At 39.2% G+C, this 115,343-nt stretch carries 109 protein-coding genes, 7 tRNA genes, 3 pseudogenes, 1 riboswitch and 2 other annotated features; of the genes and pseudogenes, 34 read left to right on the top strand and 85 right to left on the bottom strand.

What is annotated here, in order from left to right; all coding sequences use genetic code 11:
- Positions 1–11: 11 nt before the first annotated feature.
- From INQ00_RS05615 to INQ00_RS05595, 6 genes and pseudogenes are all read right to left on the bottom strand, one after another.
- A complete protein-coding gene (locus tag INQ00_RS05615; RefSeq protein ID WP_197546454.1) occupies positions 12–2,069 on the bottom strand; it encodes an AAA family ATPase in 2,058 nt (685 codons plus the stop codon).
- 63 nt (positions 2,070–2,132) lie between these two features.
- Complete coding sequence (locus INQ00_RS09770; protein WP_232086593.1) at positions 2,133–2,306, bottom strand: hypothetical protein; 174 nt, start codon at positions 2,304–2,306, stop codon at positions 2,133–2,135.
- A complete protein-coding gene (locus INQ00_RS05610) occupies positions 2,285–3,412 on the bottom strand; it encodes a PD-(D/E)XK nuclease family protein (protein WP_232086592.1) in 1,128 nt (375 codons plus the stop codon). The genes INQ00_RS09770 and INQ00_RS05610 overlap by 22 nt, the downstream gene beginning before the upstream one ends.
- Before the next feature lie 18 nt (positions 3,413–3,430).
- A complete protein-coding gene (locus tag INQ00_RS05605) occupies positions 3,431–4,183 on the bottom strand; it encodes a PP2C family protein-serine/threonine phosphatase (protein WP_197546453.1) in 753 nt (250 codons plus the stop codon).
- On the bottom strand, positions 4,183–5,028 hold the full coding sequence (locus tag INQ00_RS05600; RefSeq protein WP_197546452.1) for an SIR2 family NAD-dependent protein deacylase: 846 nt from the start codon (positions 5,026–5,028) through the stop codon (positions 4,183–4,185). The genes INQ00_RS05605 and INQ00_RS05600 overlap by 1 nt, the downstream gene beginning before the upstream one ends.
- Positions 5,025–5,197: pseudogene (locus INQ00_RS05595) on the bottom strand (DNA translocase FtsK); the annotation flags it as partial. The pseudogene INQ00_RS05595 and the gene INQ00_RS05600, both read right to left, overlap by 4 nt.
- Before the next feature lie 252 nt (positions 5,198–5,449).
- On the opposite strand from INQ00_RS05595, the gene INQ00_RS05590 reads away from it, so the two are divergent.
- Positions 5,450–6,448, top strand: coding sequence for a virulence RhuM family protein/type II toxin-antitoxin system death-on-curing family toxin (locus INQ00_RS05590; protein WP_197546451.1), 999 nt, complete (start codon positions 5,450–5,452; stop codon positions 6,446–6,448).
- A gap of 48 nt (positions 6,449–6,496) precedes the next feature.
- On the opposite strand, the gene INQ00_RS05585 is transcribed toward INQ00_RS05590, so the two are convergent.
- From INQ00_RS05585 to lpcA, 8 genes are all read right to left on the bottom strand, one after another.
- The gene (locus INQ00_RS05585; RefSeq protein ID WP_197546450.1) at positions 6,497–7,207 is read right to left on the bottom strand and encodes an SIR2 family NAD-dependent protein deacylase; all 711 of its coding nucleotides are present in this window, start codon (positions 7,205–7,207) and stop codon (positions 6,497–6,499) included.
- A 3-nt stretch (positions 7,208–7,210) separates the two neighbouring features.
- A complete protein-coding gene (locus INQ00_RS05580; protein ID WP_197546449.1) occupies positions 7,211–8,101 on the bottom strand; it encodes a 5' nucleotidase, NT5C type in 891 nt (296 codons plus the stop codon).
- 58 nt (positions 8,102–8,159) lie between these two features.
- The gene (locus INQ00_RS05575) at positions 8,160–9,110 is read right to left on the bottom strand and encodes a helix-turn-helix transcriptional regulator (protein ID WP_420026366.1); all 951 of its coding nucleotides are present in this window, start codon (positions 9,108–9,110) and stop codon (positions 8,160–8,162) included.
- Between the two features lie 92 nt (positions 9,111–9,202).
- Positions 9,203–9,886 (bottom strand): arginine ABC transporter permease ArtM, encoded by a 684-nt coding sequence (gene artM, locus INQ00_RS05570; RefSeq protein ID WP_193451485.1) that lies wholly within the window; start codon positions 9,884–9,886, stop codon positions 9,203–9,205.
- Positions 9,886–10,557, bottom strand: coding sequence for an arginine ABC transporter permease ArtQ (gene artQ, locus INQ00_RS05565; RefSeq protein WP_197546448.1), 672 nt, complete (start codon positions 10,555–10,557; stop codon positions 9,886–9,888). Before artQ ends, artM begins: the two co-directional genes overlap by 1 nt.
- A 3-nt stretch (positions 10,558–10,560) precedes the next feature.
- Entirely contained in the window at positions 10,561–11,280 is a 720-nt protein-coding gene (locus INQ00_RS05560) for a lysine/arginine/ornithine ABC transporter substrate-binding protein (RefSeq protein ID WP_197546447.1), read from the bottom strand.
- An 11-nt stretch (positions 11,281–11,291) separates the two neighbouring features.
- Positions 11,292–12,029, bottom strand: a complete 738-nt coding sequence (artP, locus tag INQ00_RS05555; RefSeq protein WP_197546446.1) for an arginine ABC transporter ATP-binding protein ArtP — start codon at positions 12,027–12,029, stop codon at positions 11,292–11,294.
- A gap of 149 nt (positions 12,030–12,178) precedes the next feature.
- Positions 12,179–12,763, bottom strand: coding sequence for a D-sedoheptulose 7-phosphate isomerase (gene lpcA / locus INQ00_RS05550; protein WP_014065007.1), 585 nt, complete (start codon positions 12,761–12,763; stop codon positions 12,179–12,181).
- A 200-nt stretch (positions 12,764–12,963) separates the two neighbouring features.
- Between lpcA and INQ00_RS05545 the strand changes: the two genes are divergently transcribed.
- Entirely contained in the window at positions 12,964–13,773 is an 810-nt protein-coding gene (locus INQ00_RS05545) for a DNA ligase (RefSeq protein ID WP_111314986.1), read from the top strand.
- 53 nt (positions 13,774–13,826) lie between these two features.
- Here the strand turns inward: INQ00_RS05545 and trxA are convergent, their stop codons facing one another.
- Together trxA and INQ00_RS05535 are read right to left on the bottom strand one after the other, a co-directional pair.
- Positions 13,827–14,150, bottom strand: coding sequence for a thioredoxin (gene trxA / locus INQ00_RS05540; RefSeq protein WP_049356568.1), 324 nt, complete (start codon positions 14,148–14,150; stop codon positions 13,827–13,829).
- Positions 14,151–14,267: 117 nt separating this feature from the next.
- A complete protein-coding gene (locus INQ00_RS05535) occupies positions 14,268–15,377 on the bottom strand; it encodes a methionine biosynthesis PLP-dependent protein (RefSeq protein WP_197546445.1) in 1,110 nt (369 codons plus the stop codon).
- A 255-nt stretch (positions 15,378–15,632) separates the two neighbouring features.
- Here INQ00_RS05535 and INQ00_RS05530 point away from each other — a divergent pair.
- From INQ00_RS05530 to INQ00_RS05480, 11 genes are all read left to right on the top strand, one after another.
- Positions 15,633–15,708 (top strand) — tRNA-Gly (locus INQ00_RS05530).
- Between the two features lie 7 nt (positions 15,709–15,715).
- A tRNA-Cys gene (locus INQ00_RS05525) sits at positions 15,716–15,789 on the top strand.
- 28 nt (positions 15,790–15,817) lie between these two features.
- A tRNA-Leu gene (locus tag INQ00_RS05520) sits at positions 15,818–15,904 on the top strand.
- A 279-nt stretch (positions 15,905–16,183) separates the two neighbouring features.
- A riboswitch (TPP riboswitch) is annotated at positions 16,184–16,275 on the top strand.
- Positions 16,276–16,349: 74 nt separating this feature from the next.
- The gene (locus INQ00_RS05515) at positions 16,350–17,075 is read left to right on the top strand and encodes an ABC transporter ATP-binding protein (protein ID WP_197546444.1); all 726 of its coding nucleotides are present in this window, start codon (positions 16,350–16,352) and stop codon (positions 17,073–17,075) included.
- A complete protein-coding gene (locus INQ00_RS05510) occupies positions 17,072–17,809 on the top strand; it encodes an ABC transporter permease (protein ID WP_197546443.1) in 738 nt (245 codons plus the stop codon). Before INQ00_RS05515 ends, INQ00_RS05510 begins: the two co-directional genes overlap by 4 nt.
- A 25-nt stretch (positions 17,810–17,834) precedes the next feature.
- Positions 17,835–18,779 (top strand): ABC transporter substrate-binding protein, encoded by a 945-nt coding sequence (locus INQ00_RS05505; RefSeq protein WP_197546442.1) that lies wholly within the window; start codon positions 17,835–17,837, stop codon positions 18,777–18,779.
- A gap of 9 nt (positions 18,780–18,788) precedes the next feature.
- The gene (gene tenA / locus INQ00_RS05500) at positions 18,789–19,436 is read left to right on the top strand and encodes a thiaminase II (protein WP_197547503.1); all 648 of its coding nucleotides are present in this window, start codon (positions 18,789–18,791) and stop codon (positions 19,434–19,436) included.
- 15 nt (positions 19,437–19,451) lie between these two features.
- The gene (gene thiM, locus INQ00_RS05495) at positions 19,452–20,246 is read left to right on the top strand and encodes a hydroxyethylthiazole kinase (RefSeq protein ID WP_197546441.1); all 795 of its coding nucleotides are present in this window, start codon (positions 19,452–19,454) and stop codon (positions 20,244–20,246) included.
- A complete protein-coding gene (gene thiD / locus INQ00_RS05490; protein WP_197546440.1) occupies positions 20,239–21,060 on the top strand; it encodes a bifunctional hydroxymethylpyrimidine kinase/phosphomethylpyrimidine kinase in 822 nt (273 codons plus the stop codon). The genes thiM and thiD overlap by 8 nt, the downstream gene beginning before the upstream one ends.
- A complete protein-coding gene (gene thiE, locus INQ00_RS05485) occupies positions 21,057–21,734 on the top strand; it encodes a thiamine phosphate synthase (RefSeq protein ID WP_197546439.1) in 678 nt (225 codons plus the stop codon). Before thiD ends, thiE begins: the two co-directional genes overlap by 4 nt.
- Positions 21,731–23,035, top strand: coding sequence for an MFS transporter (locus tag INQ00_RS05480; protein WP_197547502.1), 1,305 nt, complete (start codon positions 21,731–21,733; stop codon positions 23,033–23,035). The genes thiE and INQ00_RS05480 overlap by 4 nt, the downstream gene beginning before the upstream one ends.
- A gap of 105 nt (positions 23,036–23,140) precedes the next feature.
- On the opposite strand, the gene INQ00_RS05475 is transcribed toward INQ00_RS05480, so the two are convergent.
- From INQ00_RS05475 to INQ00_RS05460, 4 genes are all read right to left on the bottom strand, one after another.
- Positions 23,141–24,529: a cytochrome-c peroxidase gene (locus tag INQ00_RS05475; protein WP_197546438.1), complete on the bottom strand. Its 1,389-nt coding sequence runs from the start codon at positions 24,527–24,529 to the stop codon at positions 23,141–23,143.
- Between the two features lie 229 nt (positions 24,530–24,758).
- Entirely contained in the window at positions 24,759–25,646 is an 888-nt protein-coding gene (gene hflC / locus INQ00_RS05470; RefSeq protein WP_049367835.1) for a protease modulator HflC, read from the bottom strand.
- Positions 25,646–26,887 (bottom strand): FtsH protease activity modulator HflK, encoded by a 1,242-nt coding sequence (hflK, locus tag INQ00_RS05465; RefSeq protein ID WP_197547501.1) that lies wholly within the window; start codon positions 26,885–26,887, stop codon positions 25,646–25,648. The genes hflC and hflK overlap by 1 nt, the downstream gene beginning before the upstream one ends.
- A 128-nt stretch (positions 26,888–27,015) precedes the next feature.
- Positions 27,016–27,726 (bottom strand): 4'-phosphopantetheinyl transferase family protein, encoded by a 711-nt coding sequence (locus INQ00_RS05460; protein ID WP_197546437.1) that lies wholly within the window; start codon positions 27,724–27,726, stop codon positions 27,016–27,018.
- 172 nt (positions 27,727–27,898) lie between these two features.
- Here INQ00_RS05460 and INQ00_RS05455 point away from each other — a divergent pair, with 172 nt between their 5' ends.
- Positions 27,899–29,392, top strand: coding sequence for a PTS transporter subunit EIIC (locus INQ00_RS05455; RefSeq protein WP_070868793.1), 1,494 nt, complete (start codon positions 27,899–27,901; stop codon positions 29,390–29,392).
- Between the two features lie 80 nt (positions 29,393–29,472).
- Here INQ00_RS05455 and thrC read toward each other — a convergent pair whose 3' ends face one another.
- The 3 genes from thrC to thrA all read right to left on the bottom strand — a co-directional run bounded on the left by thrC (position 29,473) and on the right by thrA (position 34,230).
- Complete coding sequence (thrC, locus tag INQ00_RS05450) at positions 29,473–30,747, bottom strand: threonine synthase (protein WP_197546436.1); 1,275 nt, start codon at positions 30,745–30,747, stop codon at positions 29,473–29,475.
- Positions 30,748–30,825: 78 nt separating this feature from the next.
- Positions 30,826–31,770 carry a homoserine kinase gene (gene thrB / locus INQ00_RS05445; protein WP_197546435.1) on the bottom strand — a complete coding sequence of 315 codons (945 nt, stop codon included), beginning with the start codon at positions 31,768–31,770 and terminating at the stop codon, positions 30,826–30,828.
- 12 nt (positions 31,771–31,782) lie between these two features.
- Positions 31,783–34,230 carry a bifunctional aspartate kinase/homoserine dehydrogenase I gene (thrA, locus tag INQ00_RS05440; protein ID WP_197546434.1) on the bottom strand — a complete coding sequence of 816 codons (2,448 nt, stop codon included), beginning with the start codon at positions 34,228–34,230 and terminating at the stop codon, positions 31,783–31,785.
- A 32-nt stretch (positions 34,231–34,262) separates the two neighbouring features.
- Positions 34,263–34,377 (bottom strand) — a sequence feature (Thr leader region).
- A 164-nt stretch (positions 34,378–34,541) separates the two neighbouring features.
- Here thrA and INQ00_RS05435 point away from each other — a divergent pair.
- Entirely contained in the window at positions 34,542–35,246 is a 705-nt protein-coding gene (locus INQ00_RS05435; protein ID WP_054418229.1) for a YggS family pyridoxal phosphate-dependent enzyme, read from the top strand.
- A 56-nt stretch (positions 35,247–35,302) separates the two neighbouring features.
- Here INQ00_RS05435 and murA read toward each other — a convergent pair whose 3' ends face one another.
- The 16 genes and pseudogenes from murA to galT form a co-directional block, all read right to left on the bottom strand.
- Positions 35,303–36,583, bottom strand: a complete 1,281-nt coding sequence (gene murA, locus INQ00_RS05430) for a UDP-N-acetylglucosamine 1-carboxyvinyltransferase (RefSeq protein WP_197546433.1) — start codon at positions 36,581–36,583, stop codon at positions 35,303–35,305.
- 8 nt (positions 36,584–36,591) lie between these two features.
- Entirely contained in the window at positions 36,592–36,849 is a 258-nt protein-coding gene (locus INQ00_RS05425; RefSeq protein WP_197546432.1) for a BolA family protein, read from the bottom strand.
- Between the two features lie 13 nt (positions 36,850–36,862).
- Positions 36,863–37,198, bottom strand: coding sequence for an STAS domain-containing protein (locus INQ00_RS05420; RefSeq protein ID WP_014064941.1), 336 nt, complete (start codon positions 37,196–37,198; stop codon positions 36,863–36,865).
- A 4-nt stretch (positions 37,199–37,202) separates the two neighbouring features.
- Complete coding sequence (gene mlaC, locus INQ00_RS05415) at positions 37,203–37,850, bottom strand: phospholipid-binding protein MlaC (RefSeq protein ID WP_197546431.1); 648 nt, start codon at positions 37,848–37,850, stop codon at positions 37,203–37,205.
- Positions 37,851–37,871: 21 nt separating this feature from the next.
- Positions 37,872–38,378, bottom strand: a complete 507-nt coding sequence (mlaD, locus tag INQ00_RS05410; RefSeq protein WP_197541775.1) for an outer membrane lipid asymmetry maintenance protein MlaD — start codon at positions 38,376–38,378, stop codon at positions 37,872–37,874.
- Between the two features lie 12 nt (positions 38,379–38,390).
- Positions 38,391–39,176, bottom strand: a complete 786-nt coding sequence (gene mlaE / locus INQ00_RS05405) for a lipid asymmetry maintenance ABC transporter permease subunit MlaE (RefSeq protein ID WP_054418238.1) — start codon at positions 39,174–39,176, stop codon at positions 38,391–38,393.
- Positions 39,173–39,967, bottom strand: coding sequence for a phospholipid ABC transporter ATP-binding protein MlaF (gene mlaF / locus INQ00_RS05400; protein WP_005699257.1), 795 nt, complete (start codon positions 39,965–39,967; stop codon positions 39,173–39,175). The genes mlaE and mlaF overlap by 4 nt, the downstream gene beginning before the upstream one ends.
- A gap of 71 nt (positions 39,968–40,038) precedes the next feature.
- Positions 40,039–41,571 carry an apolipoprotein N-acyltransferase gene (gene lnt / locus INQ00_RS05395; protein WP_197547500.1) on the bottom strand — a complete coding sequence of 511 codons (1,533 nt, stop codon included), beginning with the start codon at positions 41,569–41,571 and terminating at the stop codon, positions 40,039–40,041.
- A gap of 74 nt (positions 41,572–41,645) precedes the next feature.
- The gene (gene corC, locus INQ00_RS05390; protein ID WP_014064936.1) at positions 41,646–42,542 is read right to left on the bottom strand and encodes a CNNM family magnesium/cobalt transport protein CorC; all 897 of its coding nucleotides are present in this window, start codon (positions 42,540–42,542) and stop codon (positions 41,646–41,648) included.
- Positions 42,543–42,720: 178 nt separating this feature from the next.
- Entirely contained in the window at positions 42,721–43,146 is a 426-nt protein-coding gene (locus INQ00_RS05385) for a hypothetical protein (RefSeq protein ID WP_197546430.1), read from the bottom strand.
- Between the two features lie 2 nt (positions 43,147–43,148).
- Positions 43,149–43,568, bottom strand: a pseudogene (locus tag INQ00_RS09860) (DNA/RNA non-specific endonuclease); the annotation flags it as partial.
- Positions 43,569–44,843: 1,275 nt separating this feature from the next.
- Positions 44,844–51,895, bottom strand: a pseudogene (locus INQ00_RS05375) (two-partner secretion domain-containing protein); the annotation flags it as partial.
- Positions 51,896–51,956: 61 nt separating this feature from the next.
- Entirely contained in the window at positions 51,957–53,729 is a 1,773-nt protein-coding gene (locus INQ00_RS05370; RefSeq protein WP_197546429.1) for a ShlB/FhaC/HecB family hemolysin secretion/activation protein, read from the bottom strand.
- 254 nt (positions 53,730–53,983) lie between these two features.
- Positions 53,984–55,009 carry a galactose-1-epimerase gene (gene galM / locus INQ00_RS05365; RefSeq protein WP_197546428.1) on the bottom strand — a complete coding sequence of 342 codons (1,026 nt, stop codon included), beginning with the start codon at positions 55,007–55,009 and terminating at the stop codon, positions 53,984–53,986.
- A complete protein-coding gene (gene galK, locus INQ00_RS05360) occupies positions 55,003–56,157 on the bottom strand; it encodes a galactokinase (RefSeq protein ID WP_197546427.1) in 1,155 nt (384 codons plus the stop codon). Before galK ends, galM begins: the two co-directional genes overlap by 7 nt.
- 54 nt (positions 56,158–56,211) lie before the next feature.
- Complete coding sequence (gene galT / locus INQ00_RS05355; protein ID WP_197546426.1) at positions 56,212–57,258, bottom strand: galactose-1-phosphate uridylyltransferase; 1,047 nt, start codon at positions 57,256–57,258, stop codon at positions 56,212–56,214.
- A 215-nt stretch (positions 57,259–57,473) separates the two neighbouring features.
- Here galT and INQ00_RS05350 point away from each other — a divergent pair, with 215 nt between their 5' ends.
- From INQ00_RS05350 to mglC, 4 genes are all read left to right on the top strand, one after another.
- Entirely contained in the window at positions 57,474–58,481 is a 1,008-nt protein-coding gene (locus INQ00_RS05350) for a substrate-binding domain-containing protein (protein ID WP_065244398.1), read from the top strand.
- Between the two features lie 180 nt (positions 58,482–58,661).
- Positions 58,662–59,657, top strand: coding sequence for a galactose/glucose ABC transporter substrate-binding protein MglB (gene mglB, locus INQ00_RS05345; protein WP_049384358.1), 996 nt, complete (start codon positions 58,662–58,664; stop codon positions 59,655–59,657).
- Positions 59,658–59,735: 78 nt separating this feature from the next.
- Entirely contained in the window at positions 59,736–61,250 is a 1,515-nt protein-coding gene (mglA, locus tag INQ00_RS05340; protein WP_070775710.1) for a galactose/methyl galactoside ABC transporter ATP-binding protein MglA, read from the top strand.
- A gap of 18 nt (positions 61,251–61,268) precedes the next feature.
- Positions 61,269–62,279 carry a galactose/methyl galactoside ABC transporter permease MglC gene (mglC, locus tag INQ00_RS05335; RefSeq protein WP_049373959.1) on the top strand — a complete coding sequence of 337 codons (1,011 nt, stop codon included), beginning with the start codon at positions 61,269–61,271 and terminating at the stop codon, positions 62,277–62,279.
- Positions 62,280–62,392: 113 nt separating this feature from the next.
- On the opposite strand, the gene iscX is transcribed toward mglC, so the two are convergent.
- From iscX to INQ00_RS05210, 25 genes are all read right to left on the bottom strand, one after another.
- Positions 62,393–62,587, bottom strand: a complete 195-nt coding sequence (iscX, locus tag INQ00_RS05330; RefSeq protein WP_197546425.1) for a Fe-S cluster assembly protein IscX — start codon at positions 62,585–62,587, stop codon at positions 62,393–62,395.
- On the bottom strand, positions 62,587–62,928 hold the full coding sequence (gene fdx / locus INQ00_RS05325; RefSeq protein ID WP_005696659.1) for an ISC system 2Fe-2S type ferredoxin: 342 nt from the start codon (positions 62,926–62,928) through the stop codon (positions 62,587–62,589). The genes iscX and fdx overlap by 1 nt, the downstream gene beginning before the upstream one ends.
- Positions 62,929–62,973: 45 nt before the next feature.
- Positions 62,974–64,830, bottom strand: coding sequence for a Fe-S protein assembly chaperone HscA (gene hscA, locus INQ00_RS05320; RefSeq protein ID WP_197546424.1), 1,857 nt, complete (start codon positions 64,828–64,830; stop codon positions 62,974–62,976).
- Positions 64,831–64,870: 40 nt separating this feature from the next.
- Positions 64,871–65,557: a DUF2625 domain-containing protein gene (locus INQ00_RS05315; RefSeq protein ID WP_197546423.1), complete on the bottom strand. Its 687-nt coding sequence runs from the start codon at positions 65,555–65,557 to the stop codon at positions 64,871–64,873.
- Between the two features lie 74 nt (positions 65,558–65,631).
- Complete coding sequence (hscB, locus tag INQ00_RS05310) at positions 65,632–66,153, bottom strand: Fe-S protein assembly co-chaperone HscB (RefSeq protein WP_197546422.1); 522 nt, start codon at positions 66,151–66,153, stop codon at positions 65,632–65,634.
- A 9-nt stretch (positions 66,154–66,162) separates the two neighbouring features.
- Positions 66,163–66,486 (bottom strand): iron-sulfur cluster assembly protein IscA, encoded by a 324-nt coding sequence (gene iscA / locus INQ00_RS05305; protein WP_054418253.1) that lies wholly within the window; start codon positions 66,484–66,486, stop codon positions 66,163–66,165.
- Between the two features lie 9 nt (positions 66,487–66,495).
- Positions 66,496–66,963, bottom strand: coding sequence for a hypothetical protein (locus tag INQ00_RS05300; RefSeq protein WP_197546421.1), 468 nt, complete (start codon positions 66,961–66,963; stop codon positions 66,496–66,498).
- 18 nt (positions 66,964–66,981) lie between these two features.
- Positions 66,982–67,434, bottom strand: a complete 453-nt coding sequence (locus INQ00_RS05295) for a hypothetical protein (RefSeq protein WP_197546420.1) — start codon at positions 67,432–67,434, stop codon at positions 66,982–66,984.
- Positions 67,435–67,518: 84 nt separating this feature from the next.
- Positions 67,519–67,902, bottom strand: coding sequence for a Fe-S cluster assembly scaffold IscU (iscU, locus tag INQ00_RS05290; RefSeq protein WP_005696665.1), 384 nt, complete (start codon positions 67,900–67,902; stop codon positions 67,519–67,521).
- 54 nt (positions 67,903–67,956) lie between these two features.
- Positions 67,957–69,171, bottom strand: a complete 1,215-nt coding sequence (locus INQ00_RS05285; RefSeq protein WP_049381928.1) for an IscS subfamily cysteine desulfurase — start codon at positions 69,169–69,171, stop codon at positions 67,957–67,959.
- 63 nt (positions 69,172–69,234) lie between these two features.
- Positions 69,235–69,690, bottom strand: coding sequence for a Fe-S cluster assembly transcriptional regulator IscR (iscR, locus tag INQ00_RS05280; protein WP_054418259.1), 456 nt, complete (start codon positions 69,688–69,690; stop codon positions 69,235–69,237).
- 59 nt (positions 69,691–69,749) lie between these two features.
- Positions 69,750–70,469: a tRNA (cytosine(32)/uridine(32)-2'-O)-methyltransferase TrmJ gene (gene trmJ / locus INQ00_RS05275; protein ID WP_197546419.1), complete on the bottom strand. Its 720-nt coding sequence runs from the start codon at positions 70,467–70,469 to the stop codon at positions 69,750–69,752.
- A gap of 123 nt (positions 70,470–70,592) precedes the next feature.
- Positions 70,593–70,668 (bottom strand) — tRNA-Lys (locus INQ00_RS05270).
- 29 nt (positions 70,669–70,697) lie between these two features.
- Positions 70,698–70,773 (bottom strand) — tRNA-Lys (locus tag INQ00_RS05265).
- A 25-nt stretch (positions 70,774–70,798) separates the two neighbouring features.
- Positions 70,799–70,874: transfer RNA gene (locus INQ00_RS05260), tRNA-Lys, on the bottom strand.
- 173 nt (positions 70,875–71,047) lie between these two features.
- The gene (pal, locus tag INQ00_RS05255; protein WP_014064916.1) at positions 71,048–71,518 is read right to left on the bottom strand and encodes a peptidoglycan-associated lipoprotein Pal; all 471 of its coding nucleotides are present in this window, start codon (positions 71,516–71,518) and stop codon (positions 71,048–71,050) included.
- 24 nt (positions 71,519–71,542) lie between these two features.
- On the bottom strand, positions 71,543–72,826 hold the full coding sequence (gene tolB, locus INQ00_RS05250) for a Tol-Pal system beta propeller repeat protein TolB (RefSeq protein ID WP_014064915.1): 1,284 nt from the start codon (positions 72,824–72,826) through the stop codon (positions 71,543–71,545).
- Between the two features lie 41 nt (positions 72,827–72,867).
- Complete coding sequence (tolA, locus tag INQ00_RS05245; RefSeq protein ID WP_197546418.1) at positions 72,868–74,097, bottom strand: cell envelope integrity protein TolA; 1,230 nt, start codon at positions 74,095–74,097, stop codon at positions 72,868–72,870.
- A gap of 18 nt (positions 74,098–74,115) precedes the next feature.
- Complete coding sequence (gene tolR, locus INQ00_RS05240; protein WP_014064913.1) at positions 74,116–74,535, bottom strand: colicin uptake protein TolR; 420 nt, start codon at positions 74,533–74,535, stop codon at positions 74,116–74,118.
- Between the two features lie 78 nt (positions 74,536–74,613).
- Positions 74,614–75,300: a protein TolQ gene (gene tolQ / locus INQ00_RS05235; protein WP_197546417.1), complete on the bottom strand. Its 687-nt coding sequence runs from the start codon at positions 75,298–75,300 to the stop codon at positions 74,614–74,616.
- 20 nt (positions 75,301–75,320) lie between these two features.
- Positions 75,321–75,749: a tol-pal system-associated acyl-CoA thioesterase gene (gene ybgC, locus INQ00_RS05230; RefSeq protein WP_197546416.1), complete on the bottom strand. Its 429-nt coding sequence runs from the start codon at positions 75,747–75,749 to the stop codon at positions 75,321–75,323.
- Between the two features lie 71 nt (positions 75,750–75,820).
- Positions 75,821–76,108, bottom strand: a complete 288-nt coding sequence (gene ybgE / locus INQ00_RS05225) for a cyd operon protein YbgE (RefSeq protein ID WP_049381656.1) — start codon at positions 76,106–76,108, stop codon at positions 75,821–75,823.
- 2 nt (positions 76,109–76,110) lie between these two features.
- Positions 76,111–76,209 (bottom strand): cytochrome bd oxidase small subunit, CydX/CbdX family, encoded by a 99-nt coding sequence (locus INQ00_RS05220; RefSeq protein ID WP_101494276.1) that lies wholly within the window; start codon positions 76,207–76,209, stop codon positions 76,111–76,113.
- 11 nt (positions 76,210–76,220) lie between these two features.
- Positions 76,221–77,360 (bottom strand): cytochrome d ubiquinol oxidase subunit II, encoded by a 1,140-nt coding sequence (cydB, locus tag INQ00_RS05215; protein ID WP_197546415.1) that lies wholly within the window; start codon positions 77,358–77,360, stop codon positions 76,221–76,223.
- A gap of 14 nt (positions 77,361–77,374) precedes the next feature.
- Positions 77,375–78,940: a cytochrome ubiquinol oxidase subunit I gene (locus INQ00_RS05210; RefSeq protein WP_054418270.1), complete on the bottom strand. Its 1,566-nt coding sequence runs from the start codon at positions 78,938–78,940 to the stop codon at positions 77,375–77,377.
- A gap of 458 nt (positions 78,941–79,398) precedes the next feature.
- On the opposite strand from INQ00_RS05210, the gene INQ00_RS05205 reads away from it, so the two are divergent.
- Positions 79,399–79,710, top strand: coding sequence for a DUF5339 domain-containing protein (locus tag INQ00_RS05205; RefSeq protein WP_049368010.1), 312 nt, complete (start codon positions 79,399–79,401; stop codon positions 79,708–79,710).
- A gap of 55 nt (positions 79,711–79,765) precedes the next feature.
- Here the strand turns inward: INQ00_RS05205 and ruvB are convergent, their stop codons facing one another.
- From ruvB to aspS, 9 genes are all read right to left on the bottom strand, one after another.
- Complete coding sequence (ruvB, locus tag INQ00_RS05200; RefSeq protein WP_041918230.1) at positions 79,766–80,773, bottom strand: Holliday junction branch migration DNA helicase RuvB; 1,008 nt, start codon at positions 80,771–80,773, stop codon at positions 79,766–79,768.
- Positions 80,774–80,786: 13 nt separating this feature from the next.
- Positions 80,787–81,398, bottom strand: coding sequence for a Holliday junction branch migration protein RuvA (ruvA, locus tag INQ00_RS05195; protein WP_197546414.1), 612 nt, complete (start codon positions 81,396–81,398; stop codon positions 80,787–80,789).
- 58 nt (positions 81,399–81,456) lie between these two features.
- Entirely contained in the window at positions 81,457–82,029 is a 573-nt protein-coding gene (gene ruvC / locus INQ00_RS05190) for a crossover junction endodeoxyribonuclease RuvC (protein WP_005697069.1), read from the bottom strand.
- A gap of 50 nt (positions 82,030–82,079) precedes the next feature.
- Positions 82,080–82,514, bottom strand: a complete 435-nt coding sequence (locus INQ00_RS05185) for an ACP-like domain-containing protein (protein WP_049369189.1) — start codon at positions 82,512–82,514, stop codon at positions 82,080–82,082.
- Positions 82,515–82,531: 17 nt separating this feature from the next.
- Positions 82,532–83,272, bottom strand: coding sequence for a YebC/PmpR family DNA-binding transcriptional regulator (locus tag INQ00_RS05180; protein ID WP_005697071.1), 741 nt, complete (start codon positions 83,270–83,272; stop codon positions 82,532–82,534).
- Between the two features lie 47 nt (positions 83,273–83,319).
- Positions 83,320–83,778 carry a dihydroneopterin triphosphate diphosphatase gene (nudB, locus tag INQ00_RS05175; protein ID WP_197546413.1) on the bottom strand — a complete coding sequence of 153 codons (459 nt, stop codon included), beginning with the start codon at positions 83,776–83,778 and terminating at the stop codon, positions 83,320–83,322.
- 101 nt (positions 83,779–83,879) lie between these two features.
- Positions 83,880–85,148 (bottom strand): NRAMP family divalent metal transporter, encoded by a 1,269-nt coding sequence (locus INQ00_RS05170; RefSeq protein ID WP_014064903.1) that lies wholly within the window; start codon positions 85,146–85,148, stop codon positions 83,880–83,882.
- A gap of 324 nt (positions 85,149–85,472) precedes the next feature.
- Positions 85,473–85,853 carry a hypothetical protein gene (locus INQ00_RS05165; protein ID WP_197546412.1) on the bottom strand — a complete coding sequence of 127 codons (381 nt, stop codon included), beginning with the start codon at positions 85,851–85,853 and terminating at the stop codon, positions 85,473–85,475.
- Positions 85,854–85,933: 80 nt separating this feature from the next.
- Positions 85,934–87,700, bottom strand: coding sequence for an aspartate--tRNA ligase (aspS, locus tag INQ00_RS05160; protein ID WP_197546411.1), 1,767 nt, complete (start codon positions 87,698–87,700; stop codon positions 85,934–85,936).
- A 184-nt stretch (positions 87,701–87,884) separates the two neighbouring features.
- Here aspS and cmoA point away from each other — a divergent pair, with 184 nt between their 5' ends.
- Positions 87,885–88,610, top strand: coding sequence for a carboxy-S-adenosyl-L-methionine synthase CmoA (gene cmoA / locus INQ00_RS05155; protein WP_197546410.1), 726 nt, complete (start codon positions 87,885–87,887; stop codon positions 88,608–88,610).
- Positions 88,611–88,677: 67 nt separating this feature from the next.
- Here the strand turns inward: cmoA and INQ00_RS05150 are convergent, their stop codons facing one another.
- Complete coding sequence (locus INQ00_RS05150) at positions 88,678–91,350, bottom strand: GDYXXLXY domain-containing protein (protein ID WP_197546409.1); 2,673 nt, start codon at positions 91,348–91,350, stop codon at positions 88,678–88,680.
- A gap of 169 nt (positions 91,351–91,519) precedes the next feature.
- On the opposite strand from INQ00_RS05150, the gene gloA reads away from it, so the two are divergent.
- The 4 genes from gloA (at position 91,520) to priC (ending at position 95,013) form a co-directional block, all read left to right on the top strand.
- Complete coding sequence (gloA, locus tag INQ00_RS05145) at positions 91,520–91,927, top strand: lactoylglutathione lyase (RefSeq protein ID WP_049356445.1); 408 nt, start codon at positions 91,520–91,522, stop codon at positions 91,925–91,927.
- A gap of 74 nt (positions 91,928–92,001) precedes the next feature.
- Positions 92,002–92,691 carry a ribonuclease T gene (gene rnt, locus INQ00_RS05140; RefSeq protein ID WP_197546408.1) on the top strand — a complete coding sequence of 230 codons (690 nt, stop codon included), beginning with the start codon at positions 92,002–92,004 and terminating at the stop codon, positions 92,689–92,691.
- A 117-nt stretch (positions 92,692–92,808) separates the two neighbouring features.
- Positions 92,809–92,936: a sequence feature (His leader region), on the top strand.
- A 104-nt stretch (positions 92,937–93,040) separates the two neighbouring features.
- Positions 93,041–94,393 carry a Na+/H+ antiporter family protein gene (locus INQ00_RS05135; protein WP_197546407.1) on the top strand — a complete coding sequence of 451 codons (1,353 nt, stop codon included), beginning with the start codon at positions 93,041–93,043 and terminating at the stop codon, positions 94,391–94,393.
- Between the two features lie 38 nt (positions 94,394–94,431).
- Positions 94,432–95,013, top strand: a complete 582-nt coding sequence (priC, locus tag INQ00_RS05130) for a primosomal replication protein PriC (protein WP_197546406.1) — start codon at positions 94,432–94,434, stop codon at positions 95,011–95,013.
- Positions 95,014–95,081: 68 nt separating this feature from the next.
- Here priC and INQ00_RS05125 read toward each other — a convergent pair.
- Positions 95,082–95,171, bottom strand: a tRNA-Ser gene (locus INQ00_RS05125).
- Positions 95,172–95,326: 155 nt separating this feature from the next.
- Positions 95,327–98,137, bottom strand: a complete 2,811-nt coding sequence (rne, locus tag INQ00_RS05120; RefSeq protein ID WP_197546405.1) for a ribonuclease E — start codon at positions 98,135–98,137, stop codon at positions 95,327–95,329.
- Between the two features lie 177 nt (positions 98,138–98,314).
- On the opposite strand from rne, the gene INQ00_RS09760 reads away from it, so the two are divergent.
- From INQ00_RS09760 to hflX, 4 genes are all read left to right on the top strand, one after another.
- Positions 98,315–98,488, top strand: a complete 174-nt coding sequence (locus INQ00_RS09760; protein ID WP_197560072.1) for a hypothetical protein — start codon at positions 98,315–98,317, stop codon at positions 98,486–98,488.
- 76 nt (positions 98,489–98,564) lie between these two features.
- Positions 98,565–99,545 (top strand): 23S rRNA pseudouridine(955/2504/2580) synthase RluC, encoded by a 981-nt coding sequence (gene rluC / locus INQ00_RS05115; RefSeq protein WP_070583062.1) that lies wholly within the window; start codon positions 98,565–98,567, stop codon positions 99,543–99,545.
- An 86-nt stretch (positions 99,546–99,631) separates the two neighbouring features.
- Positions 99,632–99,916 carry an RNA chaperone Hfq gene (hfq, locus tag INQ00_RS05110; protein WP_049364479.1) on the top strand — a complete coding sequence of 95 codons (285 nt, stop codon included), beginning with the start codon at positions 99,632–99,634 and terminating at the stop codon, positions 99,914–99,916.
- A gap of 9 nt (positions 99,917–99,925) precedes the next feature.
- Positions 99,926–101,281: a ribosome rescue GTPase HflX gene (gene hflX, locus INQ00_RS05105; RefSeq protein WP_197546404.1), complete on the top strand. Its 1,356-nt coding sequence runs from the start codon at positions 99,926–99,928 to the stop codon at positions 101,279–101,281.
- Here the strand turns inward: hflX and INQ00_RS05100 are convergent.
- From INQ00_RS05100 to mepM, 6 genes are all read right to left on the bottom strand, one after another.
- Complete coding sequence (locus INQ00_RS05100; RefSeq protein ID WP_197546403.1) at positions 101,271–102,221, bottom strand: sigma 54-interacting transcriptional regulator; 951 nt, start codon at positions 102,219–102,221, stop codon at positions 101,271–101,273. The two genes, hflX and INQ00_RS05100, sit on opposite strands and share 11 nt — an antisense overlap.
- A gap of 120 nt (positions 102,222–102,341) precedes the next feature.
- Complete coding sequence (locus tag INQ00_RS05095) at positions 102,342–103,250, bottom strand: siderophore ABC transporter substrate-binding protein (protein ID WP_197546402.1); 909 nt, start codon at positions 103,248–103,250, stop codon at positions 102,342–102,344.
- Positions 103,251–103,264: 14 nt separating this feature from the next.
- Positions 103,265–104,026, bottom strand: coding sequence for an iron ABC transporter ATP-binding protein (locus INQ00_RS05090; protein WP_197546401.1), 762 nt, complete (start codon positions 104,024–104,026; stop codon positions 103,265–103,267).
- The gene (locus INQ00_RS05085) at positions 104,017–104,976 is read right to left on the bottom strand and encodes an iron chelate uptake ABC transporter family permease subunit (RefSeq protein ID WP_070775689.1); all 960 of its coding nucleotides are present in this window, start codon (positions 104,974–104,976) and stop codon (positions 104,017–104,019) included. Before INQ00_RS05085 ends, INQ00_RS05090 begins: the two co-directional genes overlap by 10 nt.
- Positions 104,969–105,922 (bottom strand): ABC transporter permease, encoded by a 954-nt coding sequence (locus INQ00_RS05080; RefSeq protein WP_269473878.1) that lies wholly within the window; start codon positions 105,920–105,922, stop codon positions 104,969–104,971. The genes INQ00_RS05085 and INQ00_RS05080 overlap by 8 nt, the downstream gene beginning before the upstream one ends.
- A 134-nt stretch (positions 105,923–106,056) precedes the next feature.
- Positions 106,057–107,532 carry a murein DD-endopeptidase MepM gene (mepM, locus tag INQ00_RS05075; protein ID WP_197546400.1) on the bottom strand — a complete coding sequence of 492 codons (1,476 nt, stop codon included), beginning with the start codon at positions 107,530–107,532 and terminating at the stop codon, positions 106,057–106,059.
- A gap of 178 nt (positions 107,533–107,710) precedes the next feature.
- Here mepM and znuC point away from each other — a divergent pair, with 178 nt between their 5' ends.
- From znuC to tilS, 5 genes are all read left to right on the top strand, one after another.
- Positions 107,711–108,505 (top strand): zinc ABC transporter ATP-binding protein ZnuC, encoded by a 795-nt coding sequence (gene znuC / locus INQ00_RS05070; protein ID WP_049370526.1) that lies wholly within the window; start codon positions 107,711–107,713, stop codon positions 108,503–108,505.
- A 9-nt stretch (positions 108,506–108,514) separates the two neighbouring features.
- Entirely contained in the window at positions 108,515–109,300 is a 786-nt protein-coding gene (znuB, locus tag INQ00_RS05065; RefSeq protein ID WP_005699689.1) for a zinc ABC transporter permease subunit ZnuB, read from the top strand.
- Positions 109,301–109,387: 87 nt separating this feature from the next.
- The gene (gene accA, locus INQ00_RS05060; protein ID WP_070775685.1) at positions 109,388–110,335 is read left to right on the top strand and encodes an acetyl-CoA carboxylase carboxyl transferase subunit alpha; all 948 of its coding nucleotides are present in this window, start codon (positions 109,388–109,390) and stop codon (positions 110,333–110,335) included.
- A gap of 114 nt (positions 110,336–110,449) precedes the next feature.
- A complete protein-coding gene (pdxY, locus tag INQ00_RS05055; RefSeq protein WP_111326542.1) occupies positions 110,450–111,316 on the top strand; it encodes a pyridoxal kinase in 867 nt (288 codons plus the stop codon).
- The gene (gene tilS / locus INQ00_RS05050) at positions 111,316–112,608 is read left to right on the top strand and encodes a tRNA lysidine(34) synthetase TilS (RefSeq protein ID WP_197546399.1); all 1,293 of its coding nucleotides are present in this window, start codon (positions 111,316–111,318) and stop codon (positions 112,606–112,608) included. The genes pdxY and tilS overlap by 1 nt, the downstream gene beginning before the upstream one ends.
- 15 nt (positions 112,609–112,623) lie before the next feature.
- Here tilS and mutH read toward each other — a convergent pair whose 3' ends face one another.
- The 3 genes from mutH to INQ00_RS05035 all read right to left on the bottom strand — a co-directional run bounded on the left by mutH (position 112,624) and on the right by INQ00_RS05035 (position 115,288).
- Positions 112,624–113,295, bottom strand: coding sequence for a DNA mismatch repair endonuclease MutH (gene mutH / locus INQ00_RS05045; protein ID WP_197546398.1), 672 nt, complete (start codon positions 113,293–113,295; stop codon positions 112,624–112,626).
- Positions 113,292–113,831: a methylated-DNA--[protein]-cysteine S-methyltransferase gene (locus tag INQ00_RS05040; protein ID WP_197546397.1), complete on the bottom strand. Its 540-nt coding sequence runs from the start codon at positions 113,829–113,831 to the stop codon at positions 113,292–113,294. Before INQ00_RS05040 ends, mutH begins: the two co-directional genes overlap by 4 nt.
- A gap of 89 nt (positions 113,832–113,920) precedes the next feature.
- A complete protein-coding gene (locus tag INQ00_RS05035) occupies positions 113,921–115,288 on the bottom strand; it encodes a porin (protein WP_197546396.1) in 1,368 nt (455 codons plus the stop codon).
- Positions 115,289–115,343: the final 55 nt, after the last annotated feature.

Here is a 115,343-nt window from a genome sequence, read left to right as displayed (position 1 = left end):
CCGCACTTTAATTAGAACCCTATCCGCCTTGTCGTTGCAGAAAATGCTGGTTTCACTTCACACTCACCTTGTAACGCGCTCAGCCAATCTTGCACCTTTTGAAAAGGAGAAAACTGGTGGCGGCGAGCTACTGCGGCAAAATCTCCAGGCGTCAGCAGATTAAGCGATTCAATCTGACTTAAATCCTCTTCCGATAACAACGGCAACCCTAAAATTTCCGCTTGTTGTTTAGCAAAATCTAAACGTTGTGGCAGCGTTAAATAATCAAACTTCAGTTTCAAATCAAAACGGCGTAAGGCTGCAGGATCGAGTACCTCAATTAAATTTGTTGACACCACCATTAAACCCTCAAAGCGTTCAATTTGTGTCAGCATTTCATTGACTTGTGAACGCTCCCAACTACGTTCTGCACCATCGCGTGAAAACAGGAAGGTATCCACTTCGTCCAGCACTAGCAAACAATTATCACGCTTCGCCGATTCAAATGCCTCCGCAATTTTTTGTTCTGTTCCGCCGACATAAGGATCGAGCAAATCAGACCCTTTGCAAAGCAACAACGGCATATCTAACTGCTCGGCAAGCCAAGCTGCCCAAGCAGTTTTCCCTGTGCCAGGTGGGCCATAACAGCAAATTCTGCCTTTCTTGGTTCGCATTAATCCTTCACTGATTTTATGAATATTTTCATTGCAGGAAACCCACTCAAGCTGATAACTCAGTTTACTTTCCACCAACGGCTCAATTTTCTTTTTACCTTGTGCCTGTAAAGTTTCATTAAATAGCGTCAGCAAGACCTCAGAAAAAGCTTTTTTACCGTTATCAACCGCATTTGCTACATTGAACACGCGCGTTAAAATCGCCGGCGAAAGCGACCGCACTTTGGCAAAATGCTGCACGTATTCCGCCGTTAATTTACCGCCTGCCAGCTGCGAAATTAACGCCGATTTATTTTTTAACGGTAAATCTGGCATTTCAAACACAAAATCAAAGCGACGTAAAAAAGCTGAATCTATGCTGTGTACCGAATTGGACAACCAAATTATCGGCACGTTATTATTCTCCAGCAATTGATTTGTCCATGCTTTATTTTTTTGTGCAACAGAACACTCCATGAGCGAACCGTTAAACACATCTTCAATTTCATCAAAAATTAAAAGTGCCTGCTTGCCTTTCAATAACGTTTGAGCAAGACGACTGTAATTCAAGCGTTGCTCTGCCTTCACAACATCACCGTCAGAATCCATGTAAGTAATGTTATACGCCGAAATCCCTAATGTCTGAGCAAGCAACCCGGCAAATTCAGTTTTACCGGTGCCGGGCACACCATAAATTAAAAGATTCACACCTTTCTGATGATGTTTTAGTGCCTGTTGCAAATAAGTCAACATCATCTCTTTCATGCTAGCAATATGTACAAAATCATCTAGTTGCAAACTTGGCACTTGAGGTATTTCTGTACAAGATTTCAATAGCGCATATTCATTTAGAGGCTGTGTTACAAATTCGTCAAAATCTAAAGTTTCGCCCCACGCTAAATAATCTTGCACACCATCTAGGCGATAATTCCGATCAATTAGCCCATAAGCATCGAGTTTACTACCTTTCTTTAAGGCGGACAAAATCTCATTTTTCGGCTGTTTCAGTAAATCCGCCATGATCGCAGCCGTTCTTTGCAAATCCGATTTCGGCAAGCACTTAAACAAATCTTGCATAGGTCCTTCACTACGTAAGTGCATGGCAAAGCGGAGAAGTTCCTGTTCAACGGGATTCAGCTGCAAAAATTCCGCCAAACTTGCCAAATTTTCATAAGCTTGTTTCCATAAATCTGATAAAAGTGCGGTGGATTTTTGGAGTGTTTTATAACGCTCTTTTAAAAGCCGACGAGCAACTACGCGTAAATTTTTATCATTCTCTAATTCTTCTGGCAGTCCAAACGCACTAGCAATTTCATCGTTTCGCCAACTACTCTCCCGAAATACTTCGGAAAAACCTTTATGCTCAAATAAAATTTTGAGCATCATATTTTCAGTATAAGAAGACACTGTTGGTGGATTTAATTTATATTCGGACATAAAAAATACTCCTTACTGGGTTAGTAAGGAGTATTTTAGTGAGGGGTGCGACAAAAGATGTCGCTATGAATTTTCCATTTTTAGCTCTTTTATTTTATCTAAGTTATTTGAGATGATCTCCAGTAATGGTTTCCATAATTCGAAAATATAATTCGCTAGCTCGCCACTAGGAATCTTACTAAGAACTGCCGCATCCCATACTTCATATTCATCTTCTAGCCATTTCCATAATGGCATATTGTCATCCTTGTCTGAGTCATAAAAGTCATTCTCTTTAATAAATTCTGAAAAAAAAAAACATTAAGTATATTATTAAATAAATTATCATGATTAGCATAAATACCATAGTAAGCGTCACCAAGCCCTTTTTTATTAAAGTAAATACAAACGCCAAAATCATCATTACCTATATACAACCCATATCCTTTTTTATTAAAACTCTCATCCTCTCCACATTCAAAATTAATATTTATTAATTTAGTATACCGATTAAACCTAATTTTCAACTGTTCAACTAACATAGCCATAAGTTTTTCATATAGTGTTTCCTTTGTCTCAAGCACAGTTAATGCTGAAAACAATGCCTTATCATTATTAATTAGATATTCAATCAATTCATTTGAATTCTGAGTATTTCCCATAATATCCTCACTTAAAAACTTCTTAAAATCATTACAAAATTGTTTTACTGCAGGTGCAATAATTATAGTATTGTCAAGCCACTGTATAAGCATACTTACTGATAATACCATTGCTTTCTTATCACTTATTAATTTAGCCCAGTCCTTTTCAGAAATAGATTTTTCTGGTGGATTATTACTAAATATAGGAAGATAAATAAGAAAATAAGACTCTGAAACATAATTTTTGAGATCTTTAGCATAATCATGCATTTGATTTGGCCGATCAACCGCACCTTGCAATTTATTTTCAATAGAAATCACCCAGGCTATTTTATTGCCTAATAAACCTTCAATAAAAATATCATGACGACGATTTTCTTGAATTGTTTCTTGAGCTGTTTCCTGAACTGTTTCCTGAGCTGTTTCTTGAGTTGTTTTTTCGCAATAAATATTGACTTTTTGGTAAGCTAGAAATTGGTGCTTACCAATAAATTTTAAAAAACTATTTAGAAATAAATCACCTTGCCCATGTGTTTCTGTTGGATCTAATAAAAATGCAAGAATCTTAGACAATCCCATTTCATCCGTTCGTAAAAATTGAAACGGGTTAAAACGATTAGAATCGTACAACTCATTTTTTTCTCGTTGTAATCTAAAATTTTCTATCACTTGATTGATAGAAATTAAAGAATCAACAATTTGGTTAATATTATTTGCCATAGAGGCTCCTTAGGTTAATCAAAACGCACAAATTATAACTGATAAATCATCATAAAACCCTTGTTTCGCAATTAATTTACGACACACCGTCAATCGAGATTTATCATTATCATATTGTTTCCAAATCTTTTCTCTCATTTCTTCTGAAAGACCATCTGTTAATCCGTCAGAACACAGTAATAAACTTTCCCCTTTTTGAATTTCAATTTCTTGATAAAAAATTTTATCTTGAAATTCCGAATAATCCGCAACTAAACAAGAAGAAACGCCACTATAAATAGTGGCAAAGTCTTCTTCTTTTTTATCGGGAAAATCAGTCAATAATTCAGACAGAATAGAATGATCTTGGGTGATTTGTTGCCATTTACCTTGTGCATCAATTAAATAAGCACGACTATCTCCTACGCTGAGAATTTTGGCTTTACGGGTTATTTGATCAATTTCAGCCGCCACAAAAGTGGTTGCTGCGCCAAAATAATCCTCAGCTAATTCTGCTGATAAACTGGATTGTAAATCGTAGATCGTTTGACGACTTATGCTTTCCATTTGGCTTAATAATTGCATAGCCAACTTGCTCGCTTTTTCAGGTCGGTTACTATTGGAAATACCGTCTGCCACGCCCACAATAAAGTGCGGTCGGTTTTCAAGACGTTTTTCAGCCGTTTTGAGTTTATATTGAAACACCGCCTCGCCATTAAAAAGGGCATCTTGGTTATGTCGCTTGTTGCTGCCAATTTGTTGGCAGAAGGTAATTTCGCAAAAATTTTCCATTATTCAACCGCTTGTTGAGAAGGATTTAGAAGGCAATCAATCGCTTTTAGCGCGTCTAACGCCTTCATTTCTAGACTTAAAAAGTGCATTTTCGGCACACCTGCATCTTGTGGGTTAATACGGATAAATCCACCCTTTTTTGCTTTCGCCGTACGTTCAGAAAATCGACGCACAGTTGGAATGGCTTTTCCCGCACCCAGTTCGATGACGACGAGATTTTGCACTTCTTTTAACCATAAATCGAGCTTATTTCGTTTTAAATTTTGATAATTACTGCTGTAAAAATAATCGTCAAACATAAGCACATTTTGTCTTGCTAAACGCTGACAATAAGGGCAACGAGGCGGCTCACTCAATAAGCGCAAATTTTCATTATCTACCACAGGTTGAAATTCTTTTGCAGACCAGCTCAGATCCCGGCAATTATGCGCACACTGTAAACGCTCTAGTGTGCCATGCACTTCATAAATGCGTCCTTCTTCAAAACCCGCTTTCTGAAAATGCCCATCCACATTGCTTGTAAAAACAAAATAACCATGCGGTTTGCTTTCTGCCCAACGTTTTAAAATCTGGTAGCCATCATGCGGACTTGTTGCACGATATTGCGACAAACGATGCCCATAAAACCAATAAGCTAACTCTTGATGAGTTTCATAAGCCAATGGCGTCGCAATATCTTCAAAATTGATATTGTGGCCTTTAAACATTGGGTAGGCATTCCAAAACCCGCCTACACTTCTAAAATCCGGCAAACCTGAATCTACGCTCATTCCTGCACCAGCAGTAATTAAAATGCCATCAGCCTTATGGATAAGTTCCACTGCATAATTTAAATCATTTTTCATAATACTTTTCTCTGTCCATTTTTCATTGGTGAAATAATTCCAGCTTCTTCTAGTTGTTCTACAATTCTCGCAGCTCGATTAAAGCCTAAACTAAATTTGCGTTGAATCCGTGAACCAGATGTAAATTTTTCTTGTTGCACGAATTTTTTACATCCTCAAAAAGCGGATCGCGTTTAAAAGTCACTTTCATTGCCATAAGTTTGCTCCTGTGTTGTTTATATAGAAAGGGCTTAAGAGCCTTGTAAAAAGTAAAAAATCTCTCTTTTATGGAAAAAATTATATGGAAGGAAGCGACAGTTCGTGTCGCTGCGAATATTACAAGCGGTTATTTTTAGAAGATTGTTTGCAAATAAGATTATCTGTATTGCAATATGCACATTTATCTGTTTATATATACATATAATTTATTAGGAAAAAGAATATGAATAACCAAAATCCGATTGAAATTTACCAAGCTCAAGATGGCACAACGCAAGTGGAAGTAAGATTTGAAAATGATACCGTTTGGCTAAGTTTACAGCAGATGGCTGATTTATTTGGGCGAGATAAGTCCGTTATTTCACGTCATTTACGCAATATCTATACTGATGGCGAGTTAAATAGAGAAGCAACTGTTGCAAAAAATGCAACAGTTCAAATTGAAGGCAAAAGACAAATTAATCGAACAATCGAATACTATAATCTTGATGTAATTATATCTGTGGGCTATAGAGTTAATTCTATTTTAGGTACTAAATTTAGAATTTGGGCAACTGCACGTTTAAAAGAATATCTGACTCAAGGCTATACCATTAACCAAAAACGTTTACAGCAAAATGCTCACAAATTAGAACAAGCACTTGCGCTTATTCAAAAAACGGCAAATTCATCGGAATTAACGCTAGAAAGCGGTCGTGGATTAGTTGATATTGTCAGCCGTTATACGCATACCTTTTTATGGCTACAACAATATGATGAAGGTTTACTTACTGAACCACAAACACAGCAAGGTGGTACATTACCGACTTATGCCGAAGCCTGTTCTGCACTAGCAGAGTTAAAATTACAGCTGATGGCAAAAGGTGAAGCAAGTGATCTGTTTGGACGTGAACGAGATAATGGCTTATCTGCGATTTTAGGCAATTTAGATCAAAGTGTATTTGGTGAACCTGCTTATCCAAGCATTGAAGCAAAAGCAGCGCATTTACTTTATTTTGTCGTCAAGAACCATCCTTTTTCAGATGGTAATAAACGTAGTGGCGCATTTTTATTTGTAGATTTCTTACATAGAAATGGGCGTTTGTTGGATCATAATGGATACCCAGTTATCAATGATACTGGGCTTGCAGCACTCACTTTATTAGTTGCAGAATCTGATCCGAAACAAAAAGAAACGCTTATTAGGCTCATTATGCATATGCTTAAACAAGAGAATAAATGATAAATAGCGACCGAAGTCGCTATTTGTTTAAAAAGTGCGGTTGTTTTTCTATGATTTTTTAATTTTCTCCAATAACTCAGCGACCACTTTCGGTACGCCCTCACCCGCTTTTTCTTTGATTGCAATCACTTTCTTACGGACAAATCCTGTATTTGGATTAGGATCGATCAAATAGATAAGTGAACCATATGGAGCGAGATTTACCAATCCATTAGCTGGATAAACTTGTAATGAAGTACCAATAACAATCACAATATCTGCCTTTTTCACTAACTTTTCTGCTTTAGGAAACATAGGTACATTTTCCCCAAAAAAGACTATATGTGGACGCATTGGATGACCGTGATTATCCTTATCCTCTAACAGTTGATCACCCAAACATGGAACAATGTAATCGGTATTAAAACTGCTGCGAGCTTTATTCAATTCTCCATGTAAATGGAGTACGTTAGTACTTCCCGCTCGCTCATGTAAATCATCTACATTTTGAGTGATTATATGAACTTCATAAAACGCTTCCAATTCAACCAACGCCAAGTGTGCTGCATTAGGCTCTGCCGCTTGAGCATTACGACGTCGTTCATTATAAAACGCCAATACTTTTGCACGGTTTTTCTTTAAGGCTTCGGGCGTACAAACTTCTTCTACTTTATGCCCTGCCCACAAGCCATCTTCTGCTCTAAAAGTAGGAATACCACTTTCGGCACTAATTCCAGCGCCCGTTAATACCACGCAAATTGGTTTATTTTTTTCTGTCATTTTTCAGGCTCCTTTTTGTTCTAAAATTTCATCAACCTGTCTATCTCTTCCCATCATACCTAAAATATTCCCTGCTTTATAAAGGGGTTGATAAGTATAGCTTTCAATATGCAAGAATGGCCTCTCTGAAAGGCGTTGGAAATATTGTTTTAGCTGTGATTTTGAGCGTAATAACACATCATATTCGGCTTGAATATGAGCACACATTGCTTCAATACGCATTTTAAATTCATCACTGAGATAAGGGCTGATAATTAAATAGACCGTTTTCTGTTCGGTTGCTGTTTCATCCGTATAAACACATGACAAATTAAACACTTGCCATTTATAGCGATCTGCAAAAGCACCAATGATTCGACTTTGCTCCTCATTTTCAACTTGCACAAGTGCGGTCGGCTTTTTCAAGCAATCTTGCAAAATATCACTTGGTGTAAAAGGCCCGCAATCTAAGTAAGATAGTACACAGTTCCAGTTAGCAAATTGTTCAGTACCAAAATGTAAGTGTTTGCCTTCGAATTTATCTGCCCCATTTTTAGTGCGATCATCAATTAAATAATCGCCTTGGTTCAGGTTTTTATGGTGAGATAAAATTAACCGCTTGTATAATGCCGAGCCTTTTTCTTCGCCGAAATAATGCTGAATCCATTTCACTTTATCACTCCACGCCGATGGATTATGCCAAGGCGCGGTAGAAAGTGCGTAAATATGATATTTCTTCATCAATTTATGAACGGCAGAAATGGCGTTTGGCATGGGTTCCATTAAGCTGAAAATACCTTCAACTTCATCATATCGACCTTCATACTCTTGCTTGGTTTTCTCATCTAATTTTGCAATACCAGACGGAAAATCAACCATCACATTATCCATATCAATATAAACAATTTTCTTCATTTTAATGCCCTCTCTGTTGATGGCTTAATGATAAAAGATGAAGCGACAATTTATGTCGTTAGGTATTTTTGTCTAAATAAGTGCGGTCAATTTCTTGGTAATCTTCACCAAAATGGGCAATCCACCACTCCAGCATGGCGCTCTCAATCACGGTCGCGGAAATTTCATATTCAGTGCCACAATCTTTTACGCTTTGATCGGCTGAAAGCGGGGTTTCTGTCAAAAAGCCACCTGTTTTTTTATCAATACGGAAAGTTAAACGAATTTTTCTACCAGAACTAAAGCCAAATTTTTGGCTTTCAACATAAGCTTTTAGATTAAATTTCGGACGTTCAAATTGCATTGTGCTGACATTCACTTCAAGTAATCGATGCAAGGCTAAATGTAAGATATCACCATGCTCATATTCTGCCACCACATAACTGCTAGGGCCTTGCTGGACAAGAGCGAGTGGTTTAACTTTAGCCTTATGTTCTTTGCCGTGGATGCTACGATAATGCACTTGCAAAAATCGGTTTTGATAAAGTGCGGTACTAATTTGCTTAAAAATTTCAGGATCAATTTTTGCAGGCAATAATGGCTGGCTAGTTGGTGCAATAGCCACTTTATTGAGCCATTCTGAAGCGCCTTTTTTATGCGGTTCATAAGCAAGATTGTAATCCGCTTGTTTAAAGAACCCCTCCATCGATTGCATAATATTGGCAGGTAAAATGCCGGCTAAATATTGCTTTGCCAACATCAACACCAACGATTGTTGTTCGTTTAAAATCGGCATATCTAAGCCTTTTGCATCGGGTTTCCAACGATAGCTATACGGTTTATCATTGGTATTGCAATCAATTTCAAACTGCTCACATAACGTATTCAATGCACGCTGAATACTGCGCAAATCCCGCTCAATACCTAATGCAAGCAATTTCTCTCGCAGTTCTAATGAGCTGATGGAATAGTTTTTCGGAATTAAACGTAATAGTTCGAGATGGAATTTTAGGGAAGATGATTCGGACATAATTGCCTCATAAATAAAAATATTTTCTTTAATCATATAAAAAATCGGGCAATTTTTAAACTGCCCGATTTGTTTCTATTTTTGACCGCACTTTATGCCTTGGCGGTATCAATACGTTCGAATGACAACACTTTATTTTCTAACTGACGGAGTAATAAAGTGGCAATACCAGTAATGATGAGGTAAATACCGCCTGCAATACCGTAGATAGTGAGTGCATCATATTCGGTGCCGTAAAGTTGGCGAGCATATCCCATGATATCCATGATCGTAATGGTAGAAGCTAATGCTGTACCTTTAAATACCAAAATAATTTCATTGGTATAAGACGGGAGCGCACGTTTTAACGCATAAGGAATCAGGATTTTTAAAGTCTGCATACGACTTAAACCTAATGCTGCACAGCTTTCCCATTGACCTTTAGAGATCGCTTTTACTGCCCCATGGAATAATTGGGTTGAATAAGCCGCGCTATTCAATGCTAAAGCTAATGCAGCACAGAACCATGCATTGGAGAATAATCCCCATAATGGGCTGTCCACCAACCATTGGAATTGGCCAGGGCCTGCATAAATTAAGAAAAATTGCACTAAAAGTGGGGTGCCTGTAAATAAAACAAGGAACAAATTGACCGCACTTTTCACCAATTTATTGCCAATAGAAAGTAAGAAGGTTAGACCTAACGCTAAGAAAAAGGCAATAAACAAAGACACAACTGTAAGCAACAGGCTAGTCGGAATACCTTGAGCAATCACTGCTAAATACTCTTGAAACATTATTCGACTCCCCGTTCAAATCGAGTGAAACGTAATTCTAATTTTCGAATACCTGCTTGGCTAATCAAAGTAATCACTAAATAAATCAAGGCTGCAATACCATACCAAGTGAAAGGTTCATGGGTGTTTGTATTGATGTATCCGGCTTGACGCATTAAATCATCTACCCCGATTAACGACACCAGCGCGGTATCTTTTAATAACACGAGCCATTGATTGCTTAAGCCCGGTAAAGCATGTCGCCACACTTGTGGCATAATTAAATTGATGAAGGTATAAGGACGGCTTAAGCCTAACGCTGCACCTGATTCCCACTGCCCTTTTGGAATGGCTTGAATCGCACCACGTAAAGTTTGTGAAGCATAAGAGGCAAAAATCAAAGACAATGCAAATACACCACAACCAAAGGCGCTGAATTCGATATACTCCCCTGTCAGCATTTCTACTACTTGGGTTGAACCAAAATAAATCAGTAGAACCACCAAGATTTCCGGTAAACCACGCAATAAAGCAATCACAACAGAAGCTGGTTTTGCAATAAATGCATATTTATTGGCTTCTAAGGCGGTGAAAACAATGCTGAGTAATAAACCGACAATCAGAGAGCAAATAGCAAGCCCTAAGGTCATTAGGGCTGCGTGTCCAATTAATGTAAGATAATCATAAAACATAGATTATTTAGTCATCCATTTATCATAGATTTTTTGGTATTCACCGTTTGCTTTCACCGCTTCTAAACCTTTGTTCAAGCTTTCAAGCAATTCTTTGCTTGATTTATTTACCGCGATACCTAAACCATTACCGAAATATTTTTTGTTAGTCACTTTCTCGCCAACAAATTGAATTTCAGGCTCTTTAGAAATCATATCAGACAATACGGCGGTATCACCGAAGATGATATCAATACGACCATTTTTTAAGTCTAAGATCGCATCTTGAAGGCTGGCATAAGCTTTTGCATTATATTGTTTGCTTTCTGCTGCAGTATATTGTTGGAATGTTGTTCCGTTTTGAACACCAACTGTTTTTGCTGAAGCTAAATCCGCTTTGCCTTTTAACGCAACATAGCTTGCTGAACTATCATAGTAAGCATTAGAGAACGACACTTGTTTTGCACGCGCTTCAGTAATATCAATAGCAGAAATTGAAGCATCAAAACGTTTAGATTTTAAGCCTGGAATTAACGCATCAAATGCTTGGCTTTTAAAGTGACAAGTTGCTTGAATTTCCTTACAAATTGCATTCGCTACATCCACATCAAAACCGATAATTTCACCTTTTTCATTCGTTGTTTCAAATGGTGGGTAGCTCGGCTCCATCGCAAAAGTGATTTCTTGTGCATTCGCAGCAAAAGCTGAGCCCATTAACATTGCGCTTAAAAGTAATTTTTTCATGTTGTGTTTCCTTATTCTGAGTGTGAAAGATATTGTTTAAATTGTTCGGTTTTGGGATTATCAAAGCAATCTGCACTGCCTATTTCAATAATCTTACCTTGTTCCATATAAACGACCTTTGTCGCCACTTTTTGTGCCACGTTCACTTCGTGGGTTACAATCACTTGAGTAATACCTGTTTGTTGAAGTTCTTTAATAATATCAACAACTTGAGCTGTGATTTCAGGATCCAGTGCTGCCGTTGGTTCATCAAACAATAACACTTGCGGTTTCATCATTAATGCTCGAGCAATAGCTACACGTTGTTGCTGACCGCCTGATAAGTGAAGGGGGAAACGATCGGCATGCTCTTCCAAACGTAAACGTTTTAAAAGTTCTAATGCATCTTTTTTCGCTTCTTCCTCGCTAATGCCTAAGACTTTTTTCGGCGCTTCAATCAGGTTTTCAATTACCGTTAAATGCGGCCAAAGATTGTATTGCTGAAATACCATTCCTACATCTTGACGAAGTTGACGAATGGCTTTTGGATTATTATTCGCCTGAGACAAATCAAAATGGTTATTCGCAATATGTAATTCACCAGAAGTTGGCACTTCTAACAAATTTAATGTACGGATTAACGTACTTTTCCCTGCTCCACTTGGTCCGAGCAACACCACGGTATCGCCTTCTTGTGCATCAAGATTGATATCAAACAATGCTTGTGATGAACCATAAAAGAAATTCAAATTTTTAACACTAATCGCCATTTTAAGTTTACTGCTATCCTTGATTGACTTGTAAGAGTGAATAAATATTACTTTTTAGTGATTATTTATGCAAGCGTTTTTTATAAAAAATCCCAAAAAACTTTTTGGGATCTTTAAATCATTGAATTTTTAACCGCACTTGTCGTGTATTAAGCCTCTTTCGCCATTTCAAATTCAACTAACATCATTAAAATATGGATCACTTTGATGTGGATTTCTTGAATACGATCTGCATAACCAAAGTGTGGCACACGAATTTCAACATCCGCTAAGCCGGCCATTTTACCGCCATCTTTACCTGTCATCGCAATCACTTTCATGCCTTTTGCTTTTGCCGCTTCAATCGCATTTAAGATATTTTTAGAATTGCCTGATGTTGATAATCCGAATAAAACATCGCCTTCTTTACCGACGGCCTCAACAAAGCGAGAGAAAACATATTCATAACCAAAGTCATTACTTACACAGCTTAAATGACTTACATCTGAAATTGCAATTGCGGGATAACCAGGACGATTTTCACGATAACGACCTGTGAGTTCTTCTGCGAAGTGCATAGCATCACAGTGAGAACCACCATTACCGCAAGATAATACTTTACCGCCATTTTTAAAGCTTTCGGCTAACAATTTAGCTGCTTTTTCAATGAGTTTGATGTTGTTATCATCTGAAACAAACTTATTTAGTACGTCTTGTGCTTCCACAAGCTCAGCTTTAATTTGATCAAAATACATTTTATTCTCCTTAAAAATTAAAATTCGCGATAGCGTTGGCATTGTATAGCGTTCATTTCAAATAATCTAGCGCTCTTTCTTATCTCTCTATTTTTCAGCTGACTTCTCATTATTTTGCGATACGAATCACAAATTCAATTAAAAACGCTGTAAAAAATGACCGCACTTTTTAAACTCAATAAATTTAAAAAGGAAACATCATGAGAGCGATTTACTTATTACTTTGCCTCCTATTCAGCCAAATAACCTGGGCGAATGAGCGTGATTTAATGCTATTAGACACTTATGAAAACCAAGATGTTCAAGGTTGGGTAATGTCAGAAAAATTAGATGGGGTACGAGGTTATTGGGATGGCAAAACATTATTAAGTCGTCAAGGACTGCCCTTGCCCGCACCGACCTATTTTACCGCTCAATTTCCGCCTTTTGCCATTGATGGTGAGATATTTAGTGAACGTAATCAATTTGAAGAGATTGCCTCTATCACGAAATCCTTTAAAGATGATAATTGGACAAAATTGATACTTTATGTTTTCGATGTGCCTAATGCATCAGGCAATCTCTTTGAACGTCTCAAAACCTTAGAAGATTATTTGAAAGAACACCCTACACCTTATATCAAGATTATTCCGCAAATTCCGATACGAGATAAAACACATTTATTCGAGTATTTGTATGAAGTGGAAGCGAAAAAAGGTGAAGGGATTGTATTACGTAATCCTAATGCGCCTTACGAAAGAAAACGCAGTACACAAATTTTAAAGTTAAAAAGCACTTATGATGAAGAGTGCACTGTGATAGCACATCACAAAGGAAAAGGACAATTTGAGAATATACTCGGATCGCTCACCTGTGAAAACCATCGTGGAAAATTCAAAATTGGTTCAGGATTTAATCTGAGTGAGCGCGAAAATCCACCACCTATTGGCTCCACAATCACCTATAAATATCGTGGATTAACTAATTCAGGAAAACCTCGTTTTGCCACTTATTGGCGAGAGAAAAAATAAGAACGGTCAAAAACATCGCTATTTTTGACCGCTCTTTATATTTGATAACTCAATTATAGGTGTTGATTAATAAACGCCGCTAATTGATTTTTTGGTAACGCACCGACTTGTGTTGCAACAAGTTGGCCATTTTTGAAAAGTAGTAAAGTTGGAATACTACGTATACCAAATTGACCAGCCACTAATTGGTTGTCATCTACGTTGATTTTAACGATTTTTGCTTTACCTGCGAATTCAGGTGCGATTTCATCTAAAATTGGTGCAATCATTTTGCAAGGGCCACACCAAGGTGCCCAAAAATCCACTAATACAGGGATATCTGATTGCACAACCGCAGTTTCAAAATCTGCATCATTAATATGTAATACTTCGCTCATTTTTGTTTCCTTATTTAATAAGGTGCTGACAAATCAACACCTAGCGTTAATTGATGTTGTGCATAATAGCACAAGGCATATTGAATTGCACAGATTAGTCCGATTGATAAAAACTAATTATTTAAGTTGTGCAAATGCCTGTAATAAATCGGCTTTGATGTCTTCTACATCTTCTAAACCAACAGAAAAACGCAATAATGTGTTTGTAATACCACGAGCGACGCGTTCTGCTTCTGGAATATCCATATGAGTTTGAGTTGCAGGATAGGTAATAAAGCTTTCTGTTCCTCCTAGACTTTCAGCAAAGGTAATCAATTTGATTGATTTTAAGAAAGTATTCACCCAATTTTCATCTTTCAAACGGAAAGATAGCATACCACCTTTGTTTGGATATAACACACTATCAATTTGTGGCTGTTGACGTAAAAATTCTGCAATCGCCTTCGCATTATCTTGATGGCGTTTCATACGTAATGAAAGGGTTTTCATTCCACGCACGGTTAACCAAGAATCAAATGGTGAAAGTACGGCACCTGCACCATTTTGAATATAAGCGATACGATCACAAAGTTCTTGCCCTTTTGCAATAATCAAGCCCACTAAACTATCATTATGACCCGCAATATATTTCGTGCCACTGTGGATTACAATATCTGCGCCTAAATCTAATGGACGAGATAGCACTGGAGTTAAGAAGGTATTATCCACAATCATTAATAAATCGTGTTTTTTCGCTAATTTCGCAATTTCTGCTACATCACACTCTTCCATTAATGGATTCGATGGGGTTTCAATAAAAATCGCTTTTGTATTCGCTGTAATAGCGGCTTCAATTTCAGCTAAAGAAGCGGTATTCACATAAACGGGTTTTACGCTGTTGTTATTTTTATAGGCAAAATCCAATAAACGATAAGTCCCACCATATACATCACTTGACACAATCCATTCATCTGGGCCTTTAAATAGGTTCATCAGCACTTGAATTGCTGCCATACCTGAAGCAAAAGCAAAACCACGATCACCATTCTCTAATTTTGCTACGGTATCTTCCAAAACACTACGCGTTGGATTTTTCGTACGCGTATAATCAAATCCGGTACTTTCGCCAATCCCATGATGGCCATAAGCTGTTGAAAGATAAATTGGCGTTGAAACCGCACCCGTGCGCTCATCGCTGCGATTCCCCGCTTGGGCTAATAATGTATCGATAGAATATTGTTGTGTCATAATTTACCTCTAAAACATGCAAAAACTTGATCGCACTTTTCTTTATTTAATGGCGAGCAAAACGCTCCAATTTTGTCATAAAGCTACTCACGATAAAAGTAGAAATTGAAAACTCTGTAAAAATTATATTCTTGTGCTAAATTTTGCTGTAATTTCAACCGAAACGAAGATTTTTTCAACATTTGAATTTTTTTTTAAGATCTTCGATTGACAGAATTTCAAATTTCCGTAAAATGCACCGCACTAACAGCGTATGCGGGAATAGCTCAGTTGGTAGAGCACGACCTTGCCAAGGTCGGGGTCGCGAGTTCGAGCCTCGTTTCCCGCTCCAAACTAACGGCGTGTTAGCAAAGCGGTTATGCACTGGATTGCAAATCCATGTAGCTCGGTTCGACTCCGGGACACGCCTCCATAACCACGCAGTTAGTTAATCACTCGATGCCCGAGTGGTGGAATCGGTAGACACAAGGGATTTAAAATCCCTCGCCTTTCGAGGCGTGCCAGTTCAAGTCTGGCTTCGGGCACCATTTTAATTTCAAATCCAATCACATTTTGAAAATTTTTAAAAACTTATTTTATTAGTTATTTCTTATACTGAAAGTATTTCTGCGAAAATATAATTATTTTATTCTTATATTGCTCTTCTCATTCCAAGCTAAAAAGATCAAACTTAAGTTTGATCCGGTCTACATCTTTTTTATATTCAAGCATATTAAGTATACGTTATCAGCGCTAAACAAGAGAACCTCTCTCATCAAATGAAATTTATTCTTGTTTTATTCTACATTGAGATATACAATCGTTTTCAACTTTAGTCGGGGTGCCACAAAGTGGCTGAGATGATACCCGTGAACCTGAAACAGTTAGCACTGACGTAGGAAACTAATATGCCAAAATACTTTTCATTCTTCATATCTATTTTCAATCCTTTTTTCTCAAAGCCTTTAGTTATTAATCAGTAAGGTTAATACTATGGTGCATATTCAGGATCTTAGTCTTGCTTTTGGTGGGCAAGTACTATTTGAACACCTTGATTTAACGCTTTTACCTAATGAATGGGTCAGTTTGCTTGGCTGTTCTGGTGTAGGTAAATCAACGCTTTTAAGATTAATTGCAGGGCTTGAAATACAAGGGAAGATTCAAGGTAATATCATCTTTCATCCTAATATTCGAGTGGCATGGCTACCACAAAAAGATACTCTTTATCCCTGGCTTTCAATTATTGATAACGTCCAATTAGAAAACGTACTATTCGGGAATAAATCTGCAAAAACAACTCTTCAAGCAAAAGCACTACTTGAACAAGTAGGCATGTCAGAACATCTTCATAAAAACTGTTATCAATTATCTGGAGGACAAAAACAACGCGTCGCCCTAGCTCGAGTTTTAATGCAAAATGCTGATTTAGTTTTACTTGACGAGCCCTTCTCTGCCCTTGATGCGATTAGTCGTTACCAATTACAAAACTTGGCCTATGAACTATTAAAAAATAAATCAGTGTTATTGGTTACACATGATCCTCAAGAAGCATTACGCTTAAGCCAGCGTATTTTTGTATTACGCTCACCGCAGTCTAATCAACCAGCATTATCTGATGTCATAAAACCTGAAGGTAAAGCACCACGAGAACTTAACCAAGAAAATTTGTGGATGCTCCAACAGCAATTATTAAATGAGTTATTAGAGGGAAAAAGATGAAACTTAGCCTTCTTAAACCGCTCTTTATTGGAATTATATTGCTGTGTCTCTGGCAACTTATTGGCGTATTAGGTGATTTTCCCCATTATATATTTCCTTCTCCGCAAGCTGTATGGCTGCAATTAGTTTCTCATTCAGAACTACTTTGGCAGCATACACAAATCACCTTAATTGAAATTGGCTTAGGGTTATTGTTGGGGTTTATTTTCGGATTATCATCAGCCCTGTTACTCTCTTTTTCACCTAAAACATCATCATTACTGTTACCGATTTTAGTAATTTCTCAAGCAATTCCTGTTTTTGCCATCGCCCCAATACTCGTACTTTGGCTGGGTTATGGCATGCCATCAAAAATTCTGATGGCCATACTCATCATCTATTTTCCTGTAACAGCAGCTTGTTACGATGGATTACGCAATACACCTCAAGCTTGGCTAGATCTTGCCAAAACATTCAATCCTTCCCCTTTGCGTTTATTACTCAAAGTGCGATTACCTGCTGCATTGCCTGCATTTGCATCGGGCTTTCGTATTGCCGTTTCAGTCGCCCCAATTGGCGCTGTAATCGGAGAATGGGTGGGTTCATCAGAAGGGCTTGGCTATTTAATGATCCACGCCAACGCTCGTATGCAGGTAGATTTAATGTTTGCCGCGTTGCTGATATTAGTGGCAATTTCACTTTGTTTATATTTCAGCATCGATTGGCTACTACGCCGTTTTATTTGGCACGTTTAACACTTCATGACAAAAGGAGACAAAAATGAAGAAAATCATCCATTATTTCAGCCTTGTAATTGGACTCACCACTAGCTTTTCCAGCTTGGCAAAAGAGAAAATCAGCTTAATGCTTGATTGGTATGTGAATCCTGACCACGCAGCAATCATCGTTGCTCAGCAAAAAGGCTTTTTTGAAAAAAATAACTTAGAGGTCGAGATTATCGAACCAGCCGATCCATCATTACCGCCTAAATTGGTTGCCGCAGGAAAAGTGGACTTAGCTATTAATTATCAACCTCAACTTTATCAACAAGTTTTAGAAGGATTACCTTTAGTAAGAGTGGGCTCTCTCATTTCTAGTCCATTAAATAGCGTTGTGGTGCTCAAAAATAGCAACATCAAAACACTTGCCGATCTGAAAGGCAAAAAAGTAGGCTATTCAGTTAGTGGCTTTGAAGATGTGTTGCTCGACACAATGCTTCGCTCTATTGGACTCAGCAATCAAGACGTAAAATTAGTAAACGTGAATTGGTCACTTTCCCCTTCTCTTTTAACCGGACAAGTTGATGCGGTCATCGGGGCTTTCCGCAATTTTGAACTGAATCAGATCCATTTAGAAAAACAAGAAGGTGTGGCATTTTTCCCTGAAGAATATGGTGTGCCGGCTTATGATGAATTGATTGTAGTTGCTAATAAAAACAGTCTTGCTTCTAAAAAAATTTCCGATTTTTTGACCGCACTTGAACAAGCTACAACCTACCTACAAAACAACCCAAATGACGCATGGCAAGCATTTGTGAGCTATAAGTCAAAAGAACTCAATACAGAATTAAATCAATTAGCGTGGAAAGATACCCTACCTTTATTAGCAACGAAACCCCGTCAATTGGATGCCAAACGTTATCAACAAATGGCGGAATTTATGCATCAGAAAGGCTTGATTCCAAAAGCATTAGAATTGAAAGACTATGCCATCGAATTACAATAAGGGAAAATGATGATCAACCAACTCATTCAGCAAGCGCAACCTTATTGGAAGCAATATGTTGAGCATGAATTTGTGCAACAACTTGCAAAAGGCACCTTGCCCAAAGCTTGTTTTCAGCACTACTTAAAACAAGATTACATCTATCTTTTCCATTACAGCCGTGCTTTTGCCTTGGGCGTATTCAAGGCAAAAAATTTTGCCGAGATGGAAATTCCACGTAAAACGCTAGACATTCTTTGCCAAGAAATCCAATTACATTTGGATTACTGTCGTCAATGGGAAATTCGTGAGCAGGAAATATTCGAAACTCCAGAAAGTTCAGCATGTATTTCCTATACACGTTACCTGCTTGATTGTGGAATGACGGGCGGCTTACCAGAGCTATATGCAGCCGTTACGCCTTGTGCTTTGGGTTATGCTCAAGTAGCACGTTATATTACAGAAAATTATCCAAAGCTATCAAGCAATCCTTATCAAGCCTGGATTGATACATATTCATCGCCTGAATATCAACAAGCGGCACAAGAAACGGTTGATTTTCTTACCGCACTTTGTGAATCACTTAATGATGCCCAATTCGCTCATATCCAACAAATTTTTACTACGGCTACCCGAATGGAAATCGGATTTTGGCAAATGGGATTGGATTTATCATAAAAATAAAGGCGTGAAATGAAATCTATTTATTTATCAAAAATTCGTGAGCAAAACCCGCTTATTCATAACATAACCAACATTGTTGCGGCAAATTTTAGTGCCAATGGTTTACTTGCATTAGGTGCATCACCATTGATGTCAGCCAACATAGAGGAAATGGTTGAAGTGCCCAAAATCAGCCAAGCATTGGTAATCAATATCGGCACGCTTATCGGTAAAGAACGAGAGGCTATGTTATTAGCGGGTAAAACCGCAAATTCAATAGGCATTCCTGTCGTGCTTGATCCTGTCGGAGTGGGCGCTACGAGCTACCGACGAGAAACTATCCGTCAGTTACTGTCTGAAGTGAAATTTGCCTTAATTCGTGGTAATGCAGGTGAGCTAGCTACGATTGCTGGTGAAGACTGGCAAGCAAAAGGCGTGGATGCAGGACAAGGTAAAACGAATCTACAAGAAGTCGCTCAACGTGTTGCTCAACGCTATGGTTGCACAGTATTAATTAGTGGAGAGGTCGATATCATCAGTAATGGAAAGCAAACGGCTACCATCCATAACGGCACACCATTATTCCCCAAAGTCACCGCATCGGGGTGTTTATTAAGTGCAGTATGCGCAGCATTTTTAGCTGTTGATGAAGGTAATCATTTTTCTGCGACAGTCGAAGCCTGTGCCGCTTACACCGTTGCAGGGGAGCTTGCGGCTAAAAACTTAACCACGCAAGTCGGTCAGTTCCAAATTCGCTTGCTTGATGAATTGGCAGCCTTAACACCTGATTTAATAGAACAAAACGCGGAGGTAAAATATGTCTAACATTCCACAAACATTGACTATTGCTGGTTCGGACAGTGGTGGCGGAGCTGGCATTCAAGCAGATCTGAAAACCTTTCAAATGCAGGGCGTATTTGGCACTTCAGTGATTACAGCTGTCACCGCACAAAACACACTTGGCGTATTTGATATTCACCCTATTCCACTGAAAACAATTCAAGCGCAACTGGAAGCGGTAAAAAATGACTTTCAGATTGCAAGTGCCAAAATTGGTATGCTTGGCACAGCAGATATTATTGAATGCGTTGCTGATTTCTTAAAAAATCGTCCATTCGGCACATTGGTTATCGATCCTGTCATGATTGCGAAAGGTGGGGCCCCTTTATTGCAACAACAAGCGGTTTCCGCACTAAGCAAATATTTATTGCCACTTGCCGATGTGATTACGCCAAATATTCCTGAGGCAGAAGCTTTAACTGGTTTTAAGATTTCTGATACAGCCAGCATTCAACAAGCCGCGTTAGACTTGCAAAAACAAGGTGCGAAGAATGTGATTATTAAAGGCGGGCATTCACTCAATTCACAAAGTGAGCAATGCCAAGATTGGATCCTTTTACAAAATGGTGAACATTTTGTTTTGGAAAGTCCACGTTTCAATACCCCACATACTCATGGCACAGGTTGTACTTTTTCAGCTTGCTTAACGGCAGAATTAGCCAAAGGGGCACCTCTAAAAAGTGCGGTCAAAACAGCCAAGGATTTTATTACGGCAGCTATTTCTCACCCATTGAATATTGGTCATGGACATGGACCGACTAATCATTGGGCGTATAGTCCGATAAGGATTCAAAGATGAACAATATTCAAGAAATTTTACCGCTCTATTTTGTAGCAGGCACACAAGATTGCCGACATTTAGGTGATAATCTAGCAGATAACTTGCTTTCTGTTCTTAGACAAGCTTTAGAAGGAGGCATTACCTGTTTTCAATTTCGCGATAAAGGCAAATTCTCATTAGAAAATTCTCCAACAGAACAACGAGCCTTAGCCATTAAGTGCAGAGACTTATGTCGTCAATATAATGTGCCATTTATTGTCGATGATAACGTTGATTTAGCTTTAGAAATTGAAGCGGATGGCATTCATGTTGGACAAAGTGATACGCCCGTAAAAACGATTCGAGCAAGAACCCATAAACCACTCATTATTGGTTGGTCCGTCAACCGTTTAGACGAAGCCAAAATCGGAGAGGTATTATCTGAAATCGATTATTTCGGTATTGGTCCAATTTTTCCGACTCAGTCAAAAGAAAATCCTAAACCTACTCTAGGAATGGCGTTTATTCAAACCTTGAGAAAAGCAGGTATCACAAAACCACTTGTAGCCATTGGTGGCGTGAAATTGGAGCATGTGAAAACGTTACGAAAATACGGTGCAGATGGTATCGCGATAATAACAGCAATCAGTCAAGCCAAAGATATAAAGGCAAGCACCAAAGCATTAAAGGAAGCTAGCGGATGCAACCACTGAATAAGCCAAATAGTTTGAAACGTGTAGCAATGGCAACAATGATTGGCACCACTATTGAATATTTCGATAACTATATTTATGCCATGGCGGCGGTGCTCGTTTTCAATCATCAATTTTTCCACGCTGCTGACCCACTTTCGGGCCAAATCGCTGCACTTTCTACACTAGCACTGACTTTTATTGCTCGTCCTCTGGGAGCGGTATTATTCGGACATTTTGGCGATCGCTTAGGAAGAAAAAATACCTTTGTTATGAGCCTGTTAGTAATGGGAATCTCAACTGTAGTAATTGGCTTATTACCGACTTACGACAGTATCGGAATATGGGCAACCATCTTACTTTGCTTGTGCCGTATTGGGCAGGGAATCGGTTTAGGTGGTGAATGGGGCGGCGCTGCATTAGTGGCAATCGAAAATGCACCTGAAGGAAAACGTGGTTGGTATGGCACTTTTCCACAATTAGGCGCTCCTCTAGGATTACTACTTGCCAATGGTGTCTTTTTACTCATTACCGCGCTTTTTGGACAAGCCGCAATGACTGACTGGGCATGGCGAATTCCATTTCTTTCCTCTTTTGTATTAGTTGCCATTGGGTTGTATGTTCGATTAAAACTTACGGAAGCACCAATATTTATTGCTACACTTAACAAGCCTAAACCTAAAACTTTACCGATGATGGAAGTGATCGTTACTCATTTCAAACCGTTCTTCTTAGGCATGCTGATCTGTCTTGCAGGCTATGTGCTCTTTTATATTATGATCGCTTTCAGCCAAATTTATGCAAAATCTGCCCCTACCGTATCGGAAGCCGGTTATGCAATGGGCTTAGGCTTCTCACCACAAATTTTTACCGCTTTATTAATGTGCAGTGCGATTTCATTAGCCATTACAATTGTTATTTCAGGCAAATATATCGATATCGTTGGACGAAGAATTTGGTTAATTTGGACAACCTTTGGCGTGGCTATTTTCGGCTTAGCCTTGCCATATTTTCTCGATAATGGAACAACTACCAGTTTATTTTGGTTCTTGATGATAGGAATGGAGTTAATTGGCATGGGTTATGGCCCACTTGCGAGTTTCTTACCAGAATTATTTCCAACACATGCTCGTTATTCCGGTGCATCGTTGACCTACAATATTTCAGGCTTATTCGGTGCCAGTGTAGCAGCAATTATTGCGTTACCACTGAATGCAAATTATGGCTTAAAAGGTGTTGGAATTTATCTAACCTTAAATGCCGTATTAAGTTTGATTGGACTTTGGTTTATTACGGAAACAAAGGATAAACACTTAGCATAAAATAAGGGAAAAGAAACTCATCGTTTTGCTTTATAGTAAATCTCAAAATAAAACACATAAAAAAACGACCGCACTTGCGGTCGTTTCTATTTAGCCATTTAAAGATTATTTCAATTTTTCACCTTTAAATTCACCTGTCAAACTTTCTAAGAAAGAAGTGATGTCCTCCACATCTTTTTGAGCTGGCTGTTGCACGTTACTTTGGTATTTCAACATTACACTCACAGCATCTTTTAGCTCTTTTGCTGAGGCATCATGGAAATATGGTGCGGTAAGTGCGATGTTACGTAAAGTTGGCACTTTAAAGCGATGCATATCGAATGGATCTTTAGTTTGTGCAAAGCGCCCCTCATCTGCATCAGTTAATGGCGTACCACGATCTTTAAAGTAATCGCCGTAGAGTCCCATGTATTCATAAGATTGTCCGCCCATTGCTACGCCAGTATGACAAGTATCGCATTTATGTTGTTTGAATAACTCATAACCGCGAACTTGTTGCTCAGTCAAGGCTGTTTTATCCCCTTTCAAATAACAGTCGAAATCACTATTTGGCGTAATTAATGTTTTTTCATATTCACCAATCGCATGAGTTAAGGTTTCTTTCGTCACTTGTGGATATTCTTTTAAGAATTCTTGTTTGAATTCTTCATCCATTTCAAAACGTGCCACGATGTCATCCCAAGAGTGCGAGCCCATTTCTACCGGATTTGTTGGAGGACCTTTCGCTTGATCCGCTAAATCTGCCGCACGCCCATCCCAGAATTGCACAAAGTTAAATGCCGCATTGAACACGGTTGGCGCGTTAATTGGGCCTTTTTTACCTTCAATTCCTGTTGAAGTTTCAAGTCTATCTACACCACCTTTGTCTAATTGGTGACAAGTATGACATTGAATAGAACCATCGCCTGATAAACGTCCATCAAAATAAAGATCATGACCTAATGCGACTTTTGCTTCATCTTTAGCAATACTGTCTGGAATCGGTTGAACTAAACGATCTGCATCAACATTTGGTGTTTCTTTTGGTAAAGACATTTTACGTGCTTCACGAATCCAGTTAAGCAACGCCACTTTTTCTTGCTCATCTGGTTTACTTCCCCAGTGAAGATGTCTGAATTTAGCAATTGGCATTTCGTTATTTTCAAGTACACGTTGTAATTTTGCTAAATCAGCTTGGGATAATTTGCTCGGATCTTTTAAGCCTTCAACTAAACGATCTAAGCGGAAAGCACGAAGCCCATTCTGAATATCCGATTGCATTTGGTCACCCACAATCGGGAATTTTGAATAAAATGGAAGAGGTGTGTTTGGACTATGACAATATTGGCAGCTGTTATCAAACAACGCCTTTGCCACTTTTTCTTGTTCTCCCGTATAGTGATTTTCCATTAAAAGTTGGGTCGCGTTCTCTTTATCAAATTGATGTAGATACCCCACAACACCCAAATAACCTAATACTGCAATGGCTGCTCCGCCAATAATCAGTTTTTTCATCTAATACTCCAAATGATCAATAAAATATAAAAAGAAAGAAAAAGCTTAAAAAGCAAGGTGATTATGCCAAAAAATTGGCTTATATTTTGTATGGATTTAATTAACTTTGGCTATGGATTCAATTGATTGCATTAAAGGTCTTTTTACCTTATAAGTGAAAACTCCCCTAAAATTAAGCAATAAAAAATGCGGTTATTTCTAACCGCACTTTACTTTTATTATCTCTTGCTTATTTCTTTGGCGCTTGCATAAAGCGGAAGAAATCACTGTCTGGTTTCAAGATCATCATATTACCTGAACCTTCAAAGCTGCTTTCATAGGCTTTTAAGCTACGAATAAAGCTATAAAACTGTGGTTCTTGAGCAAAAGCTTGAGAATACAATTTCGCTGCTGCCGCATCACCATTACCACGTAATTCTTGTGCAGTTTTATTTGCATTCGCTAAGATCAAGGTCACTTTACGATCCACATCCGCTTGAATGAACGCTGCTTTTTCTTTACCTTGTGAACGATGTTCACGGGCAACCGCATCACGTTCTGCACGCATACGTTGGTAAATCGAAGAAGAAACCTCATCCGGTAAATTGATTTGTTTTACGCGAACATCGACGACTTCAATCCCTAATTCAGAGGTACTATCCTGCCCTGAATTTAACGCTTTTTTCGCACCTGCCATTAATTCACCACGTGTACCTGAAACGATATCTTTAATTGTACGAGTACCTATTTCTGAACGCAGACGGTCATTCACTTTACGGCTTAATAAGCTTGCAGCTTGGTTATAATCGCCACCACCCGTTGCAGTATAGAAACGACCGAAATCGCTGATTTTCCATTTTACATAGGAATCCACCAACAAGTCTTTTTTCTCGACTGTCACAAAACGAGTAGCTGAACCATCAAGGGTACGAATACGCGCATCAAGCACTTTAATGCTATCAATTAAAGGCAATTTGAAATGCAAACCAGGCTCATACACCACAACTTTGTTTTCTGCATCACGTTGTACTTTGTTAAAACGCAACATGATGCCACGAGTGCCTTCAGTTACAACCACGACGCTGGAATATAGCACCGCGGCAATCACCACAATAATCGGAAGTAAAAATTTACGCATTAGTTAAATCTCCCTTGGCGAATGCCTTCATTTGATTGAACTGGTTGAGCCGTTTGTGTTTCTACACGACGTTCCTGTGTTGAAACAGGTGCAGAACTGACCGCACTTTCAGACGTTGGAGTAGTCGGTTGAGCCGCTTTTTTACCCATTAATTGTTCTAATGGTAATACGGTTAAATTGTTACCATTATTTGCATCTAACATCACTTTCGGCGTATTTGCCATGACTTTTTCCATGGTTTGAATATAAAGACGCTCTTTTAACAAATCAGGCGCAGCTTTAAACTCAGGTAGAAGACGTTGTAAACGTTCCACTTCCCCTTGCGCATCAAGTACAACACGATCTTTGTAAGCAGTCGCTTCTTCTATAATACGCTGTGCGTCACCGCGAGCGATTGGCTCTTTCTCACGAGCATAAGCTTCAGCTTCACGAATGTAACGTTGTTCGTCTTCCTGCGCTTTAATCGCATCATCGAAAGCATCTTTCACTTCTTCTGGTGGACGTGCGGATTGGAAGTTCACGTCAATCACTTCAAGCCCCATGTCATAAGGTTTAATAATATCGTTCAACGCTTTCCAAGTATTTTCACGCACCACTGCACGCCCCGTTGTCAGAATATCATTCATAGTCATATGGCCGATCACATAACGAAGCGCACTGTCCGTCGCTTGTCCAAGACTATTATCTGCATTGCTCACGCTAAACAAGTATTTTTCTGGATTTTGCACGCGATATTGTACGGTCATTTCCACTTTAACCATGTTTTCATCTTTGGTTAACATTGCACCTTGCGTTTTAAGCTCGCGAACTTGTTCTACATTCACCGGCACCACTTTATCAATGAAAGTCGGTTTCCAGTTCAAACCAGGTTGAACGGTAGAATGAAACTCACCAAAACGTAACGTCACACCACGTTCCGCTTCTTTAATAGTGTAAAAACCGCTTGCCCCCCAAATAATTCCCCCGATCACCGCGGCGATCGGTAAAATTTTACCTAAATTAAATGAAGGTATGTTCGGCGAAGTATTATTTGAACCGCCTTTTTTATTACCCCCACCTAATTTTTTCAACAGATTATTGAATACTTCTTCAATATCTGGTGGTGATTGCTCCTGATTTTTATTGTCTCGCGAGCCCCAGCCATTTTCATTTTGCTTATCTGATGAATTATCTGACTGTTTTGGACCGCTGCTCTGTCCCGGTTTACCCCAAGGATCTTGCTCTGGACCGTTTTGCGACATTACGTTCTCCATTTGTCTAAAAATTTTAATGAGTTTATCGAAATAAATGGGGTTAGTCTATGAAAATACAAGTGGCGAATCAAGTTTTATAAAATAAAAAATCCTTGAATATTTTCAAGGATTTTCTTTTATTCATTTACTTGGTAAATCAAGGAATTTTTTATATTTTTTTCGAGTAATTTTTTTCCATCCCACTGATAATAGTGCGGTTGAATTTTTGACTGATTTATAAATGCCGCAAAGTAAAAAGGCAATTCATCCGTAAAGATCAACTCACCTTTCGGACAATAATCTGAATAGATCTGTTGTGGTTCAGGCAAATGCGTCACACTTGATAACTTCACTATGCCTACGCCTTGTGATTTCAATACAGCTTCACGCAAACACCAACAACGATAAAAGGCCTGGTCTGCATCAGGTTGTTTAGCAAACCAATCTTGTTCTGCTTGTGGCGCAAAATGAGCCATGAGCGCAGAAAAATTCCGTTTTTTGGGAAATTCAATATCAATACCGACCGCACTTTTTTCTGATTCATTAATATGCAGCAATACAGCAACCCAATCACCAGAGTGACTAATATTAAAATCAATATTCTCGACGGGAAATTGTGGTCTGTCACTTTGTGTACGATAAATTCGCCCTAAAAGTGCGGTTGATTTTTCCGCTGTTTTTAGCAACTGCCAAAGTAAAAAATGCGCCAATCGACGACATTGATGTCGTTGCGTTATCCGAGAATTCCCCTTCGGTTCCGTATGCAAATTCTCAAGGACGAGCTCCCTAGGAATTTCATTAAAAGGAAAAGGTTGTTGAATATTGGCGTAAGCAATAAAAGTTGTCATAAAAATAATGAATAAACACGCAAGTTTGATTGCATTATAAAAGGAAATCCACCACACGCCAACATAAGCTAAAACTCATCAAAGCAAGGTGTTAGATTGAAACTGTGAGCGGTTTCACAGATTTTTCCCTTCAAATACGTTACATTTCGAAAAAGTAATCTCAGGAGGTTCTATGTTTAAACAACTTCAACAAGTCGGTAAAGCATTCATGTTGCCAATTGCTATTTTGCCTGCTGCGGGTCTTTTACTCGGGATCGGTGGTGCACTTTCCAATAAAGCAACGGTGCAAGCCTATCCAATTTTAAATAATGAGGCACTGCAAGGTCTGTTTCAGATTATGTCTGCAGCTGGTAGCGTGGTGTTCGCTAATTTAGCCTTATTATTGTGTATCGGTTTAGGTATTGGCCTAGCCAAACGTGACAAAGGCGTGGCTGCTCTCGCTGCGGTTGTCGGTTATCTCATTATGACGGGTACCATTGCCGCATTAATTCCGATTTTCTCTCCTGATGTAAAAAGCATCGATACGGGTGTGATTGGTGCATTGGTGATGGGCTTGATTACCGTTAAATTACACAATCGCTATCACAACATCCAATTACCACAAGTATTAGGTTTCTTTGGTGGGTCTCGCTTTGTGCCAATTGTGACTGCTTTTTCAGCTATTTTCGTTGGATTAGTTTTCTTCCTCATTTGGCCAACTTTCCAACAATGGCTCGTTTCTGCAGGTAAAAGCATCGCCTCCATGGGAACCTTTGGAACATTCTTATACGGTTTCTTAATGCGATTATCTGGCGCGGTTGGCTTACATCACATGATTTACCCACTATTTTGGTATTCTGAATTAGGTGGTGTGGAAATGGTCAATGGTGAGATGATCGTTGGTGCGCAAAAAATCTTTTTTGCTCAATTAGCAGATCCAAATCACCATGGTTTATTTACTGAAGGGACGCGTTTCTTTGCCGGCCGTTTTGATACCATGATGTTTGGCTTACCAGCTGCCTGTTTAGCCATGTATCACTGTGTACCGAAAAAACGTCGTGCACAAATTGGTGGTTTATTCCTTGGTGCAGCCCTAACATCATTCATTACCGGCATTACTGAACCTATCGAGTTTATGTTCTTGTTTGTTGCACCATGGCTTTATGTATTCCACGCATTCTTAGACGGTGTATCTTTCTTTATTGCCGATTATTTAAATATCTCTATCGGGAATACTTTCTCTGGTGGTTTTATTGATTTCTTGCTCTTCGGTATCTTACAAGGTGATGAAAATACCCATTGGTTGCGTGTCATTTTCGTGGGAATTCCTTGGGCGCTGCTCTATTATTTCTCTTTCGTTTTCTTGATTCGCATCTTTAATGTGATGACGCCAGGACGCGGTGAAGAAACCGAAGAAAATGTAGAACAAGAAACAAGTTCACTTACTGAAAATGCACATAAAATTATTGCAGCATTAGGTAGTGCTGAAAATATTGAAAACGTGGATGCGTGTATTACTCGCTTACGTGTTTCTGTTAAGGATGTCAAAGCCGTTGATAAAGCCACATTGAAAAAATTAGGTGCGATTGATGTGCTTGAAGTCGGCGGTGGCGTACAAGCCATTTTCGGTGCCAAAGCCGTACTCTATAAGAGTGAAGTGAATCAAATCTTAGGAAAAGAAGATTAATTCCTAAAAATAAAGGGCGTTTATCCTGCCCTTTTGAGTAACAAAACAAAAGTGCGGTCAAAATCAACCGCACTTTTTTATTATTTCAACAAATATGCACGTAATTGTGCAAAATCGTCATCCATTTCATCAGAAAGTAATGGTAATTTATTGTGTTTATCCAAGGCTTCTGGCAATGGAAGATCGAGCGAAAGAATACGCTCTACAGACTCTTTAAATTTCGCAGGATGTGCCGTGCATAAGAAAATACCGGTTTCATCCGCTTTAAGTTGGTCTTTCAATACTTGATAGGCGATCGCACCGTGTGGTTCACACAAATAACCTTTTGCGTACATCGCTTTTAAGGTTTCTTCTGTTTCGCCATCGCTTAACATACCTGAACCTAAATCACTTAAATTCCAGCCATTACGTTTGAATAGTTCTTCTACACGTGGCCAGTTGTTCGGACGACTTACATCCATCGCATTCGAAAGCGTGGCTACCGTCGCTTTAGGTGCCCAGTTACCTGATTCTAAATAACGTGGCACTGTGTCGTTCGCATTGGTTGATGCAATAAAGCGTTTAATTGGTAAACCTAATGTTTTTGCAATTAAACCAGCCGTTAAGTTACCAAAGTTACCACTTGGTACAGAAACCACGACATTATCACGTTTTTCTTTTGGTAACTGCGCGACCGCTTCAAAGTAATAACAAACTTGCGCCAATAAACGGCTAATATTAATGGAGTTTGCTGAGTTTAAACCAATCGCTTGACGCAGTTCTGCGTCATCAAACGCTTGTTTGACTAACGCTTGGCACGCATCGAAATCGCCATTAATTGCAACAGTGCGGATATTCCCACCTAAAGTACAGAATAATTTTTCTTGTAATGGGCTGATTTTGCCTTTCGGATATAAAATCACGACATTGATATTTTCCAACCCATAAAATGCATGGGCAACTGCCGCACCGGTATCACCAGATGTCGCTGTTAAAATAGTGATTTTACCATCACCACGCACTGCAGCAAGCGCCTGCGCCATAAAGCGACCACCGAAGTCTTTAAATGCTAAAGTTGGACCGTGGAATAACTCAAGGGCATAAATATTGTCTTCCACTTTTTCTAATGGTGCTGGAAAAGTAAATGCATTTTTTACCATCGCATCCAAAGTGGCTTTCGACAATTCTTCACCGATTAAGGCGCCAAGAATTTTTTGGCTACGTTCAACCAATGGTAAGGCTAATAACTCATCAATATTGGTTAAAGCGGGGATCGTTTCTGGAAAGAACAAACCTTGATCTTTGCCAAGCCCTTGACGTACTGCTTGAGCAAAATTTACTTGTTCTTCAGGGTGTTTGATATTGTACAAATTCATTGTATATCCGTTAATTATAGAGTTTTAATAAAATGTTATTCCCCTCTTATAAAAGAGGGGATAAAAGCGATTTGTTGTTTAACCTAGCTCTCTCGCGCCATCATTATCGACCTTACAAACATGCACAAAACCTTCATTGTTTTGTAAATAATGATTTTCTAAATAAGTTGCCAGTTTTGTTGCGGTTTGCAAATCAGGTGCAATGGAGAAAATCGTTGGGCCAGAGCCTGAAATACCGGTCGCTAACGCGCCTAAATCACGAGTAGCTTGTTTCACTTCTGCGAAATTTGGTAATAAAGCTTCACGATAAGGTTCCGCAATCACATCTTTCATCATCATCGCTGCAAGGTTTTCTTGATGCGTGTGACATGCATGCACAAAGCCACCTAAATGACGACCATGAGAAATCACATCTTGGCGCGTGTAGCTTTTCGGTAAAATTGCGCGTGCTTCAGCGGTTGAAACCTCAATGCCTGGATAGGCTAAGACCCAATACCAATTATCAAAAAATGGCAGTTTTTGGCAAATGTTACCGAGAGATTGTACCATAAACTGCACACCGCCAAGATAGCAAGGCGCAACGTTATCATAATGGATCGAACCTGAAATACGACCTTCTAGCTCTCCCATCATCTCTAACAATTCCATTTTTGAGAATGGTTCATCGTGGAATTTATTTAATGCCACTAATGCAGCCACAATAGAACAGGCACTTGAGCCTAATCCCGAACCAATCGGCATATTTTTCTCAAGGATCAAACGCAATGGTTTGACTCTCACATTGCGTAATTTTAATTGCTCACTAAACAGTACATAGGCCTGATACACGATATTTTTTTGCGGCTCTTTTGGCAATTTACGCACAAAATAGCCCGAACTTTCAAGCTCAAAACCACTTGGAATAGACTCAATCTGTACGACATCACCTAATAATGAACCATCAATCGGTGAAATGGCTGCGCCTAATGTGTCAAACCCTACACTAATATTTGCACTCGATGCGGGAGCATAAATTCTTAACATGTTATGTCCTTTTTAGTGATGTAATGTTCTTAAAATATCCGCAAAGATGCCTGCTGCAGTTACTGCATTACCTGCACCGTAACCACGTAATAGCAACGGAATTGGTTGATAATAACGCGTATAGAATGCAAGGGCGTTTTCACCGTCTTTCACCTTATACAATGGATTATTTTGATCTACGGCAATGATTGATACTTTGCAGTGGCCATCTTTAATTTGGCCTACATAGCGCAATACTTTTCCTTCTGCTTTCGCGGCTTCAACGCGTGCTTTAAATTCCGCATCCAATTGTGGCAACATCGCCATAAATTCATCCGCTGATTTGCCTTCAGAGAAGCCTTTCGGTAACACGCCTTCAACTTCCACATCGGAAAGCTCAAGTTCTAGACCCGCTTCACGCGCTAAAATAAGCAATTTACGCGCCACATCTTGACCCGATAAATCATCACGAGGATCGGGTTCTGTAAAGCCTTTTTCACGAGCAAGTGCGGTCACTTCTGAAAGAGAAAGTCCTTCTTCTAATTTGCCGAAGATGAAAGAAAGTGAGCCTGATAAAATGCCTTCAAAATACTCAAGTTCATCACCTGCAGCCAATAAGTTCTGTAAGTTTTCGATAACCGGTAAGCCTGCCCCTACGTTAGTTTCGTATAAGAATTTATGTTGGCTTGCTTGTGCATTACGACGTAATTCATGGTAATAGGCTAATTCACGGGTATTCGCTTTTTTGTTTGGTGTTACCACATGGAAGCCTTCTTTTAACGCTCGCGCATAAAGTCCTGCGACCGATTCAGCCGTTGTACAATCGACAAAGACTGGATTCACTACGTGATGTAATTTAATGAAAGATAACAACACATCGAAATCAGAAGGTTGGGTTGCATTTTCAAGATCAGCTTTCCAATTATCTAAATTCAATCCGTTTTCATTTAAAAGCATTTTTGTTGAATTCGCTAAGGCACAAACACGGATCTCAATATCCTTCTTTGCAAGGTACTCTTTTTGTTGTTTGATTTGTTCAATCAATTCACTGCCTACCCCACCTACGCCGACTAGAAACATATCGACGACCTTCTTATTATTAAAAAGGGCTTGGTGAGTCGCTTTCACAGCTTCAATCGCTTTATTTTGCGCCACTACCGCTGAAATTGAACGCTCAGAAGAACCTTGTGCAATCGCGACTAGGCTGATATTCGCTTGAGCCAATGCAGAGAAGAAACGAGCTGCGATACCCTTAGCTTGTTTCATGCCATCGCCCACAACAGAGATAATAGAAAGATCTTTTGCAACTTCAATCGGTTCTAATTCATGGGCTTTTAATTCTGCAGCAAACTCTTGTTCTAAGATTGCTTTCGCAGCATCCGCTGATTTCACTGGCACACAGAAACTGATGCTGTATTCAGAAGAAGACTGCGTGATTAAAATGACCGAAATCCCTGCTTTCGACATGGCAGAGAAGACACGAGCGGCCATTCCCACCATACCTTGCATACCTGGGCCTGAAACATTGAACATTGCCACGTTATCAAGGTTAGTAATCCCTTTCACCTGTAACCCTTCAGATTTCACATGACCATCGATTATTGAACCTGGTGCAGATGAATTACCGGTGTTTTTAATCACACAAGGGATTTGTTTTGGTAATAATGGACCAATTGTACGTGGATGGATCACTTTCGCACCAAAATAAGAAAGCTCCATTGCTTCACGATAAGAAAGGCTTGGTAATAAACGTGCATCTGGCACTAAACGTGGATCACAAGTATAAACGCCGTCTACATCAGTCCAGATTTCGCAAACAGACGCATCTAAACAAGCGGCTAAACAAGCGGCTGAATAATCAGAACCGTTACGACCTAATAACACTAATTCGCCTTTGTCATTACAAGCGGTAAAACCTGCCATTAAGACAACTTTATCCTTTCCGATACTTTTCGCATCAACGCGTTTTATAGATTCTTCAATATCAACTGAAGATTCTAAGTAACCGCCCTGCGCTAATAATTGTTTAACTGGATCAACAATGTGAACATTGTATCCACGAGCTTCAAACCACGCTTTCATCATGGCAATCGATAATTTTTCACCACGGCAGTCAATGGTTGCTTTAACCTTATCTTCTACTTTGCCTGCTTGGCGGATTTCTTCTAATAAACCTTTAATTTGGGCAAATTCTGCATCAATGAGGGCTTTGGTACCCGCAAGATCAAATTTATTATTTTCAGCGTGCAAACCATTAATGATGTTATAGAAAATTTCAATGGCTTCGTTAAAGTGGGTATCGGTTGGTTGGTTTAATGCGGCTTTTTCAGAGAGGGCGACAAGATGATTAGTAATTTTAGCAGGAGCGGATAAAACACCGGCTGCTTGTTCTTCTAAATGAGCTTTTTCGATTAATTGAGCTGCTTGCGAGAAACGCTCAGGGTTGGCTAATGAAGTGCCACCAAATTTTAATACGCGCATGATAATATCCTCAGATGTTGTGATTTTTAAATATTAAAAAACCCGCACTAGACTGAATGCGGGTTTTCCTGATCCTGTTTGCTACGCACTAACCCGCCCCATTAATTGTCGTAATGGTCATAATAATGGTGGTAATAGTGAAAGTGCGGTTATTTTTCATTGTATTTTTACCTTGAAAAAAAGATGTGTTTAGAAATACCGAAAAAGCGCGAGCTTGTCAAACATAAAATCGAAAAAATGAAGATTTTTTTCTAAAAATCATTACTTTGGTATAGAATAAAACGAGTTTTACATTGGTCAGGAAGAAAATGATGACAATTCAACAAGCACTCGAAACCATTCATCAACAAATCCAAACATCCACTCAACTTGCACATCGTCCTGAAAGTGCGGTCACGTTATTAGCGGTTTCTAAAACGAAACCCAATGAAGCGATTTTAGAAGCCTACCAAGCCGGACAAAAAGCATTTGGGGAGAACTATGTTCAAGAAGGTGTCGATAAAATTCAGTATTTTGAAGCACAGAATATTCAACTTGAATGGCATTTTATTGGCCCATTGCAATCTAATAAAACCCGTCTTGTAGCTGAACATTTCGATTGGATGCAAACGCTAGAACGTGCAAAAATTGCCGATCGTTTAAATGAACAACGTCCTGCCAATAAAGCGCCTTTGAACGTTTTAATTCAAATTAATATCAGTGATGAAGCCAGTAAATCAGGTATTCAACCGAGTGAAATGATTGAGCTTGCAAAACACATTGAAAATCTACCGCACTTACGTTTACGTGGCCTGATGGCGATCCCTGCACCAACAGATAATGTTGCTGAACAAGAAGCGGCTTTTAGCCAGATGGAACAATTATTTGAACAACTTAAAGCCGCTTTGCCTCATCAGCAAATTGATACGCTTTCAATGGGAATGACCGATGACATGCAAAGTGCCATTAAATGCGGTTCAACCATGGTACGCATTGGCACAGCCATTTTTGGGGCGAGAGATTATTCGAAAAAATAATGGATAGAAAATAAAAAAGCGGTCAAAATTGACCGCTCTTTTTTATCTGGATTTAATTAAACTTCTTCGCTCTTTTCAGAGAAACGTTCAATCTTCGCACCTAAGCAACGAAGTTTATCTTCAACGTGCTCATAACCACGATCGATGTGATAAATACGATCTACGATAGTTTCACCACTTGCGATACATCCTGCTAACACAAGACTGATTGATGCGCGTAAATCTGTTGCCATCACTTCTGCACCAGAAAGATGCTCAACACCGTGACAAACTGCTGTATTACCTTCAATCTCAGCTTTACCGCCCATACGAATTAATTCTGGAATGTGCATAAAGCGGTTTTCAAAGATGGTTTCAGTAATGATACTGGTGCCTTCTGCCACCATATTTAATAAGGTGAACTGTGCTTGCATATCTGTTGGGAAACCTGGGTGTGGTGCAGTACGAATATTGACGGCTTTCGGACGATTACCGTGCATGTCTAATGTAATGCTATCTTCAGTCACTTCAACTTCCGCGCCTGCTTCACGAAGTTTATCAATCACCGCATCCATGGTATCCGCTTTGGTATTTTGACATACCACGCGACCACCAGAAATTGCACCCGCAATTAAGAATGTGCCGGTTTCAATACGATCTGGCACGATGCTATGTTCACAGCCAGTTAAACGGTCAACACCTTCAACGACAATGTGATCCGTACCAGCACCCGTAATTTTCGCGCCCATTTTGTTGAGGAAATCTGCAGTATCAACAATTTCTGGCTCGCGTGCTGAGTTTTCAATGATTGTTGTACCTTTTGCAAGTGTTGCAGCCATCATGATAGATAAAGTCGCGCCAACGCTCACTTTTTCCATCACAATACGCGTACCTACAAGACGATCAGCAACAACCGCTTTTACATAACCTTCATCAAGCTCAATCGTTGCACCGAGTTTTTCTAAACCACTAATGTGAAGATCAACCGGACGTGCACCGATAGAACAACCGCCTGGTAAAGAAACTTGACCTTGATTAAAACGAGCTACCAACGGTGCTAATGCCCAAATAGAGGCACGCATGGTTTTTACTAATTCATATGGTGCAACGAAGTGATCAATTTTAGAACAATCTAATAATACTGTACCTCCAGCATCACGCTCAGCTACAACGCCAAGTTTACGTAAGATTTTTAAGGTTGTATCAATATCTTTTAGTTCTGGTACGTTTGTTAATTTAACCGGCTCAGTTGCCAAAATTGCAGCAAAAAGAATAGGAAGTGCAGCATTTTTTGCACCTGAGATGGTTACAGTACCACTTAAGCGAGATTGCCCGCCATAAACACGAAATTTTTCCATAGAAAATCCTAGCTTGCTTGATGTAATAAACGATCCATTTTCCACTTTGCAGTAGTATAGGTTTTAATAGTTAAAGCATGAATTTCGCCAATTTGAAAGTAAGGCATTAATGGCGCATAGATGGTTTGTTGCTGTTTTAATTTAGAAAGTGCTGAGATCTCATCACTCACTACAATCACACCAAAGTGAGCATTTTCACCTTGAGCATAAACCTCATCTACATTCAGGCTTTCTTTTAAAATACGTTCAATTTCTTGCAGTTCCATTCGGATTTCCGTTTTAATTATGGTCGATAAAAGTGCTAATCCAATGAGATAAATTCACTAAATCAGCAAGGGTTAATAACTGTTCTGGAGGGTTTATCAACCGCACTTTTTTATTTGGTAACTGCTCACAATCGTGTAGAAAATCACACAATAATGCAAAACCAGCAGAATCAATTCGATTGATTTCAGTTAAATCAAATTCAATGAGACTTTGATTGTTTTGCTTTTCTGATAAAAAAGAAGCACGTTGTTGCCATAATGGTAACAACGTGTTGCGGGATAGCTCCCCCGATAATTGGAGAGCTATCTTATCATTATTTTGGATTAAATCCCACTTTAATGCAGTCATTCGCTTATTTGCTCAATGTCACTGGTGCTGCAGCAGATTTTTGAATTTGAGCAGTTAATGCATCAATACCTTGTTGACGTAAGATACCGCTCCATTCATTTTGTTTGGTAACAACCATGCTCACGCCTTCAGCAACCATATCATAAGCTTGCCATTCGCCAGTTTTACTGTTTTTACGCCATTTAAAATCTAATTTAATTGGCGCTTGTCCACCATTTTGCATGATATTGACACGAATGCTCACAAGGTTTTTGTCGCCTACTTCTTTAGCCGGTTCAATTTGAATATTTTGATCCGTGTAAGCGGTTAACACTTGCGCGTAAGCTTGTTCGATAAAATCGCTGAATGCTTTAAAGAATTTTTCACGTTGTTCTGGTGTGGTTGATTTAAAGTGTGAACCTAACACCAAAGAACCCGCATAGTTTACTTGCACGTAAGGTAATAAATCGTTACGCACGATGGTACGTAAATAGTTTGGATCCTTTTTAATTTTTGCCTGATTGTTTTTGATATCGGCAAATAACTTATCTGATGCTTGTTGCATCAACACATAAGGACTTGTTTCTGCACGTACAGTTTGAGTCACAAAAAGTGCGGTCACTGCAAATGCCATTACGCTAAACCATTTTTTTAACTGAGTAAATTTCATCATAAATCTCCTAAATAAAGATTATTATTTTACATCTGATTCTGCTTTGTCAGCATTACCGTCTGATTTTTTATCACCGTAAAGGAACTGGCCGATTAAATCTTCCAATACCATTGCGGATTTAGTGTCTTGAATTTGGCTACCGTTTTTTAACATTGCGGTTTCACCATCATCAAAGCCCATACTTAAGGCGATATATTGTTCGCCCAATAATCCCGATGTTTTGATCGATAACGAACTGTTTTCCGGAATTTCTTTATATTCTTCATTAATCGCAATACTGACTTTTGGCAAGTAAGATTTTTCGTCTAATGTAATATCAGACACGCGACCAATGACTACCCCACCAAGTTTAAGTGGTGCACGGACTTTTAGTCCACCAATATTGTCAAAAGTTGCAGTCACTGTGTAAGATTTTGTTTCACCAAAACCTTGTACATTTGCTACGCGTAAGCCTAGAAATACTAACGCAGCGATACCGAGTAGTAAAAATAAGCCTACCCAAAATTCATATTTAATTGTTTGTCGCATAAAAATACCCTATTAGCCTGCCCCAAACATAATGGCAGTTAAGATGAAATCGAGCCCAAGTACCACAAGTGATGCGTGGACAACCGTTCTGGTTGTGGCTTGACTGATACCTTCAGATGTTGGAATACAATCATAACCATTGAATAACGCAATCCACACCACCGCAATGGCGAAAAATACGCTTTTAATAAATCCGTTTAGAATGTCATAGCTCCAGCTCACTGCATTTTGCATCACTGACCAGAAGCTACCTGCATCCACACCTTTCCAATCCACGCCAACAAGCGATCCGCCCCAAATACCAATCGCGGTAAAGAGAATCGCAAGAATTGGCATCGCAATCACGCCCGCCCAAAAACGCGGCGCAATCACACGACGTAGTGGATCGACGGCCATCATTTCAAGGCTGGAAAGTTGTTCTGTGGCTTTCATTAAGCCAATTTCAGCCGTTAACGCTGAACCTGCACGACCCGCAAATAAAAGTGCGGTCACTACTGGGCCTAATTCACGTAATAAAGACAGTGCCACAAGTTGTCCAAGGCTGGTTTCTGCAGAAAAATCTACCAAGACTACATAGCCTTGTAAGCCTAACACCATCCCAATAAATAAACCTGAAAGCAGGATAATTAATAAAGACTGTACACCTAATGCGTATAACTGCTTCACTAATAAAGGAAAATGTTGACGAATTTGTGGCTTACCGACTAACGCACCGAACAACATAAAGCCTGATCGGCCTAATGCACGGAAAAACTTGATTACGCTTCGTCCAAGTGAAGAAATCATATCAACGATCATTTAAATAATTCCTCCACATAATCTTTTGCTGGATAATGGAATCTCACCGGTCCATCCGCTTCGCCTTTTAAGAACTGCACCACTTGAGGATCTTGGCTAGCAAGCAGTTGTTCTGATGTTCCTTCAGCGATCACATGCTTATCCGCAATAATATAGGCATAATCTGCAATACTTAATATTTCATTTACATCATGAGAAACCACGATAGACGTTAAGTTCAGCGCTTCATTTAAGCGTTTAATTAAACTCACAATTACGCCCATGCTGATTGGATCTTGCCCCGTAAACGGCTCATCAAACATGATTAAATCCGGGTCAAGTGCAATCGCACGCGCTAATGCAGCACGACGCGCCATCCCCCCAGAAAGCTCTGAAGGCATCAAATCTGCCGCACCGCGTAAGCCCACCGCTTCTAATTTCATCAACACAATTTGACGAATTAGACTTTCTGGCAAACGCGTATGCTCGCGAATCGGAAATGCCACGTTATCAAACGTTGAAATATCCGTAAATAATGCACCTGATTGGAATAACATTCCCATGCGTTTACGCACTTCATAAAGCTCTCGATTTGAAAGACGACAAATATCTTGTCCATCAAACAAAATCTCGCCTTGCTCAGGGTGCAACTGACCGCCAATTAATTTCAGTAGCGTGGTTTTCCCGATCCCTGATGGCCCCATAATGGCCGTAATTTTGCCCTGTTGGACTTTCAAATTCAGGTTATCGTAAATCACACGCTCACCTCGTTTGAAGGTCAGGTTTTTGACTTCGATTAGATTTTTATTCATTAAAATCTCATTGGTTTTATAAGAAGAAATTTATTTTCTCTCACGTTAAAAAAGTGCGGTCGTTTTGACTGCTATTTTTGTGAAAGGTTCAAGCGGCGTTTTAATAACGTCGTGAAGCCACGTAATAACACAAAAATCAATGACAACACATAAATAGGTAAATTACCCAATGCTGCATAAGGCGTTTTGCCTTCTGTTGGCACCATTTTATGGGTCAGCGTTGTTTCCTCAAATTGAGGCGCTTGCGCTTCAATGTTGCCTTTTGCATCAATAAACACTGAAATCCCCGTATTCGTTGCACGAATTAATGGTTTACCTAATTCGAGCGCGCGCATTCTAGCCATTTGTAAATGCTGCCAAGGGCCAATACTATCACCAAACCATGCATCATTAGAAATCGTCAGCAAATAATCTGTTTCTTTTTTCAGATTTTCACGAAGTTGCTCACCAAAAATAATTTCATAACAAATCGCTGGCGCAAAAGCATGTTGTTTTGCCATAAAAGATGGCTGTACCGCATCGCCACTTTGGAACGCTGACATTGGCAAATTAAATACGGAATTAAGTGGACGCAACAAACTTTCTAACGGCACGTACTCACCAAATGGCACGAGATGATGTTTGCTATAACGATTTTTTGTCGTTAATTCATAAGGGAAATCAGGATTCCCTGCCGTCACAATCGAATTTAATAACTTACCGCTTTGTTCATCACGATATACGGTACCAATCATCACTTCCGTGTTTTTCTCTTTTGCAACTTTATCTAAGGCCTCAAAAAATGGCGTAATGGCATTTTCCAAAGTTGGCAATGCAGACTCAGGTAAAATAATCAAATCAGACTTGCCTAAATGCGCCAAAATTTGTTTTTGATAGATATCTACCGTGGCATAAAGATATTCAGGATCCCATTTTAAATTTTGCTCAATATTACCTTGTGCAAGCGTGACAGTTAGTCCTTTACCCTCTTTGGGTTGAACAAAATTCACCTTACCTGCATAAGCACTTAATCCACCCACAACCAATAATAGCAATGCATTCACGCCGACTAAATTCCATTGTTTTTTCGATAGTGAAAAAACAAGATTAAAAATGACCGCACTTGCCCAAACGGTAAAGAATGTCATCCCAGTGACACCAAAAATCGGCGCGATGCCGTAAAATGGACTGTCGATTTGGGTATAACCAAATTGTAACCATGGAAAACCGGTAAACACCCATCCACGCAAGAATTCAGTCAATGTCCAAATCGCGGCAAAAATGACTGCACTTTGCACCTGAAAACGCTGGACTAAATAAGTGAAAAGCATTGGATAAAGTGCAAGGTAAGCCGAAAGTAAGCCCACCAAGAGATAACTCACACCAAGGGAAGCGCCACCAAATTGATGAATGCTGACATTTAACCAACTTACACCAAAACAGAAAAAGCCCATCGACCACAAAAAGGTGGCCAAAAGTGCGGTTGATTTTTTGGCATTTTTCGCCACAAAAAGTAATCCGCCTAAGGATACATAGGCTAATCCCCAATAATCAAACGGCGAAAAGGCAAATACGCCAATTACGCCAGAAATCAAGGCTATAAGATAAACGACTAATTTATTCATTTTATCCATACTACAAAAAAACATTCCCCCTCTTTAGCAAAGAGGGGGCTAAGAATACGGTCAAACTGAGTAACTTACTCAGCTTGTTCTTCTACACCTTCCATATCCGACAAATGCTCATCTGGCACGGTTACGCGTACCTGAATTAAACGGCGACTATCGGCTGAAGTCACTTTAAATTGAATATTTTCTAAGGTAATTTCTTCACCGCGTTTAGGCAAATACCCAAAGGCTTGCATGATTAAACCACCAATGGTATCCACTTCTTCATCATCAAAATGCGTATTAAATTGTGCATTAAAATCATCAATATCCGTTAGCGCTCGCACCGCATAAGTGTGACGAGAAAGCTGACGAATATCTGCGACATCTTCCTCATCAAATTCGTCTTCAATATCACCGACAATTTGTTCGAGAATATCTTCGATAGTCACCAAACCTGATACCGCACCAAACTCATCCACCACAATCGCCATATGGAAACGCTCAGAGCGAAAATCTTTTAGCATACGATCGACACGTTTACTTTCCGGCACAATCACAACTGGACGTAACAACTTGGAAAGTTCGAACTCTTCCGCATCTTCACGTAAAAACTTAAGCAAATCTTTTGCGTGTAAAATACCTTCAATATTATCGCGGTCATCCGTATCTGCAATCACAGGAAAACGAGAGTGGGCTGATTCAATAATGGTATTCAAGCAGGCATCAAGATCTTGATTCGATTCAATAAATACGATTTGCGAGCGAGGAATCATGATATCGCGTACGCGAAGCTCTGCGATTTCCATTACCCCTTCAATCATCTCACGAGTGTTTTGATCGATTAAATCGTTTTGTTCTGAATCGCGAATCACTTCGACGAGTTCTTCACGGTTTTTCAACTCACCTTGGAAAAAACGACCAATAAGTGATTGGAAAAAAGATTTTTTAGTTGTTTCAGTTTGATTACTCGAATGTTCTTCGTTCATAAAATTAAATGTGTTACTGTCGGATTGACTGTGTAAAAAGTAGCATATTTTGACAAAAATCGCAAAAAACTTAAGCTAAATAGCTGAAAATAAAGTGCGGTTAAAAACATTATGATTTTTAACCGCATTTCAAAAAATAATAACAAGAAAATGCCGAAAAATATGCTAATTTGCTAAATTAGTGCTTTTGCATTTTTTCCTTTACCTTTACTCGCTCTTCCCATATTTCTTTAGAAATATTATGTTCATCAGCTTCTTCCCACGTAAGATCGCTAATCCCTCTCATATATAGAGATCCCCAGCTATCCTCTTCTGGTATGTATGCAAATTTAATATCAAATTTCATGTCAGAATATAGTGAAAAGGTGTACTGAGTCCATTCTTGAGAAGTACTTTTTTTCAACTCTTTCATCAACAATATTATTTCATATTCAATTTCATTAGGATCATTATAGTGGATTTGACCATCTTCTGATACCCATGCAGAACCACCAGAGTAGTGTTCTGGATAAATAGAGCCAATAAAATCAATTCTTACCGCTTCTATAGGCATTATTGACCATAAAAGCTCTCCGATTTTCTGATATATTTCTTCTTTTTGCATAACTAATATCCTGTAGGTGTATTGTTAATATATATTCCTGGTGACTGTTTACCATTAATAGATGTCACAACAGCGAATGTTGTAGGCCTTGTACTATCTTTTTGGTAAATCGGCACTATTCGAACCTCTACCTTTTCTCCTTTTTTAATTGCATTTGCCCATTGAGTCTCTAATTTATACCATCTTCCCTTCGGACCATTTAATATTTTATCCTGAGCTGTTAAATTTATGGCTCCACCAAAACCATTAAACATCGAAGCGATCAAATGTCCACCACAGTCGGTTTCTAGGCGACACTCTCCTCCAGCTATTCTTTGTTGGTAGTTGTTCCTTTCCGCTTTATCTAAAATAAGCTGCCCCTTCGCCTCAGTGACTCGACCCAGATGATCCGTACGATATGAATGTCCATTACTTAAATTATATTCTGTATTAGGTTTAGGCTTATTTAGCGACCTTCTCTGTTTAGGATCATTTAAATTAATATTTTGTTTAACATACCCCTCTTTTGTTGGTTTTGGGGATTCTACTTTAATATTCTTCCCATTTCCAAGAGAATTTGCGTTCACTTTTTCAGATACCTTACCTGATACCTTACCTGATATTTTACTTGAAATGCTATCTAAAACTGCAGTAGTTTGGTCATAAGCCGTTTTAACAGTAAATTTTTCTATCTGTTCTTCTATCTTAAGACCAGCCATTGGGTCTGTTGCTAGGTTTTTAACATATTTAGCACCATCTTTAACTGCTTTAATTTGATTTTCGAGCTCTCCTTTAGCTTTTTGTACGCCTTTCTTCCCAATATCAGCTAACGAATTCTTATTCCAAATTCTCTTGATAGAATCAACATTATTATTAACCTGATTACTAAGTTTCTTACCATAATCTCGGACAGCAGCTAAAACTTCTGGCCATTTTCCATCTGGGTAATAACCTCCGGTAACTAAATTATCTGCGACTCGTTGTAATGAACGTTTATCTGTAATCATCCCATCTGGAAACATTTTCTTCACACGTTGAACTTCAATTTCTTCAATTTTTCTACGAGCCTCATACCCAGCAGTCTCAACACAAGATGCCCCGCCTCCACATGCAGAAAGATTCTGCTTATATAATTGATAATACTCTCGTTGAAGATCTCTATATAAGGCGAGTTTGGCCTTCTCTCGCTTAATATCTAGATTATTCATTTCTCTTACAATTTTTTCTCTACAAGCTTCAGGGTCTGCCTTACGCTTACAAGCATCATAAGCTTTATCTGCGGCTTCAATTTCCTCTTTCAGAAGCCAATTATTTGCTACTGCATTCTCCGCTATAATACCTCCAATATTTCCATTTTTAGAGGCACTGTAAGAATCTGCACCTTTAGCAGAAGCAGATGAATAGGCAACAGTTTGACCAATAAGGCTTGTGATACCCACAACCATTTCTTTATCTTTATCAGATAATTGGCTTGGGTCTGTCGCTCTAACTTTATCCACAAGTGTTTTTAACTTATCAATAGTGTTTTTTTCTGCTGTTTTAGGCATATCTTTAGAATCGGCCATTACAGCTTGAGTGATAGCCGCAACAACAGGAGCTGAAAGCTCTGCAACACCTGCAGCTAAAGCACCTGACGTACCACTACCACCAAGAGCATTAGCTTCCACTGCTCCCCAAAGAGCATGAGCAACGGTATTGGCAACAAGATTTACTTTGCCGGTTTCTTTATCTATTGTCTGCTCTTTAATTAAAGCATTAGCAAAAGGTGATGCGGCTGTAGCAGCAATACCTTGTGCAGATTGGCCACTTAATGCAGCAATAATCGTAGAAGTAATCGCATTCGCCTTACGGTAATGTTTACCACCTACACTCCATTGTTCGGCTTCATTTTTAACAATAGCTAATTGTTCTGCAACAGCTTCAGCACCCGCCTTATCTTGACGAGCCTCAAGTGCTTTTTTCTCTTCCTCCAAACGAGCTACTTCTTTTAAAAGTGGGGCACGTTGTCTTTCAACATAAGTATTAACCGCACTTTTAATATTCCCTGCAGCGGCTGAAATTTGGCGTTGTTCGCTTAAGATTTGATTAACATCTTTTGGCTTATCAACTTCACCGTTAGCTTGATTAATATCTGTATTAATACCCAAAGCCTGCGCTGTAATTTGCGTCGGTGCAGTATCTTTATTTAAGATAATCTTGCCTTCAGTTAAGGTTGCACGAGTCACCGAGTTATCCGAATCAGACTCATTCATTGGTAAGCCACCACCAAAGTTCGTTGACGAAGATGTTGGGCCATTTGATGAAAAGCTATCCTTCATTTTCGAGCCAATTTGGCTAAATGGAGAGCTACCTGATGATGAATTATCTTTTGGTGTACCACCACTCTGACTATAGCTCGCACTAAATGACATACTCATAGCATCACTGTGACTTTCATTTTGAATATCTTCAAAAGTCAGCTTATTGGTTGCTAATTCACTATTAGCCGGATTCGTACTGGTAATCGCTGCTCCTTTTAAGTGAACATTCTTCGCATTAACATGATATCCGCCTTCTTCAGCAAATAATCCTGCTTGCTCTTTCACCTGTTTATAGCCTGATTCACCTTTTTCTGAATTAGCATAACCACTTACACGCCAGTTATTTCCCCAGCCAAACTCAACTTCTAAACCACCGCCGCTTGATTTGGTCTCAAATTTGTTTTCATCTTGCACACTCGCAATATTGAGATTTCCACCTACGTTAGCGTTGATTGTTTTAGCTTTGGCTGTCGTGCCCGTTAATGTAGTATCACCTTGAGTATTGATATTCAAGGTTTCAGTATTAAGATGGCTATTTGTATAGTTCACCCCTTCTACATTGGTTTTACTGCTTGAACCACCTACACGAGCATAAATACCAATACCAGTTTGCGCACCAATTGTTGCCGCCATCCCAACTTCAACACCTGCACTTTGTGAACGGGCATGTTGATCTACCGTACTCTTACCTGGATCAATCGTTAGGTTATTGGCATTAAAGGTTACGCTACTGTCTTTTAAGCGGTTACCTTTTTCATCGACAGAAGTGATATCTGCATGGGTGATATTAATATTCCCTAACTGCGGATTACCTTGTGCATTTGTGCTGCCATCACCGCGTGCAGTAAACTCAATCTCTTTCGCATTAAATAGGTTGCCTTGGCTGGTGTGCTGATAGCTGTCTTCTTTCTTACGGCTATGAGCGACCCCAGTACCAGATTCCACGCGAATTAAATAAGATGCACCTCCTTGCCCTTGGAATGCAGAGGCCAAGTTATAAGCTTGTGCTGCAACACTCATGATATTTGCTGCTTGCACACGATCTGAGGCTTTTTTATTTTTTACAGTGCTTTCAATACTATTGATTAAATCAATAATTGGTGATTTTACACGAGTAAATTGACCAAATTTTAGATCGCTTTCACTTTGTTTATATTTATCGGTATTAAAAGCTGAATCCACAATAATATTTTGTGCATTAATGGAAGCTTTATCTTTTGATAAAATTTCTGCTGATGTTTGACGATAATCTTTACCGGCATACACTTCTACCTTATCACCTAAGCTCGCTAATTGCGCTTTTTCATGGTGAGTAAAGTTACCATCTTGGTTAAAACGAGTACGGTTATAACCATAGAAGCGTTCAGAATCTGAAATAACAGCCTCACCTACCGCATGGCCTTTACGTTGCTGCGTTGTATCTTGTGTGGTAACCGCTGTATCTAAAACAACATTACCCGCTGCAGATAATTGGTTTTTACCCTCAGACACAATTTTGGCACCTTTAGCATGAATATCACCTTTTTGTGCCACTATTTGGTTATTACCACCTACAGAAATAGTCGTTGATACTTCTTGTGTTTGAGTTGCATCGCCATTTTCACGTTGAGTGTGTACACCAAAAAGGTATTTATTCGCATCACCTAAACTAAATCCTTTATCTGAGGTATTGGCCTGCTGAGTATAAGTGTTCTCAGCCGTTCCTAACTCAATATTATTTGAGGCTAGGAATGTTGCACCTTTCTCTGCTGCAATTTGTGTACCTTGTGTGCGAATATCACCTTCAGACGCCACCACATTAAGTTGTCCGCCAGCATTAACTGCGGTCACTTTTGCGGTTGTTTCTATCGTGGTTTTATCTGATTTACTGCGTTTGTGTTCCAAATACGGTACGATACCACGGCTCATTAACTCCACTGCATCTGCGCCAGCTTCTGCAATAGAGTTAATTTTCCCTACAACGGTTTCTGTACCACCTTGTTTTTGGCGTTGTTTATATTGATCTATGGCTTTCAAAGTTGGATCATAAACCATGCTTAAACCAAAACCGCTTGTTTTACTCGATTGATGTACTTCGGTATGATGTACTTCTTTTGCTGCTTCAAGATTGACTTGTTTTGCACGTAGATCAGATTGTTCCTGACTGTTTAAATCAGAACCTCGCACAGTCAAGACATTTTCAGCGGCTAAAGTTGTAGTACCACCTGTTAATTGGCTACCTGCTGCTTCTAAGCTTATGGATTTGCTGTCTAGATTAGACTTGCTTTTCTCATAACCAATTTTTGCCACGCCACCTTTAAAGCTTGTAGCTAAACCAGAACGTTTTTTCTCATAATGTTCTTCAACGTAAGCGTTGTTTTCCGCCTCTTTCACATTAACATTCTTCGCTTGCACCAATAAGCCATCTTGTGCAGTAATCGAAGAGCCTTTAACTGTCGCATTTGCATCTTGTGAATAAACAATAACATCCTTACCATTTACTTCACTGCCTTTGCTTAGATCATAATCATGATGACGACGCATTTCTTCGGTTTCTTTTGTTAAGAAACCTTTTGATGTTTGTTTATTTCGGCGATCTAAATGCTCAATATCTCGTCCTTCTTCAAGCTTCACTTCGCCTTGTGAGGCAATAATAGTTCTACCTTCTTCACTATTAACCTTAGCTTGACGAAGTGTGGTTTCTTCTTGTCCCACTAAACGAGTGCCTTCTTTGCCCTCAATAACAGAGCTCACCTCACCTTCTTTATCTAAGTGATAATGATGGTTATCGCTAAAGTCATAGTGTTCTTTACTGCTTTGCTTCTCAGTCGTCACCAAAAGCTTACCTTTGGCATTTACATCAACCGTGCCTGCCGATTTCACATTTGCTGCTTTTATTGTGATATCACCACCACTTTGAATAGATAACTCACCATCCTTGCCTGTTACCTTCAATTCACTTTGGCGATCGACTTGTTTATTACCCGTTTCTGTTCGACCTAATTGGCTTTGTGTTTCTGTTGTGGTTGCACCAAGCTCTACGGATTTTCCACCGTATAGAGACAAGCTATCTGCAGCCATAATCTTACCGCCAAGGTTCACTAATTTTTGATCAGCATTGAGGTTGACGTTATCTGCTAAAACTACCCCTTTATTTTGTAGATCTTGACCGTAAACATTCACCAAATCACTTGCGATCAAGGTACCATTATTATTCATACTGGTAACTTTAGCCACAATGCTATCACCAGAAATCACAGCTCCTGTTGGTGCGACTTGAGCACGGTTAGAAGCTAAATAAATCTTAGGCGTTAAAACATTGAGCTTTTTACCACCTGGTAATGTCACCTCTTCATTTACCATCCACACTAAATCAGTAGTGAGTTCCGACATTTGCTTTTCAGTTAATGCCACACCTGGTACTAAATTTAATTTTTTGGCGTAATGAACACCGTTATTCATCAAACCTTGATATTGCTCTAAATCATTTTGGTAACCTTCAAGATAACGACGTCCAGTTAACTGATTGATTTGCTCATTGACAAGGCGTAACTCATAAAAACCATCCCCCAAACGTTTCTGCATATTATCTGGAGAATACTGCAAAGCATTCAGCATATAATCTGAGCTTAGCCATTTTTGTTTATTAGCAAAACGTGGGTCTGTTTCAATCACATAACCACTCGGCGCATCAGGATTAATATTATAGAGCGATGATTTATCAAGAGATTGTGTCAGGCGGTTTAATACTACATCACCTACGTTAGCTTTACCTGCTACGCCGTTATTAGTAAATTCAGGGGCCACATTTTCTTTATAAGCAAATAGCCCTAAATCTTTCACACTTTCATTTTGTTTAAAGTAGATATTGGTATCACTGGCTGTAGTATAGTAACGGTCAAAGCGATTTCTTTTTTTTCTAGCTTTATAATAAGCGGTTACCTTTCCTTTATCCGTGACTATCGTACGACCTTTAAATTCTTCGTTATTTAATTGTCCATCGGCAGTTTCAATTACCCCACCAGCAATTACTTTACTGTCTTGGTTATCTACACGTGCATCATTAAAGTCAATCCCACCACCACTTAAAATCTTACCTTCTTGGTATTTCGGGGCGAGCACCATGGTTTCATTTACCGTACGGGTATAATCATACTCATGCCAGTTATCACTTTCGATTTTGCCATCCGGTGAAAAAATATGATAAAGATCTCTTATTTTTCGGTTTAGCCCCAAACGACTACTTTTATTATCTTGTTTAACTTTATAAACCCCAGAGTCTTTACCATAGATAGTTGAATCATTCCCAATTCGATACTCAAAAACCGGTGTAGACGAGGTATCCACATTTTCTGTCTCAAGGAAAAAGTGCTTATTCTCTACTACACCTGTGTTAAAGGTAATTGCTTTACTTTTCGCATCATCGTAAATATTTAGCGCCTCAATTACACCATTATGGTTGTGAACATAAGTCGATTTTCCGGCCGCTTGATTATCTTCATCGAGAGTTTTACCTACATAAATTTTCCCCATACTTAAAAGAGTACTTTCATTACGGTTTAAAACTCTATCTACACCAATATCTAAACGCTCACGCGCTGCAATCACTGCTGATTTATTGTCTTCTTCAAGATTGTTTAGAGTGTCACCTTGCAACGCAAGATGATCACCATAAATACGACCAGTACCAAGGTTATTAATCGTTACTGCTTTTGCAACAGTTAGCGCACCATCAATTAAACCACGGTTAGTCAAAGTATTTGTGTTAATGTGTGTTTCATTACCGCTAATTTCAGCTTCTTTAGTATTTTCAATATTCGCAGCCTGAACACTAAGTTTGTTACCTACACGTAGTTGGCTATTATTTGTTAGATTTCCTTGAGTTTTGAAATCTAAACTACCTCCTGCTTGGAAAGCATTATTAAGCACCAACCCATCTTGCAAATGTACGGTTAAATCGCCTTTTGTTTTTACTGAGCCATCATTTGCTAAAGTTTTAGCTGTTAATTCAATTGATTTACTCGCTTCAATTTCACCATCTTTATTATCAATGGTTTTCGTCATGTTAAGATTTGCATGTTCATCGGTATAGATTCCACCTTGCTGGTTAGAAAGATTATCAGCAATTATCGCCACTTGCGCACCACGAATACCTTGCTCCGTTTTGCTGTTAGCTTTCGTCCCTTGGTTATCCACATTTTTCGCTTTAACACTTACTTTATCTGAGGCTACAATCAGAGAGCCTTTATCTGACTGTTTACGGTTATCAACATTATTCGCGCTAAGCTGCACTTGTTTACCTGCAATGACACCCTGTTTGTTATCAATGTTTTGAGCATTAAGTTGTGCCTGAGCTTTAGCATAAACTGTGCCACGGTTCTCAATATTCTTTTTCGCATTAAGTTGGGTGTTTTCGCTGCCCCCAATAAAGCCATCATTGACAATTTTCCCTTGGCTATCAATCTTCACCTCACCTGCAGCAGCACCAATGTGCCCCGCATTACGTACACCAAGCCCCTGACCATTGTCCACTAAATGAATTTTCTCAGCATACATCCCGCCTAATTGGCCCACATCCACACTGTAAGTTTGTGTTTGGCCATTTTGGCTCTCTGAAGTGCGGTCAGTTTCGTTTGTATTTTTATCACCAACATAAACCACCGAATCATTGGTGCGGTCTACCTTGTTTTTACCTGTGGTAACCTTAACTTTATTACCCCACACACCACCTTTGATTTCAGCCTTATCTGCAATAATATCTGTGTAATCTGCTTTAGAGGTATCCATCCCCTTTTGACCTACTGAGACCTTTCCTCCTTGTACGCGATAGCCTTTTAATTCACCATTTTCAACTTCTGCCTTACCCGTAGTAAACGTTGCACGCCCTGCATTTATCACACCACAGCCATCACACTGAATGCCACTAGGGTTAGCAATCACCACATCTGCTTTTTTACCCGCTACTTCTACATAACCTTTTAAACGGCTTGGATTCGCTGAGTTAACTTCATTCAAAATCACTTTCGCTTCACCACGAGCAAGATTTGGGTTACCCTGCACCCAGCCAGCCATCTGAGTTTGTGCCGCTTTACGAGCATTGTTTAATACAGCCCCTTTCTCTGCCACATCAAATTGTGAATATTGGTTACGCGATACTCCAGCCTGACTTGGTGCTTGAATATTAACTTGTGGAATGCCATTACCTGTTTGTAATACTGTCGGCTGTTGATTACCTGGTGCTGATTTATCCGCACGAATAGCCATATCTTCAGCTTGAACTGAAGGTGAAAGGAACACAAAGCCTAATGCTAGCATTAAGCTAAAATGGATAGGGTTGAGTGAGAGCGCGGTTGAAAACAACCCTGTTTTTGACTGTTCTGAGCTCATATTCTCTCTTTGTGTGCTTTACCCTGTGATTTGGCAAGTTCAGATACCACAACAAGTTGATTTAATACACGACTAAAAATAACTTTGTAATGACGTTTATTCATTTTCTCAATTTCCTTTAAATTTTAAATTCTGTCTAATTTCAATTAATCTGATAAATACGTATTAAAAACGGTAACTTACATTAAATCCGGTTGTCACATTACTGGTTCTAAATCCTTCTGGCTTTTTAATCGGTTTACCTACGAAATAATCATAGTTAATTCCCCATAATTTGCCTCTAAGACCAATCACCCCACCAATTAAGCTACTTCCTACTTGAAGCTCATCTTGACTAGAATGCACTTTACCTTGGTCTATACCTAAATAAAGCTCATGCCCTTTATTAGCAATGTCCCACCCAAGTTCATTACGCCATAACCAACCTTTTTCACCCGAAAGCGAAAGCTCACCATCAAACCCTCGTACGGTATAACGCCCACCAATACTAAATTTATCTTGTTGAGTTAAAGGTGTGCGATTCCATTGACCATTCCAACTAGTATTGAAACGAAATGGTTGATTACCCATCGTAAATGGATACGTTAAATCAAGTCCCGCTGTAATAATTTGCATGCGTGAAGTCCCTTCACCAAACGCTTCTTCTGGTGCTGGTAGCGCTTTATTACCGCCTGTACCACGCTTGTAACCAGCAAAAATCTGCAAAACAAGGTCGCTGATGTAGTGAGTATGATTAATCCCCACTTCCCAACCTGCTGTTCGACGACGTTGTACTTCAACTTCTGTATCATCAATATAGTTATGAGATTTTTTCGTCCATAATGCACCATTGATATACGTTTTATGTTGACTACCACGAGAGAGTAAGCGACTTAAATTCACTTTCATTTGTTGGCTTTCGCCAGAATAGACATAAGACTCAAAAGCCCCTGCGACTGTTTGATGATAAGAATATTTAGAGCCTGAAAGAGTTAAAAGGTAGTTTCTCCAAGGAATAGAATAATAGAGTGTTATATTTTTACTACCATAATCGCCTTCTGCATCGTCACTATTACGCTTAAAGCTACGCGTACCACTGATATAGAACATGTCGTTCAGTGTTAACACATTATCCCAAGAAAATGTTGCTGAGCCCTGTAAGCGACCTGTTGCTTTGCTACCTGAATCATCTACACCTAAAGTTAAATGAAAAGGCAATGTCTGTTTATAGGAAATCACAATATCGGTTTCCCCTACATTTTCACTTGGTACAAGCTCCATATTGGCATCAGCACTTGGTACACGTTTTAAGTTTTCTAATCCTTGCTCAATATTGCGTACATTTAACATGTCTCCTTGCGACATTGGCATAGCAAACCATAGCGTACCGCGTGTCGCAAATGGAATAGCACTTTGGTCTTGTAATTGAATGCGACCCACTTTACCTGGTATTACCGTTAAAACTAACACGCCTGAACGCAAATCTTGTGGTTCAACTACAACACGTGTTGTCACATAACCTGCATCAATCAAACGATTTTGAATACGACGAAGTAATACGTTAATCCCTTCTGAACCAATACAAGCCGGTAGCGCAAAATCACGTTCAGCATAAACTGATTTTAATGCCCAAGAAAATTGGCTAGGTTGAGCAAGTTTAAGAGGAGTTGTTGATGAAGTGGATTCTTCAGCTTGATAGTCTGTGAGTGCTAATTGATTGATGGGAAAACATTGTGCTTCATTTTGTGGAAAGCTAGGAGACGATTCTTTTTCTGCCTCCAAACGCACATTCGCTGATTGCGTTTGCTGAGCTAAAATTGCAGCCTCTTGTTCCGCTTGTTGTTTTTGTTGTTGAGCATCAATTTGTTTTTCTACATTTGCATTTGTAGAAGGTGGATTAGCTAAGATAAAAGGGGACACCAGAAATAATCCCACTCCAAACAATCTAGATATAGTCATAATAAATTTGTGGTTATTAAGATGTTGAAAATTATTGGATTTAATAAATTTAAATACCATACTAAAAAACTAAACAAATTTAATTTTATTAAACCATACAAAAACAGTCAACAAAATAATAACTGCAATTTTTTTAAGGTTATTTAACCTTTTATATAAATATAATAATGAAATGACTTAAATTAAGGAGAATAAAATATAAAGTGCGATTAAAAACACAATAGTTTTTAACCGCACTTTTATTAACTGATTAACTATTTAAACCTAAACTCAGTCCACTGGTAATAGCGTTCACCTGGTTTTTGAATACCGCCATAATTTTGCCATTCGGGATGGTTAGGGGTATCGGGAAGGCATTGCGTTTCAAGTGCGATGCCACTGAAATCTTGATAAGTGCCACCTTTACGAGTTGGGATACCTGCAAGATAGTTTCCTGTATATACCTGTAATGCTGCTTGGGATGTGAGCACTTCAAGGCTTAAATCTTCATTAGGGGAAGTCAATAATACACAAGGTTTTTGCCATGCTTTATTGACGATAAAAGAATGATCGTAACCTTTTGTTACCACTTGATCGCCTTGTTGGAAATCTTGTGCGATTGGTTTTGCAACACGAAAATCAAAGCTGGTATTCACCACATGCTTAAGTGGTGAATTTGGGATGCCTTCACCATCAACCGGTAAATAGAAATCCGCATTGAGGCGTAATGTATGATTTCTCACATCACTACCCTGCTCAGCATTTTCCAAATTGAAATAAGCGTGGTTTGTTAAGTTCAGTGCGGTATCTTTATCACTTTCTGCTTCGTATTCAATTTTTACGCTATTTTCATCGGTTAGCGTGTAAAGTACATTAACTTGTACATGACCTTCAAAACCTTGATCACCATCGGGAGACACAAGGGAAAAATGCACAAAATTCTGACCGCACTCTTCCACCTTCCAACGGCGTTTATCAAAGCCTTCTTTACCACCATGTAATTGATGTTTGCCTTGATTCGCAACCAGCTGGATTGTTCGCTCACCCAATTCAAATTGGGCGTTAGCGATACGATTTGCATAGCGTCCTACGCTTGCACCCAAATAAGCGGTTTGATGAGGATAATCTTCCACTTTGCAGCCAAGTAATACTTCTCGCAACACACTATTCACAGGGACTTTACAAGAAAGCCAAGTGGCTCCCCAATCCATAAATTGCACAGTCATGCCATTTGAATTGGTGAGTTGAACAAGTTGATAAGGCTGTCCATCTGGTGCATTGAACGCCGTTTTTTCTAGCATAGACTCACTCCTTGTGAGGCTGTGCAAACGTAGAAATCTTCTTTTAAACCCGTTTGTTTCTCATAATTATCGGCAATAATTTTACGCACTTCTTCAACTTTATCATGAGGTGCAAGGGCAACAATGCAACCACCAAAACCACCGCCCGTCATTCTCGCGCCACCGGTTTTACCAATCACTAATTGAGCAAGTTCAACAAGATAATCGATTTGCGGCACGGTAATCTCGAAATCATCGCGCATTGATTCGTGAGATTGCCCCATTAACTCACCTAATTTTGTTAAATCGTTATGTTTTAAGGCTTCAACGGCATCAAGTACGCGTTGGTTTTCAGTCACCACATGACGTGCACGTTTAGCCACTAAAGAATTAAGTGCGGTCAATTCTGCTTCTCTTTTTTGGAATTCTTCTACTGACACATCACGCAACGCTTTCACACCAAAGAATTCTGCCGCTTTTTCACATTGCCAACGGCGTGTATTGTATTCACCCGTCACCAAATCATGGGGTACATTTGAGTTCACAATGATAACAGCGACATCTTTCGGCACAGGCGTTGGCTGTGTTTCTAAGCTACGGCAATCAATCATTAAGAGATGATCTTTTTGTCCTAAAGCAGAAATTAATTGATCCATGTTTCCGCAATTTGCGCCTACAAATTTGTTTTCAGCTTTTTGACCAATTAAAGCAATTTCTGTATGTGTTAAAGGTAAATCACTGAGTTGTTGGCAGAACTTACCCGTCGCTACTTCAAGAGCAGCAGAAGAACTCAAACCAGAAGAATGTGGTACATTTCCAGAAATCACTAAATCAGCACCTTGTTTAAATTGTGGGTAACGTTCTTGAATAAATTTCACCACACCACGCACATAATTCGCCCATTTTTGCTCACTTTGAGGGAAATCTTCATCAAGAGAAAAGGTATCCTCAAGATCAAGATCTGCTGCATAAACATTCCAAATATGATCAGTACGTTTTGATCCCGCAATGGCTGTACCATAATTGATCGCACAAGGCATTACAAAGCCATCATTGTAGTCGGTATGTTCGCCGATAATGTTCACACGACCTGGTGCATACACGGTCAGTTCAGGTTGCTTGTTATATTTTTGAGTAAAAATGTGTTGGGATTTTTGGACTGGAGTCATATTATTTTCCTTTATCTTTCACACTCCCTCTTAACTCAAGAGGGAAAGGATTTCTTAACGTTCTTTGTAATGTACTTCGCTTAACGCACGTAATCTTTCTGCGGCTTGTTCAGCGGTGAGGTCACGTTGGCTTTCACCTAGCATTTCATAACCCACCATAAATTTGCGAACCGTAGCTGAACGCAACAACGGTGGATAAAAATGCGCATGAAGCTGCCAATGTTCGTTATCTTCATTATTAAATGGTGCAGCATGGAAGCCCATCGAATAAGGGAAAGACGTTTCAAATAAGTTATCGTATTTCGTTGCCAATTTTTTCAATATCACGGCAAGATCTTTAGCTTGAGCTTCAGTTAATTCTGTTAAGCGTTTTACATGCAATTTAGGCAACAACAGGGTTTCAAACGGCCACACCGCCCAATAAGGCACCACCGCAACCCAATGCTCGGTTTCCACCACAATACGTTCTTTTTTCTCTAATTCTTTTTGAACGTAATCCACTAAAAGTACCGAACCGTGTTTTTCATAATAATTTCGTTGAGCAACATCTTCACGTGCGACTTCATTTGGTAGAAAGCTATTTGCCCAAATTTGTCCGTGCGGATGGGGATTGGAACATCCCATTGCCGCACCTTTGTTTTCGAAAATCTGTACCCACTGATATTTTTGGCCCAATTCACGCAATTGCTCTTGCCACACTTTTATCACTTCTTCAATTTCTAGTGCGGTCAATAATGGCAAGGTTTTACTGTGATCTGGTGAAAAACAAATAACACGGCTTTCACCACGAGCTTGGCTCATTTGGAAAAGAGGATCGGCTGATTGCTCTGGCGCGGGTGTATCTTCTAATAAAGCCGAGAAATCATTTTTGAATACATAAGGTTTATGGTAATCCGGATTAGGTTCGCCAGTGATACGTTTATTACGCGGGCAAAGATAACAATTTGGATCGTGGCTTGGCTTTTGTTCCTCACTCACTTTTTCTTGTTGCCCCTGCCATGGACGTTTAGCACGATGTGGCGAGACTAAAACCCATTGGTCAATTAACGGATTATAACGACGATGTGGATGATCTGTCGGTTCAAATACGGTTTCGCTCATATTTTTGCTCCAAAATGTAAACGATTACAAAAAATTTTCTCATAAGATAACAAATTAAAAAAAATAAACCGTGATCATTATCACAAAATCAGGAAATAAGCCGCTCATCCAATCACTTTTTTGTGACGAATGTAGCATTTTTGAAAGTAACCGCTTTCAATTTTATTCAAATTTACTATGATAATTGCTATGAAAAAATGAATGAGAGCCCTGTTATGCCTACAATTCGAGATGTTGCTGAATTAGCTTGTGTGTCGGTTGCCACTGTTTCCCGGGTGATTAATCGCTCCCCATCTGTGAGTGAAAAAACCCGTTATTCGGTACAACGTGCAATGGAAGTCTTAAATTATCAACCCAATGCAAACGCACAAGCTCTGGCAGTACAAAATACTGATACCATTGGCGTGGTGGTTACCGATGTAACGGATCCGTTCTTTGCTATCTTGGTTAAATCGGTCGATAAAGTCGCTGAAGAGCATCAAAAAACGATTTTGATCGGCATTGGATACCATCATGCAGAAAAAGAGCGTGAAGCCATTGATACCTTGCTACGCAAGCGTTGTAGCTGTTTGGTTGTTCATTCCAAAGCCCTTTCTGACGAAGAGTTACAACATTATTTAGAAAATGTACCCGGTATGGTGGTAATTAACCGCGTGATTGCGGGTTATGAAAATCGTTGCGTCAGCCTTGATAACCGCCAAGGTACCTATCTTGCCACTGAAATACTGATTCGTTATGGTCATAAGCACATCGCCTACATTGGTTCCAACCACGGTATTTTAGATGAAACTGAGCGCAAGGAAGGCTACTTAGAGGCCTTAGAAGCGCATAACTTCCCCATTGTAGAACAAGCCATTGTGCATAATTCGCCTGATTTTGAAGGCGGTGAAAAAGCCATGATTGATTTATTGAGCTACAACTCCAATTTAACCGCAGTGGTGGCCTATAACGATACAATGGCAGCGGGGGCAATTTCCGTTTTAAATGAAAACAATATCAAAGTCCCGAAACAATTTTCCATTGTGGGATTTGATGATATGCCAATTGCTCGATATTTAATCCCAAAACTCACTACGATTCGATATCCAATTGATTTAATGGCAAATTATGCGGCAAAACTAGCGTTAAGTTTAGTCGATTCGTCTATTGTTACACCGACTGTTGTTCAATTTAATCCAACATTGGTGAGACGTTTTTCCGTAGAAAATGCAATAAAACCGTGATGGAGATCACAAATTTAAACATTGCTATGTAATCGTTTTCATTTATGTGAGTTTGATCACAGATTAACAGTTTTGATTTCGTTATGATGGATTCAGTTGCAATAGATGTACGCAACATTCCTCTATTTGATATATAAAAAATCAACAATAAAATCTCTTTCTCTACATAGGAGCGTTTTTATGAAAAAAACAGCAGTATTAAGTGCAGTCGCTTTAGCAATCGGTTTAGGTTCAGCAACTTCAGGTTTCGCAGCCGATAACCGCATTGGTGTTACCATTTATAAATATGATGACAACTTCATGTCATTAATGCGTAAAGAAATCGATAAAGAAGCGAAAGCGCTTGGCGGCATTGAGTTATTAATGAATGACTCTCAAAATGCACAATCTATTCAAAATGACCAAGTGGATGGTTTGCTTTCTAAAGGTGTAAAAGCCCTAGCCATTAACTTAGTAGACCCAGCTGCAGCGTCAACTGTTATCAAGAAAGCTAAACAAGATGACATTCCTGTTGTTTTCTTCAATAAAGACCCAGGTGCAAAAGCAATTGGTAGCTACGATCACGCTTACTATGTTGGTACAGACCCGAAAGAATCTGGTTTAATCCAAGGTGACTTAATTGCGAAACAATGGAAAGCAATGCCAGCCTTAGACTTAAACAAAGACGGTAAAATCCAATATGTATTATTAAAAGGTGAACCTGGCCACCCTGATGCTGAAGCACGTACTAAATATGTGATTGAGCAATTAAATGCGAAAGGTATTCCAACCGAGCAATTATTTATTGATACCGGTATGTGGGATGCAGCAATGGCTAAAGATAAAGTGGATGCATGGTTATCTAGCTCTAAAGCTAACGAAATTGAAATGATTATTTCAAACAATGACGGTATGGCATTAGGTGCATTAGAAGCAACCAAAGCACACGGTAAAAAATTACCAATCTTTGGTGTAGATGCATTACCAGAAGTACTTCAATTAATTAAGAAAGGCGAAATTGCTGGTACTGTGTTAAACGATGGCGTTAACCAAGGTAAAGCAGTTGTTCAACTTTCTGCAAACCTTGCTAACGGTAAAGCAGCAACAGAAGGTACACAATGGAAATTAGAAAACCGTGTGGTACGTATCCCTTATGTTGGTGTAGATAAAGATAACCTAAGTGAATTCTTAAAATAAGAAAATCTATTGCTTTTCTTTAATTTTAGGGGGAAAGGAAACCCAAATTCCCTTTCCCCCTTTTTGATGAGGTTGGATATGACAACTCAAACCCAAGACAGTGATGTACTACTGACAATGACGGATGTCAGTAAGTCTTTCCCCGGTGTAAAAGCCCTTGATCACGCCAATCTAACAGTTCGTTCTCACTCTGTTCACGCCTTGATGGGCGAAAACGGGGCGGGTAAATCTACATTATTAAAATGCCTCTTCGGAATTTATGCAAAAGACGAAGGTGAAATTTTATTCTTAGGCAAACCTGTTGATTTTAAAACATCAAAAGAAGCCCTTGAAAATGGGATTTCAATGGTTCACCAAGAACTTAACTTGGTGCGTCAAACCAGTGTAATGGATAACTTATGGTTGGGTCGCTACCCACTTAAAGGTCCTTTTGTGGATCACGCCAAAATGTATCGTGATACCAAAGCGATTTTCGATGAATTGGATATTGATGTTGATCCAAAAGAAAAAGTGGCCAAACTTTCCGTTTCACAAATGCAGATGATCGAAATTGCGAAAGCGTTCTCTTATAACGCTAAAATCGTAATTATGGATGAGCCAACATCCTCACTTTCAGAAAAAGAAGTGGAACATCTTTTCAAAATTATTCAAAAATTAAAAGATCGCGGTTGTGGCATTATCTATATTTCACACAAAATGGATGAAATCTTCAAAATTTGTGATGAAATCACCATTCTTCGTGATGGTAAATGGATCAATACCGTTCAAGTTAAAGGCACCACCATGGAAGAAATTGTTTCAATGATGGTAGGCCGTGAATTAACACAACGTTTCCCTGAAAGAACTAACGTACCAAAAGAAATCACACTTGAAGTGGAACATTTAACTGCGGTGAATCAACCTTCTATTCAAGATGTTTCCTTTAATTTACGCAAAGGTGAAATTTTAGGTATTGCAGGTCTTGTTGGTGCAAAACGAACCGATATTGTGGAAGCCATTTTTGGTGTACGCGAATTAAAAGAAGGGACGATCAAACTCAACGGAAAAATCGTGAAAAATCATACCGCACTTGAGGCGATTAACCACGGTTTTGCTTTGGTGACTGAGGAACGTCGTTCAACCGGGATTTATTCAAACCTAAGCATTGAATTTAACTCTTTGATTTCAAATATGAAATCTTACCTCACCCCATGGAAATTGCTTAGCAACAAAAAAATGGCAAGCGATACACAATGGGTGATTGATGCGATGAACGTGAAAACACCTTCTCACAAAACAACGATTGGATCGCTTTCTGGTGGTAACCAACAAAAAGTCATTATCGGCCGTTGGCTTTTAACCCAACCAGATATCTTAATGCTCGACGAACCAACTCGTGGTATTGATATTGGGGCAAAATTTGAAATTTATCAGCTCATTCAAGAACTCGCTAAAAAAGATAAAGGCATCATTATGATTTCATCAGAAATGCCGGAACTATTAGGCGTAACAGACCGAATTTTGGTCATGAGTAATGGTCGTGTTGCCGGCATCGTTGAAACGGCAAAAACGTCTCAAGAAGAAATTTTGCAACTTGCCGCAAAATATTTATAAATCATAAAGGAACAAATTATGAGTGCCTTACCAAAAAATAAATCATTCGATTTCTTAAAACAAAATGCGATTTATTTTGTGTTGTTGATTTTACTTGGCATCATCATCGCACAAGATCCAACATTCTTGAATGTTCGCAACTTTAGTAACATTTTAACTCAATCATCCGTCCGTCTCATTATCGCCCTTGGTGTTGCAGGCTTGCTAATCACTCAAGGTACCGACTTATCAGCCGGTCGCCAAGTAGGTTTAGCAGCTGTTATTTCTGCTACTCTCTTACAATCAATGGAAAACATGAACCGCGTGTTCCCAGATTTAGGTGAAATTCCTATTCCAGTAGTTATCCTGACTGTTTGTGCGGTAGGTGCTGTAATCGGCTTAGTGAACGGTTTAGTTATCGCTTATCTCAATGTAACCCCGTTCATTGCAACCATGGGTACCATGATCATCGTTTACGGTTTCAACTCACTTTATTATGATGGCGTAGGTGGCTCACCAATTGCAGGTTTCAGTGAATCTTTCTCTAACTTCGCACAAGGCTTCTTCAGACTTGGTTCGTTTAAATTATCCTACATCACTATTTATGCGGCGATTTGTGCATTCTTAGTTTGGGTAATGTGGAATAAAACACGCTTCGGTAAAAATATCTTTGCTATCGGTGGTAACCCTGAAGCCGCAAAAGTATCTGGCGTAAACGTAGCGCGTAACCTTGTTGTGATTTACATGATTGCTGGTATGTTCTATGCATTCGGTGGTATGTTAGAAGCAGGTCGTATCGGTAGTGCTACCAACAACCTCGGTTTCATGTATGAATTAGATGCGATTGCTGCCTGCGTAGTAGGTGGTGTATCTTTCGCCGGTGGTGTGGGTACTGTTATCGGCGTAATCACGGGTGTTATCATCTTCACCGTTATTAACTACGGTTTAACTTACATCGGTGTAAACCCTTACTGGCAATATATCATTAAAGGTAGCATTATCATCCTCGCGGTTGCTATCGACTCCTTAAAATATGCGAAGAAAAAATAATTAAAAACAACGATAAAAATAACCGCACTTTAGTAATAAAGTGCGGTTTTATTTTGAGGTAAATTCTCAAAACAAAAAGCGAGCCTCTCAGCTCGCTTTTTTAATCGAATCGATTACTCGTATTCATCTAACCATTTCAACAAAATCGCTTCCAGAATACTCTCGTTAGATTTCATTGGATCATCATCAAAACCGTCTAGTTCACAAATCCACTTATGCAAATCCGTGAAACGTATCGTTTTAGGATCTAAATCTGGATTACGATCATAAAGTTCTTCTGCAATAAGTTGGGCATCAGTCCATTTCATTAGTGAGCCGCCTCATTTGCATGGTTAATATTATATTTAGGGATTTCCACCACTAAATCTTCATCACCCACGACACATTGGCAAGAAAGGCGGCTATCCATTTCTAAGCCCCATGCTTTATCTAGCATATCTTCTTCTTGATCGCTGGCTTCATTTAATGAATCAAACCCTTCACGAATGACTACATGGCATGTTGTACAAGCACAAGAACCATCGCAAGCATGATGAATTTCAACGCCCGCATTATGTGCCACTTCTAATAAGTTGTCGCCTGCTGCTGCATCAACCACCATACCCTCTGGACAGAATTCTTCATTCGGTAAAAAAATCACTTTTGGCATATTACTTTCCTCAATATAAAAAACTCGTTAATTTATAACCGCACTTTATTGCTCAATATCTGATACAGATTTACCTGTAAGCGCTTGATTAATAGATTTATTCATTCGTCTTGCCGCAAATTCTTGAGTCGCAACATCAAGGGCTTTGATTCCTTGAACGATAGCATGACGATCTGCGCCTTCTTTTACATCCATTAGTTGTTTCAATGCATTTTCAATTTGGTGGAATTCGGCTTCGGTTAATAAGTCAGCCCCATCTTGTTGTAATGCTACAATCACGCTTTCAATCACACGATCAGCCTCAACGCGCTGCTCGGCTAATTCACGGGCTTGCATATCATCTTGTGCATTATCAAAAGAAGCTTTAATCATTGCCGTTACTTCTTCATCCGTTAAACCATAAGAAGGCTTAATTTGAATCGATGCTTGGACTTTTGTGGATTTTTCCATGGCGGTTACACTTAATAAGCCATCTGCATCCACTTGATAAGTCACTCGAATATGAGCCGCGCCTGCCACCATTGGCGGAATACCACGCAACGTAAAACGACCTAAAGAACGGCAATCATCCACTAATTCCCGTTCACCTTGTACTACATGTACCGTCATCGCAGTTTGACCATCTTTAAAGGTGGTAAATTCTTGCGCGCGAGCCACTGGAATCGTGGTGTTACGTGGAATGATTTTCTCCACTAAACCGCCCACGGTTTCAATACCTAAAGAAAGCGGCACCACATCAAGTAACAGCATATCACTGTCATTCTTGTTGCCCACTAAAATATCCGCTTGAATTGCCGCACCTAAGGCAACCACTTTATCTGGGTCGATAGAGGTTAATGGTGTTTTACCGAAAAATTCGCCCACTTGCTCACGTACGTAAGGCACGCGAGTTGAGCCTCCAACCATAACCACTTCCTGTACATCTTCAGCTTCAACATGCGCATCTTTCAATGCACGACGACAGGTTAATAACGAACGTTTTACTAATGAGTGGATTAATTCATTAAATTGCTCACGACTTAACTCACCTTCAAATCCGCGCCAAGAAATGACCGCACTTTGCTCACTCGTTAAAGCAATTTTAGTCTGAGTCGCTAAGCTTAAAAGCTCACGCTGCTCATTTACATTTTGTGGTTGAATACCTGCTTGCTCAACAATCCAATCGGCAATTAAATGGTCAAAATCATCACCACCTAAGGCAGTATCCCCACCCGTTGCTAAAACTTCAAATACACCTTTAGATAAGCGTAAAATTGAGATATCAAAGGTACCGCCACCTAAGTCATACACAGCAATGACGCCTTCTTTTCCGCTATCTAAGCCATAAGCGACCGCTGCTGCAGTAGGTTCATTTAATAAACGTAATACATTCAACCCTGCAAGACGTGCTGCATCTTTCGTACTTTGGCGTTGAGCATCATCAAAATAAGCAGGGACAGTAATCACCACGCCAGAAAGCTCACCTGCAAGGCGTTGTTCTGCAATATGATTTAAACGAGATAAAATATCCGAAGAGACTTCAATTGGGCTTTTTTTGCCTTGATGCGTGACCAATAATGGTAACCCATTTTCACTTGCCACAAACTCATAGGGCAAGTTTGTATAACGAGCTTGCACATCGGCAAGACTACGACCAATCAAACGTTTTACGGAAATAATGGTATTTTTAGGATCAACCGTTGCTTGTGCGAACGCTTCAGTACCAACAAGTTTTTCATTTTCACCATAATAAACGACTGAAGGGACAAGGCTTCTATCTTGTTCATCATTTAAAATGGTGGCTTGACCGCTACGTACAGCCGCAACTAAAGAGTTTGTTGTACCTAAATCAATCCCTACCGCAAGACGATGTTGATGTGGTGCTGCCGTTTGTCCCGGCTCTGCAATTTGGAGTAATGCCATATCTCTTTTTATCTCTAATAATTAATTCGTTAAGGGCTCGTTATGCTACTGAATAAGCTTGTGCAAATTTATCTTGTTCGGTGAAACTTGCGTTGTAATGGGTTTCAATGTTGACTTCGCGTCGTTCACGCTGTTTAATCTCAGTCGTCTTATCTTCTGAAAGCTCTGGTGTAAAAACAATCATGTGGTTACCATCGAGTTGTTTTACATCTTCTTGCCAATTTTGCCAAAACAGATTTTGGTAAAATGCTTCAATGTCACCATTTAATGCCCAAGCCAAGAAATCCGTATAGGTAAAATTTAAATCATGCCAAGTTAAGTCTTTTGGCGAAAAATAATAAATCTTACCAAGATTAGAACCTAAAGACCCACCATTTAAAGCAAAATAACCACCAATGACATCGTCTGCAACGAGCAAATATTTTGGTTTATCACCTGATTGATTAAAGGATTTGCTGAAATTCCAATCCATTAATCCACGTGGTAATTTAAAACTGCCTGAACCTAATATACGCAACCAACCATGATGGATTAAAATGCCACCAGTTTCATAAATAACCGCCCCCATAGGAGAAGAAGTGGGCATTTGCATGGTGAAAAGCTCACGTTCTGCACTAGATTGATCTTTTTTAATCACATCACAATGATTACGAGCATGCTCAATCCATTGGGAAATGGTTCCCCAAGCAGATTTTGAGGCATCAGTCAGTTGTTCTAAAGTTTGCATAATCGAGTTTCATTAGTATGAGGGCAATTACCCATTTATCAATAGCGAAAAGGGCGTATTAAACGCCCTCAAGATTATAATTCAAATAGACGTTCTTCTACTTGGCTAATTTCATCCGCCAATTTTTTTAGAAAACGTAATTTATCACAGAGCTGTGCAGCAGTTGACCATTGTTGCTCATTTAGTTGTTCTTCAAGTGCGGTCAACATTTCTTTTGTTTCTTTTTTAACGCGTTTCGCAAAGGATTCTAATGCATTTTCATCCTGGCTTTGCTCAATATTTTCGAGCTCTTCTCGCCATTCTAATTGCTGCATTAGGAATGCCATATCTTGTGTGCTCTTTTGCTCTAAATCCTGTGCTTTTCCCGTATTTAACGCAATAATTGCTTCTGCTCGTAGAATCGGGTCTTTCAAGGTTTTTAATGCATCATTAACTTCTGTCGACTTTTGCATTGCGATACATTGTTCTTGCGCATCTGCCGTAACAAAATTATCAGGGTGCAAGCTCTTTTGAAGCACTAAATAGCGTTCAGACAAAAGGGCTTGATCAACATTAAAAGCAACGGGCAAATCAAAAATAGCAAAAGGATTTGTCATTTCTATTCCTTAAACGTGGAAACTCTCACCACAACCACAAGATTCTTTCACGTTCGGGTTGTTATATTTAAAGCCTTCGTTCAAGCCTTCTTTAACGTAATCTAGCTCAATGCCATTTAAATAAACCAAGCTTTTTGGATCGACTATGACTTTCACGCCATGCTGCTCAAACACAAGATCGTCATCATTGAGCACATCCACGAATTCAAGCACATAGCCTAAACCCGAACAACCTGATGTTTTCACACCTAAGCGTAAACCAATGCCTTTTCCACGATTTTCAAGAAAAGTGCGAACTCGTTCTGCTGCTTTTTCAGTTAATGTTATAGACATGATCTATTCCTACATAGTTTTAAATATCATTATTGCTAAAGGTGCCGCCAATAGGTTGATAATGAGTGTTGAGAAAAATGCTGATTTTGCGGAGCGGATAAAAATTGCAGGCTTAAAGAGCACAATTAAACTTGACAATACAAAGCAAACCGCACCCCAAACAGAATATAGAAGCCAGATAAATTCGCCACCTAAACCGCCATCTTTTGCAAGTAAATAAGAAAATAATGCATGAAGAGCAAAAGCCAATAAAGCTGAAGCCGTTACAGCAGCACTACGTAATCTTGTATATAAAATAAACGATGCGATCATTGGGCCCCAAAACCAAGCTAGGTTACGAAAAAATAACTGAATCCGAAGTGAGGTTTTAATCTCATAGGAATTTGTAAACTCAAAATAGAGCAAAAGTGCAAGTGGTGTAAGCAAACATAATGCCACACTAGCAATGGCAATTTTTTTCTCTAATGTCATAGACATAAATTGTTCCTACATAGTCTAAAGTATCACAATTGATAAAGAAGCTGCGTTGATAATGAGTGTTGAGAAAAATGCTGATTTTGCTGAGCAAGTAAAAATTGCCGGCTTAAAGAGCACTATTAAAATTGACAATACAAAGCAAGCTACACACCAAACAGAATATGCAGGCCAGATAAATTCTGTACCTGAACCGCCATTTTTTACAGATAAATAAATAAGTAGCACATAGATAGCAAATGCAAGCAAAGCTGCAGCTGATACTGCTGCACTACGTAATCTCGTATATAAAATAAACGATGCAATCATTGATCCCCAAAACCAAGCTAGGATACCAAAAAATATCTGAATCCGAACTGAAGTTTCTTCTTCAACCACATAGGAATCTGCAAAGAGCAAATGAATGGAAAATGCAAGTGATGTAAGCAAACATAATGCCACACTAGCAATTGCAATTTTTTTCTCTAACGTCATGACAACTGCACCTTTCTAAGAGCTTAATTTCTCGACGCTCATATATTAAGTATAAAGTGCGGTCATTTTCGGCCGCACTTTTGATTACTTACCTTGTTTATTTTTGTAGTCTGCAATGGCGGCTTTAATTGCGTCTTCAGCTAAGATTGAGCAGTGAACTTTTACTGGTGGTAATTCAAGTTCTTCCGCAATTTGGCTGTTTTTGATTGCACCTGCTTCATCTAAAGATTTGCCTTTTACCCATTCAGTAATTAAAGAGCTAGAAGCAATCGCAGAACCACAACCATAAGTTTTAAATTTTGCATCTTCAATAATGCCGCTGTCATTTACTTTGATTTGTAACTGCATAACATCACCACAAGCTGGCGCGCCCACCATGCCGGTGCCCACAGAATTATCTTTTTTGTCCATTGAACCAACATTGCGTGGATTTTCGTAATGATCGATAACTTTTTCACTGTATGCCATATTCTTTTCCTTTCCTAAATAAGTTGCTATCAGGCGGTCAAGCCGCTTTGAAAATTAGTGGGCAGCCCACTCAATAGTGTTTAAATCAATGCCTTCTTTGAACATATCCCAAAGTGGGGATAATTCGCGAAGTTTCGCTACTGCACCATGCATTAAATTAATGGTGTAATCAATTTCTTCTTCAGTGGTCCAACGACCAAGAGTGAAACGAATTGAGCTATGTGCTAATTCATCATTACGACCTAATGCACGTAATACATAAGATGGCTCTAAACTTGCAGACGTACAAGCAGAACCAGAAGATACTGCGATATCACGTAATGCCATCATTAACGACTCACCTTCAACATAGTTAAAGCTGATATTCAAATTATTTGCGACACGATGCTCCATTGAACCATTTACATAGGTTTCTTCAATGTCTTTAAGACCATTGTATAAACGATCGCGCAATGCTCGGATACGAGGAATTTCAGTATCCATTTCTTCTTTTGCAATACGATATGCTTCACCCATACCAACGATTTGGTGTACAGGTAATGTACCTGAACGCATACCACGTTCGTGACCACCACCATGGATAATTGCTTCTAAACGAACACGCGGTTTACGGCATACATATAATGCACCAATCCCTTTTGGTCCGTACAATTTGTGGCTAGACATTGACATTAAATCAACCTGTAATTCCGCGAGATTGATTTCGACTTTACCGACACTTTGTGTTGCATCTACATGGAAAATGGTTTTGTTTGCACGGCAAAGCTCACCAATTGCTTTAATATCTTGAATCACGCCAATCTCATTATTCACATGCATAATTGACACAACAATTGTGTCTGGGCGCAATGCTGCTTTAAATTTCTCAAGATCGATTAAACCATCTTCTTCTGGATCTAAATAGGTGACTTCAAAGCCTTCACGCTCTAACTGACGACAAGTATCCAATACGGCTTTGTGTTCAGTTTTGCAAGTAATAATGTGCTTACCTTTTGTTTGATAAAAGTGCGCTGCACCTTTAATTGCAAGGTTATCTGCTTCTGTTGCGCCAGAAGTAAACACGATCTCACGTGAGTCTGCGCCAATCAAATCCGCAATTTGATTACGTGCAATATCAACAGCTTCTTCAGCTTGCCAGCCAAATTTATGTGAACGAGATGCTGGATTACCGAATACACCATCAATGGTTAAATATTCCATCATTTTTTTAGCCACACGTTCATCAACTGGACATGTTGCTGCATAATCTAAATAAATTGGTAATTTCATTTTCACTCCTAAATAACTACCAAAAATGCCATCATTTTGACCGCACTTTGATCTACTTTCCTATTATTGGTTAACAACAACCAAATCATCAAAATCTTTGTGAGCTTTATGTTTTCCTGATTTTTTCTCCACAAGCTCTGCTAAAGTGATCTGATCTAAAAAATCAGTAATGCGATCACTTAAATCTTGCCATAAAGAATGAGTTAAACATTCAACCCCACCTTGACAATTTCCCTTTCCAAGGCATCTTGTGACATTAATGTTCTCATTTACGGCAGAGATCACCATACCGATAGAAATTTGATCTGCTGGTAACGCTAAACGATAGCCACCACCCGGACCACGAACGCTTTTTACTAATCCACCACGACGCAATTTTGCAAATAATTGCTCAAGATAAGAAAGTGAAATATTTTGACGTTCTGAGATATCCGCTAAACAAACTGGATCTGTCCCTGCGTGTAATGCGATATCTAAAATTGCGGTAACCGCGTATCGTCCTTTAGATGTAAGTTTCATAAAGCATCCCTATTAATCGTCGTTTGGATAGTTTACATATCTGACTATGATAGTCAATTTTAGTCTTTTTGCAGATTAAGGCGTTTTTCGACCGCACTTAACATTCCACGCAAGATATTTAATTCATTTTTTTCGAGAGAAGAACGGTTATAAAGCCGTCTTAACTTTTGTATAACACCTTGATTTTGAATAAAACCAAGTGATTGATATACCTGTTCCGTATGCGCAAAAAAATACTCCATTTCTTGCGCTGTCGGATAGATATTTTCTATTGTAGAAAGTGTACTTTCCGTTCTTTCTTTAGCTAAAAATGCCATCCGCATTTCATAACTCACTAACTGTACGGCCATCGCTAGATTTAGCGAGGAATATTCAGGGTTAGCGGGAATATTTAAATGATAATGACATTTAAGTAATTCTTCATTTGTGAGCCCAACACGCTCACGACCGAACACAATCGCTACTTGGCCTTGATGAACACAGACTTTCTCGGCACATTCTCTAGGTTCAATCAATGTACTCTGTAAATGACGCAATCTCGCACTGGTACCAATTACCAAAGAGCAATCTTCTATTGCTTGCTCAAAAGTATCGACAATTTGGGCATTTCGAACGAGGTCATCTGCGCCAGCGGCTAATGCAATAGATTGTTCATCCACCGATTTTGGTGATACTAAATAGAGATTGGATAATCCCATCGTTTTCATCGCACGTGCAGCAGAACCGATGTTCCCACTGTGTGATGTTTCAACCAAAATAATACGAATATTTTGTAACATTTTTATGCCCGACTTAAAGTTGTGGATATTCTACCATAATAACCGCCAAATATAGTCAAGAATTTTGAAAATATTTTAATTTTTTGTAAATTTTTTAACAAACAGGAGAAATAAGATGTTGACTGGTGGGCTGTGAGAGACTCGAACTCTCGACCGACGGATTAAGAGTCCGCTGCTCTACCAACTGAGCTAACAACCCAACCGGTTAAAAATGATTTGATAAATGGATGGTGGGTCGTGAAGGATTCGAACCTTCGACCAACGGATTAAAAGTCCGCTGCTCTACCGACTGAGCTAACGACCCATCTGGGAATTCTTCGAAATAAAAGTGGTGGGTCGTGAAGGATTCGAACCTTCGACCAACGGATTAAAAGTCCGCTGCTCTACCGACTGAGCTAACGACCCACATCATTTCGTAACAGGTGCGTATAATACCGATTTTATTTTCTGACGCAAGAAAAATCTGAAGAAATTGTGCTAATTGCGTGAATACTCGTCAATTTTTAAGAAAATTTTAGATAAAGAAAAACGGAGAGCATATTGCTCTCCGTTTTATAAGAATCAAGATTCTCTAAAAATTAGTATGCTAACACTGCACGACGGTTTTTAGAGTATGCTGCTTCATCGTGACCTAACACTGCAGGTTTTTCTTCACCGTAAGAAACAGTTGATACTTTACCAGCGTCAACACCTTTACCAGCTAAGAAACCTTTAACTGCGTCAGCACGACGTTGACCTAAAGCGATGTTGTACTCTGGAGTACCACGTTCGTCAGTGTTACCTTCAACAACAACTTTAGAAGCTGGAGTTGCATTTAAGTATGCAGCGTGAGCATCTAAGATTTGAACGTATTCACCTTCGATGTTGAATTTGTCGAAACCGAAGTAAACGGTGTTGTAACGTTGTTGAAGATCTTCAACAGAGTAACCACCGAAAGTTTGGCCGTTGTTGTTAGCACCGTTGCCTGCTGCATCGTTGTTTGATGAGCTACATGCTGCTAATGCAGCTACTGAACCAGCAACTAATAATGATTTAACAAATTTGTTCATTAGATTTCTCCTCAATGAGTTCTTTTATTTAGTCAAATATGGCGACCAAGCAGGAAATTTCACTTGGCCATTACTTCCTGGAAGGCTCGCCTTAAAGCGACCATCTGCAGAAACTAATTGTAACACCTTTCCTAACCCTTGTGTAGAGCTGTAAATAATCATGATACCGTTAGGAGAAATGCTTGGGCTTTCACCTAAGAAAGATGTACTTAATACTTCAGAGCTACCAGTTGTGAGATCTTGTTTCACCACGTTGTTATTACCGTTGATCATCACAAGTGTTTTACCATCACTACTGATTTGCGCACTACCGCGACCACCTACTGGTGACGCGCCACCACCGCTTGCGCTCATACGATAAACTTGTGGTGAACCGCTTCTATCTGAAGTAAAGAGAATTGAGCTACCATCTGGAGACCATGATGGTTCTGTATTATTACCCGCACCGCTAGTTAATTGAGTAGGTTTTCCTCCATTTGAGCTCATTACATAGATGTTTAATAAACCATCTTGTGAAGAAGCAAACGCAAGTTTAGAACCGTCTGGAGAAAATGCTGGCGCACCATTATGTCCAGGGAAAGAAGCAACCACTTTACGAGAACCTGAACCTAAGTCTTGTACAACAAGTTGTGATTTTTTGTTCTCAAAAGATACGTAAGCTAAACGTTTACCGTCTGGAGACCATGCTGGAGACATAATTGGTTGTGAGCTACGATTTACGATGAATTGATTGTAACCATCATAATCTGCTACACGAACTTCATAAGGTTGTGAGCCACCATTTTTTTGCACCACATAAGCGATACGCGTTCTGAAAGCACCACGAATACCGGTTAATTTTTCAAATACTTCATCACTCACAGTATGTGCACCATAGCGTAACCATTTATTTGTCACTGTATAGCTATTTTGTGCAAGCACCGCACCAGGTGTACCTGATGCGCCCACAGTATCAACTAACTGATAAGAAATGTTATAACCACTACCAGTTGAAGTCACTTGACCTACCACAACAGCATCAATACCTAAAGCAGTCCAAGCCTCTGGTTTCACTTCTGCTGCGGTTGTTGGTTGTTGTGGCATTTGACTTACTGGAATTGGATTAAATTTACCACTATTACGTAAGTCATCCGCAACAATTTGACCAATATTTTCAGGTGCAGAACCTGCGAAAGGAACAACTGCGATAGGACGAGCCCCATCAACCCCTTCATCAATCACAATTCGAACTTCATCTTCTGCCATTGCTGTGCTTGCAAATGCAAACATCACCACAAATAGCCCCATAACACGTTTGATCAATTTCATTTAATCACCTTATTTTAACGTTGTTATTTTTCTAAAACCGATTATCGAGCATTGATATCAAAATCGATAGCCGGCGCTTTATATTTCTCATACACTGCATCAGATGGTGCCGCTGGAACTTTTTTCGTTCTCGCCACCGCGCTTAATGCTGCGGTACAGATATCATCAGGTCCAGAAACTCGTTGGTAACCTAAAATAGTACCATCTCGACCGAGTTGAATTTTAATGCGGCAAACTTTACCGGCAAAACTTGGATCTTTTAAGAAGCGGCGTTGAATTTCACGCTTAATTACACCTGCATATTGGTCACCGACCTTGCCACCGTCTCCAGCCCCAAGTCCCGCACCACTACCTTGCGTACCGCCTTTATTCGCATTGCCACCTTTAGATGCGCTACCACCACCGATGTCACCACCGTTCATGAAATCATCTAAAGCTGCTTGATCCGCTTTACGTTTTGCTGCATCAGCTTTGGCTTTCGCATCAGCCTTCGCTTTAGCTTCTGCATCCGCTTTAGCTTTTGCTTCTGCCTTGGCTTTTGCTTCAGCCTCTGCTTTCGCTTTCGCCTTAGCATCTGCTTCTGCTTTAGCCTTGGCGTCTGCCTCAGCTTTTGCCTTCGCTTTTGCTTCAGCCTCTGCTTTCGCTTTCGCCTCAGCCTTGGCTTTAGCATCTGCTTCTGCTTTTTCTTTCGCTTTTTGAGCTTCAGCTTGTGCCTTCGCTTTCGCCTCTTCTTCAGCCTGTTTAGCGGCTGCCGCTAAACGTTTTGCCTCGGCTTCAGCTTTCAACTTCGCTGCCTCTGCAGCTTGTTTTGCTTTTGCTTCTTCAGCCTGTTTCTGTTTTTCTAACGCCTCTTGACGAGCAAGCTCTTGTTGCTGTTTTTGCTTTTGCTTTTCAATTTCTTGCTGCTTTTGTTTTTCAAGTTCTTTTTGACGTTGAATTTCCTGCTGACGCTTAATCTCTTCTTGTTTCGCAATTTCTTGCTGATTTGGTTCAGGTTCAGGCTCTGGTTTTTTCTCTTCAACTACAGGCTCTGGTTTCTTCTGTTTATCAGTTTGACCTTTTTTCTGTTGTTGAATACGTCCCCATTCCTGTGCTGCGCTGCCAGTATCGACCATCACAGCTCCCATGGCATCACCTTCACCTTCTCCACCACCCATTATTTCAACGGTTTGATAAAGAGAGCTCCAAATCAACAAACCAAACAATGCAAGGTGCATCGCAATAGAGATGACAAACTCATTTGCACGTTTTTTTCGTCGATTATTCTGCACGGTTTTACCTACTTATTCTTAAATTGGGTTGGTCATTAAACCCACAGACTTAATGCCGGCAAGATGTAGTAAATTCAGTGCTTTAATCACTTCTTCATAAGGTACATCTTTTGCTCCGCCCACTAAGAACATTGTGTTATTGTCTTTATCAAATTCTTGTTTTGATAATTGGGTTACCATTTCTTCGTTAAGGCCTTCTTGGCGTTGACCACCAATAGAAATCGAATACTGCCCAATACCTGCTACTTCTAAAATAACCGGTGTTTTATCTTCATTTGATACATTTTGACTTTGCACCGAATCAGGGAGTTCCACTTGAACGCTCTGACTGATAATCGGCGCGGTTGCCATAAAAATTAACACTAAAACTAAAAGAACATCGAGAAATGGCACGATGTTAATTTCAGATTTAATGTCTTTACGCTGACGACGAGCCATAATTTCCTCTAAAACTTCGCTAAAATCCACCGCACTTTTCGTTTTATTTATTAAGCGCGGTCAATTTTTCATTTATTTTTAATGGGGCGCTTTACCAAAAGCTTGACGATGTAAAATTGTGGTGAATTCATCAATGAAGTTACCATAATTTTGTTCAATCGCATTTACACGTAAGCTTAAGCGGTTATACGCCATTACAGCTGGAATCGCCGCAAACAAACCGATTGCTGTTGCAATCAAGGCTTCTGCGATACCTGGAGCAACCATTTGTAATGTTGCTTGTTTCGCACCACTTAATGCCATAAATGCGTGCATGATCCCCCAAACGGTACCAAATAAACCAATATATGGACTTACAGAAGCAACTGTTGCTAAGAAAGGTACACGACTTTCAAGAGATTCCACTTCACGATTCATCGCAAGGTTCATCGCACGAGTTGTGCCTTTGATGATTGCTTCTGGTGCATTCGCATTCACTTGTTTTAAGCGAGAGAATTCTTTAAAGCCGACAAAGAAAATTTGTTCGCTACCTGTTAATACTTCACGACGATTAGATAAACCATCATAAAGTTTATTTAAATCTTCACCAGACCAGAAACGATCTTCAAAAGTGTTCGCTTCTTTTAACGCGCTCGTCAAAATACGGCTACGTTGAATGATGATTGCCCAAGAAATAATTGAGAACGAAATTAAGATCACAATTACAAGTTGAACAACGATACTCGCTTTTAGAAAAAGATCTAAAAAGTTCAATTCTGCAGTCATTGCATACTCCGAAAAGTTATTTACTTTAAAAATGCCGCTTTTAATTCTTCAGGAATTGCGACAGGTTTCATTTTGCCTAGATCAACACAGGCTACCTTAACAGTAGCCTTTGATAACACCACCGTCTCACGAACTAACCGCTGTTCAAAGAGGATTGTCGCCCCTTTCACTGCCGTTATTTTAGTTTCGACAATAAGATAATCATCCAATTTTGCCGGAATACAATAGTCAATAGACATGGTTTTGACCACAAAAGCTAACTGTTGTTCCTGCAATAATGATTGTTGGGAAAAATTAAGCGTTCTTAAATATTCTGTTCTCGCTCGTTCAAAAAAATGTAAGTAACGTGCGTGATACACTACTCCGCCTGCATCCGTGTCCTCATAATACACACGAACCGGAAAGGTAAAACATTGGTTATTCAAAATAATGCTCAAATTATCAGCCATAACAAACCGCTTATTTTAGAACCTGTTCATAAGATGTGCAAGATCCAAATAATAATATTTGTCTATCGTTCTTATAATAACCAATGCTGAACAATGGCGATTATTGTGGTGAAATAACCAATAAATGGCAAGAAAACAAGCTGCCATATTGCCCGACGAATATCAAATCCAATGCCGTGGATCCATAAATTAATCAATCCCCAAAAGATTGCGAGAATCCAAGCAGGATGAGCAGTTCGAAGTGCGGTCGAAAATTGACTTAAATTTAAAAAGAAAGCCGCAGTTAAAAATAACGCTAAAATAAACGAAAGGGTTCGCAAGGAACCCTTATTACTTAATTGATAGAGTGAATTAATCATCATTACTCGTCAAATTTACCTGACTTTTCTTTGCCAATGGTCAATTTAGCACTCACCATAACTGCAGCCAACACACCCACTACCCAAATTACGTATAACATATTGTTTCTCCTTAGTATAATGAGTTTTTGTTGTCTTCAACAAAGCTTTCATCCAAGCGACCAAACATTTTGTAGTATGCCCAAATGGTGTAAAGCAATGAGATGGTAACAAATACTAGTGCCAAGTAGAACATTAAGGTTAATGTTAATTCACTTGACGTTGCATCCCACATTAACAAGCTTTGTTCTGGATGAGTACTTGAAGGCATTACAAATGGGAACATTGATACTGCCGCAGTGATAATTACACCAGCCATTGTTAATACTGAGAATAAGAACGCGAAACCACAACGATTTGCTTTAGATGCAACCACATTCAATAATGCACCAACTACTGCTAATGCTGGGAATGCCCATAAAGCTGGATTTTCATTGAAGTTTTTAAACCATGCACCTGCTTCAACTGCCACTTGTTTACCTGAAGCTGGCGCTGATGCAGCAAAGTGATCCACTGCGCTAGTCACAACATAACCATCTTTGAAAGAAAGCCACACACCTGCAAGTACAAAAGTAATTAATGTCACTAATGCACCGATTTGTGTAATTGCTCTTGCACGATCACGCAATGCTGCAGTGGTTTTCATTTGTAACCAGTTCGCACCGTGAGTCACTAGCATTGCAAGGCTTAACACACCGCAAAGTAATGCGAATGGATTTAATAATGCAAAGAAAGAACCTGTGTAAGTAGCTTGTGAAAGCTCATTTAATTCGAATGGTACACCTTGTAATAAATTACCAAATGCTACACCGAATACTAATGCAGGTACAAAACCACCCGCAAACAAGCCCCAATCCCACACAGCACGCCATGTTGGATTATCAATTTTCGCACGATATTCAAAACCAATTGGACGGAAAAATAACGCGGCTAACACGAGGAATAAGGCAATATAGAAGCCTGAAAACGCCACAGAGTAAACAATCGGCCATGCCGCAAAGATTGCACCACCAGCGGTTAATAACCAAACTTGGTTACCATCCCAGTGTGGAGCAATAGAGTTAATCATAATTCGTTTTTCTACTTCTTTCTTACCTGCTACTGGTAAAAGTGCGGTCACGCCCATATCGAATCCATCTGTTACAGCGAAACCGATAAGCAATACAACAACTAGCACCCACCAAATAATACGTAGAATTTCATAATCAAGCATAATCCATCTCCTGCTTATTTAGATGATTGCTCAAAATAGTATTTGCCGGTTTTCAATGCACTTGGACCTAAACGTGCATATTTAAACATCAAATACATTTCTGCAATAATGAAGAAGAAGTAAAGTACACAAATTAAACCGATAGAGAACCATAAGTCACCTACACTCAAGTTAGAGGCAGATACACCTACCGGTAATACTTCATAAATCGCCCATGGTTGACGACCAAATTCAGCTAAGAACCAACCAAATTCAATCGCTAAGATTGGCAATGGGATACCCCAAAGCAATGCTTTAAGTAATAAGCGAGAAGAAGTCACTTTATTACGTAAATTTTGAACAAATGCACCAAAGGTCAGTAAAATAATTAAACCGCCTGCTGCTAACATACCACGGAACGCCCAGAAGTTAGGACCTACGTTTGGAATAGTATCACGTGCTGCTTGTTTAATTTGTTCATCCGTTGCATCTACAACTTTATCTGTGTAACGTTTTAATAATAAACCGAAACCTAAATCACCTTTGACTTCATCAAATTTTGCTTTAGTTTCTGGATTTACTTGGCCTGCTGATTTTTTCTCTGCTTTTAATTGTGTGAATAAATCATAAGCAACCATACCGTTACGAACACGACCTTCATTTTTTGCTTGAATTTCTTTCAAACCAACGATTTCAGTGTCTAAAGAACGCGTTGCAATTAAACCACCTAAATATGGGATTTCAATCGCAAAATCATTTTTCATTTCTGCAGTATTTGGAATTGCCACTGGGTGGAATGGGGCTGGTGCAGGATGAGTTTCAAACTCAGCTTCCATTGCAGCTAATTTCACAGGTTGTGCTTTACCGATGTCGTAACCTGATTCATCACCCATAATTAATACTGCTGATGCCGCGATAAAGCCAAAGGTTGCTGCTACAGAGAATGAACGTTTAGCAAAACCAATATCACGGCCTTTTAATAAATAAAATGCACTAATACCTAATACAAACATAGCACCAGTTGAATAACCTGCTGTTAATGTGTGTAAGAATTTACTTTGCGCAACTGTATTTAACCAAAGATCTAAGAAGCTGGTCATTTCCATACGAACGGTTTCAAAGTTAAACTCTGCCGCTACCGGATGTTGCATCCAACCATTCGCGACTAAAATCCACATCGCAGAAAGGTTTGAACCAAAGGCTACGCAGTAAGTTGCGAGTAAGTGTTTACCTTTAGTTAAACGATCCCAACCAAAGAAGAATAGACCCACGAAAGTGGACTCTAAGAAGAACGCAAGTAATGCTTCGATTGCTAATGGCGCACCGAAAATATCACCTACATAGTGAGAATAATAAGACCAGTTTGTCCCGAATTGGAACTCCATGATAATACCGGTCGTCACCCCTAGAGCAAAGTTAATACCAAATAACTTACCCCAGAATTTTGTCATATCTTTATATACTTCTTTGCCCGTTTTAACATAAATGGTTTCCATGATCACAAGAACGAAAGATAAACCTAATGTTAATGGTACAAAAATGAAGTGATATAACGCAGTTAATGCAAACTGCAAGCGTGAGAGATCAACAACGTCTAACATCTCAACTCCTTGTATAAATCTACAAGATTTTCACTTTATGATTACCCAGGATAACCCCAAATAACCACCCCAAACTACTCAACAGAAATTGTTAAGAAATATTGAATTATTTACGTAATAATTGCCTTTTCTATTCTCAAAACAGAATACAGTAACCGATTACAGTATAAATATTCAAAAATTTGCCATATTCTACTACTATTTATGAGGATAAAAAACAGAAAAAACCGTTATCTTGATCACATTTTTTGATATAAGTTACAAAATACCCTATTTTGCATAACAATGACAAAATTGATCCACATCAAATTCTGTATTTTTTGCTCAAAATGGAAAAATTTATCTATCACAAGGAAACTTTATTTAAAAAAAATGGACAAAATAATCACTAGACAGGGCTGCAAGATTTTGCTATTTTTTAGCCTAATAATATTTGGAAAGATTTGTAGGGATTTACAATGAAAAAAATTTGCGTAATTTTGACCGCACTTTTCGGTTCTATGGCATTATCTGCTACCGCAGCACCTCTTACAGAAAACAAAGCTGCTCTTCCACAACAATGTACACAGTTATTTAAAGAAACAGAAAATTTGATTGCTCAAGCAGAAAAACAGCCTGGCACTCATACTCAAGTAGGTAAAATCAAAAGTAAACTTAATCAAAGCAAACAGCAAATTCTCGAGATGGAATTAGCGACTCAACAAAAAAGCTGTGATGTGGGTTTAGCAAGATTAAATAGCATGAAGAGCTATACTGAAGGAACTAACTAAGCAGGTTTCAAAAAGAAAGGACATATTGATATCAATATGTCCTTTTTTCTATCTCTTATTCTGACGGCTTCTGAAGTCCGAAGTGTCGATAAGTTAACGAGGTCGCAATTCGGCCTCGAGGCGTACGCTGTAAAAATCCTTGTTGAATCAAGTAAGGTTCTAAAACATCCTCGATAGTGTCTCGTTCTTCACCTATTGCTGCAGCCAAGTTATCTAACCCAACTGGTCCACCATCAAAACGTTCAATCACTGCGGTAAGCAATTTTCTATCTAAGTAATCAAAGCCCGCATCATCTACATCTAACATTGAAAGCGCTTGCTTCGCAATGTCTGCCGATATAATGCCATCATTACGCACATCAGCAAAATCTCGAACGCGACGCAATAAACGGTTTGCAATGCGAGGTGTGCCACGTGAACGACGAGCCACTTCAAAAGCGGCTTTATCTTCTAATTCTAGATTTAAGCAAGAGGCACTTCTTGTCACAATAGAAGTTAAATCTTCAACGGAATAAAATTCTAAACGCTGAACAATACCAAAACGATCACGTAGTGGCGAAGTTAACGAACCCGCTCGAGTTGTTGCACCAATTAATGTGAAAGGTGGTAAATCCAATTTAATTGAACGTGCCGCTGGCCCTTCTCCGATCATAATATCTAGCTGATAATCTTCCATTGCTGGATAAAGCACTTCTTCAATCGCAGGAGAAAGACGGTGAATTTCATCAATAAACAACACATCATGGGGTTCAAGATTTGTCAGCATTGCTGCCAAATCGCCGGCTTTTTCAAGCACAGGCCCTGATGTTGTGCGAATATTCACGCCCATTTCATTTGCCACAATATTAGCTAGCGTTGTTTTTCCTAAACCTGGAGGGCCGAAGATCAAAAGATGATCTAAGGCATCTTGACGCAATTTCGCCGCCTTAATGAAAATATCCATTTGCTCTCGCACTTGTGGCTGTCCCACATAGTCTGCTAAAAGCTTTGGACGAATCGCACGATCGATGACATCTTCATCCATCTTTGCCTGACTGCTAATAATTCTATCTGCTTCGATCATATCTGTTTAATCTTTATAATGCGGCTTTTAAGGCTTCGCGAATTAATTGCTCACTGCTCAAGTCAGTTTTAGCTACTTTTTTCACCATTTTTTCAGCGTCGGTTGGTTTATAACCTAACGCAACCAATGCAGCAACCGCTTCATCAGCTGAGCTCTCCACTTGACGTAATTCTGAAGTTGAAGGAATATGCTTGCTCTCCACAAAGAAATCACTTTGGCGAACATCTTTAAACTTCCCTTTTAACTCTACCAATAAGCGTTCAGCCGTTTTCTTGCCCACACCAGGAATTTTAACTAATTTCGACAGTTCTTCTCGTTCAATAGCGTAAGCAAACTGCTCTACTGACATTGCAGATAAAATTGCGAGTGCCAATTTAGGACCAACACCATTAGTTTTAATTAATTCACGGAATAAAGTGCGGTCAGTTTTTTGGGCAAATCCAAAAAGAAGATGAGCATCTTCACGCACAACAAGATGGGTAAATAAAGTAGTTTCTTTCCCAATTTCAGGTAAGTCATAAAAACTGGTCATCGGTAACAATAATTCGTAACCGACACCTTGTACATCAAGCAAAATTTCAGGTGGTTGTTTTTCTAATAAGATGCCTTTTAAACGACCGATCATAAGATTTCCATGTAAAAAAATTTTGCATAGAATAAAATAAAACTGGATATTAATCCAGTTAAATTTTTAATCTAAATCGACCTCGGCTGTACCTTGTTTTTAAAAGTGCGGTCATTTTTTCGTGTGTTTCTGTGGTTTTGACCGAGCCTGCAATATGCAAGGAATGTTGAATGGTATGAGCATGAGTGATCGCAATGGCTAAAGCATCTGCCGCATCAGCTTGTGGTTTATCTGAAAGCTTCAAAATTCGTGTCACCATGTCTTGAACTTGAACTTTATCTGCAGAACCAATCCCAACGACAGTCTGTTTCACCAAACGAGCGGCATATTCAAATACCGGTAAATCATGGTTCACGGCTGCCACAATCGCCGTACCACGTGCTTGCCCCAGTTTTAAAGCTGAATCCGCATTTTTAGCCATAAACACTTGTTCAATGGCAAACATATCGGGCTGGAATTGTGTGATGATTTCTGTTACGCCAGCATAAATTCGTTTTAAGCGTGTAGGTAAATCCTCTACCTGCGTGCGGATTGCTCCACTACCGAGATATTCTAAATGCCGACCATTTTGTCTAATCACACCATAGCCTGTTACACGAGAACCTGGGTCAATGCCTAAAATAATACTCATAAATTCTCAAAAATAAACGGCCGGTCAATGCCGGCCGTTTTTAGCGTTAATTATTGGTTTGCTTTTGCAGTTGCTTTTGCATCTACATCACAGTTTTTCACAACAATTTTGTCTGCTTTTTTGCCTTTGATTAAAAGATTTACTGGCACAACAGAATCAAATTTATCTAAAGTTAAACCACTATCTACGTTCCAAACATATTTGCCTGAAGTAAATGAGGTGAAGTCTTTTTGAGCTGCATCACGAGCAAAATCTTTCGCGATAACTTTGTTACCCACCATCACCATTGCTGCTGTTGGCTCTTGGTTTTCGAATTGATAAACTGCAGTTACAGTTTTCTTGTTACAAGTATAAACTACCGTTTTATCCGTTACAGTAGGGGTGGCCATTTGTTCCGCTTTGTTTTCCATTTTTGGTGCATCGCTTGCACACGCAGATAAAACAACAAGAGCGGCCATTGCTGGTAATACTTTAGCAAATTTCATTATAAATCTCCTTAAAATTACAGCTGAGCTGCAACTTCATCACTAATTTCACCGTTATGATATACGTTTTGTACATCGTCACAGTCTTCTAACATGTCAATTAAACGCAACAATTTAGGCGCAGTTTCAAGATCAAGATCAACTGTTGTTGATGGAATCATTGTCACTTCTGCGTTATCAATTTTAAATCCTGCTGCTTCGATTGCATCGCGCACAGAACCTAAATCTTCCCACGCGGTATAGATTTCGAATGAACCATCATCTTGCGGTTGAACATCATCCGCACCGGCTTCAATTGCCGCCTCCATTAACGCATCTTCTTCACCTTGGCTAATTAAAATCAAGCCTTTTTTGCTGAATAAGTAGCCCACTGAACCTTCAGTCCCTAAGTTACCACCACATTTAGTGAAACTTGGGCGAACCTGTGAGATGGTTCGGTTTGCGTTGTCACTTAGACACTCAACCATCACAGCAGTTCCACCCGGACCATAACCTTCGTAAATTCTTGTTTCCATATTGGTGTCATCACCACCGCCCACACCGCGTTCAATCGCACGGTTGATGGTGTCGCGAGTCATGTTGCTCGATAAGGCTTTATCTACTGCCGCACGTAAACGCGGGTTTGCACTGACATCACCGCCACCAATTTTTGCAGCAGTCACTAATTCACGAATTAATTTTGTAAAAATTTTACCGCGTTGCGCATCTTGTGCTGCTTTACGGTGTTTAATATTTGCCCACTTACTATGGCCTGCCATGTTGTTTTCCTTCTTATCTTAAAAACGTTTTTAAATGAAATCCTCTTCTATAGAGGAAAGCCGTTCATCAAATATTTTTTGATGACCTCGGCATTATTCGGCGATTTTGTCATTTGGATCGCATATTCTGGTGAAACCCATTGATACGCCAAATGCTCACTTAATATCGGTTCAAATTCCTGCTCAACTGCCAATAAAAACCAATGTTCATGGCAGTGAGTCACATTCGGTGCGTATTTATAGCGGAAATGCGGAAAAATTTCAAATTCTATACTCTCTTTACAATCAAAAAGTGCGGTCGAATTTTCTTCTATTTTTAATCCTACTTCTTCCCAAACTTCTCGAATTGCTGTTTCTCTTGGTGTTTCATTGGTTTCCAGTGTCCCCGTAACGGATTGCCAAAAAGTGGAATCATCTTGGCGTTGAAGCATAAGAACACGATGCGTGCTTTCCGCATAAATTACCACGAGAACTGATTGATTATTTTTATATTTCAAGCTCGTCATCTACATAATTGAGAATGGGCAGCATCATACCTTTTCTACTAAAAACTTTCAAAAAAATTACCGCACTTTAAAACTAAAGTGCGGTAATTATCTCAATTATTTTAGTTTAACCAGCCAGCTTGTTGGGCGATAAACAAGCCTGCAAAGGCTGTTAAGTAGAATAAACCGATAAGGGATAACCACAATAATCCGCCTTTTACACTGTGTTTCGCGTGCTTAGTCAGAGATAAATTCAACCAAGCAAAGATTGGTGCAGAAACAAATGAAGCAATCATCGCGAATTTCAGCATTGGGCCTACTGCATTATTAAAGTAGAAAATAATCGCTAAACCAGATAACGCCGCAAAAATCATACCGATATTAAGAATTCTCACAGAGCTTTCTTGTTTACCAAATAAGATACGCAAAGATTCAACGTTGGTACGAGAGTAACCATCAATTACTGTAATTGTTGTACCAAACATACACATGAACGCAATGACTGCAATTAATAAGCGAGACCATTCACCGATAGTACTTGCATACATATTGATAAGTTGTGCAATATATTTTCCGCCAACCATCTCGACGGTTTCAGGAGAACCATATTGTACCAATGCACCAAGCGCTAAGAATACGACAGCTAAAATTGCTGTGCCGATATAACCCACGTTGAAGTCAAATAAACCGTCTTCATAAGATACTTTCGTTAGACGACGTTTTGCCACCACCCACATAGAGTTAACAGCAGAAATTTCAATTGGTGCAGGCATCCAGCCCATTAAGGCCACTAAAAACGCTAATTTACTTAATTCCCATGGAGAAGGCGCTACAAAATCAGGTGTGGCTACGCCATTGATACCATTACGCATAAAAGCAATCACGACAGCGCTCACGGTGGTTACCGTTAAAGCAATCATGATGATTTTCGATAAACTATCTAATAAACGATATTTACCCAACAATAAAATGCCGGTTGTCACAAGAATCACTAATGAGCTTAATACTGGCATTGGTAGAGGAATTGGCGTAATGAACGTTAAAATTGCGGCCGTTAATAACCCTACTGCCGCAGTATTAATCACAGTCGCAAAAACGTTTAAAGCAAGGAATAACCAAAGATAGAATTTCCCTTTTTGACGGTAACCTTCTAACAAGGTATTACCCGTATCTAAGGTGTATTGAACACCGAAACGGAAGAAAGGATATTTGAATAAATTAGCAAGAATAACAATGCTCACTAATTCCCAACCATAGATCGCACCCGCTTGGGTGGATGCAATAATGTGTGAACCACCAACAGCTGCTGATGCCATCACGATTCCAGGACCTAAGGCAGAGAATTTACTCGCCCACGTTGATTTTTCTACTGGAGTTGAAACTTCACTCATAAAATGTTCTCTTATAAATTAATCATAAATCGAAAAAGGCCTTATTTATAATAGAATTTTATCCTTGAGTAAAGTAAATAAAGTTCCATTTAAAGAAGAATAAAAGTGTAAAAATCTAATTATTTTTAAATTTCAGGATATAATTTCAAAACAAATAAAACCACATCATATTCATACCAAAAAAAGTGATGTATTTAAGTGAATAAAATTTTTTCAATAAAAAGAAAGTGCGGTCAAAATCAGTTGAATTTTTGACCGCACTTATATCGTATTAGCTCATACTAGATACTAAAAACTAGAATAGTCATGAGAAACAAGTCCCCTCTACTCTGACACTTTTGAAGTTTGAGTAAAATATTTATTTACACTTGGTCGATAGAGAATTAATCCAAACACAATTAAGCGAACGACTGAGCCAATAAATAAAGTTGAGTCAAGATCGTAGCTAATCCAGCTCCACACAATATATAAAAGAGCTGATATTATAAATAAGATCCGACCACTATTTTGCCCTTCAAGCAATTTAATACCTGTAAGAAAAATTAATACACCCAGAACAAAATTTATTAGGTATAGTCTCAAAATCTGATCGAAACTTAAACTAAATGTTTCTTCAAATAATGAAAAAAGTAGGGAAAAGCAATCACTAGCTCCCCCCAGTATGTATAACCAAGCAATCACACTTACAGATATTGGGCGTTCCATTTTATACCTTGCAATAACACCTATAACTTAATAAACCAAAAAATCGACCGTAAAACTACGGTCGATTTTAAAAACAGAAACTACTCAGCTTTAGTCACTGCAATACTCAACTCAGCTAATGCCTGTGGATTCGCAAAACTTGGCGCTTCAGTCATTAAACAAGCTGCGGCTGTTGTTTTCGGGAATGCAATCACATCACGGATATTTTCAGTGCCTGTTAAAAGCATGGTTAAACGGTCTAAACCAAATGCTAAACCAGCATGTGGCGGTGTACCGAATTTTAATGCATCTAACAAGAAACCGAATTTTTCGCGTTGTTCTTGTTCGTTGATACCAAGAATGCGGAATACCGTTTGTTGCATTTTTGGATCGAAAATACGCACAGAACCACCACCTACTTCATAGCCGTTGATCACCATATCGTAAGCATTTGCTACCGCACTTGTTGGATCGGCTTCTAATTGCTCTGGGCTGAAATCTTTTGGTGAAGTGAATGGGTGATGCATTGCAGCAAGATTACCTTCATCGTCACGTTCAAACATAGGGAAATCAATTACCCAAAGCGGTTGCCATTCATCTAAACGAGTTAAACCAAGATCACGACCTAATTTCAAACGTAACGCACCCATTGCATCCGTCGTGGTTTGCCATTTATCTGCACCGAAGAATAAGATATCGCCAGTTTGAGCTTTCACGCGTTCAGCTAACGCTTTCCATACCTCTTCATTTAAGAATTTCGCAATCGGGCTTTGTACGCCTTCAAGACCAGCATTAATGTCATTTACTTTCGCCCAAGCCAAACCTTTTGCACCGTAAATACCAACAAATTGTGTGTATTCATCAATTTGTTTACGAGTGATTTCAGTACCATTTGGTACACGAATGACTGCCACACGACCGTTTGGATTATTTGCAGGCTCATTAAATACTTTAAATTCAACATCTTTAACGATATCTGCCACATCAACTAATTCAAGCGGGTTACGCAAATCTGGTTTATCTGAACCAAAACGAGTCATCGCTTCTTGCCAGGTCATTTGTGGGAATTTACCTAAATTCACACCAATGATGTTTTGCCATAAACCGTGTACCATGCGTTCCATGATCTCACGTACTTCTGGCGCAGTTAAGAAAGAAGTTTCCACATCGATTTGGGTAAATTCAGGCTGACGGTCTGCACGTAAGTCTTCATCACGGAAACATTTTACGATTTGATAATAACGATCAAAACCAGACATCATGAGAAGCTGTTTGAAAAGCTGTGGTGATTGCGGTAATGCATAGAATTTGCCTTTATGTACACGGCTTGGCACTAAATAGTCACGCGCACCTTCTGGCGTTGCTTTAGTAAGCATTGGGGTTTCAATATCAAGGAAACCATTGTCATCCATAAAGCGACGCACAAAGCTGGTGATTTTTGCACGGGTTTTCAAACGTTGTGCCATTTCTGGACGACGTAAATCTAAATAACGATATTTTAAACGTTGTTCTTCGGTGTTATTTTGGTTGAAGTCTAATGGTAAAACGTCAGAAGCGTTGTAGATGCGTAATTCTTTCGCTAATACTTCCACTTCGCCTGTCGCCATATTTTTATTAATTTGATTGTCTGGACGCGCGATCACTTCACCTTTAATTTGAATACAAAATTCATTACGTAAGCCTGAAGCTGCGGTTAACGCTTCTTGATATTTCGGGTCAAAACAAACTTGTACGACACCATCACGATCACGCATATCAATAAAAATTAAACCACCTAAATCGCGACGACGGTGAACCCAACCGCTTAATGTTACTTCTTGTCCAATATGGTTGCGGTTTAATGCACCGCAATAATGTGTACGCATCATTTCTATATTCCTTTCATTTTTCTAAAAATGGATAATTAACGCGTTGATTATACGGAAAAAGACATGCCTTTTAAATTGAAAAGCGAAATTTATTTGATCCTTTAAAAACTTTCACTAAAATGACCGCAGTTTTTTGCATTTTATCTAAATAAATGCCCTCTCAATACAACAACAGAATTTAATCATGATGAAAGATACGATTTTTGCAGCCCCGATCGAAAAACTGGGCGATTTTACTTTTGATGAAAGTGTGGCGGAAGTTTTCCCCGATATGATTCAACGCTCGATTCCGGGCTACTCCAACATTATCACGGCGATTGGTATGTTGGCTGAACGTTTTGTGACTGCTGACAGCCAAGTCTATGATTTAGGCTGTTCACGCGGTGCGGCAGCTCTTTCTATGCGACGTAATATTAAACAACCGAATGTGAAAATTATCGGTGTCGATAATTCTTTACCAATGGTGGAACGCTGCCGTCAGCACGTTGCGGCTTATCATAGTGATGTGCCCGTAGAAATTCTTTGCGATGATATTCGGCAAATTGAAATTAAGAACGCCTCAATGGTAGTGCTCAACTTCACATTGCAATTTTTACCACCAGAAGATCGTGTAGCCTTGCTCACCAAAATCTACCAAGGTTTAAGCCCAAATGGTGTATTAGTGCTCTCTGAAAAATTCCGTTTTGAAGATGAAAAAGTGAATGAGTTGCTTATTGACCTCCACCACCAATTCAAACGTGCTAACGGTTACAGTGAGCTTGAAGTGAGCCAAAAACGCACCGCACTTGAAAATGTAATGCGTACTGACTCGATTGACATCCACAAAGAGCGGTTAAAAAACATCGGATTTTCACACGTCGAATTATGGTTCCAATGTTTTAATTTTGGCTCGATGATCGCGGTAAAATAATCATAACCCAATCAATCATCTAAAAAATAAGGGCGTATCAAATACGCCCTTATTTGTCACCAATGCTTTATAGCCCTTTTAAATCCTTATCTAATAAACGAGCTAGCAACAAAATACCGTCTTTAAAGCGATATTCTGCATATTCTGCTTGTGCATAATATTCACCTTTTCCTTCTGCAAAGAAATAATCTTGGCTTGGTAATTTAGGAAGCCAACTACCATTATAACGAATTGGCAAATAAACATTTGGTGTGCAATGTTTAAAATCTGTTGGTATTTCTGATTGCGCCTCACAAAATGTCGCAACATGATTTTTATCAAGATGAACAAGGAGATAAGCTTTGTTTCCCGAAGGACTTGATTCATCTATACCTGTGGTTTCAGTGGTTTCATTAGATTCAAGAGTATCAATAGATTCATTGCTTTCAAGGGATTCATTCGATTCAGGTAAAACCTGACTTTGCTGAAACTCAGATAAAATAGCGTAATTCAATATCATATAATCGCCTTGCATCAATGAACGAGGATCCACAGGGGCGATTTTTAAAACAATAGGCTTACCGGTAGCCAGCACATCTTCAAATTGCTGCACTTTATAGTTCACCGCCCCCAATAATGCAATCACAAAGACGCCAACAAGCCAAATCGGTGCTTTAAAAACAGAATGGTTTTCGACCGCACTTTGTGAAGGCGCTTTATAACGTGCATGCAAGAATAAAGTAACAATCGCAAAAATAACGGCAAAGCTTACTAGCAATACCCCTTTATAGAGTAATGGGATGCTCAATTGGTAATAGAACCCACCTAAATAAACAACAAAGGCAAATACCAAAAGACCGAAGAACGCACGGCTGTCCGTCCAATAAACAAGCAATAATAACGCTGTTAAATATAAAATGACGGGTATCCCAACAAAGCCTAATGCAAACAAGGTTAATACTAATAAAATTAACACTGCTTCTGTGTGTTTGGATTCACTATGCTTATTCATTAGTACATAGACAATTAATGGTAATGCACAGATAAGCAGATATAAGATATGGCTAACATCAAACTGGAAGTGTGACCAAAATTGTCCACTTAAAACTTGCAACACATTATCAAGACTCATCGCGTCTGCTGGCATGACATCACTTGAAACATCTGTATCAATAAGGCCATAATCTACCCAAGGAATCGTCATATACGACGGCACAGAGATCCATAGAGAGAATAATACTGTTCCCCAGGCAATAGGCTTTAAATGAATTCGCGCTGATTGATGAGGTCGCATGACCCAATAAAAGAGTACAATCGAACTCAAGAGCTGGATTTTATTAAACCATCTGTTATTAAACCATATGTTAAACCATGCGTTATTCAAGCTGTAATTATGGAAATATAGATTATAGGAAATTTGCCAAAAAACGAGAAGCTGGGTAACCAGTAGAATCCTCACTAAAGAATTCGGCATCAATTTGTAGCTAACAATAATAATGACTGAAAAAATCAGTGTGGAAATAAAGATACCGAGATTTGAATCTTTGCTAAATTCATTTCCTAATAAAAGAAAAAAATCATCAAATTTAACAAGCAAATAGAATCCTAAAAAACTGTTTGCGATTAGAAAAAATAAACCTGCTAAAATTGTAGTGTATTCATTTTTATCTTTATTTAAAGTAATCAACCAAGCTATACCAAATAAAAGAATACCAACGATGAATGCACTAGACTCATCTAAACCTAAAAATAAAAATAACCAAACACCTATCGTCACTAGTGCTATCAATAAAGCTATCATCCATAGTATTGAAATCGCCCAATGGGATTTCTTATTATTTGGATATTCTTGTTTATAGCGTTTCACTAACCACTTGATTGCCATGACTGTGAAAATAAAGCCAATCAATCCTAAAACCACCCCCTCTTCTACACCACGAATCAAAAGAGATGCACCACGAATCAAAAGAGATGCCAAAAAGCAATAAGCGCCAAGCAAGGCTATGACTGAAATAATTAAATTAATAAAATCAAAGCGATATTTGTGATATACATAAAGTGCGATTAAGGCAGGAATAGCAATTAGCAAAGAACTGAGTGATGAACGACCAAGCTCACCCCAAGCATAAGCATAAAAGTACACATCATAAATTACTATTAAACCGAATAAACTGACAAAAGTCAGTACTAGAAATACTTTAGGTAAAATGCGCCAATGTTGATCATGAAAAGTTTTACTGAATAATTCCGATATCACAAGTAATCCAGCATTAATCAACACGGCATAACACATTGAGTTATGCGAGTTTTGTTCATTAAATAAATAAAACGCAACATTGGCGGTGGCGGCAAATAATAATGCAGAGGCCACATTCGGAAATAATAATAAAAATGGAAGTTGGCAGAGTGTCCAAACTGCAAATAACTGCCATACATCAGCCCCCGTTTGATAGGTTTGGCCGACTAAGGCAAATAAACCGCCAATCAAGACTGAAACAACAAAAAAGATACTATATGTCTTCCACTTTAATTTTTCTGTGGCTTGTCGACGACTCTCTCGAATAAAGCAATAAATACCTAATACTACTATCACCACAAGCAATGTTTGTAAGCCATAAATTTTGGCTAAATCAGAAAAATAATCTAAATTAGCTGCAATTAACGTAATTACTCCACTCGTTAAAAATCCCACAGTTAATAATAAAAACAGTAAATTTAAATAACGTTGCCAAGAAAGATTAAAAAGGCCTGTTGTATTCATTCATTTTTTCCTTTTTATAAAAAGATCCTCATTATCTTAGCATAATAGTAAGGTAAATAAATAACTTAAAAAAATGCAATGTGATTTCCCCGAGTTTCGAAGATTAATTCGCGCCACATTGCATTTTATGGTAGAATTTTTAGCCTGAAGATATACAGGGGATAACAAAATGCAAATTTTACACACAATGCTTCGAGTAGGTGATTTAGACCGCTCTATTAAATTTTATCAAGATGTTTTAGGTATGCGTTTATTGCGTACGAGTGAAAACCCAGAATATAAATATACGCTTGCATTTTTAGGTTACGAAGATGGCGAAAGCGCTGCAGAAATTGAATTAACATACAACTGGGGCGTAGATAAATATGAACAGGGTACTGCGTATGGACATATTGCTATCGGCGTTGATGATATTTATGCTATTTGTGAAGCAGTTCGTGCAAGTGGTGGTAAAGTGACTCGCGAACCAGGCCCTGTTAAAGGTGGTACAACCGTTATTGCTTTCGTTGAAGATCCAGATGGCTATAAAATTGAATTTATCGAAAATAAAAGCTCAAAATCTGGTCTAGGCAATTAATTAAAAGTGCGGTTGATTTTTTCGCTCTTTTATAACGCAGGGTTACCTGCGTTATTTATTTTAAAGGATACAATATGTCCAATTCTCAAGAAATTCCTTATCACCACCAATTAAAAAATCGTTTTCGCGGCTACTTTCCTGTCATTATTGATGTGGAAACAGCGGGATTCGATGCAAAAAAAGATGCGCTTTTAGAGCTTGCAGCAATCACCTTAAAAATGGATGAGAATGGCAATTTACAACCTGATCAAAAATGCCATTTTCATATTGAACCATTTGAGGGGGCGAATATTAATCCGGAATCACTCAAATTTAATGGGATTGATATTCACAATCCATTGCGTGGTGCCGTATCTGAATTAGATGCGATCACGGGATTATTCCAAATGGTGCGTCGTGGACAAAAAAATGCGGAATGTCAGCGTTCTATCATCGTGGCACATAATGCGGCTTTTGACCAAAGCTTTGTCATGGCTGCGGCAGAACGTACGGGTGTAAAACGCAATCCATTCCACCCTTTTGGGATGTTTGATACGGCAACGCTTGCCGGTTTTATGTTTGGGCAAACGGTACTCGTCAAAGCGTGCCAAGCGGCAAAAATTCCTTTTGATGGCAAACAAGCACACTCTGCGCTATATGATACTGAACGTACCGCAGAATTATTTTGCTATATGGTGAATCATTTAAAAGATCTCGGGGGATTCCCGCATATTGCTCAAACAGATGAAGCGGAAAAAACAGATGAAAATCAGACCGCACTTTAATTTTTAAAATTTTTTAGAAAAAAAACTTGCAATCATTTCTGGTTTACCGTATTTTAAAAAGTAATTCAATTTAGTTATCTAAATAAGAGAGTTTCCAATGAACTTTATCCTTCGTCACCATCATCGCCATTCAACTGAATAATCTTTCAGGCTGTTGGCGTGCTTGGAAGATTTCTTCCGAGCTGACAAGATAAAGATCAAAAAAATCTTACCCCTCGGAAGGCAACTTTCGAGGGGTTTTTGTTTTATTATTAATTTACAGGAGTTTATTACTATGCGACATTTAACCTTAAATCAATTTTCTTTTATGCGACCTTTTTCTTTTAATTAATCAATAAGGAACAACAATATGTTATCGAATCCCGTTGTTATTTCAATTGTCGTGCTACTGGCGTTAAGCTTGCTGCGCGTAAACGTGGTTATCGCACTGGTGATTTCCGCTCTGACTGCAGGCTTGTGTGGTGACTTAGGTTTAGGAAAAACCATTGAAGCCTTTACAGGTGGTTTAGGTGGTGGAGCTGAAGTAGCGATGAACTACGCCATGTTAGGCGCATTTGCCATTGCAATTTCAAAATCTGGCATCACTGATTTGCTTGCCTACAAAATCATTACCCGAATGAATAAAACACCAACTGGCAAAAATTTAGCTTGGTTTAAATATACGCTACTGAGTATTTTACTTTTATTCGCTATTTCATCCCAAAACTTACTCCCAGTGCACATTGCGTTTATCCCGATTGTTGTGCCGCCGTTACTTTCTATTTTTAACCGTTTAAAAATCGACCGTCGTGCAGTCGCTTGTATTATTACCTTCGGTTTAACGGCAACCTATATGATCTTACCTATCGGTTTCGGGAAAATCTTTATTGAAAGTGTTTTAGTTAAAAATATCAATCTTGCTGGTGCATCACTCGGCTTACAAACTAGCGTAGGTGAAGTTTCTCTTGCTATGCTTATCCCTGTTTCAGGTATGATTCTTGGTTTACTCACTGCGGTGTTTGTTACCTATCGCAAACCGCGCGAGTATGTTGTGACAACGGCAGAACCAACTACAACTGAAATTGAACAACACATTGCGAACATTAAACCTATTCAAATTACTGCAAGTGCGGTTGCTATTGTCGCCACTTTTGCCACACAGCTTTTCACAAGCTCTACAATTATTGGTGGTTTAGTTGGTTTAATCATTTTCGGTGTATTCGGTATCTTCAAACTCAAAGAAAGTAATGACATTTTCCAACAAGGCTTACGTTTAATGGCGATGATCGGCTTTGTTATGATTGCAGCGTCTGGTTTCGCTAATGTGATTAATACCACAAGCGGTGTGAAAGAGTTAGTTGATGCACTTTCAACTGGTGCGATTCAAAGTAAAGGCGTTGCGGCATTCTTAATGTTACTCGTTGGGTTATTGATTACCATGGGTATTGGTTCTTCTTTCTCAACTGTACCGATTATTACCTCAATTTATGTACCACTTTGTCTCTCTTTTGGCTTCTCACCACTTGCGACAGTCGCTATCGTAGGTGTAGCAGCAGCATTAGGAGATGCGGGTTCACCGGCTTCTGACTCAACACTTGGGCCAACATCCGGTTTGAATATAGATGGTAAACACGACCACATTTGGGATTCTGTTGTGCCAACCTTTATTCACTACAATATCCCATTATTAGCGTTCGGTTGGATTGCAGCCATGACCCTTTAATCGTTATAATCCCTGCATACATTATGCGGGGATTTTTTATGTCTATTCAATCATTACTCAATACGCTCGAGCAAAAAGTACAGCAACTGACTCAAGCCTATCAAACTGACTCTGATAAAAAAATCAACGCGAAATTTAACCGCACTTTATTTACCGAAGATTTTGAAACCGTCGGTTTTTATCTCAAAGAAATCCAACAAAGCTTAACTAAGCTATGTAAAATTCCTCATCAAAATGAAGAACAAATTGTATTTATGGCAGAACATCTTTTAGGGCAATGTACCGCCTTGACTGAAGCCATGAATCGCAAGCATAAAAAGCCCATTCAGCCGAAAATAACAGAGCCCCAAGTTGCAACTAGTAAATCACAACATAGCATTCATCGCCTCCCTCCAAGAGAGCGTTTAGAGAAATATTATGAAGCCTTGCAGCAACTCACGGAAAAATACGAAGAAGCTAAAGCACAAGAGGATACGGCACAAACAGATATTCAACGAGATATGCATAAGCAAACTGCGGCAATTTATTTAACGCGCCGTCAAAAATGTTTAGAGGCGATTGAGACCTTAGAAGAATACCTTGCCTTTAAAGAAGCCCAAGAAAGTGCGGTCAAAAAATAAGATATTTTTTAATAGACTGAAACGTAAAAATCCCTAAATCTTTCGACTTAGGGATTTTTTGAATTTGATGGCGGAGGAAGTGAGATTCGAACTCACGGAGGGCGTAAACCCTCGCCGGTTTTCAAGACCGGTGCCTTCAACCACTCGACCATTCCTCCGTGATTTAAGCGAGGTGAATAATACGTTTTTTCCCCCACCCCGTCAAGCAAGAAAATAAAAAAATTATCTGACTGACTACTTTTAAATCACTATGTTTTAAAAATACACAAAATAAAAAACGGAACCTACTGGCTCCGTTTTTATTATTGAGATATTACTCTGCTTTTGCTTGTGTCGCTTCAGAATAAATATGACTAATTGCACTATGATGGCCTGCGGCGCCTTTACCATTAAAGTAATAGCGAGACTCCGTCCATTCTACAATTGGGAATGGTTTAGACTCTTCATCTGGTGCTTTAGCTAATGTCATCGCTGCTTTTGTGTGCTGTACTGCTGAAATGGTGCCTGCACGACCAGTGAACACATAAGAGCGAACAAACTCTGTTTTCTCTTGTGGTTCAACTTCTGTTGTTGCAACTTGAGCAACAGGTTCTGATTTATGATGCAAGCGTTCTAATGATTCTTGCACTTTCTGTTGAACCGCTTCATTTGCCGGTTGAGTAATGAAATCTAACGCTGGTTGTGCTTCAACTGATTTCTCTTCCACGACAATACCTGTTGCAGGCGTAATCACACCTTTTTTCGTTTTTTCTTGCTCAAGCAATTCATCCACAGATAAGAAATTGCTTTCTTTCGCTGCATTCACAACAGAATAATCGACACAAACTTTACCGCTTGCTAATTCAGGTGAAGCAACTGCCGCAAATAATGGCATTGGTGACTTCACTTCATTACGACGACGGCGTTGATTATTCGATGTACGTAAATGACGTGGAGTACGACGCTGACGTTCTTGACGTGGTTTATCTTCAGCATTATCAGCAACATTGTTTTCAACCACTTCATTTTGAACAGTCTCAACAACGGGTACTTCAACCGCTTCAATAACATTCTCGTTTACATCAGTTGCATTGTCATCAATACGAACGCGTTTACGTAAATCACGACGTTGACGACGCTCTGCTACCGGTTTCTCTGCTTTTTCTTCTTGACGATTATCATCAGAAACATTAGCAAAATTAACCGCACTTTCAGATGTCACTTCTTCATTCGCGTTACGACGATTGCGACGATTATTTACACGCTCGCGAGTTGGACGCGCATTTTCTTCGTCTGTATTTTTCGCATTATCGTTGTTTTCGTTATTGCGAGAACGGCGATTATTACGACGATCTTGATTACGACGATTATTACGGTTGTTGTTACGATTGTTGCGGTTGTTTTGGTTTTTCTCTTCTTTTGGTTCAGAAGCAAATAAACCTTTAATTGCGGCAACAATTTTTGCAAACAATGACGGTTCTTCTGATTTACGCTCAACTGGTGCTGGTGCAGCCGTTGGAATCGATAGAGATACTGCTGCACTTTCCATCACTTGCTCAGAGGTCACTGCTGCCGTTTCGATATTGCGAGAAACAAGAGACTCTTCTGGTACAAATGTATCGTCTTGTGCATCATGGAATTTCGTTAAGTTATAGCTTAATTCATTTAGCTCTTCGCCTTCACGAACACGGAATACGCTGAAATGTGGCGTTTCCATTGCTTCATTTGGTACCACGATAATATCAACATCATGGCGTTTTTCGATACTATGAACAGCTTTACGTTTTTCGTTAAGTAAGTAAGACGCAATTTGTACAGGCACGATGGTGTGCACTTGTTTGGTATTTTCTTTTAACGCTTCTTCTTCGATTAAACGTAAGATAGAAAGTGATAAACTTTCGTTATCACGCACTTTACCCGTACCTTGACAGCGTGGGCAAACATGGTGAGAAGACTCACCTAATGATGGGCTTAAACGCTGACGTGACATTTCCAATAAGCCGAAGCGAGAAATACGGCTAATTTGAATTCGCGCACGGTCTTGACGTACCGCATCACGGATACGGTTTTCTACTTCACGTTGGTGACGAACAGGTGTCATATCAATGAAGTCGATAACCACTAAGCCACCTAAGTCACGTAAACGTAATTGACGAGCAATTTCATCTGCCGCTTCAAGGTTGGTATTTAATGCGGTTTCCTCAATATCACCACCACGTGTTGAACGCGCCGAGTTGATATCGATCGCTGTTAACGCTTCTGTCACATCAATGACAATTGAACCGCCAGAAGGTAAACGCACTTCACGTTGGAAGGCTGATTCAATTTGTGACTCAATTTGATAGTGGCTAAATAGCGGCACTTCACCTTGATATAATTTCACACGATTGATGAAATCTGGACGTACAAGTTTGATGTGTGCTTTCGCTTTTTCAAATACTTTCGGGCTATCAATTAAAATCTCACCGATATCACGACGCAAGTAATCACGGATCGCACGAACGATCACATCACTTTCTTGGTGAATTAAGAATGGCGCAGGACGGCTTTGTGAAGCTTGTTTGATCGCTTCCCAATGATGTAAAAGTACTTTCAAGTCCCATTGTAATTCTTCTGGTGATTTACCCACACCCGCTGTACGTACGATAAGACCAACGCCTTCCGGTACATCTAAAGAACTCAATGCTTCTTTTAATTCGATACGTTCATCGCCTTCAATACGGCGAGAGATACCACCTGCACGTGGATTGTTTGGCATAATCACCAAATAACTACCGGCAAGGGAAACAAAAGTGGTTAAGGCTGCGCCTTTATTGCCGCGTTCTTCTTTGTTCACCTGAACGATCACTTCTTGGCCTTCAGTCAAAATATCACGGATATTTGGACGACCTTGGAACACATAATCAGTAGGGAAATATTCGCGGGCAATTTCTTTTAAAGGAAGGAAGCCATGGCGCTCTGCACCATAATCTACAAAGGCTGCTTCTAAACTCGGCTCTACGCGAGTGATTTTCCCTTTGTAAATATTCGCTTTTTTCTGTTCATGACCCGGACTTTCAATATCTAAGTCGAATAAACGCTGGCCATCGACCAACGCAACGCGCAACTCTTCTTTTTGAGTCGCATTGATTAACATTCTTTTCATTGTCAATTTCTCGTTTTGAATTATCTAAAATACCTTGAAAATTAACCGCACTTTACAGATTTACTGACCTTAGCCATCGACCTCGTGTTTCTCGCGAACAGTCAATCTCACGACTGTGTGTTGCTGGGTGCATTGATAGCATACTCAATTGTTATCTAAGACAATTTTCGTAAAACAATGCGGTGTGTTAATTACGCATTGCAAGGAAGCGTTAACCTTCAAGAAAAATATGTTGATTATCAATGTCTTATGCCATTCGCCGCATTGAGTTTTGACCAACATACAAAATCGCTTTCTAAATGCCAAATTTTAGGCGCAGAAAGACGCTCTATTATCCACATTCAGGGCTAAATTAGCAAGGCATTCTTGCTATTATCACCAGGGATATTGTGATATGATTCAGCCCAATTTTTAAAGGACAGATTCAATGACTGAAAAACAAGAAAAAATCATCAATCAATCCGTCAAAATGCTCACGATTTCTGAGGATGAAGCAGGACAACGCATTGATAATTATTTATTGGCAAAATTAAAAGGTGTGCCAAAAAGTTTGATTTATCGCATTCTGCGTAAAGGTGAAGTACGTGTGAACAAAGGGCGAATCAAACCTGAATATAAATTGCAAAATGGTGATGTGGTGCGTGTGCCGCCAGTTCGTGTTTCTGAAAAAAATACCGCGCCGATTTCTAAAAACTTGAATAAAGTCGCCTCCCTTGAAAGCCATATTATTTTTGAAGATGATTGTTTATTAGTATTGAACAAACCTTCTGGCATTGCGGTTCATGGCGGGAGCGGCTTGAATTTTGGTGTGATTGAAGCCTTGCGTGCATTACGTCCTGAAGCCCGTTTTTTGGAATTGGTTCATCGTTTAGACAGAGATACATCAGGTATCTTATTAGTAGCGAAGAAACGCTCTGCCTTACGCAACTTACACGAACAACTTCGTGTTAAAACGGTACAAAAAGATTATCTCGCACTCGTGCGTGGGCAATGGCAATCTCATGTGAAAGTTGTGCAAGCCCCTTTATTAAAAAATGAATTGGCCAGTGGCGAACGCATCGTTAAAGTCAGTGAGCAAGGTAAACCTTCAGAAACGCGATTTGCCATTGAAGAACGCTATCAAAATGCGACCTTAGTAAAAGCATCGCCTGTAACAGGAAGAACCCATCAGATCCGAGTTCATACTCAATATGCAGGTCACCCAATCGCGCTGGATGATAAATACGGTGATAAAGAATTCGATAAATATATGCAAGATCTCGGACTCAATCGTTTGTTTTTACATGCATTTTCTATTCGATTTGAACACCCTAAAACGGGCGAAACATTACGTTTCAATGCACAACTAGATGAAAAAATGAAAACAATTCTGAAAAAACTGCGTGAAAGCAAAGAGATAAACCCATAGACAAGAAAAATGTTTATTGCTATATTTGGTGACGGAGACAACTCGTTTCTATCATTAATTAACATATAACAACAAAGGATAGCAAAATGGCAAAAGGACAATCATTACAAGATCCTTATTTGAATGCGTTACGCCGTGAACGTATTCCTGTTTCGATTTATCTCGTTAATGGGATTAAATTACAGGGTCAAATCGAATCATTCGACCAATTCGTGATTTTATTAAAAAACACTGTTAATCAAATGGTGTACAAACACGCTATTTCAACTGTGGTTCCAGCACGTTCTGTTTCTCACCACAATAATAACGGCGGTCATCATGCAGCACAAACTTCTGACGCTGCAGCGGAAGTAGAAACACAAGCAGAATAATTCTGTTCAATGAATGATTTCATCAATTTAAGTGCGGTTGAAAATTCACCTGAAGTTTCAACCGCACTTTCGTCATCTAAAACAGGCGACAATAGCCCATCGGCAAAAGATAAAGCTGTTGTCGTGCATGTTTTCTTTTCTCAAAATAAAAACATTGAAGATCTGCAAGAATTCCAACTTTTAGCGGAATCTGCCAATGTTGAGATTTTACAAATCATCACCACGAGCCGAGCGACACCACAAGCAAAATATTTTATCGGTGAAGGAAAAGCACAAGAAATTGCGGATGCAGTAAAAGCCTTAGATGCCGATGTTGTTTTGGTGAATCATCAATTAACCCCTGCACAAACCCGTAATTTAGAAAGCATCTGCCAATGTCGCGTAGTGGATCGCACTGGAGTAATTTTAGATATCTTTGCTCAACGAGCCCGATCGCACGAAGGGAAATTACAAGTTGAATTAGCTCAGCTTAAGCATTTATCCACTCGATTAGTTCGTCGAAAAACAGGCTTAGATCAGCAAAAAGGTGCGGTTGGATTACGTGGTCCAGGGGAAACGCAATTAGAAACGGATCGCCGTTTAATCAAGGTGCGTATTGCACAGTTGCAAAATCGTTTGGCAAAAGTCGAAAAACAACGCAATCAAAATCGCCAAACCCGACAAAAAGCGGATATTCCGACCATTTCCTTAGTGGGTTATACCAATGCGGGGAAATCTACGTTATTCAATTTCATCACACAAGCCAATGTCTATGCGGCAGATCAGCTTTTCGCGACGCTCGATCCCACATTAAGGCGTTTACAAATTCAAGATGTTGGTACAGCCATTCTCGCCGATACCGTTGGTTTTGTTCGCCAACTCCCCCATGATTTAGTGTCCGCTTTTAAATCTACGTTGCAAGAAACGGTAGAAGCCAGTTTACTCTTGCATGTTATTGATGCAGCAGACGCTCGAAAGATCGAAAATATTGAAGCGGTGAATTTAGTATTGGAAGAAATTAAGGCTAACAAAGTACCGGTATTGTTGGTGTATAACAAAATCGATTTATTGGAAAATGTAGCGCCCCATATTGAATATGATGACGAGAATAAGCCCGTTGCCGTTTACCTTTCAGCACATTCAGGTGAAGGATTAGATCTACTACTTGAAGCCATTAAAGTGCGGTTGAAAAATGAGATACTTTCTTTCACCCTCACACTGCTTCCGCAAGAGGGCAAAATTCGCCATGCGCTCTATCAATTAGATAGCATTCGTCACGAACAAATTTCGGATGAAGGTGAATTTATCCTCAATGTACAAATTGATAAAGTCGAATGGCTCAAACTTTGTAAACAATTCCCTAAACTGTCAGAAATTATTTACTAATACCGTATTGTTTTAATTTATTGGCGATCGCCGTATGTGATACGCCTAATCGTTGTGCTAATTTTCGTGTACTTGGATACTGAGCATAAAAAGCACGCAATACACTCGCCTCATATTGTCCCATAATCTCATCCAGGGTTTGTTCACCAAAATCATCCACAGAAATGACCGCACTTTGTACGGGTTTTAAATTTAAACTTTCAATATCAAGCTGATTATTTTTTGCTAAAGAACAGGCACGATACAACACATTGTAAAGCTCTCGCACATTACCTTGCCAAGGCTGCCCTTTCAAATAATTCAAAAAATCAGCATCATATTGCGGCATTGGAATCTTAAGCTGCGTGCTAATTTCTTGTAAAAAACCGTCCGTTAAAGGCTGAATATCTTCAACTCGCTCACGCAAGGGTGGTACATTTAGTGCTAAGACATTTAAGCGATGGAATAAATCACTGCGTAATTTCCCTTGCTCTAGCAGTTTTTCCAGCGGTTCTTGTGACGTACAAATAACCCGAACATTTGCATGATGTTCTTTTTCTTCCCCCACTCGACGGAAAGAACCATCAGTTAAAAAACGTAATAATTTTGCCTGTAAACTTAATGAAAGCTCGGCAACACCATCTAACAACACCGTGCCTTCGTTAGCATATTCAAAAAAACCGATGGTTTCACTGTCACCCACTTTACGCCCAAACATTTCGCTTTCCGCATCTTCATCCGGCAGGCCTGCACAGTTTACTGCAATGAATTTTTTCTCACGGCGCAAACTCGCAAAATGGCAAGCTTTTGCTAATAAATCTTTACCCGTGCCCGTTTCGCCCTGAATTAAAAGCGGCACATCAAACATCGCAAAACGTTGTGCATTTTCGACCGCACTTTTCATGGAGAGGCTTTGAGTGACAAAGCAAGAGAACGGATCTTGTAGATTAAATGTCAGCATAAAATAAGCTCTGTTTTATTAAGTAATGCCGATATGATAGGAAGTTTATTGACATGTGTAAAGATTAATTTACATATAAAAAGGGCAATCCTTGACTGCCCTTTTAAATCATTTTTCGTATTATTTTTTCACTGCACGATCAAGTTCTTGTGCAATGATTTCCATACTTTCTAAACCACCAAACGCAAGATACCAATTGGCTGCATCAAGGTACACAATGTGTCCATCTTTATACGCTTTAGTTTGTTTGATGATATCGTTATCCAATACTTTTTGCGCATTGTTGGCTTTTTCTGTAATGGCCGCTGTACGATCCACTACGAGTAAAAAGTCTGGATTTTTTTCTAAGATATATTCAAAACCAACGCTTTGTCCATGCGTAGACGATTTGATGCTGTCATCAATCGGTTTAAAACCAAATTTTTGAAACACCATGCCATAACGAGAACCATCACCAAAAGCACTGATTTTACTTTCATTAACCAACACCAATAGTGCCGTTTTACTTTGTGCGTCTTTCGCAACTTGCGCGACTTTACTGTCTAACGCTGATAATTTCTCTTTTGCGACATTTTCTTTGCCAAAGATCTGTCCAAGTGCGGTCACATTTTGTTGAAAACTTGGATAATAATTTGTGTAGTCATTTTCAACATTAAATACTGGTGCGATTTCTTTAAATTTGTCGATCATTTTTTCTTGACGTTTAGACGCAATGATCAAATCCGGATTGAGCTCGTTAATTTGCTCCAATGATTGTTCTTTCAAATCACCAACATTTTTATATTTTTTGTCTGCAAATTCTGAAAGATAGTTTGGAATTTTTCCGCTTTGTGGGAAGCCCACGATTTTATCTTGCACACCTAATGCACGAAGTGTGTCTGCTGCACCAAAATCAAGCACAATGACTCGCTGTGGATTTTGTGGCACAACCTGCTTTCCAGCAGCATTTTCAACGGTAATATCTGCTGCTTGAGCAATACCGACCAAAGCAAAAAGTGAAAGTGCTAATGTTGATAGTGTTTTTTTCATGAAGATTTCCTTATTTATCTAAAATAAACGGCAATTTTATGGTTGTCGATATCCTGAATAGGTATCGCCATATCGTAAATATCTTGTAGCACGGGCGATTGCATAATGTGGTTAATCTCGCCTTGGTGCACTAATTTTCCATTTTTCATGGCAACAATGTAGTCTGAATAACAAGAGGCGAAATTAATATCATGAATGACAATCACCACGGTTTTATTGAGTTCTGTCGCTAATTTACGTAAAACTTGCATGATCTGCACAGAATGTTTCATATCCAGATTATTTAATGGCTCATCCAACAAAATATAATCCGTATCTTGTGCAAGTGTCATCGCAATATAAGCGCGTTGTCGTTGCCCACCACTTAAGTTATCGATGTATTGGTGACGAATATCATCTAAATTCATATAGGCAATGGCATTATCAATAAAAGTGCGGTCAGTTTGGGTTAAGTTTCCTTTGCTATAAGGAAAACGCCCAAAAGCGACTAAATCTTCAATGGTTAGACGCAAATTAATGTTGTTAGTTTGCTTTAAAATCGCAAGTTGTTTCGCAATATCGCTACTTTTCTTACGATTGAGCAATTCACCGTTGAGATAGATCTTGCCACTATCAGCATTCAACAAACGGCTCATAATAGACAGCACCGTACTCTTCCCCGCACCATTCGGCCCGATAAAAGACGTAATTTTCCCTGTAGGAATGGTAACGGACACATTATCCACCACCTTTTTGCTTCCGTAACTTTTAGTAATATTGCGAATTTCTATTGCCATTTTTTGTTTGCTCTTAATAACAAATAAATAAAGTACACCCCGCCGACAAAATTAACGATGATGCTTAATGTCGTGCGGAAGGTAAAAATATGAGTAACCAATAATTGCCCAAAAACCAAGGTAATAATGGAAATTAACATCGCAGCAGGAATAAGCACCTTATGGCGATAATCACGAATAAATTCAAAAGTCACGTTCATTACCAATAACCCAAGGAAAGTAAGTGGGCCAACAAGTGCGGTCGACACTGACGTTAAAATTGCCACGAGAATTAACAGGACTTTTAAGGTCTTTTGATAATCGATCCCTAAGTTAATGGCATTTTCTCGTCCTAACGCCAACACATCGAAGCAATGCCAATATTTTAAACTGAAAACAATGGTCGCTACTAAAATGGCTAATGCGACCCATAAGATTTGAGTATTGATTCGGTTGAAACTTGCAAAGCCAATATCTTGTGCGATCTGAAATTCATTTGGATCAATCAACACTTCCATAAAGGTCGTTAAGCTACCAAAGAAGGTGCCGAAAATAATCCCGACAAGCAACAAGAAGAAAATATTTTGGTTTTCTTTCTTAAACAGGAAGTGATAAAGCACTAATGAAAACGCCATCATTAATCCCGTACACAAGACAAACAATGCAATGGAATTCATTGAAAGCAATGTACTTGAACCGAAAAGGAAAATGATCGCCGTTTGAATCAGTAAATACAGCGAATCTAAACCCAAAATACTCGGCGTGAGAATTCGGTTATTCACAACCGTTTGGAAAATCATCGTAGCAAGTGCAATTGCTGCGCCTGTAATCACAATCGCAATTAAGGATAAGGCACGATTTTCCAAGGCATATTGCCAACGGTTTGGTAAGTTGTAGCCTAAATAAAGTGCAAGAGAAACAATGGCTAACAACGACAATACAATCAGTTGAGAAGAAGATTTCTTAGCCATTTCTATACCGCTTTAATAATAAAAACAAGAAGATACCGCTGCCAAATACGCCAACTACGGCATTAATGGAAATCTCATAAGGATAAATCACACTTCGACCTAAAATATCGCAGAATAAAACAAATACGGCACCCAACAAGGCAGTATGAGATAACACTTTCTTCAAGTTATCCCCTAAATAAAGCGTGACGATATTCGGAATAATTAACCCCAAGAAAGGGATCACGCCAACAGACACGATAATAATCGAAGAGACCACTGCCACAATGAGCAGACCGAGATAAAGTACTTGGTTGTAATTTAGACCTAGATTAACTGCAAAATCTTTCCCCATCCCGACAATAGAAAAACGATGCGCAAATAAATAAGCCACTATGAGTGTAGGAATACTGAAATACAACAATTCATAACGGCCTGACATCACAAGAGAAAAGTCCCCTTGTAGCCACCCGGATAAGTTTTGCAATAGATCTTCTTTGTAAGCGATAAAGGCAGTAATTGAACTGATGATATTACCGAACATAATCCCCACTAAAGGCACAAAAATTGTGTCCTTGAATTTCAAACGGGACAAAATCGTCATAAATAACAATGTGCCAAGGAAAGATACAATCACCGCAATGGTGGTTTTTAACAACATTGAAGCAGTTGGGAAAAACAGCATCGCCATTAAAATCCCTAATCTTGCACTATCCATGGTGCCCGCCGTGGTGGGAGAAACAAATCGGTTTCGACTGAGTTGCTGCATCACTAAACCACAAATACTTAAGGATGCACCTGCAATCAAGATACTGATTAAGCGAGGCACGCGACTAATTAAAAAGATCTGCCATTGATTACCTTCAAAATTCAGTAACCCTTGCAAATTAACTGTACTTACCCCGAGAAAAAGTGAAACAAAGGAAAGCACGATCAACAGAAAAATCAGATAACGTCTCTTAATCATAAAAATGAGAATAATTCTAAAATACAAAGAGAATAGCATATTGAGGAAAAAGAGAAAAGGTGAAGTGCAGTCAGTTTTCAGCTAATTTTTTAGGCCTATAAAAAATGCGGTCAAATTTGACCGCATTTTATTCACTATAATTTTAATGTTCTTTCAACTTCTTTCGCTCGGACTAAGAATTGCTTACGCTCTGCCGTTGCCATTCCACTGCTGGTGCCCGGTAATTTCACTGTAAGCGGGTTTACTGCACGATCATTAATATGGAACTCATAGTGCAAGTGTGGACCGGTTGAAATACCCGTATTCCCTGTTAATGCAATACGTTCCCCTTTCTTCACTGTTTGGCCCGCACGCACTAAAGCACGACTTAAATGCATATACACCGTTTGATATTCACGACCATGGCGTATCACCACATAACGTCCTGCACCACCAGCTTGGTAAGCCACTTTTTCCACCACACCTTCTGCTGGCGCAATAACTGGTGTACCTGGTGCGACAGCAAAGTCTACCCCTTTATGTGGGCGAACACGTCCCGTTACTGGATGGCGGCGATTTGGGTTAAATGGTGACGAAATACGTGCTTGGCGTTGTAATGGATAACGCGCAAAGCCTTTACCAAGAGTTTCACCTTGCTTATCGTAGTAACGACCATTCGCCGCTTGAATACCGTAATAACTCTTACCATCCGCCATAATATGAATGGCTTCAACGTTACCTTGACCGGTTAATTTATCACCTAAATATTCACGTGATACTAAAATCGCAAATTTGGTGCCTTTACTGAGTTTTTGAAGGCTTACCTGCCACTGTAACGCAGAGCTTAACTGGCTGATTTGACGACCATCCAAACCTAAATCACGTAAACTTGAAGCAAAGGATCCGTTAATCGTGCCTTTTAGCACTTCTTTCTTCCAGATACTTTTCTTCTCTAGAATTTGGCGTTTAAACTTACCGTCTTCCGTGCGTTCATAAATACGTTCTTCTTTTTCAGACACCAACCAGTTTAAATACTCCAGCTGATCTTCTTTATCTAAAATCCAATAGAACTGCTGACCGGCGCGTAAGTTTTTTAATTCAGGATATTCGGCAATTAAATTTTTCGCCGTATCATCTTCTAAACCAGAAAGCTCTAACACGTCTTTTAAAGAGTCGCCACGCACCACGGTATGACTAAATTGATCGGTAATACGCAATGCCTGATCAGCTACATCTAAAATGCCACTGAGCGCATCTTGTGCATCTTTTGGCAAATCAGTTAGCTCATCAAACTGTGGTTTAATTTCATCTACTTCATCATCTTTGGCTTGAAGATCATCATCGTAAGAAGTCGCATCTTCCGTATTCGCATTCTGCTTAGTTTCAGGATGTTCGCCTGCTTGAGTTTGTTGCTTATCTGATTCTGTTTTTTCAGGTGTAAGGGATTGATATTGAACGTTATCCACCATCTCTGGCTCAAGATTACTTTGCAAAGAAGGATCATAATCAGCGGTATCTTTAAAAGCGAGGAAAATACCCGTTAAAATAAGCAAAAGTGCGGCAAAAAAAATCGCCGCTTTTATACGGGATTTTCGTTTCCGTCGATCTCTAGCTAATTTAACGTGTTGCAAAATAGATACCTTTAAAATGAATAAAAAGCTTTTCGCTCTTCAGACTACAAACTCTAAAAAAAATTCATTTTACCCTAAAAATGTCAAATCTTATGCCTAAATATTAGGCATAGTCAGAATTTCTTGAGAAAAACAAGGAAATGAGCTATTTTAGTGAGCCATTTTTAAAGGGGGGATTATGCAGATTCACGCCATTCAACCAGCCCAACCAACACCATTAATTACGCTGAAAAATATCAATGTGGTCTTTGAACAAAAGACAGCATTACGGGATATTAATTTCAGCATTTATCCTAATTCAATTATCACCATTGTAGGCCCAAATGGTGGGGGGAAATCGACCCTCTTGAAAACCTTATTAAAATTACAACCGCCGACATCCGGTGAGGTGATTTATAGCACCAATGTCAGAATTGGCTATGTCCCACAAAAAATTCACCTCGATCACAGCTTACCAATGACGGTTGAGCGTTTTCTGGCACTCAAAAAAGGGGTTAAAACGCAAGAAATATCAACCGCACTTGAGCAACTCTCTATCACTCATTTGAGAAAAAATAATATGCAAAAACTCTCAGGTGGGGAAATGCAACGCGTGTTATTAGCTCGTGCGATTTTGAACAAACCCAATTTACTGGTGCTAGATGAACCAACTCAAGGGGTCGATATTAATGGTCAAGCTGAACTTTATCAGCTGATTCACCGTACTCAACAAGCCTTAAATTGTGCGGTTTTAATGGTTTCCCATGATTTGCATATCGTGATGGCGGACAGTAAAGAAGTGTTGTGCATCAATCAACATATTCGCTGTGCCGGCACACCCGAAAGTTTATCGAATGATCCAACATTTATACGCCTTTGGGGCAACCAAATCTCACAAAATGTGGGCTTTTATACGCACCATCATAATCATCATCATAATATGCACGGTGATGTTTGTAGTTGCAGTGCCAATCCATCTGAATGCCAACAATAAGGAAAAATCATGTTTGAGATTTTATTTCCCGCCTTGCTTACAGGCTTACTGCTTTCCTTAATTACCGCACCACTGGGTGCTTTTGTGGTGTGGCGTAAAATGGCTTATTTTGGTGATACCCTTTCCCACTCAGCCTTGCTTGGTGTGGCGTTAGGGATTTTCTTACAAATTAACCCTTATGTTGCCATTGTAATTTTGACGATTATTCTCGCCGTATTAATGGTTTGGCTCGAAAGTAACACGCAATTTTCAGTGGATACCCTTTTAGGCATTATCGCACACAGTTGTCTTTCCCTTGGTGTGGTTACGGTTGGCTTACTAAAAAATGTCCGCGTAGACTTAATGAGTTATCTTTTTGGGGATTTGCTCGCCATTAATTTTAACGACTTACCTTATATTGGCACGGGTGTCCTCATTGTATTAGGCACACTGCTTTACTTCTGGCAAGCCTTACTCTCCACCACTGTCTCACCTGAACTGGCTCAAGTGGAAGGCATTAACATCAAAAAAATGCGATTTATCTTGATGATTTTGACCGCACTTACAATCGCATTAAGTATGAAGTTTGTTGGAGCCCTGATTATTACATCGCTATTAATTATTCCAGCTGCAACAGCAAGACGTTTTGCAAAGACACCTGAACAAATGGTATTTATTGCCATTTTAATCAGTATGCTTTCCGTCGTTGGCGGGTTATTCCTTTCCGCCTTTTATGATACCGCTGCGGGGCCTTCTGTCGTGATTTGTTCCGCATTTTTGTTTTTGTTATCATTACTAAAAAAGGAATATTTATAATCCGCTCCAACCAGTGAAAACCATTTGCACCGCACCTTAAATCTTGATAAAGTGCGGGCAACTTTTGACGATATTTTAGGATAAGAAATGAGCCAAGAATATTTAGATTTTGAATTACCTATTGCTGAACTTGAAGCCAAAATTGAAGCGCTACGTTCAGCATCTGATGACAAAATTGATTTACACGATGAAATTAAACGCTTACAAAAGAAAAGCGATGAATTAACCAAAAAAACCTTTGCAAATCTTGATGCATGGCAGGTTTCTCGTATGGCACGTCACCCAAATCGTCCATACACGCTTGATTATATCGAACATATTTTTACTGATTTCCAAGAACTTGCAGGCGATCGTGCCTTTGCAGATGATAAAGCAATCGTAGGTGGTCTTGCTCGTTTAGATGGTCGCGCAGTAATGATTATCGGCCACCAAAAAGGTCGTACAGTAAAAGACAAAGTGACTCGTAACTTTGGTATGCCTGCACCTGAAGGTTATCGTAAAGCGTTACGTTTAATGCAAATGGCTGAGCGTTTCAACTTACCTATTATTACCTTTATCGACACGCCAGGGGCTTACCCGGGTATCGGTGCGGAAGAACGTGGTCAATCTGAAGCGATTGCTCGTAACTTACGTGAAATGTCTACCTTAAAAGTACCTATTATCTGTACCGTAATCGGTGAAGGCGGTTCCGGTGGTGCATTAGCCATTGGTGTGGGAGATAAAGTGAATATGTTACAATATTCAACTTATTCCGTTATTTCACCAGAAGGCTGTGCTTCTATCTTATGGAAAAGCGCAGAAAAAGCGTCAACCGCAGCAGAAGTCATGGGCTTAACCGCAACTCGTTTAAAAGAGTTGGGTTTAATTGATAATATCGTTCAAGAGCCATTAGGTGGTGCACATCGTAATTATCATGAAATGGCACGTAATTTAAAACAATGCCTTGTTGAAGAACTAAACGAACTCGATACCTTCGACAAAGATGGCTTATTAGAAAGACGTTATGAACGTTTAATGTCTTACGGTTATTGTTAATAAAATAGAAAAAGAGCGGTTAGTTTAACCGCTCTTTTTTGTGTTTTGAAAAAATGTTGCATGGATGCAAGAAACAGCATCAATGCCTAAAATAATATAAAAGGAGAACTCAAAATGAAAAACGTATTAGCAATCCAATCTCACGTGGTTTATGGCTTCGCTGGCAATAAATCTGCGACCTTCCCAATGCAGCTCTTAGGTGTAGATGTATGGGCACTCAATACCGTGCAATTCTCTAACCATACTCAATATGGGAAATGGACGGGCATGGTGATTCCACAAGAACAAATCGGCGAAATTGCCAACGGTTTAGATGCCATTGGAAAACTGCAAGAATGTGATGCATTGCTTTCCGGTTATTTAGGTTCAGCTGAGCAAGTTGACAAAATTATCTATGCTTTAGAAAAAATCAAAGCTCGTAACCCAAATGCACTTTACTTGTGCGATCCCGTTATGCCAAATGCCGAAAAAGTCTGCGTGGTCGCCGATGGTGTACGTGAACGCTTAATTGAAAAAGCCATTCCACGTGCAGACATCATGACACCAAACCTTTCTGAGCTTCGTACGCTGTCTGACTTCCCTATCAATACGTTTGACGATGTGCTCAAAGCGGCTAATGCGTTAGTTGCTAAAGGTGTGAAGAAAGTGTTAGTTAAACACTTAGGTAAAGCAGGTAAATTGAATGATCCTGATACCTTTGAAATTATTATGGCGACACCAGAAGGCGTATGGCATTTAAGTCGTCCGCTTTATAAATTTGACTTTGAACCAGTTGGCGTGGGTGATTTAATTGCAGGTACTTTCTTGGCGCATTACTTAAACTGTGGCAACGATGTCGAAGCTTTTGAAAAAATGAATAATGCTGTTGCAGGCGTAATGAAAACTACCTTTGATTTGAAATCTTACGAACTCCAACCTATTGCTGCGCGTTTTGAGATCTTAAATCCAAGCACAAACTACAAAGCCGTTAAAGTTGCCTAATGGATCTTTTTTCATTATTCCAAGCACAAATCCCAACCACCGCCAATAAGCTTCTCATTGCTTTTAGCGGTGGTTTGGATTCAACTGCACTGCTTTCTTTAGTTAAAAAACTCAGCGAAAAACGACCGCACTTAAGTCTGCGAGCTATCCATATCCATCACGGATTAAGCCCGAATGCGGATGCTTGGACGGCTCATTGCCAACAACTCTGTGAGCAATTTGCCATTCCACTTATTATTGAAAAAGTCAAAGTGGAAATGCACGATGGCATTGAAGCGGGCGCAAGAGAAGCACGCTATCAAGCTATTTCAACACATATTCAACCAAATGAATATCTAGTCACTGCACATCATTTAAATGATCAAACTGAGACCTTTTTCCTGGCGCTAAAACGCGGAGCAGGATTGCAAGGTTTAGGTGCCATGCAAAAAGAAAGCCAATTATTTGGGATGCCTATTCTACGCCCACTCCTTTCTTTTAGCCGTAATGAATTAGAAGATTACGTTCAGCAAGAAAATCTATCTTGGGTCGAAGACGAAAGCAATCAAGATAATCATTACGATCGCAATTTCTTACGTAACCAAATTTTGCCTGAAATACGCCAACGCTGGGGACATTTTGATCATGCAGTTCAGCGTGCCGCACAACATTGTTTTGAGCAACAACAACTGATTAATGAATTATTACAACCTTACTTTGAACAACATCTTGTTGAGGATCAAAAACAGTTTTCGCTCGTAAACTTTCTAGAATATTCATTGCAAAAACAAACCGCACTTTTGCGAATGTGGCTAGCTAAAAATCAGATTGCTATGCCAACACAGGTTCAATTAATGCATATTATTGATGATGTGATTAAGGCTAAAGCGGATGCCTCTCCACTATTTCAACTTGGGGAACATATTATTCGCCGTTATCAACAATGTCTCTATTTAACGGGAAAATTCACTGATTTGTCGCAAACTTGTCTTGATATGCCGTTAAATCAACAGATTACCTTGCCTGATAATCTTGGTACAATTTATGCAACCCACAATGCGAAAGGCATTTTAGTCAATTGGAACGAAAAACAGGTTCAACTTGCTGATACACAAGAACCCATTCAAGTACGATTTGCTTATACTGGAAAAGTAAAACGCCAACATAATCGCCCTGCTGAAACCATGAAAAAAATTTGGCAAGAACTCGGCGTTCCACCTTGGCAACGAAATCGTATCCCCCTCATTTTTTATGGTGAGACTTTACAAAGTGCGGTGGGATTTTTCCGTGTTTTTCAAAATGAAGAAAAATAAAAAATGGGTGATGATTCACCCATTTTTATGATTAAGAAAAGCGTTTAAAATGCCTGCCGTAAATTCTTTCCGTAAATAAAACCCCAGCGGCAAGGTATCAATCACTTCCCCATTTTTACCAATGCCTTTCGTAATGGCTTTACTGTTTGCACCTTTTGGACGCAGTTGCATAACTTCACCAATACGTGCCGTAATCTGATCTAACTTTCCGAGCACAATATAATCCATCAACTCTTCCCAATCTTGGCGTAATTGATGTTCTTGTTCAGTCGAAGGTTGCCATAAGATAGGTTGGCCAATATGGCGCTCACGCAAAGGGATATCTCGACTGCCTTCAATGGGAATCCACAAGACTTTCGATAATTTATGACGAACGTGCGAATTTTCCCAATTTACCCCTGAGTTTTGAACCAAGGGCGCAAAACTCACAAACGTGGTTTCCAACGGAAAACCTTCGGTATTAATGGGTAACGTTTTTAATTCAATGCCTAAATGGGAAAAGTCCTGTTCTGCTTTACTGCCGGCAGTCGCTCCTAATGCAGTTTCAAGCAACATTCCAACCCAACCTTTATCGCGTTTTAAATCAGGCGGAACGGGAATATTTAATTCATCTGCAAGTTCACCAAAGGTTAATCCCGCAATAGATTGTGCTTTTTCTAATAAGGCTTGTTCGGTTTGTGGGATCATTCGTGGTATTTCTTCAATAATTTCGGTTTAACGTATTCTACGCCTTTGTCGATGTAAGGAATATTCTCTAATTTTAATAAAAAGCGTTTTGCTGGCAATCCACCACCAAAACCCGTGATTTCACATTTTTTCCCTAATATACGATGACATGGAATGATAATACTAATGGGATTACTCCCTACCGCACCACCAACGGCTCGCACCGCCTTAGGGTTATTAATGCTTTCTGCTAAACCACCATAACTCGCCATTTTACCATAAGGAATTTGACGCAATGCTTTCCAAATCGCTTGTTGAAATTCGGTCCCCTTGGGAGCTAAAGGAATATCAGAGAAACTTTCTGGCTTACCATTAAAATAACGCATTAAAGCGCACCGCACTTTTTCAAAAAGCGGTAAATCTTCTCGTAAAATCCAATTTGGATTTGGCGTGGTTTGTTCTAACTCACAATCTAAATTTGTAAGATTTTCACCATCAGAAAGCATTAATAATCGACCAATTGGTGAATCCATATAAGCATAAAAAAGTGCGGTCATTTTTCTCTCGTTTTTATGGATTGATATAAGAAAAAAGCACACCGAACATACATTCGGTGTGCTGCGTATTATGCTAAATTTTTAACAAATTAGAAACTGTAGTTTAAGTTTAAACCGTAAAGGTTAGCACTTGCTTTAGACGTATAGTTTGCTGTAACAGTCGCTAAGTTGCCAATTGATTGTTTCTCGGTAAAGTTAAGTTTTTTACCACGTAAGTGAGCAAAGCCCGCATCAATAGAAAGATTCGGGGTAAATTTATAAGTTGCCCCTACGCTATACCACATACGATCAGTATCAGGGATAGATGCACTTGCATGTTCAGTTGGCGCAGCTGCTTCATCATAAGCAATACCTGCGCGAACTGTTAATTTATCATTCACGTCATAGGTTGCACCTAATGCATAACGAGAGTTGCTACGATATTTCTCATCTTTATGAAAAGCCACTTCACCGTCATTAAACGTTGCGTGTAACTCTTTGAAACGACTCCAGTGTGTAAATTTGTAGCTGTAGTGCAATGCCAAATTATCTGTCACTTGGTGGAAACCAGATAATTCTAAATAATCTGGTAAATGTAGTGTTAATCCACCTTTTGCAGGGCCTTGGCCACGAAGTGTACGGCTCGCACTCACCGCATTAGAATCTTCAAAATCAATATCGACTTTTGAGTGATAGGCTAAACCAACTCGGTTGCGCTCATTAAACTCATAGGCTAAACCAGCGTTCCAACCAAATCCCCAAGCAGAGCCTTGTAAATGTGTTAATGTAGTATCTTTATTCACACCTTGTAATCTAGCTAAAGAAGCAGCTGCACTTGCTGGGATTTGCCCTGCTTTCACGAGCGAAGGAACTAATGGTGCAACATTTTTTACTGCATCACTTAAAATACCCGCGTGACGTTCCACTTCTGCTTTAGCATAAACTGCATTTAAACCCACACCAGCGCTTAAACCTTGGGTCACACGATATGAACCGCTTAAGTTTAAGTTAATCGCACTTAAATCTGTTGTACCACCAAATACACCGGCATTGTAAGTGGATTCATATTCACTTTTTAAACCGAAATTCACATTCATTCCAGTACCAATGGCAAACTTGTCATTAATTGGTGCCACAAAATACATATTCGGAATCAATGAACCTGGTACAACACTATCATGATCTGCAGAACCTACAGCAACAGTACGGCCTAGTGCATTAACGGTAACTGGACCACTCATACGAATTTTAGAATCCACATAAACGCCACCCACAGAAAATTGGTTGTTTTTGAATAAACTCATTAATGCTGGGTTCGTCGCAACCACTGAAGCGTTATCTGCAATTGCTGCTTCACCGGCATAAGCACGACCAAGACCTGATGTTGAAACTTCTGCTAATTGGAATGCGGCTGCATTTGCACCGCTTGCTGCTAACAATGTAGTCATTGCTAATAGCGTTTTATTAAATTTTCTCATTTGGAACCTTTTGTTATTAATAATAATGAAAAAAGCCGCGAGATTCTAAAACTCC

Source organism: Haemophilus parainfluenzae, from assembly GCF_014931275.1.
In the GTDB taxonomy this organism is placed as follows: Bacteria; Pseudomonadota; Gammaproteobacteria; order Enterobacterales; family Pasteurellaceae; genus Haemophilus_D.
This window is presented reverse-complemented; position numbering and strand designations above follow the sequence as displayed.

Coding starts and splice junctions, on each gene's coding strand:
- INQ00_RS05615 (WP_197546454.1), bottom strand. CDS start 2,069: ATGTCCGAATATAAATTAAATCCACCAACAGTGTCTTCTTATACTGAA.
- INQ00_RS09770 (WP_232086593.1), bottom strand. CDS start 2,306: ATGCCATTATGGAAATGGCTAGAAGATGAATATGAAGTATGGGATGCG.
- INQ00_RS05610 (WP_232086592.1), bottom strand. CDS start 3,412: ATGGCAAATAATATTAACCAAATTGTTGATTCTTTAATTTCTATCAAT.
- INQ00_RS05605 (WP_197546453.1), bottom strand. CDS start 4,183: ATGGAAAATTTTTGCGAAATTACCTTCTGCCAACAAATTGGCAGCAAC.
- INQ00_RS05600 (WP_197546452.1), bottom strand. CDS start 5,028: ATGAAAAATGATTTAAATTATGCAGTGGAACTTATCCATAAGGCTGAT.
- INQ00_RS05590 (WP_197546451.1), top strand. CDS start 5,450: ATGAATAACCAAAATCCGATTGAAATTTACCAAGCTCAAGATGGCACA.
- INQ00_RS05585 (WP_197546450.1), bottom strand. CDS start 7,207: ATGACAGAAAAAAATAAACCAATTTGCGTGGTATTAACGGGCGCTGGA.
- INQ00_RS05580 (WP_197546449.1), bottom strand. CDS start 8,101: ATGAAGAAAATTGTTTATATTGATATGGATAATGTGATGGTTGATTTT.
- INQ00_RS05575 (WP_420026366.1), bottom strand. CDS start 9,110: ATGTCCGAATCATCTTCCCTAAAATTCCATCTCGAACTATTACGTTTA.
- artM (WP_193451485.1), bottom strand. CDS start 9,886: ATGTTTCAAGAGTATTTAGCAGTGATTGCTCAAGGTATTCCGACTAGC.
- artQ (WP_197546448.1), bottom strand. CDS start 10,557: ATGTTTTATGATTATCTTACATTAATTGGACACGCAGCCCTAATGACC.
- INQ00_RS05560 (WP_197546447.1), bottom strand. CDS start 11,280: ATGAAAAAATTACTTTTAAGCGCAATGTTAATGGGCTCAGCTTTTGCT.
- artP (WP_197546446.1), bottom strand. CDS start 12,029: ATGGCGATTAGTGTTAAAAATTTGAATTTCTTTTATGGTTCATCACAA.
- lpcA (WP_014065007.1), bottom strand. CDS start 12,763: ATGTATTTTGATCAAATTAAAGCTGAGCTTGTGGAAGCACAAGACGTA.
- INQ00_RS05545 (WP_111314986.1), top strand. CDS start 12,964: ATGAGAGCGATTTACTTATTACTTTGCCTCCTATTCAGCCAAATAACC.
- trxA (WP_049356568.1), bottom strand. CDS start 14,150: ATGAGCGAAGTATTACATATTAATGATGCAGATTTTGAAACTGCGGTT.
- INQ00_RS05535 (WP_197546445.1), bottom strand. CDS start 15,377: ATGACACAACAATATTCTATCGATACATTATTAGCCCAAGCGGGGAAT.
- INQ00_RS05515 (WP_197546444.1), top strand. CDS start 16,350: ATGGTGCATATTCAGGATCTTAGTCTTGCTTTTGGTGGGCAAGTACTA.
- INQ00_RS05510 (WP_197546443.1), top strand. CDS start 17,072: ATGAAACTTAGCCTTCTTAAACCGCTCTTTATTGGAATTATATTGCTG.
- INQ00_RS05505 (WP_197546442.1), top strand. CDS start 17,835: ATGAAGAAAATCATCCATTATTTCAGCCTTGTAATTGGACTCACCACT.
- tenA (WP_197547503.1), top strand. CDS start 18,789: ATGATCAACCAACTCATTCAGCAAGCGCAACCTTATTGGAAGCAATAT.
- thiM (WP_197546441.1), top strand. CDS start 19,452: ATGAAATCTATTTATTTATCAAAAATTCGTGAGCAAAACCCGCTTATT.
- thiD (WP_197546440.1), top strand. CDS start 20,239: ATGTCTAACATTCCACAAACATTGACTATTGCTGGTTCGGACAGTGGT.
- thiE (WP_197546439.1), top strand. CDS start 21,057: ATGAACAATATTCAAGAAATTTTACCGCTCTATTTTGTAGCAGGCACA.
- INQ00_RS05475 (WP_197546438.1), bottom strand. CDS start 24,529: ATGAAAAAACTGATTATTGGCGGAGCAGCCATTGCAGTATTAGGTTAT.
- hflC (WP_049367835.1), bottom strand. CDS start 25,646: ATGCGTAAATTTTTACTTCCGATTATTGTGGTGATTGCCGCGGTGCTA.
- hflK (WP_197547501.1), bottom strand. CDS start 26,887: ATGTCGCAAAACGGTCCAGAGCAAGATCCTTGGGGTAAACCGGGACAG.
- INQ00_RS05460 (WP_197546437.1), bottom strand. CDS start 27,726: ATGACAACTTTTATTGCTTACGCCAATATTCAACAACCTTTTCCTTTT.
- INQ00_RS05455 (WP_070868793.1), top strand. CDS start 27,899: ATGTTTAAACAACTTCAACAAGTCGGTAAAGCATTCATGTTGCCAATT.
- thrC (WP_197546436.1), bottom strand. CDS start 30,747: ATGAATTTGTACAATATCAAACACCCTGAAGAACAAGTAAATTTTGCT.
- thrB (WP_197546435.1), bottom strand. CDS start 31,770: ATGTTAAGAATTTATGCTCCCGCATCGAGTGCAAATATTAGTGTAGGG.
- thrA (WP_197546434.1), bottom strand. CDS start 34,230: ATGCGCGTATTAAAATTTGGTGGCACTTCATTAGCCAACCCTGAGCGT.
- INQ00_RS05435 (WP_054418229.1), top strand. CDS start 34,542: ATGACAATTCAACAAGCACTCGAAACCATTCATCAACAAATCCAAACA.
- murA (WP_197546433.1), bottom strand. CDS start 36,583: ATGGAAAAATTTCGTGTTTATGGCGGGCAATCTCGCTTAAGTGGTACT.
- INQ00_RS05425 (WP_197546432.1), bottom strand. CDS start 36,849: ATGGAACTGCAAGAAATTGAACGTATTTTAAAAGAAAGCCTGAATGTA.
- INQ00_RS05420 (WP_014064941.1), bottom strand. CDS start 37,198: ATGACTGCATTAAAGTGGGATTTAATCCAAAATAATGATAAGATAGCT.
- mlaC (WP_197546431.1), bottom strand. CDS start 37,850: ATGATGAAATTTACTCAGTTAAAAAAATGGTTTAGCGTAATGGCATTT.
- mlaD (WP_197541775.1), bottom strand. CDS start 38,378: ATGCGACAAACAATTAAATATGAATTTTGGGTAGGCTTATTTTTACTA.
- mlaE (WP_054418238.1), bottom strand. CDS start 39,176: ATGATCGTTGATATGATTTCTTCACTTGGACGAAGCGTAATCAAGTTT.
- mlaF (WP_005699257.1), bottom strand. CDS start 39,967: ATGAATAAAAATCTAATCGAAGTCAAAAACCTGACCTTCAAACGAGGT.
- lnt (WP_197547500.1), bottom strand. CDS start 41,571: ATGAATAAATTAGTCGTTTATCTTATAGCCTTGATTTCTGGCGTAATT.
- corC (WP_014064936.1), bottom strand. CDS start 42,542: ATGAACGAAGAACATTCGAGTAATCAAACTGAAACAACTAAAAAATCT.
- INQ00_RS05385 (WP_197546430.1), bottom strand. CDS start 43,146: ATGCAAAAAGAAGAAATATATCAGAAAATCGGAGAGCTTTTATGGTCA.
- INQ00_RS05370 (WP_197546429.1), bottom strand. CDS start 53,729: ATGACTATATCTAGATTGTTTGGAGTGGGATTATTTCTGGTGTCCCCT.
- galM (WP_197546428.1), bottom strand. CDS start 55,009: ATGCTAGAAAAAACGGCGTTCAATGCACCAGATGGACAGCCTTATCAA.
- galK (WP_197546427.1), bottom strand. CDS start 56,157: ATGACTCCAGTCCAAAAATCCCAACACATTTTTACTCAAAAATATAAC.
- galT (WP_197546426.1), bottom strand. CDS start 57,258: ATGAGCGAAACCGTATTTGAACCGACAGATCATCCACATCGTCGTTAT.
- INQ00_RS05350 (WP_065244398.1), top strand. CDS start 57,474: ATGCCTACAATTCGAGATGTTGCTGAATTAGCTTGTGTGTCGGTTGCC.
- mglB (WP_049384358.1), top strand. CDS start 58,662: ATGAAAAAAACAGCAGTATTAAGTGCAGTCGCTTTAGCAATCGGTTTA.
- mglA (WP_070775710.1), top strand. CDS start 59,736: ATGACAACTCAAACCCAAGACAGTGATGTACTACTGACAATGACGGAT.
- mglC (WP_049373959.1), top strand. CDS start 61,269: ATGAGTGCCTTACCAAAAAATAAATCATTCGATTTCTTAAAACAAAAT.
- iscX (WP_197546425.1), bottom strand. CDS start 62,587: ATGAAATGGACTGATGCCCAACTTATTGCAGAAGAACTTTATGATCGT.
- fdx (WP_005696659.1), bottom strand. CDS start 62,928: ATGCCAAAAGTGATTTTTTTACCGAATGAAGAATTCTGTCCAGAGGGT.
- hscA (WP_197546424.1), bottom strand. CDS start 64,830: ATGGCATTACTCCAAATTGCAGAGCCGGGACAAACGGCAGCACCACAT.
- INQ00_RS05315 (WP_197546423.1), bottom strand. CDS start 65,557: ATGCAAACTTTAGAACAACTGACTGATGCCTCAAAATCTGCTTGGGGA.
- hscB (WP_197546422.1), bottom strand. CDS start 66,153: ATGACAAATCCTTTTGCTATTTTTGATTTGCCCGTTGCTTTTAATGTT.
- iscA (WP_054418253.1), bottom strand. CDS start 66,486: ATGTCTATAACATTAACTGAAAAAGCAGCAGAACGAGTTCGCACTTTT.
- INQ00_RS05300 (WP_197546421.1), bottom strand. CDS start 66,963: ATGTCTATGACATTAGAGAAAAAAATTGCCATTGCTAGTGTGGCATTA.
- INQ00_RS05295 (WP_197546420.1), bottom strand. CDS start 67,434: ATGACGTTAGAGAAAAAAATTGCAATTGCTAGTGTGGCATTATGTTTG.
- iscU (WP_005696665.1), bottom strand. CDS start 67,902: ATGGCATACAGTGAAAAAGTTATCGATCATTACGAAAATCCACGCAAT.
- INQ00_RS05285 (WP_049381928.1), bottom strand. CDS start 69,171: ATGAAATTACCAATTTATTTAGATTATGCAGCAACATGTCCAGTTGAT.
- iscR (WP_054418259.1), bottom strand. CDS start 69,690: ATGAAACTTACATCTAAAGGACGATACGCGGTTACCGCAATTTTAGAT.
- trmJ (WP_197546419.1), bottom strand. CDS start 70,469: ATGTTACAAAATATTCGTATTATTTTGGTTGAAACATCACACAGTGGG.
- pal (WP_014064916.1), bottom strand. CDS start 71,518: ATGAACAAATTTGTTAAATCATTATTAGTTGCTGGTTCAGTAGCTGCA.
- tolB (WP_014064915.1), bottom strand. CDS start 72,826: ATGAAATTGATCAAACGTGTTATGGGGCTATTTGTGGTGATGTTTGCA.
- tolR (WP_014064913.1), bottom strand. CDS start 74,535: ATGGCTCGTCGTCAGCGTAAAGACATTAAATCTGAAATTAACATCGTG.
- tolQ (WP_197546417.1), bottom strand. CDS start 75,300: ATGACTGCAGAATTGAACTTTTTAGATCTTTTTCTAAAAGCGAGTATC.
- ybgC (WP_197546416.1), bottom strand. CDS start 75,749: ATGGCTGATAATTTGAGCATTATTTTGAATAACCAATGTTTTACCTTT.
- ybgE (WP_049381656.1), bottom strand. CDS start 76,108: ATGATTAATTCACTCTATCAATTAAGTAATAAGGGTTCCTTGCGAACC.
- INQ00_RS05220 (WP_101494276.1), bottom strand. CDS start 76,209: ATGTTATACGTAATTTGGGTAGTGGGTGTGTTGGCTGCAGTTATGGTG.
- cydB (WP_197546415.1), bottom strand. CDS start 77,360: ATGCTTGATTATGAAATTCTACGTATTATTTGGTGGGTGCTAGTTGTT.
- INQ00_RS05210 (WP_054418270.1), bottom strand. CDS start 78,940: ATGTTAGACGTTGTTGATCTCTCACGCTTGCAGTTTGCATTAACTGCG.
- INQ00_RS05205 (WP_049368010.1), top strand. CDS start 79,399: ATGAAAAAAATTTGCGTAATTTTGACCGCACTTTTCGGTTCTATGGCA.
- ruvB (WP_041918230.1), bottom strand. CDS start 80,773: ATGATCGAAGCAGATAGAATTATTAGCAGTCAGGCAAAGATGGATGAA.
- ruvA (WP_197546414.1), bottom strand. CDS start 81,398: ATGATCGGTCGTTTAAAAGGCATCTTATTAGAAAAACAACCACCTGAA.
- ruvC (WP_005697069.1), bottom strand. CDS start 82,029: ATGAGTATTATTTTAGGCATTGACCCAGGTTCTCGTGTAACAGGCTAT.
- INQ00_RS05185 (WP_049369189.1), bottom strand. CDS start 82,514: ATGAAATTTGCTAAAGTATTACCAGCAATGGCCGCTCTTGTTGTTTTA.
- INQ00_RS05180 (WP_005697071.1), bottom strand. CDS start 83,272: ATGGCAGGCCATAGTAAGTGGGCAAATATTAAACACCGTAAAGCAGCA.
- nudB (WP_197546413.1), bottom strand. CDS start 83,778: ATGACGAGCTTGAAATATAAAAATAATCAATCAGTTCTCGTGGTAATT.
- INQ00_RS05170 (WP_014064903.1), bottom strand. CDS start 85,148: ATGAGTGAAGTTTCAACTCCAGTAGAAAAATCAACGTGGGCGAGTAAA.
- INQ00_RS05165 (WP_197546412.1), bottom strand. CDS start 85,853: ATGGAACGCCCAATATCTGTAAGTGTGATTGCTTGGTTATACATACTG.
- aspS (WP_197546411.1), bottom strand. CDS start 87,700: ATGATGCGTACACATTATTGCGGTGCATTAAACCGCAACCATATTGGA.
- cmoA (WP_197546410.1), top strand. CDS start 87,885: ATGATGAAAGATACGATTTTTGCAGCCCCGATCGAAAAACTGGGCGAT.
- INQ00_RS05150 (WP_197546409.1), bottom strand. CDS start 91,350: ATGAATACAACAGGCCTTTTTAATCTTTCTTGGCAACGTTATTTAAAT.
- gloA (WP_049356445.1), top strand. CDS start 91,520: ATGCAAATTTTACACACAATGCTTCGAGTAGGTGATTTAGACCGCTCT.
- rnt (WP_197546408.1), top strand. CDS start 92,002: ATGTCCAATTCTCAAGAAATTCCTTATCACCACCAATTAAAAAATCGT.
- INQ00_RS05135 (WP_197546407.1), top strand. CDS start 93,041: ATGTTATCGAATCCCGTTGTTATTTCAATTGTCGTGCTACTGGCGTTA.
- priC (WP_197546406.1), top strand. CDS start 94,432: ATGTCTATTCAATCATTACTCAATACGCTCGAGCAAAAAGTACAGCAA.
- rne (WP_197546405.1), bottom strand. CDS start 98,137: ATGAAAAGAATGTTAATCAATGCGACTCAAAAAGAAGAGTTGCGCGTT.
- INQ00_RS09760 (WP_197560072.1), top strand. CDS start 98,315: ATGCGGTGTGTTAATTACGCATTGCAAGGAAGCGTTAACCTTCAAGAA.
- rluC (WP_070583062.1), top strand. CDS start 98,565: ATGACTGAAAAACAAGAAAAAATCATCAATCAATCCGTCAAAATGCTC.
- hfq (WP_049364479.1), top strand. CDS start 99,632: ATGGCAAAAGGACAATCATTACAAGATCCTTATTTGAATGCGTTACGC.
- hflX (WP_197546404.1), top strand. CDS start 99,926: ATGAATGATTTCATCAATTTAAGTGCGGTTGAAAATTCACCTGAAGTT.
- INQ00_RS05100 (WP_197546403.1), bottom strand. CDS start 102,221: ATGCTGACATTTAATCTACAAGATCCGTTCTCTTGCTTTGTCACTCAA.
- INQ00_RS05095 (WP_197546402.1), bottom strand. CDS start 103,250: ATGAAAAAAACACTATCAACATTAGCACTTTCACTTTTTGCTTTGGTC.
- INQ00_RS05090 (WP_197546401.1), bottom strand. CDS start 104,026: ATGGCAATAGAAATTCGCAATATTACTAAAAGTTACGGAAGCAAAAAG.
- INQ00_RS05085 (WP_070775689.1), bottom strand. CDS start 104,976: ATGGCTAAGAAATCTTCTTCTCAACTGATTGTATTGTCGTTGTTAGCC.
- INQ00_RS05080 (WP_269473878.1), bottom strand. CDS start 105,922: ATGATTAAGAGACGTTATCTGATTTTTCTGTTGATCGTGCTTTCCTTT.
- znuC (WP_049370526.1), top strand. CDS start 107,711: ATGCAGATTCACGCCATTCAACCAGCCCAACCAACACCATTAATTACG.
- znuB (WP_005699689.1), top strand. CDS start 108,515: ATGTTTGAGATTTTATTTCCCGCCTTGCTTACAGGCTTACTGCTTTCC.
- accA (WP_070775685.1), top strand. CDS start 109,388: ATGAGCCAAGAATATTTAGATTTTGAATTACCTATTGCTGAACTTGAA.
- pdxY (WP_111326542.1), top strand. CDS start 110,450: ATGAAAAACGTATTAGCAATCCAATCTCACGTGGTTTATGGCTTCGCT.
- tilS (WP_197546399.1), top strand. CDS start 111,316: ATGGATCTTTTTTCATTATTCCAAGCACAAATCCCAACCACCGCCAAT.
- mutH (WP_197546398.1), bottom strand. CDS start 113,295: ATGATCCCACAAACCGAACAAGCCTTATTAGAAAAAGCACAATCTATT.
- INQ00_RS05040 (WP_197546397.1), bottom strand. CDS start 113,831: ATGACCGCACTTTTTTATGCTTATATGGATTCACCAATTGGTCGATTA.
- INQ00_RS05035 (WP_197546396.1), bottom strand. CDS start 115,288: ATGAGAAAATTTAATAAAACGCTATTAGCAATGACTACATTGTTAGCA.